Here is a 115,343-nt window from a genome sequence, read left to right on the forward strand (position 1 = left end):
GTTCGGCGGAGCGAGCGGCAAGGTTGTGGCAAGGCGTTGACAACGTTGCGCAAGGGGGCGTTCGATGACTCGCGCCGCGCCGATCAGGCGGTGCGGCGCGACGGAGCGGAGGCGGTGTGGCGGCAACGCTGACCGAGGTGGCCGAGCACGCGGGCGTGGCGCTGTCCACGGCGTCCCGCGCGTTCGGCGAACCGGGCAGGCTCGGCGCGGACACCTTGCGCAAGGTGCTCGCCGCCGCCGAGGAACTCGGCTACGAACCCGGGCGTTCCCGCCGCGCGGGCGACCTGCCGCGCGGCACCACGGTCGCCGTGGTCGTGCCCGACATCGCCAACCCCGTGTTCGGCGCCTTCGTCAAAGCAGCGCAGGGCGAGGGCCGGCACCGCGAGCAGACCGTGGTGCTCGCCGACACGGCCTTCGACCGCGACCGCGAGCGGGACGTGATCGCGCGGCTGCGGGACCGGGCCGACGGCATCGTCGTGTGCTCGCCGCGGCTGGACGCCGAGGAGTTGCCCGCGCTGTGCGGGCGCACCCCGGCGGTGCTGGTGAACCGGGAGACGGCCGGAGTCGACTGCGTGCTCACCGACGCGACCGACGGCTTGCGCCAGACCGCGGACTACCTGATCGCGCTCGGGCACCGCCACCTCGCCTACGTGCAGGGGTCCGCGCGTTCCTGGTCGAACACCCATCGGCTCGGCATCGTCACCGCGCTCGCCGAGCAGGCCGGGGTGCGGCTCGACGTGCTGGGCCACCAGGCGGAGACGGTCGCGGGTGGCACCGCGGCCGCGGCCGGGGTCGTCGCGAGCGGAGCCACCGCGGTGATCGCGCACAACGACCTGGTGGCGCTCGGCATCGTCGCGGGCGCGCGGACGCTGGGCGTGCACGCCCCGGCGGACCTGAGCGTCGTCGGCTTCGACGACATCCCGCTGGCCGAGGTGACCCACCCGGCGCTGACGAGCATCGCCGCGCCGATGGATCGCGCCGGGGCGGTGAGCGTGGAGCTGCTGCACCGCGCCGTCGCCGGTGAGCGGCGCCTGCCGCGCACGGTGCACCTGCCCACTCAGCTCGTGGTGCGCGGCACCACCGGGCCCGTCCGAGAGGGGATCGCATGAGCCGCGATCGGATCGCGGCGGCCGAAGTGCTGATCACCAGCCCCGGCCGCAACCACGTCGCCCTCAAGATCACCACGGCCGACGGGGTCGTCGGCTGGGGCGATGCGACGCTCAACGGCCGCGAACTCGCCGTCGCCTCCTATCTGCGCGATCACCTGGCGCCGCTGCTGATCGGCCGCGATCCGGCGCGCATCGAGGACACCTGGCAGTACTTCTATCGGGGCGCGTACTGGCGGCGCGGGCCGGTCACGATGACCGCGATCGGGGCCGTGGACCTGGCGCTGTGGGACATCAAGGGCAAGACCGCCGGGCTGCCGGTGTACGAACTGCTCGGCGGCGCCGTCCGCGACCGGGTGCTGAGCTACACCCACGCGTCGGGATGGGACCTGCCGGAACTGCTCGACTCCGTGGACGCCCAGCGGGAGCGCGGTTTCCGCGCGGTGCGGGCGCAATCCGGCGTGCCGGGCCTGGACACCGTCTACGGCGTGCACCGGGGAGCCGCCGGCTACGAACCGGCGGGCCGGGGCGCCGCGCCGCACGAGGAGGTGTGGGACACCGCCGCCTACCTGCGCCACGCGCCGGAGGTGCTCGCCGGGGTGCGCGAGCACGTCGGCCCGGAGCTGCACCTGCTGCACGACGCGCACCACCGGCTCACGCCCGGTGAAGCGGCGCGGCTCGGGCGGGCGCTGGAACCGGTGGACCTGTTCTGGCTGGAGGACGTCACGCCGGCCGAGAACCAGGAGGTGCTGCGCCGGGTGCGCGCGCACACCACGACTCCGCTGGCCATCGGCGAGGTCTTCAACACCGTGTGGGAGTGCCAGACGCTGATCACCGAGCAGCTCATCGACTTCGTCCGCACCTGCGTGACCCACGCGGGAGGGATCACGCACCTGCGGCGGATCGCGGCGCTCGCGGAGCTGTGGCAGGTCCAGCTCGGTCCGCACGGCCCGTCGGACGTGTCGCCGGTGGCGCTGGGCGCGTCGCTGCACGTGGGGCTGAGCACGCCGAACTTCGCGATCCAGGAGTACATGGGCTACGGCGAAGCGGTGCACGAGGTCTTCCCGCACTCGTGGCGCTACGCCGACGGCCACCTGCACCCCGGCGACGAGCCGGGCCTGGGCGTCAGCGTGGACGAGGACGCCGCCGCGAAGTTCCCGTACGAACCCGCCTACCTGCCCGTCGCGCGCCGCCGCGACGGTTCGATGACGGATTGGTGAGCAGATGACCACGCCCCGCCTCGCGGCGAGCACCGCGCCCCTGGCCGCGCTGCTGCGGCCCGCTCCGCCGGAGCGCACCGGGATCGTCCACTTAGGACTCGGCAACTTCCACCGCGCGCACCAGGCCGTGCACACCGCGCAGGCCCTCGCGCACACCGACGGGCCCTGGGGAATCCTCGGCGTGGCAGGGCGTTCCACCGACGTCGCCGACGCGATGCGCGAGCAGGACCTGCGCTACTGCGTGCTCGAACTGTCGGCGCACGGCAGCCGTGCCGTCGTGCCCGCCGTGCACACCGGAGTGCTCGTCGCCGCGCAGCAGACCGACGCGGTGCTCGACGCCATCGCCGCGCCCGACACCCGGATCGTGACGATCACCGTCACCGAACGCGGCTACACCTACTCGCCGCGCACCCACGCGCTCGACGTCGACTCCGAGCCGGTGCGCGCGGACCTGCGCGGCGACGCGCCGCCGCGCACCACCATCGGGCAGATCGCGCGCGGCCTGCAACGCCGGGCGCGCGCCGGATCCGGGCCGATCACCGTGCTCAGCTGCGACAACCTCGGCGCCAACGGGCGGCGGACGCGGCGGCTGGTGCGGGAGTTCATCGCCGAGCTCCCCGCCGCCGAACGCGACGAGCTCGAACCGTGGCTGGCCGAATCGGTGACGTTCCCCAACAGCATGGTCGACCGCATCGTGCCCGCCACCACCGACGAGCACCGCGAGGCGGCCCGCGCGCTGCTCGGCGCCCGCGACGCGGTCCCGGTGCCCGCGGAACCGTTCAGCATGTGGGTGCTGGAGGACGAGTTCGCCGCGGGCAGGCCCGCGTGGGAGCACGCGGGCGCGCTGTTCACCGACGACGTCGAGGCCTACGAGCTGCTGAAGTTGCGGCTGCTCAACGGAACCCACTCGCTGATCGCCTACCTGGGCGCCCTCGACGGGTGCGACACCATCCCCGAGGCGATCGAGCGGCCGTTCATCGCCGACGCCGCCCGGCGGGCCCTGCGCGACGACTACCTGCCGACGCTGGAGGTGCCCGACGCGATCGACGCCGACGACTACGTGCAGCGGCTGTTCGAGCGGTGGGCGAACTCCGCGCTGCGCCACCGGACCCGCCAGGTCGGTTCGGACGGTTCGGTGAAGCTCGCCCAGCGCGTGCCCGATCCCGCGCTGGCGCACCTGCGCTCCGGGCGGGTCCCGCAGCAGCTGGCGTTGACGGTCGCCGCCTACCTGTGCTGCCTGGCGCCGGCCGCCGACGCCGGTCCGCACGCGGCGGCGATGTCCGACCCGGCGCGGGACGCGCTCGTGGAGTCCTCGCGCCGCAACGGTTCCACCCGGTCCTTCGTGGACGACGTGCTCGGCGGTGGGCTGCTCGGCGCGGAACTCGCCGGGCACGGCGAGTTCGCCGCGCGGGTCGCCGAACTCGTCGACCTCATCACCCGGCACGGCCCGGCCGCCGCGGTCCGCGAGACCACCACCTGACCGAACCCCGCAGAACCACCCCGCCGTCGCGCACCGCCGCGACCTGATCCATTCGAGGACGCATGGACAGCAGAGCACCCGCCGGCACCGCCGCGCCGTCCCAGCCCGCCGACCCGCGCTCGGTGCGCCGAGCGGCGTGGGCGGGCCTGATCGGCACCGCGCTGGAGCAGTACGACTTCGTCATCTACGGCACCGCCTCCGCGCTGGTGTTCAGCGAGCTGTTCTTCCCCGGGGTGTCCCCGGCGGCCGGATTGCTCGCCAGCTTCAGCACCTACGCGGTCGGCTTCGCCGCGCGCCCGCTCGGCGGCCTGTTCTTCTCCCGGCTGGGAGACCGGCTCGGGCGCAAGTGGGTGCTGGTGACGACGTTGCTGCTGATGGGCGGCTCCACGCTGGCGATCGGCCTGCTGCCGACGTTCGACCAGGTCGGGCTGCTCGCCCCGGTGCTGTTGCTGCTGTGCCGCTGCCTGCAAGGTCTCGGTGCCGGAGCGGAGCAGGCCGGTGGCGCCACCTTGCTCACCGAGACCGCGGCACCCGGTAGGCGGGGGCGGCTGGCGGCGCTGGTGATGACCGGCGCGGCGCTGGGCACCGCGTTCGGCGCGGTTGCCTGGGTGCTGGCGCAGCTGCTGCCGGAGGACCAGCTGATGAGCTGGGGCTGGCGGCTGGTGTTCGCCAGCAGCCTCCTCGTGACCGTCGCCGCGCTGATCCTGCGGCGCAGGCTCGCCGAAAGCCCCGTGTTCCAGGAGATCCAGCAGCAGGAAGCGGAACCGCGCCGACCCGTGGCGGAGGTCTTCCGGCGCGGCAGGCGCCCGCTGCTGCTGGTGTTCTTGATGAACGTCGGCGCGAGCGCCCAGTCCTACACCTACCAGGTGTTCATGGCGTCCTACCTGGTGTCCTCCGTCGGAGTCGACGCCGAGCTCGTCCCGAAGGTGTTGCTGATCGGTGCGCTGTGCGGCGGTGTGGCCGCCGCCGGGTTCGGCGCCCTGTCCGACCGGTTCGGGCGCAAACCCGTGTACGCGACGATCATGGGCGCGCTGGTCCTGCTGCCCGGACCGAGCTTCATCGCGCTGAGCACCGGATCCACCACCGCGATCGTCGTGGTGATCGTGCTCGGCTTCATCCTCGCCTGCCACGGCGGCGTCGGCGTGCAGATGAGCTACTTCCCGGAATTGTTCGGCACCCGGTACCGCTACGCGGGCGTGACGCTGGGCCGCGAGTTCTCCTCGGTGCTCGGCGGCGGTGTCGCCCCGCTGCTGTGCACGGCGCTGGTCGCCGCGTTCGCCGGATCGTGGATCCCGGTCGCGATCTACATGTCCGCGGTCGCGCTGATCAGCTTCGTCGCGACGTTGCGCAGCCCAGAAACCCTGAACCGCAACCTCACCAGCGCCGACGATGCATGATTGCCTGTCTTCGGTCTCGGCTTGCGCAGGGGTCGGGTGGCGGAACCTCAGGTGTCTTCTCGCTGCGGGATCTTTTTCCCTAGTGGCTCCGCCACGAGGGAAAAAGCTGTCCTCGCGAGAAGAACGCTGAGAACCCGCGGGTGGTCGATCTGCGTGCGTGGTCGCTGCTCAGCGGCTTCGCCGCTGGCAAGACACAGATCAACGACGTCGCTCACCTGGAACGACGGCGGGTGGTAACGGCAAACGGGAGTGCATTGCTCCGTTCGCGTTGTTGACCGGGGGTGCCGGACGCGCTCTGATGGGTGATCACGTTGGAGAGCCGGTGCTCGCCGTCGAGGAACGAGGAATCCCGAGATGAGTTTCCACTTCACGTCGCCCACGCGGGTCGGTGGTGTCCGGGCCGTGCTGATCGCGCTGGTAGCGGTGGCGGCGGCGGTGGCGGTCGCGCTGCTGGTCGCGGTGCAGCCACCGGCGAGCGCGGTGGACGGCAAGCACGCGGCGCTCTACTACCAGACCCAGTACGACGGGGACCGGTACGTCTCGCCGCTGGAGCCGACCGCCCACGGCGCACCGGTGACCGACGTGATCGTCGGCGCGGTCCACCTGAACTCGCCGACGGAGGTCCACCTCAACGACGATCCACCGGACGCCGCGAAGTACGACCGGATGTGGACGGACCTGCGCGCGCTGCAGGACGGCGGCGTGCAGGTGCTCGGCATGGTCGGCGGCGCCGCGCACGGCAGCTTCCAGCGGCTGGACACCGAGTTCGACACCTACTACCCGCTGCTGAAGGACTTCCTGAGCACGCGCGGGCTCGACGGCGTGGACCTCAACGTCGAGGAGGAGATGTCGCAGCAGGGCATCCAGCGGCTCATCACCGCGCTGCGCGCCGACTTCGGGCCGGACTTCCTCATCACGATGGGGCCGGTGGCCAGCGCGCTGTCCGGTGGCGGCAATCTCTCCGGGTTCGACTACGACCAGCTCTACCGCGAGGTCGGCGGCGAGATCGCCTGGTTCAACGCCCAGTTCTACAACGGCTGGGGCGACGCCTCGTCCACGGCGGACTTCGACGCGATCGTCGACCGCGGGGTGATCCCGGCGGAGCGGATCTCGGTGACCGCGCTGACGAACCAGGGCAACGGCGGCTCCGGCTACGTCGACGTCGCGGGGTTGCGGGCCACGCTGTCGGCGTTGCAGGCCGCGCACCCGAACTTCGCCGGGGTGACCGGGTGGGAGTACTTCAACTCCCAGCCCGCCGAGGGCTCAGACCCGTGGCAGTGGCTCATCGACGTCGCGAGCGCCTGGAACTGACCCGGGTTCGGAACACGGCACGTCCTAGCCTCCGGGAGCGGGGCGTGAGGGTTGAGAACCGGTGCCCTGGGAGACGTTTTCCTGTTGCGCCGTCGGGTAACCCGGGGGCTGCTTCCGCTGTCGGAGGCGGTTCGGCGGCGGCACGGCCCGCCGCCCACCGGCCGGGCCGACCGTCCTCGTCCCGGCCCGCCGCCCCCGCGTCCGGCGCACCCGACGGAAAGGGGACCCGACCGTGCCCGCTTACGTGACGCTGAACCCGACCACCGGCAGGACCGAGCAGGAGTTCGCCGGGCTCGACGACTCGGCCGTGCCCGAAGTCCTGCGCCGCTCGGACGACGCCTTCGCGGACTGGCGCGCGACGCCCGCGGCCGAGCGCGCGCAGCTGCTGATCCGGATCGCCGACGCCTACGGCCGCCGCGAGCAGGAGCTCGCCGAGCTGATCACGACCGAGATGGGCAAGCCTCGGAACGAGGCGGTCGGCGAAGTGCGGCTGGCCGCCGCGATCTACCGCTGGTACGGCGAACACGGCCCGGACCTGCTGGAACGCGAAGTGCTCGACCCGCAGGGATCCGACGAGTCCGTGGTGCAGACCGAGCCCGTCGGCCCGCTGATCGGTGTGATGCCGTGGAACTACCCCTACTACCAGGTGGCCCGGTTCGTCGCCCCGAACCTCATGGCGGGCAACACCATCATCCTCAAGCACGCGCACCTCTGCGCGGCCTCGTCGGAGCTCATGGCCGAGATCGTGCACACCGCCGGGGTGCCCGCGGACGCCTACCTCAACGTGTTCGCGAGCAACGAGCAGATCGCCGACATGATCGCCGACCCCCGGGTGCGCGGCGTCTCGCTGACCGGCAGCGAACGCGCCGGTGCTTCGGTGGCCGAGACCGCGGGCCGGAACCTGAAGAAGGCCGTGCTGGAGCTGGGCGGCTCCGACGCGTTCATCGTCCTCGACGACGGCGACCTCGAACGGACCGCCGAGGTCGGCGCCCGGGCGCGGCTGTCCAACACCGGGCAGGCCTGCAACTCCCCGAAGCGGATGATCGTGGGCAACGACCGGCTCGACGAGTTCACCGCCATCGTCACCGAGGCCTTCGAGTCCGCCCAGGTGGGAGACCCCGCCAACCCGAGCACGCAGGTCGGCCCGCTGTCGTCGACCGGTGCGCGGGACGCGGTGGTCGACCAGGTCCGCCGCGCCGTCGAGCAGGGCGCCACCCTGCACACCGGGGGCGACGCGCTCGACGGCGACGGAGCGTTCATGCGCCCGGCCGTGCTGACCGGCGTCACCCCGGACATGGACGCCTACTCCGAGGAGATCTTCGGACCGGTGGCCGTCATCCACGGCGTCGAATCGGACGACGAGGCGGTCGCGCTGGCCAACGACGTGGGCTTCGGGCTCAGCGGTTCGGTGTGGGGCGCGGACATCGAGCGCGCGCAGCGGATCGCCGACCGGCTAGAGGTGGGCATGGCCTACGTCAACGAGCACGGCACGACGCTGCCGGGCCTGCCGTTCGGCGGCGTGAAGCGCTCCGGTTTCGGCCGCGAACTCGGCCGCTGGGGGATGGGGGAGTTCGTCAACACCCGGCTGCGCCGGACGTCGAAGACGAAGAAGTAGCGCTCCCGCCCCGGAAAACGATCCACGTCGGGCCGTGCCCTCAGTCGCAGGGCACGGCCCGGCGTGTGCGCGGCGGAATCCGCACTGGCTGTCTTTGATCTCGGCTTGAGCAGTGGGGCGCTCAGCGGAACCTCAGCGGCTTCCTCGCCGCGGGATCGATTTCTCAGGTAGCTCCCTACACCGCGAAATCGCTGTCCTCGCGAGGAAGCCGCTGAGAACCCGCCGGTGGTCGCCTTGCTCAAGCCGGTCACTGCTCAGCGGCTCCGCCGCTGACAGGACAACGACCAACGACGTCGCTCACCTGGGAAGACAAGATCAAGCGCAGGCGGTCAGGCGTCGTCCCAGGTCTGGGCGACGGCGTGCACCTTGACCCCGAGGGACTGGGCCACGGCGGTCTCGCCGGGCGGAGCGGCGTCGTCGGTGATCAGCGTGTCGTAGCCGCTGACGTCGCCGTGGGCGTAGGTGGCGGAGCGGCCGAACTTGCTGTGGTCCACGGCGAGGACCGCTCGCCGCGCCGAGTGCACGAACGCCTCCTTGTTCTCCGCGTACTCCCGCATGGGGTGCGAGAGCCGTCCTTCGTGGACGCAGGTCGCGGTGAGGAACGCGACGTCGACGTGGAACCGTTCGAGCTGGCGCACCACCTCGGGGCCCGCGCAGGACTCGAACTCCGGGTAGAAGCGGTCGCCGAGCAGGGTCACCTGCGTCGAGGACTCCGACAGCAGGTAGGCCACCCGCAGCGAATTGGTGATCACGTGGGTGTCCTCGGTCTGCCCGAGCAGCCGGGCGAGCGGGAACAGGGTGCTGCCGCAGTCGAGCAGCACGGTGCTGCCGGGGGCGACGTGGTGGCGCAGTTCCTCGCCGATGGCCGCTTTGGCCTCGCGGTGCATGTTCTCCCGGAACTGCAGCGAACTCTCGATGTCCACAGTGGACAGTGCGATGGCCACGGCGCGCCGCTTGTGCAGCAGCTTGCGCTCGTGCAGGTCGTCGAGGTCGCGGTGCATCGTCATCAGGCTCACGCCCAGCCGGGCCGCGAGGTCGTCGATGCGCACCTCCCCGCCCTTGCCGACATGACGTAGGACCGCCTGGCGGCGCTGCTCCACCTCGGCCCTGGACTTCCTGCTCGACATCGTCGCCTCCCCTCGACCCCTAATTTATCCCACATTTTGCGTGAAGATCTTGAAAAGATCTGAGAAATCTAGCATCTTGATCTCACACAACCGGCCGACCGCCGCGGCTACCGCGACCGGCCGGAGGTATCCAAGGCCACCACCGCGAGGTGGATGACCAGTAAAAACACCCGGACCGCCCTGCGTTGCAGCGAGGCGATCCGGCTGCACCGAACCGGGCACCGAAGCCCGTCAGGAGGTCCTCACCGTGGTATCTACCGACCACGAACCCCCCGCATCCGCGTCGTCCGGCGGCGGGACGACGTTCTTCGATCGCATCGGCATCCCGCGCACCCTGCTCTGGGGCTACGTCGGGATGTTGCTGTTCATGATCGGCGATGGGGTGGAGACCAGCTACCTCTCCACCTACTTCAAGGTCGACCTGGGCTTCTCCGAGTCCAGCGTCGGCATCGTGTTCACCGTCTACGGCCTCGCCGCAGCGGTCGGAGCCTTCCTCGCCGGCGGCCTGTCCGACAAGTGGGGACCGCGCAAGGTCATGATGGTGGGTGCCGCCCTGTGGGCGGTCTGCCACGTGCTGATGCTGACGATCGGCATCCCCACCAGCAACTACGTGCTGATCCTGCTCACCTACGGGGTGCGCGGTCTCGGCTACCCGCTGTTCGCCTACGGCTTCCTCGTCTGGATCATGGTCGGGGCGCCGGAGAAGCAGATCAGCAAGGCGCTCGGCTGGTACTGGTTCGCGTTCACCATGGGCTACCCGGTGCTGGGTTCCGCCCTGGTCTCCGGGCTCAAGCCGGCCCTGGGCTTCTACCCGACGCTGTGGGTCTCGCTCGCGCTGATCGCCGCCGGTTCCATCATCGTGTTCACGATGCTCAAGGAGCGCTCCGGTTTCACGCCGCTGGCCACCGACGGTTCCAGCATGGTCCAGACGCTCGTCGGCTGCTTCACCATCATGTTCTCCCGGCCGCGAGTCGGTCTGGGCGCGCTGACGCGGCTGATCAACACCACCTCGCAGTTCGGCGTGTGGGTCTTCACCCCGCTCTACCTGATCGAGCAGGTCGGATTCAACTCCGAGGAGTGGTCCACGCTGCTGATGATCATGATGGGCTCGAACCTGGCCGGCGTGGTCGCCTTCGGCGCGCTCGGCGACCGGTGGAGCAGGCACAAGACCATCGTCTGGTTCGGCGGTGTGCTCGGCGCGGTCGCCTGCCTCGGCCTGTACTACGTGCCCAATGCCGTCGGGCACAGCTACATCCCGGTCGCGATCACCGTGGCGATCTTCGGCGTCGGTCTCGCCGGTTACGTGCCGCTGCCCCCGCTGATGACCCAGCACGCCCCCGGTCGCAAGGGCCAGGTCATGTCGACCTACACCCTCGGCGCCGGTGCGAGCCAGGCCGTCGGCCCGGCCATCGGTACCGCGTTCATCGGCATCATCGGCATCCAGGGCGTCATGTGGATCTACGCCGTGCTGCACCTGGTCAGCGCCGCGCTCGCGATGATCATTCGGGAGCCCAGCGCGGAAGCTCAGCGCGAAGCCGCGGAGCTGCCCGAGGACAACACCGTGGTCGCGCACTGACCACGAGTCGGACTCGGCTCGTCCCCCCGGAGAGCCGAAACGGCACGACCTCGGACTTCCCGCCGCGGCGTCACCCGCCGCGCCGGAAGTGCTGAGATCTTTCGGCGGAGCCGGCGCCCCCACGAGGGGCGCCGGCTCCGCCGTTTCCGCTCGCACGGCGCGACCGGGATCAGGACTTCGCCGCGGCGGTCTTCTTCTTCGGCGACACCCGCAACGTGATGTCCGCGGTGACGACCGGTTCGCCGGAGGTGTCGAGGATGCGCACCGGCACCACCCAATCGGCGGGCTCGTCGCCGGGTTCCGGCAGCGGGTTCAGCTCGGCGACGCCGACGACGTCGGTGCTGGCCTTGGCGACGTAGCGCACCGCCATCCCGACCGGGATCCACCGGTGCGTGGCCGGGACGCTCGCTTCGGCGAGGACTCCGGCGGCGACCTCCGCGACGTTGCAGGCGGCGATCGCGTGGAACGTCCCGATGTGGTTGTGCACGGCGCGGCGCTTCTTCGAGCGCACCTCGCAGTAGCCCGGTTCCAGCCGGACGATGTGCGGCCGGACGGTCCGGAAGTACGGCGCGCGCAAGCACACTCCCCAGGAGAACAGCCTGGTCCCGAGTGGACGCGGTGAGAACTTGCGCCACATCTCCAGCGTCGAGGACATCGTGGGTCTCCTTCGGGGCGGACGTCGTTGCCGGTGCCGCACATTACCGGCGGGTAACCCGCGGGTCGGCCCCCGGTCGGTCGACCGCCGCGTCGGGACCCCTCGTGATCCTCGTCCGGTTTTCGCCGGGCACCGCCGCTGGGCTGCGACGATGGGGCCGGGCGGCGGCTCGCTGCGCCGCCCGGTTCCACAGCGTGCGGTGCCGGTTCCGCGTCGAACCGGCGCCAGTGAGGAGAGCGCATGAGTGCCCCCGGCCTGAACGTCGTCATCGCCGACACCAACCTGCTGCCGCTGCGCGCGGAGATCGAGGCGGACCTGCCCGCGGGCACGCGGGTGAGCTGGCCGGACCGGCAGGACGCCGAGGCGATGCGGGCCGCCGTGGCCGACGCCGACGTGTACGTCTCGGGCAACCTCCCGGAGGACCTGGCGAAGGCGGGGGAGCGGTTGAAGCTGGTGCACGCGGCAGGCGCGGGCACCGACGGCATCGCGGTGCGGGCCCTGCCGCGCGGCGCGGTCGTGGCGAACACCTTCCACCACGAGAAGTCCATCGCCGAATACGTCGTCGCCGCAAGCACCATGGTGCGCCGCGACTTCCACGGCCAGGACGCGGCTCTGCGCGCGGGCCGGTGGGAGACTCCTGTCTACAGTGGACGTGCGCCGTGGGTGAACGCGCTGACCGGCGCGACGATCGGCTTCGTCGGCTTCGGGCACATCGGCAAGATCACCTGGCAGCGGTTCCGCGCGTTCGAGGCGCAGGGCGTCGCCGTCACCCGCCGGGGCGAGGTCGACGCCGCCGCGGAAGGTCTGGAGTGGACCTCCACCATCTCGGATCTGGGCGCACTGCTGGAGATCTCGGACGTCGTGGTGCTCTCCACGCCGCTCACGCCGGAGACGACCGGGCTGATCGGCGCGGCCGAACTGGCGCGGATGCGCGAGACCGCGGTCCTGGTCAACGTCGGTCGCGGGCCCATCGTCGACGAGCGGGCGCTGTACGACGCGTTGCGCGACGGCGTGATCGGCGGCGCCGCCATCGACGTCTGGTACGACTACCCGGTTCCCGGCGAGGTGAAGCACCCGAGTTCGCTGCCGTTCCACGAACTCGGCAACGTGCTGATGACCCCGCACTCCTCCGGGCTGACCCGCCAGACCTTCGCCGGTCGCTCCGCGGACATCGTGGCGAACATCCGCCGGCTCGCCGCGGGCGAGCAGCTGCGCAACGTGGTGACCACGGCCTGACCCGCGCGCCGCGGCCCGCGTCCGCGCGGGCCGCGGTGTGATCGCGTTCATGCCCGCAAATCCGGCGAATTGATTAGGGTAGGCAAAGTTAACTTCAGAGGAGTTGCGCATGCCTGCCCGCCCTCGCGGCCCGGTCCTCGCGACCGCGCTGCTCAGCGCCGTCCTGATGCTCGCCGGATGTTCGGGAGGTCCGTCGGCGGCGCCCGACGTTCCCGCCGGTGACGCGGACTGGACCCCGGTCACCGTGTCCACCGCCTTCGGTGAGGTCACGGTTCCGCAGCGCCCGCAGCGCGTGGTCACCCTCGGCTGGGGCGACGCCGAGGTCGCGCTGGCGCTCGGCGTGCAGCCGGTGGGCAGCGCGGACTGGCTCGGCGTCGGCGGCGACGGGCTCGGCGAGTGGGTCCAGCAGCGCTACGAGCCGGAGCCGCCGCCGATGCTCGGCACGCTCGACGTGAACATGGAACGGCTCGCCGGACTCGCGCCCGACCTGATCCTCGACACCAGGGCCAGCGGCGCCCCCGACCGGTACGAGCAGCTCAGCGGTCTCGGCGTGCCGGTGATCAGCATCCCCGAAGGCGCGCGGCAGTACACCACCACGTGGCAGCAGCAGCTCGACCTCATCGGCACCGCGCTCGGCGAACGGCCGAAGGCGCAGCGGCTCCGCGCCGACCTGGAGGCGAAGTTCGCGCGGGCCGCCCGCGAGCACCCCGAGTTCGTCGGCGCGACCTCCGTCGTCGGAGCGCGCACCGTGCGCGGTTTCGGCGCCTACGTGGACGGCACCAGCCGCGTGGAGTTCATGCGCGCCTTGGGCTTCCGCAACTCACCGGCGATCCAGGAGCTCGCGGGCACCGGGTTCTCCGTGCCGATCTCGCAGGAACGGCTGGACCTGCTCGACGCGGACCTCACCGTGATGACCACCATCGGCCTGGACCCGCAGGTGCTCATCGACGATCCGCTCTACCGGGCCGTTCCCTCCGTGCGGGAGGGGCGGGACGTCGTGTTCACCGACGACGTCGTCTCCTCGGCCTTCGCCAGCGCCACCGCGGTGGGCATCCCGTACGCCCTCGACCACCTCGTGCCGCGACTGGCCGAAGCGGTGAGCCGCTGAGGACCCCGATTTCCGCCCGGATTCCCGGGAAGCAGGTCCGCAGCGGGCTCACCGCCGGGCCGGGGATCAGCCGCGGATCGTCGTGGTGATCCAGTCGCGGTAGGACTCGACCTTGGTCCACTGGCCGTAGCCCGTGCTGCACTTCCCGTCGTCGTCACCGGGACCGCTGGTGACGCCGATCAGCTCCCACTCGCCTTCCCGGCCGAGGATCTGCGGGCCGCCGGAGTCGCCTTCGCAGGCGCTGGTGCCGGGAACGGCTCCTTCGGCGCAGAAGTTGCGCTGGGGGTCGATGCCGGTCGTGCACCGGTCGCCGGGCACGATCCGGGTGCTGATCTCCTGCAGCTTCTGGGCTATGTCCTGGGTTTTCTCGTTGGTCCGGCCCCAGCCGATGGCACGCGGCAGCTCCTGGGGAGGTTCGGGGTCGGCGGAAAGCCGGGCCGGCTTGTTCGGCACCGCGTGGTCCAGCCGGAGCAGCGCGAGGTCCGCCGCGGACCCCTTGTGGTTCGGGTGCACGACGATCTGCGTGACGTTGGCCGTGCTGCCGCCGGCGCTGCGGTCATCGCTGCCGATGCGCGCGGTCACGCCTTGCGGCGAGCGCGGCGTGGACTCGCCGTTCTGGCCCGTGTCCGTGACGCAGTGCGCCGCCGTGAGCACCCAGTCGGGAGCGACGAGCGAACCGCCGCAGAAGAACTTCTTGTCGTGATCGAGGCTCGTCATGAAGTCGTACGAGTCGGTCGCCGTCTTGCCGCCGATGATCGCGGGAGCCATCTGGGCACCCACGGCGGCCGGAGCGACCAGCAACGATGCCGCGACCGCGGCGATGGACAGACACAGGCGCATGGAAGCCCCTCCACTCGGAAGCGGCCGACTCTAGGGTCGCCGAGGTGGTCCGTCCAGAGTGCTCAGGGCGGGAATGTGCCTTAGGACACGCCCGGATTCGGCCTTTTTCGCGGAGCGTTCCTGATCCGGCACTCGGTGAATTCGCCCGCATGTTCCGGAACTTTCCGGTGCAGGTCAGCGCGCCGGAGGGTCGCACCGTCGCGTTGAGTCGTCGGTCGAACACGGTGAGCGCCGGAATCCGGGCTCGTGGTGGCAGATTCGCGTCTCTTTCCGAACGACCTGCGTAGCCGGCGGCTCAGCGGAACCTCAGCGGCTTCCTCGCTGCGGGATCGATTTCCGATGTATGCCATGCACGGCGAAATCGCTGTCCTCGCGAGGAAGCAGCTGAGAACCCGCCGGTGGTCGTTTTACTCAAGCTGGTCGCTGCTCAGCGGCTCCGCCGCTGACAAGAAAATGATCAAAAGACGTTCTTGACGGACCCTGAGGGAGGCGACGATCCGCACGACAGACCCCTGCCGTTCCCGGTACAGGGCGTCGGTGGAGCCTCGTCGCGATGTGCTCGTGCACGTGCGCGACCGCGCCACGTGGTGGCGCGGTCGTGGGTGAACGGTGCTCGCGGAGGTTCAGAGCCGCTTGCCGATCCGCTTGGCGTGCTTGCAATCCGGGCAGTTCACGCTGCCGTGGAACAGCTTCTCCGTGAACGTGTTCTCCCCGAACGACTTCCCGCATAGCGAGATCGCCTGGCCGTTCAACCAGGAGACGTCGGCGCCGTGGGTGATTCCGTCGTGCAAGATCGCGCTTTTCATGAGCGTCCCTTCCAGTGCTGATGCCAACTTCCGGATGAAGCCCTCCCCGAATGGAGCATCAGAACATCACTGACGATCACGTACGGCAACGATCGTTTGATGGCCTGCCGCTGTGCGGTCGTCCTGCGACGACGAACGGTCGATCAGTTTCGGCCCGTCTGATCACTTAACGTAGTTTTGTTGTGCGGCCTGGTCCGTTCGGATTCGGCGGTTCGGGGCGTTCTGCTCGGATGGCGGAATGTTTTCGGCCACGTCCTGGGTTCCACCCTCGGCGACCGCCGATCTCAGCACTTCGGAAGGAGCGGCCACGGTGCCGTACCTGGAACAGGCCGATCACCCGGACATTTTCGTCGAGCACGGATATCCGGAGCACATCGCGGATCTCGGCGAGATCCGCATGAACTACGCGGTCGCGGGCGACCCCACGAACCCCGCGCTGCTGCTCGTCCCCGGTCAGAGCGAATCGTGGTGGGGCTACGAGGAGGCGATGCGGCTGCTCGCCGACCGGTACCAGGTCTACGCGGTCGACCTGCGCGGGCAGGGCAGGTCCACGTGGACGCCGGGCCGCTACAGCCTGGACCTCTTCGGCGGCGACCTCGTCCGGTTCATCGATCGGGTCATCGGCCGCCCGGTGGTGGTCAGCGGTCTGTCGTCCGGCGGTGTGATCACGGCGTGGCTGTCCGCCTTCGCCGCACCCGGACAGCTCCGCGCCGCCGTTTACGAGGACCCGCCGCTGTTCTCGTCCGAGCTGAACCCCGCGGTCGGCACGTCGCTGCGCCAGGGCGCGGGCCCGATCTTCCGGCTCTGGCACAAGTGGCTCGGCCCGCAGTGGTCCATCGGCGACATCGAGGGCATGCGCGCGGCGATGGCGACCGAGCTGCCCGGCGCGATGGCCGCGATGCTGGGCGGCGCGAACACCGGTGACGCGACGGGCGAATCCGCCGCCGTGCCGCAGAACCTGCGCGAGTACGACCCCGAGTGGGGTGACGCCTTCGTCTCCGGTCGCGTCGCGCTCAACTGCGACCACGAGACGATGCTGTCGCGGGTGCGGGTGCCGGTCCTGTTCACCCACCACTTCCACGTCGCCGATCCGGAGACCGGCAACCTGGTCGGCGCGGTCTCCGACCAGCAGGTCGAGCACGCCCGGCGGCTGATCGAGGGCGCGGGGAACTCGTTCACCTACCGCGCCTTCCCGGAGATGCCGCATTCCATGCACGGGCACGACCCGGCCACGTACGCCGCGACCATCACCGGCTGGCTGGACGGGCTCGACCTGGAGCCGCGCTCCGCGAGCTGAGCGGGAACGGCTGCTCGCCGCACGATCGCGCCGCGCGGCGAGCAGCGGCCCGTCAGCCCAGCGCGTCGAGCATCGCGTCGGCCAGCGGTCCGCTGGACGCCGGGTTCTGGCCGGTGAGCAGGTTCCCGTCCCGCACGGTGCGCGCCTCGTAGGCCGGGCCGCCCTCGTGCTGCGCGCCCCGTTCGCGGAGCCGGGCCGCGAGCAGCCACGGGGCGCCCTCGGCGGTGCCGAACAGCTGCTCCTCCTCGTCGGTGAAAGCGGCCATCCTCCGGCCCGCGAACCGCCAGCCGCCCTCCGCATCGACGGCGCTGAGCAGGCCCGCCGGGCCGTGGCAGACCGCGCCGATGATCGTGCCGGTCTCGTCGGCCCGGATGAGCAGACGTCCGAGGTCCGCGTCCTGGTGCAGATCGACGACGGGGCCGTGCCCGCCCGGCAGCAGCACGGCGGCGTAGTCGTCCACGTCGACCTCGTGCAACGGCAGCGGCGCCCCGAACTCGCGCAGCGCCGTCTCGGCGTGCCGCACGTGGCGGGAGCAGTCCGCCCCGGCGATCTCGGGGTCGGCGCTGTGCCGGTCCAACGGTTGCAGGACGCCGCCGGGCGAAGCGAAGTCGACCACGTGCCCCGCGTCGACGAACTTCTCGTGCGGCGCGGCGAGTTCTTCGGCCCAGTAGCCGGTCGGGTAAGTCGAACCGTCGGCGCGCTCCCAAACGTCGGCGGCGGACATGATGATCAGGATCTTGCTCACGGAGCGGGCCTTTCTCGGGGCGGGAGGACGCGGGCGGCGATCGGCTCGCGTCCGGGATCGACTCCCAGGCTGCCGCCCGGAAAGCGCTCCGGGAGCCCGTCCGCGCGCCCTGCGCGGACCCGCCTTGGCGAACCTAGGACGCAGCGGACCACCCGCGGTCGCCCCGCAGCGGCGACAATGGCCCCATGGCCCGGACCAACCGCGAGCTCGCGGACTTCCTGCGGCGAGCCCGCAGCCTCGGCGACCCCGCACGCGCCGGTCTGCCCGCCGACGGCCGGGTGCGACGGGTCCCCGGCTTGCGGCGGGAAGAGGTCGCGCTGCTCGCCGGGGTGTCGACCGACTACTACGCGCGCCTGGAGCAGGGCCGGCGCATCGTGCCGTCACCGCCGGTGGTGGCGGCGATCGGCCGCGCGCTCGAACTCGACGACGCCGGCCTGTCGCACCTCGAAGCCCTCATCGAGCGCTCCGCCGGTGCCGGGCGGCGGCGGGCGCGCGGGGTCCAGCGAGTGCGGCCCGGCCTGCACCGGTTGCTCGACGCCCTCGACGGTGAACCCGCGCTGGTCCTCGGTCGCCGCACGGACGTGCTGGCGAGCAACCGGATGGCCCACGCGCTGTTCACCGACTTCGACCGGATCCCGGCGCCGCGGCGGAACTACGCGCGCTGGATGTTCCTGGACGACGCCGCGCGCACGCTGTTCGCCGACTGGGAGCAGCACGCACGCACGACGGTGGAGGCGCTGCGCCTGGACGTCGGCGCCGACCCCGAGGACGCGGCGGCGGTCGCGCTGGTCGCCGAGCTGCGCCAGCGCAGCCCCGAGTTCGGCCGGTGGTGGGACGAGCACCGCGTCCACCAGCGCACCCACGGGTCGAAGCGGTTGCGCCATCCCGTTGTCGGCGAACTCACCGTCCAGTACGAGACCTTCGTACCGCCCGGCGATCCGGACACGACCCTGTTCCTCTACACCGCGGAGGCCGGATCACCGTCGCACGACGCGTTGAACCTCCTCGCCAGCTGGAACCTGACTACCTGTTCTTGATCTCGTTCTGCTCTGGTGGTCATTTGGCGGAACCTCAGCGTTCTTCTCGCTGCGGGATCTTTTTCCCGAGTGGCTCCGCCACGAGGGAAAAAGCTGTCCTCGCGAGAAGAACGCTGAGAACCCGCGGGTGGTCCGGCTGCGTGCGTTGTCCTGTCAGCGACTTCGCCGCTGACAGGACAACGACCAAAGAGGAGCTTCCCGTTGCTCGGTGTTCGTGCGTGGTCGCTGCTCGGCTAGTTCGTCATCGAGGGAACCGGCCAAGAGCTCCTTGCCGGGCAACGGAATCAGTGCCCTGGTCCCGGCGGTGGTGCGGTGCGTCGGTCATCTCGCTGGGCGCCAGGACTGGAGCGCGGTGATGCCGACGGCGCCGCCGTCCTCGCGCAGCGGCGTGACGCGCAGGGCGTCGGTGCGCACCGGCTGGTCCAGGACCACCCGGCTCGGTTCGCCGGGCCGGGGTGGGCTCGTCGGCAGGTCCACCCACTCGTCGTCCCGGCGGTACTGGAGCCGGTACGAGTCCGGAGTGCGCACGCCGTTCCCGTCGTCGTAGAAGGAGATCCGCACGTCCGAGACGTCGATCGGCTCGGCCGAGTCGATCTGCAGGTGGTCGGTCCGGTTCGGGCTGCCGTGGTTCGTCCACCGGGTGCCGGGCACGTCCAGGTGGAAGTCCTGGCCGTCGATCGCTTCCCACGCATCGTCGGACTCCCCGGCGTAGGAGGCGGTCGCCTCGGGGAAACCGGTTCCGTCCGCGTTGACCAGGTCGTCGACCAGGCGCGGCGGTTCGCTCGCAGAGCCGGTCACGGGAACTGTCACCGGGCTCAGGTCCGCCTGCCGGTGGACTTCGACGCCGTCCAGCGAGATCCGCAGTCCCGCGCCCTGCCCGTAGTGCGTGCCGTCGCGATCCCACGACGCGCTCAGGTCGTGGCCGCGGTAGGGCACCTCCTCGACCGCGAAGTGGTCCCACCCGGTAGGCGCGAGCGGGGCGATCCGAACGGTGTCGTCCTGCTGCGGCCGAATGCCGAGCAGGCCGGAGAGCACGAGGTCGGTGAACGTCGAGTGGTTGTAGTCCTCGCTGTGGCCGGGCGAGTCGTAGAGCCAGCGGTCCTCGTCGGGGTGGTGCGCCTCGGCCACGTAGGGGTGGCCGTCCTTGCGCTGCGTCGAGGCGTAGCCGCGCAGCAGGTCGTAGTAGTCCTGCCGGTCGACGAAGGGCTGGTCCGGGCGGTCCTGGAGCTGGTTCGCCAGCGCGGTCAGGGTCTGGGAGGTGGCGTAGGGCCAGCTCGGGCCGGACCAGTGGCAGCAGCCCCGCTCGGCTTCGTGCAGGTACCAGGGGCTGCGGCGTTCCACCGTCGTCGGGCCGTGCGGCGCGGCGAAGCCCTGCGGGTCGGTGAGCCGGGACCACGCCGCATCGGCCTCCGGCGGCGCCATGCCGAAGTACCAGGGGACGAAGCCGATCTGCTCGCGGTCGGCGATCGGCTCCCGCGCCGGATTCCCGTCGCGCATGACGTGCTTGTAGAAGTCGCCGTCCCGCAAGCGAGACTCCACATTGGACTGAAGCTCGGCAGCTCGGGACTCGAAGTCCGCGGCGCCGTCGAGGTCGCCGGTGCGGCGCAGCAGGCTCGCGATCGCCTTGGCATCGCCGTACTGGTACGCGTTGATCGTCGGCCGGAACCCCTCGCCGCCGTGGTACGGGTCGTCGCTCTGGTACGAGCTCGCGGTGTACTCCATCGCGTCCCACACCGGGGTCTGCCAGTAGAGGCCGAGTTCCGGGTCGAACTGCGGATCCCAGCCTTCCCACTGCTCGACGAGCTCCGGCAGCAGCGCGGTCGCGCGGTCCCAGCGACCGTCGACCGACGCGCGGGCGACGACCGCGTCGGCCACCCAGAACGAGTACTGATGAGCCCAATCGGTCGTGTTCGGGTTCAGCTCCTCGGTGGGCGGTTTCGGCCCGGAACCGCTCCCGGTCAGCCAGTAGTCGAGGTAGTCGTCCAGGTAGCGGGTGTCGCGCAGCCAGCGGCCCTCGTAGAGGTGGTGGCCCGCCGCGGCCGAGATCCCGCCGCCGGGCGCGGAGTAGCCGACCGGCCCCAGGAACTCCGAGACGATCCAGCCGTCCTCGGGGCCGGTGTACTTCAACGCCTCCTTGAAGGTCCGCCAGCGGTAGTAGTAGGTGTCCTCGATCTCGGCGTCGGGCAGGTCCACGAACGGGATGTTCGCCCGATACCAGGCGGGATCGACGAAGCCGTCGAGCTTCGCGTCGCGGTCGATCAGCCGCGCTCCGGTTCCGGTGTCCGGTGGCGCGGCGGCGGCCGGGAGCACCCCGGCCAGCAGTGCGACGGCGGTGGCGGCGGTGAGCAACGAGCGGCGGACCATCAGCACTCCCGGCGTCGGACGCGGTGCCTCGGCGCACCCGCTGCTCTGTATAGCCCGCGCGGAGGGCCGTGCCCGAGACGCGGCGAGTTCTCGCCGCGGATCCGACGAACCGGCTCCGGCGGGCGGCCGGTGCGCGGCTGAGCCGAACGGGCCGAATCCGGCGCGTCCCAGGTCGATCGGAGGGGGCGGGGCCCGGCGGGTCGTTACGGTGGGGTCGACCTCGTGCCGTGGTCGGCCGGGAGCACGAGGCGCGTCGCGCCGGAGGGACCTGCCGGTGCTGCCGTGGTCGTCCGGCACCCGGACGCGCCGCCGTCGACCTCGACCGCAGTCCCACCTCGATCGCATCGGAGACGCCATGACCCGTCCCGCAGCCGAGCGCGCCGGTTCGGACGACCACCCCGCCCGCCGGGTTCCCGGCCGGTGGCGGGCCACCCTCGGCGAGCTCACCTTGACCCACCTCCCCGACGCGGGCCTGCACATGATCCCGTCGAAGGTGTACCCGGCCACCGGTGAGCACGACTGGCGCGACGAGCGGGAGCACCGGACCGGGGACGGCCTGCTGACCATGGGCTGCGGTGCGCTGCTCGTGGAGCGCGGCTCGACGCGGCTGCTCATCGACGCCGGACACGGGCGCATCCCCGCCGACGAGGTGCCGGAGTTCGCCGACCGCTTCGAGCACGTCGGATTCCTGCCCGGCGAGCTGGCGGAACTCGGGGTGGACCCGGCCGACGTCGACTTCGTGGCGTTCACCCACCTCCACCCCGACCACACCGGCTGGGCCAGGCCGGACGCCACCGACGACGGCCGCGGGCTGTTCCCGTCCGCGCGTTGGCTGGTGGGCCGCGGCGAGTGGGCGGAGGCCGGACCCGGCGCCGATCCGGCCCTCGCCGGTGGCGCGGACCGCGTGGTCGCCGTCGACGACGGAGCGGAAGTGGTGCCGGGAGTCCGCGCGTGGGCGCTGCCCGGCCACACACCGGGCCACACCGGGTGGGTGCTCGACACCGGTGACGGCCGCGAGGTCGTGGCCTTCGGCGACGCGCTGCACTCGCCCGCCCAGGTCCGCCACCTCGACTGGGAGGTCCTGTTCGACGCCGACCGCTCCGCGGCGGAGCGCTCCCGGCGGCGGCTGGTCGAACGCCTCGGCGGCGAAGGCACCCTCGGTTTCGGCATGCACTTCGCCGGCCAGCAACTCGGTCGCGTCGAGCACGGCGAGTGGAGTCCGCACGAGACGGACGCCTTCGGCTGATCACGCCCGGACCGGCACGTCCGCAGTATCAGCCCACAGTGGACTAGAGGTGATCACTCGGCCGATCGTGCGGAGAACAAGAGGTTGCCGAGGACGCCGACGAGCGCCGCCATGGTCACGCCGCTGCCGAGGATGAGGCCCAGCGACGGCGGCAGCTGCTGGTACAGGTCCGGTGCGACGACGGGCAGCAGCCCGGCGACCAGCGCGGCCGTGGCGACCATCAGGTTGCCGTCCTGGCCGAAGTCGACCTCGCGCAGCATCTTCACGCCCAGCCCGGTGATCATGCCGAACACGACCAGTCCGGTCCCGCAGACCACGGCGGAGGGCACGGCACCGATCAGCCGGGCCACCGGCGCGAGGAAGGCGAGCACGGCCAGCAGCACGGCCGTGCCGAGCGTGACGTAGCGGCTGCGCACCCGCGTGATGCGCACGATGCCGACGTTCTCGCCGCTGGTCACCATCACCGGACCGCCGAACACGCCGCTGAGCAGCGAGGCGACGGCGTCGCCGCGGATCGTGCCGCCGATGTGGCGCTTGCGGTCGACGGGGGTGCCCACGGCCTCCGCGTTGAGCACCGTCTGGCCCGTCGCCTCGGCCATCGCGCCGATCGCGAACAGCAGCATCGGCACGGTCGCCAGCAGGTCGAAGTGCGGCACGCCGAACGGGAACGGCTGCGGCAACGCGAAGACCGGGCCACCGGTGATCTCGCCGAGCTGACCCGTCGCGAGCCCCAGCAGCATGCCGCCCGCCATGCCCAGCAGCATCGCGACCCGGCGCCAGCCGCCGCGCAGGACGCGGAACAGCACCACCGTCAGCACGATCGTCGCCGCCATCAGCCCCAGCGACGAGGGCTCCGCCGCGCCCTCCGGCCCGACCACCAGCTGAGCGGTGATGCGCAGCAGGTTCACGCCGATCACGATGACCATGACGCCGAGCACGAGCGGCGGGAAGAACCGCACGATCCGCAGGAACACGGGTGCGAGCGCGAAGCAGGCGAGCCCGGTGAGCACCACGGCGCCGCTCGCGGTGCGCGCGTCGGTGCGCTGCGCGATCTGGATGAACAGCACCACGGCGGCGCCACCGGGCAGCATCACGAACGGCAACCGCGCGCCCACCCGCAGGAAACCCGTCGACTGGAAGGCCGTGCCGATCGCCGAGACCAGGAAGAACGCCGCGAGCAACCGCGCGGAGGAATCCGCGTCGAGGTCCAGCGCGTGCGCGACCAGGAACACCGACGAGATCGGCCCGGTGATCATCACCAGCAGGTGCTGCACGGCCAGCGGTGCGAGCGCCTTGAGCGGCACCGCCTCGCTTTCGGGGCTCACCGCAGCCATGGCAGTTCCGCCGCCGAGTACCGGTAGGCCCGGAACAGCGCGTTCGACTCGCTCGGGAACACCCGCGCCGCTTCGGGTTCGTGGTAGCGCGAGAACTGCGGCACGACGAACTCCCAGCACACCCGGCCTTCCGGGGTGATCTCGAAGATCCGGCCGAAGGCCGACTCGGTGATCATCGTGTTGCCGTTGCCCAGCCGCTGCGCGCTGCCCATGAACGGCGTGAAGAACGACTCGCGGGTGGAGTCGTGGTACTCCCAGGTGATCTCCGAGGTCGTGCGGTCGACCTCGATGACCCGGGAGAACGTCACGCTCTCCCGGGAGCGGAAGGTGCCGTTGTCGAACAGCAGCAGCTTGCCGTCGTCCAGCTCGGACACGCAGTGCTGCTGGGCGATCACGTCGGAACCCAAGCGCCACAGCACGTTCCCGGTCGCGCGTTCGATCACGATCACCGCGGAGACGCTGCGCAGGCTCGCGACGATGTTGCCGTCGGCGAGCTCCGAGACGCTGTTGACCAGCGGCCAGTGCTCCCGCCAGTAGTGCGCCTGCAGCGGGTAGTCCTCGGGCGGCAGGTGCTCGATCGCCCGCCACTCCCACAGCAGCTCGCCGTCCGGGCCGACCTCCCGGAGCACGTCGGCGTAGAGCACGCCGTCGGCCTCGGTGTCCGGCACGCCGCCGGGCACGAGCGCGGGATCCACGGGTTCGGCGGCGGCGTAGAGGATCCGCCCGTCGCCGAGGTGGTTCGCGTCGTGGTGCGCCCACGGGTCGCGGTGCTCGCGCAGGATCGTCCCGTCCGGTGCGACCTCGCACATGGCTCCGCCGCGGTACTTGTGCCACATGTCGAACGGCGCGGGCACTCCGGGCAGGGCGCCGTTGTAGGCGAGATTGCCGTTGGGCAGGATGCGGGCATGACGTCCCGGCCGGTACGGCAGCTCCCAGCGGTGCGCCTCGGCGCCTTCGGCGTCCACGAGGTGCACGACACCCGGGCTGGTCAGCGGCGCGTAGAGCGTGTAGCCGCCGAAACCGAGCTCCGGTTCGGCGCCGATCAAGCCGGTGCCGCGCCGGCGCAACGTGTTCTGGTCCATCGCTCGTCCTCGATGTCAAAGATTTGTGTTCATCAAATATTTGACACCCGGTGCGCGGGGTCGGGAAAGGCCTTCTCGCGTTGTGGGCGCAGGAGGTGAGCGCGCCGATGCTGGGACGGGTGATCCGGGCGCGGCGCAAGGAGCTCGGCCGCACCCTGGCCGAGATCGCCGGGATCAGCGGATTGTCCGCGCCGTTCCTGAGCCAGATCGAGAACGACCGCGCCAACCCGAGCATGGCCTCGCTGCAACGGCTCGCCGACGCGCTGGGCACCACCGCCGTGCGGCTGCTCGCCGGTGCCGAACAGGCCGGACGCGTCGACATCGTGCGCGCCGGCGAGCGCGCACCGATGGCCGCCACCGACGACGAGGACGGCACCGTGCGCGCGCTCGTGCGCGGCCGTCGCCAGCTGCACGCGCTGGAGTTCAGCGGCGGTCGCCACGGCGACCGCGAATTCGTGCACCGCAACGACGAACTGCTCTACGTCGTGCGCGGCGCGGCCCGCGTGATCGCCGGCGAAGCGGAGCACGACCTCGCCGAAGGCGACGCCCTCTACTGCTCCGGCGGCATCCGGCACAGCTGGCAACTGCTCACCCCGGACGCGAAGGTTCTGCTCGTCGCGGTAGCAGAGGACGCCAGGATCACCCTCGACGACTGAAGCGCTCTTCGCTCGGTTTGCTTTGTGATCGGGTGGCGGAACCTCAGGCTGCGGGATCTTTTTCCCGAGTGGCTCCGCCACGAGGGAAAAGCCGTCCTCGCGAGAAGACGACTGAGAACCCGCTGCGGTGCCGGTTGCTCTGGTGGTCACTGCTCAGCGGCTTCGCCGCTGACAAGATGCTGACAAGGCGTTGAACAGGGGTTTCGAGTCAGGGGTGGGTTCTGGCTCGGAGGCCGTCGAGGACGAGTTCGAGGCTTCGGTCGAAGTCGTCGGGGCCGCCGGGGTCGCGGTCGATCGCGCCGGCGCTCGCGGCCTGCAGCGCGGTCTGCTCCTCGGTCGCGTGTCCGAACACGAGGTGCAGGAAGGTGCGGGTGGCCAGGTCCACCAGGTCCGGGGGCAGGCCGCCGTCGTGCAGCGCGTCGCGGAGCCGATCCGCGGTGTCGTCCCGGCCGAGGCCGAAGGTGTGCGCGGTGGCGACGACCTCGGCGCCGTCGCGGTAGGCGAGCATCGCGTCGCGCAACTGCCCGCAGAGCTCGACGACGCGCCCGTCCCACTCCGTGGCCCGGTGCGGTCGGCGGCCGCGGCGCAGGATCTCGTCGGCGATCGCGGCGAGCAGCGTCTGCTTGTTCGGCACGTGGTGGTAGAGCGCGCTGGGCTGCACGCCGAGCTCCGATGCGAGCCGCCGCATCGTAAGCGATTCCAGCCCGTACTCGTCGAGCACCGCGAGGGCGCGATCGACGATGTCGGCGCGGTGGTAGCGCACGCGAATCCTTCCCGTTGACCGATCCGTCCTCCCAGTTTAACCTGAACGCTGTTCACCTGAACGCCGTTCAGGTCGCAGCGTCAGCCGACCCCGGGGAGAAGCGATGACCACCACCTTCGACCAGCTCGCCGACGACGTCCTCGCCGGGAGCCCGGTGACCACCGACGACGCGCTCGCCGTGCTGCGGGCCACCGACGACGAGCTGATGTCCGTGGTGGCCGCCGCCGGTCGGCTGCGCCGCGCGCATTTCGGCAACGCGGTGAAGGTGAACTACCTGGTGGACCTCAAATCGGGGCTGTGCCAGGAGAACTGCGGCTACTGCTCGCAGGCCGTCGGCTCCGCCGCCCCGATCCTCAAGTACTCGTGGCTGTCCCAGGACGCCGCGCTGGAACAGGCCGGTGCCGGGCTCAACGGCGGCGCGAGCCGGGTGTGCATGGTCGCCTCCGGCCGCGGACCGTCCACCCGGGACATCGACAAGGTCGCGGAGATGGCCGGCGCGCTCAAGCAGCGGCACCCCGACGTCGAGATCTGCGCCTGCCTGGGGCTGCTCCAGGACGACCAGGCGGAACGCCTCAAGGCCGCCGGGGTCGACGCCTACAACCACAACATCAACACCGCCGAGAGCCACCACCACACCATCGTTCAGACCCACACCTACGCGGACCGGGTGGACACCGTCGGCAAGGCCAAGGCCGCGGGGCTGTCGCCGTGCTCCGGGCTGATCGCCGGGCTGGGGGAGTCCGACGAGCAGCTGGTCGAGGCGCTGTTCGCGCTGCGGGAGCTGGGCTCGGACTCGATCCCGGTGAACTTCCTGCTGCCGTTCGACGGCACCCCGTTCGAGAACACCTGGGAGCTCACCCCGGCGCGGTGCCTGCTGATCCTGGCGATGGCGCGCTTCGTCTGCCCGGACAAGGAGATCCGGATCGCCGGTGGCCGCGAGGTGCACCTGCGGTCGTTGCAGTCGATCGCGCTGCACGTGGCCAACTCGATCTTCCTCGGCGACTACCTGACCTCGGAAGGCCAAGCCGCCGAAGCGGACCTGGAGATGATCCGGGACGGCGGCTTCGTCGTGCTCGGCTCCGAACAGGACCTCGCCCAGCGGGCCGAGGGCCCGGTGATCCGCCGCCGCGGCGCCGGAACCGACCTGCTGCCCAACGCCTGAGCCGATGACTCCCGACGAGCAGCTCGCGTTCGACCGCGAGCACCTGTGGCACCCGTACACCTCGATGACCGACCCGGCGCCGACCCGGCTGGTCACCGGCGCCCGCGGCAGCCGGATCAGCATCGACGGCGTCGGGGAGGTCGTGGACGGGATGGCGTCCTGGTGGTCGGCGATCCACGGCTACCGGCATCCCGCGCTGGACGCGGCGGTGCGCGACCAGGTCGAGCGGATGTCGCACGTCATGTTCGGCGGGCTCACCCACGAACCCGCCGTCGAACTGGCCCGCCGGCTGGTCGACCTCACGCCCGACGGGCTCGACCGCGTCTTCCTCGCCGACTCCGGATCGGTGAGCGTCGAAGTGGCGATGAAGATGGCGCTGCAGTACCAGCGCGGTACCGGGCGGCCGGGCAGGACCAGGTTCCTCACCGTCCGCGGCGGCTACCACGGCGACACGTTCGACTGCATGAGCGTGTGCGATCCCGACGGCGGGATGCACGCGATGTGGTCGGGCGTGCTGCCGGAGCAGGTGTTCGGCGCACGACCACCGCGCCACGACGCCGACGTCGACGACTGGGCCGAGGGGTTCCGCGCGCTCGCGGCCGAGCACGCCGACCGGCTCGCCGGGCTGATCGTGGAGCCGCTGCTGCAGGGAGCGGGCGGGATGCGGCCCTATTCCGCGCGGTGCCTGGCGGTCTTCCGCGAGGTCGCCGACGAGCACGGCCTGGTGCTCGTCTTCGACGAGATCGCGACCGGCTTCGGCCGCACCGGCACCCTGTTCGCCGCTGAGGCCGGCCCGGTGCGGCCGGACGTGCTGTGCGTCGGCAAGGCGCTCACCGGCGGCTACCTGTCGCTGGCCGCCACGCTGTGCACGGCGGAGGTGGCGCGCGGGCTGTCCGCCTCGGAGTCCGGAGTGCTCATGCACGGCCCCACGTTCATGGGCAACCCGCTGGCCTGCGCGGTCGCCACGGCCAGCCTGGACCTGCTGGCGGGCGGCGGCTGGGCGGCCGACGTGCGCCGGATCAACGCGGGTCTGCAGGCGCTGCACGGGATTCCGGCCGCCGACGTGCGGGTGCTCGGCGCGGTCGGCGTCGTCCAGCTCGACCACGAGGTCGACGCGGCGGCGGCGACCGACGCGGCGCTGGCGCACGGCGTGTGGCTGCGGCCGTTCCGCGACCTGATCTACACCATGCCGCCGTACGCGTGCACCGACGAGGACATCGCCGCCGTGTGCGGCGGGATCGCGGCTGCGGCGGAGGCGGGATGAGCGGCTGGGACGGCTGGTTCGCCGCGCAGCGCTCCGCGCGCGAGCACGCCGGTGTGCAGCGCGTGCTGCGGCCGCGACCCGCGACCGAAGCGGTGATCGACCTCGCTGGCAACGACTACCTGGGCCTCGGCGCGCATCCCGGAGTGCGGCGGGCCGCGGCCGACGCCGCCCTCGAATGGGGCGCGGGCGCCGGGGCGTCCCGGCTGGTCACCGGCACCACCGAGCTGCACGCCGAGCTGGAGCGCGAACTCGCCGAGTTCACCGGTCGCGAGGCCGCGCTGGTGTTCTCCACCGGGTACCACGCGAACCTGTCCGCGGTGACCGCGTTGGCCGACAAGCACTCGCTGGTCGTCTCGGACGCGCACGCGCACGCCTCGCTGATCGACGCCGCGCGGCTGTCCCGCGCCGCGATCGAGGTCGTCCCGCACAACGACGTGGCGGCGGTGCGGGCCGCGCTGGCGAGCGCGGGGGACCGGCGCGCGATCGTGCTCACCGAGTCGATCTTCTCGGTGCTCGGCGACGCCGCCCCGCTGCCGGAGCTGGCCGCGGTGTGCGCCGAGCACGACGCGCTGCTGCTCGTCGACGAAGCCCACGGGCTCGGCGTCGTCGGAGCCGGCGGCCGGGGATCGGTGCACGCCCACGGCCTGGCGCGGCACCCGCAGGTGGTGGTCACCGCGACGCTGTCGAAGTCGTTCGGCGCGATGGGCGGCGCGGTGCTGGGCTCGGCGGCGCTGATCGACCACCTCACCAATCGCGCCCGCCCGTTCATCTTCGACACCGGGCTCGCGCCCGCTCCCACCGCCGGTGCGCTGGACGCGCTGCGCCGGTTGCGGGGGCGGCCGGAGCTGCCCGGCGCGATCCACCGGCGCGGCGGCGAGCTCGCCGATCGGCTCGGCGTGCCGCGCTCGGCGGGAGCGGTGCTCTCGGTGCCGATGCCGTCCCCGCGGGTCGCCGTCGCCGCCCAGGCCGCGGCACTGGCGGCGGGTGTCCGGGTCGGCTGCTTCCGCCCGCCCTCGGTGCCGGACGGCGTCTCCCGGCTCCGGATCACCGCCAGAGCCGGGATCGGCGAGGACCGCTGGGCCACCGCCGTCGCCGTGCTGTCCCGCGTCGTCGACGACCACCGGGAGGGATCGTGATCGTCTTCGTGGTCGGCACCGACACCGGTGTCGGCAAGACCGTGGCCACCGCGGCGCTCGCGGCCCGATCCGGGCCGGGGACGGTCGTGGTGAAACCGGCGCAGACCGGGGTCGGCCCCGACGAACCGGACATCGCCGTGGTGCGGCGGCTGGCGGGGTGCGAGGTCGTCGAGTTCACCCGGCTCGCCGATCCGCTCGCCCCGGACACGGCGGCCCGGCTGCGCGGCGCGGCGATCCCGGCCGTCGACGAGCACGCGGCCGGAATCCGAGACCTGGCCCGGACTCGCGGCACCGTGATCGTCGAGGGAGCCGGCGGAGTCCTGGTCCGCCTCGACGCGGCGGGCGGCACGATCCGGGACCTCGCGGCCGACCTGGCCGCCGACCACCCGGTGCGGGTGCGGGTCGTGACGAGGCTCGGCCTCGGCACCCTCAACCACACCGAGCTGACCGTCGGCGCGCTGCGCTCGCGCGGACTGGAACCGCAGGGGCTGGTGCTCGGCTCGGTCCCGGCGGAGCTCGGACTCGCGGAGCGCTGCAACCGAACGGAGCTGCCCCGCGTCACCGGAGTCCCGGTCATCGGCGCGATCCCCGAGGGCGCGGGAGCGCTCGCCCCGGAGCTCTTCCGCGAACGCGCCGGTTCGTGGTCGACGATCAGCTGAGCGCCGGACCGGGAAATGCTCTAGCGACGTGGTCTCGGAGCGGAATGCCCACGACGCGCGGAGGAATCGGGAACCTGGCGGATCGAAAGCGGCCGGACCGGAGCGGCGGCGAATTCCTCCACCCGGCGCGGCAAGGAACGGACCAGCGGTTCCGCTCCGCGCACGACCGCGGCGGTCCCCGATCGCAGCGTTCCGGCGACGTCGGCGAGACCGGCCGAACCGGTGACGCGGGCCACCGAGACGAGGCGTCGGTGGAGCTCCAACAGATACACTGCTGATATGTCAAGTCATCTCGGCACCTTCGGAAGCTGCTGCCCGTCGACGACGCCGAGGACGGGATGGGCGCTGTGACCAGCGAGGAACCGGTGTACACCTCGATGGCCGACAAGGCGTACGCGGCCATCCGGGACCGACTGATCATGCTCGACATCCCGCCGATGACGGCGATCGACGACGTGGCCCTCGCCGGATCGCTGGACATCGGCCGGACCCCGGTGCGCGAGGCGCTGAAGCGGCTGGAGATCGACCGGCTCGTGGTGTCCTACCCGCGGCGGGGCACCTTCGCCACGGCCGTCGACATCACCGACCTCGCCTACATCTCGGAATTGCGGGTGCAGCTGGAGCCGTTGGCGGCGCGGCGAGCCGCCGAATCCGCGGACGCCGCGAAGCTGGGAGAGGTCGCGGAGCTGGCCGACGCCCTGGACCGGGTCGACGTGCGCTCGCTCAGCCGGGACGAGTTGATGCGCTGGGACCTGCACGTGCACCGCGCCATCTACAGCGCGGCCGGGAATCCGCACCTGGAGGACACCCTGGTGCGCTACGACAACCTGGCGACTCGGATCTTCTGCCTGTTCCTGGACCGGATGGTGAACTTCGACAGCCACGTCGGTGAGCACACCGCGCTGCTGCGGGCGATCGGCGCGCGCGACGTCGGCGAGTCCGAGCGGCTCGCCCGCGAGCACGTCCTGGGTTTCGAGAAGGCGATCCGGGCGGTGGTCTGACACCGCCGCAACGACCGCGATCGGCGAGCGGGAACGAGACCTGGGCCGCGTTCCCGTCCGAGCCCATGTCGCAGCGCCGGAACGCGTGGGTGATGTCGTCCGACGGCGTGCCGGCTCGTGCAGGACTCCGACCGGGTCCGCGCGGAGCTCGGTGCGGACGGCGGTGCTGCCTGGGGAGCGCGTCGCGTCGGTGAGCGGTCAGAGTCTGCCCGCGAGGCGCCGGCGCCATCGGCCGAACGCGCGGGGGCGGTCGATGCCGAGCACTCCGACCGGAGCGCCCGCGCCGTCGACGTAGAGCGCGAGGAAGTCGCCGGAGTCGAGATCTCCTTCTTCCACTTGGATCGTGCAGTCCGCAGTGCGGTGTCCCGCGAACTGGATCTGGTGGCCGTACTGGTCGGACCAGAAGTAGGGGACCGCGTGGTGGGCGGGCGCGGCGTGCTCCCGGCCCAGCAGTGCCGCGACGGCCGCCGCGGGTTGCTGCAGCGCGTTCGTCCAGTGCTCCAGCCGCATGGATTCCGCGGTGTAGGCCCGGTGCGAGTTGGCGCAGTCGCCGACGGCCGCGACGCCGGGGACCTCGGTCAGGCCTCGTTCGTCGGTGAGAACGCCGTTGTGCAACGGGATTCCCGAGTCCGCCAGCCACTCGACGTTCGGTTGGGCGCCGATGCCGACCACCACCACGTCGGCGGGCAGTTCGCGCCCGTCTTCGAGCCGGACGGCCGTCACGCGGAACTCGCCGATCAGCTCGGCCAGACCGGCCCGCAAGTGCATCCGGACGCCGTTGCGGGCGTGCAGCCGGCCGCACACCGAGCCCATGTCGGTGCCGAGCGCTCGTTGCAGGGGAGCGGCCGCCGCTTCGACGATGTCCACTTCGCAGCCGAGGCCGACCGCGGTCGAGGCGATCTCGGCTCCGATGAACCCGGCTCCGATGACGATCAGCCGCGCGCCGGGCACGAGTTCCTTGCGCAGTGCGCGGGCATCGTCGAGCGTGCGCAGGGTGTGCACGCCTTCGGGCACCGAGTCCGGCAGGGTGCGCGCCCGCGCTCCGGTGGCCAGCACGACGCCGTCGGTGGTGATGCGCTCCCCGTCGTCGAGCAGGACCGCGCGCTCACCGGTGTCGAGGGCTTCGGCGGTGCGGCCCAGCCGCCACTCGACGCCCAGTCCGGAGTCATCCGGCTCGGTCAGGCCGATGTCGTCCTCGGAGGAGGTGCCCGCCAGGAATTCCTTGGACAGCGGCGGGCGGTCGTAGGGCGCGTGCTCCTCGTCGCCGATCACGACGATCCGCCCGTCGAAGCCCTGCTCCCGCAAGGAGCGGGCGGTCGTCAGGCCGGCCAGCGACGCCCCGACGATCGTGATGTCCCGCAATCAACTCACCCCTTCCACTGCCGCGTCGACCGACGTCGACTCGAGGACGTAGACCAGGCCGTCGTCGACGGACACCTGGTGGGTGCGGACGGGCTTCTTCGCCGGAGGTCCGCTGGGACGGCCCGTGCGCAGGTCGAAACAGGCGGCGTGCAAGGGACATTCGACCGCGCAGCCCTCCAGCCAGCCGTCGGACAGCGACGCGTCCTGGTGCGTGCAGGTGTCGTCGATCGCGAACAGTTCACCGTCCACGTTGAACACCGCGATGGGTGCCTCGCCCTGGACGCGGGCCGACTCCCCGGGAGGGAGGTCGGCGAGCTCACCTACGAAGATCATGTTGCCTCCTGTTGCAGATGGCGGAACCCGTAGTGCAATTCGCAACAGACAGAATGCGGCTCGCCCCCTTGGTCGTCAACGATGGAATTTCGGCCGCCGGCCCGCCCGTGAGGTTGCGTCCTGCGCAACGCCTTCCGGTGCCGGTGACCGCTGGTCCGCTCGCGGGATCGCGCTCGGCCGGATGCTCTCGATGGAGCGTCGCCGCGCGGCCCGCCCGCGTTACCGGTGCGAGTATCCGCTTGCGGCACAGCGGATTCCGGTTCCGGCGGACTCCGGATCGACCCCCCGATCGGGGGCGTTGACCAGCCCCGGTCCCTGTCTTATCGTGCACAGATATATCAACCGTCGACCCCGCGATCAGGGTGCCGAAGCCGCTGATCTCCTGTACTTGAGCCTGCCGTTGCAGGTGAACGGCATTTCGTCGTTGTCTTGTCAGCGGCGGAGCCGCTAAGCAGTGACCAGCCAGAGCAAGAAGACCACCCGCGGGTTTTCAGCGGTTTCCTCGCGAGGACGGCTTTTTCCCTCGTGGCGGAGCCACTCGGGGAAAAGATCCCGCAGCGAGGAAGCAGCTGAGGTTCCGCCACCCGCACCGCTACGCAGGCCGAGTCCCAAGACACCTGAAGCGAAGCTGTTGCGGAGCGCTGCGGTTCGCATCGGGGGATACCTCATGACCGAGAAACCGAGACGTCGCAGGCGGAGCCTGACTCCTCCTGTCGTGCAAGAGGAACGCACCGTGCACCGGGCGGTCGCGGCGACCGCCGTCGGGAACGTCGCCGTGTGGTACGACTTCGGCATCTACTCCTACCTGGCCGCCGCCGTGCTGGACCGGGTCCTGTTCCCCGACGGCGGCCAGTGGGCCACCGCGTACACGCTCGCCGCGTTCGCCGCCGCGTTCCTGATGCGCCCGCTCGGCGGATTCGTGTTCGGGCGGCTCGGGGACCGGATCGGTCGCACGAAGGTGCTCTCGGCGACGATGCTGCTGATGGCGGTAGCGACGGTGCTGCTCGGCCTGGTCCCGAGCCACGGCGCGATCGGCCTCGCCGCCCCGCTGTTCGTGCTGCTCGTCCGGATGTTGCAGGGGTTCGCCGTCGGTGGCGAGTACACCGGCGCGCTCACCCTCATCGCCGAGTACGCCCCGGACCGGCGACGCGGATTCTTCGGCAGCTGGCTGGAATTCAGCACCCTGGCCGGGTACGCGCTGGGCGCCGGGGTGTGCGCCGCGGTGATCGCCGCCGTTCCGGAGGGCGACCTGCTGTCGTGGGGCTGGCGGCTGCCGTTCATGCTCGCGCTGCCGCTGGGCCTGACGGGCATCTACCTGCGGATGCGGTTGGAGGACACCCCGGCGTTCCGGCAGCTGATGGAGCGTTCCCCCGCGCTGAGCACGATGTCCGCGCGGCGCGCGCTGCAGATCGTCGTGGTGCACTACCGCTCCGCCGCGCTGGTCGCGACCGGCGTGATCGTCGCGTGGAACGTCACGAACTACGTGATGACCAACTACGTCCCCGCGTACCTGGCCGCGACGCTCCCGCGCTACGGCGCGGGCGGGAGCAGCCAGGCGGTGGCGGCCACCCTCCAGGTCGCCGTCATGGTCCTCATGCTGTGCGTGATCGTGTCCGTCGGCAGGCTCAGCGACCGCATCGGGCGCAAACCCGTGCTCATGGCGGGAAGCCTGTCGCTGATCTTCCTGGGCCTGCCCGCCGTGTGGCTGCTCCGCGAAGGACTGCTCGGGCAGGTCGCCGGGCTGCTGATCATGGGGATGTCGTTGGTGTGCTTCGCCGCGGTGTCGCCCTCGACGCTGCCCGCGCTGTTCCCCACGATGATCCGCTACAGCAGCCTCGCGGTGATCTTCAACCTGGCGGTCTCGCTGTTCGCCGGGACCGCGCCGACGATCATCGAGGCGGCCGTGACGGCCACCGGCAACCTCGACTGGCCCGGTTTCTACCTGGTCGGAGCGGGCGTGCTCGGCGTCATCAGCACCCACTTCCTCAAGGAGCAGGCGGGCCGCCCCCTCGACGGCGCAGCGCCGCTGACCTCCAGTGCGGAGCTCCCCTCCCCGCCGCTGTCCGACGAGGGCGTCCCGCTGGAACAACCCCGTCAGTGAGCCGCCCCTAGGCGTGCTGAGGTGGTCATTTGGCGGAACCTCAGCGTTCTTCTCGCTGCGGGATCTTTTTCCCGAGTGGCTCCGCCACGAGGGAAAAAGCTGTCCTCGCGAGAAGAACGCTGAGAACCCGCGGCGGTGCCGGTTGCTTTGGTGGTCACTGCTCAGCGGCTCCGCCGCTGACAGGATGGGGAATACGCGTCAGGAGAACGTGCGTGCTCTTCCCGTTCTGGGCGGGGTTTTTGTGGTGTGGATGGCTTTTCGCGCAGCGTGAGGCCCCGTGCGGACGTGTCCGCACGGGGCCGGTGCGCGGGGGTCAGCCGACTCGGGCGCGGACCCAGTCGTGGAACTCCTCGATGTGGTGCTCGCTGGGGACCAGCACGCCGCCGCTCTTGTAGGACCGGGAGTCCATCGCCAGCTGGCAGCGCTCGCAGGCGTCGAAGTCCTGCTTGTTGACCCGGTGGAACAGCTCCACCGAGCGCTCGATGTCGACGCCGGAGTCCACGACCTCCGGCAGGTACAGCCAGTCGCACCGCACGATGGTCCGGTCCACGGCGATCGGGAACATGCGGTGGAATACCACGTGGTCGGGCACCAGGTTGATGAAGACCTGCGGGCGGACCGTGATGGCGTAGTAGCGGCGGTCCTGCTCCTCGTTGACGCCGGGGAGCCGCTCGACGCCCTCCGAGCCGTCGACGGTGAACCCCTGGATGTTCTCGCCGAATTCCGCGCCGTGGCCCACGAAGTACTGCGCGGCGAGGCCGTCGGCGAACTCCGGCAGCACCTCGGTCAGCTCCGGGTGGATCGTCGCGCAGTGGTAGCACTCCATGAAGTTCTCGACGATCTGCTTCCAGTTCGCCTTCACGTCGTACTCGATGCGCCTGCCGAGCTTGAGGTCGGCGACCTGGTAGCCGACGATCGCGTCCGGCGTGCCCAGGCGGTTGGTGACGTCGTTGATGACGGTGTCCTCGAACGACGGCGGGTCCTCGGCCAGGCACAACCACACGTAGCCGAGCCACTCGCGGACGTGCACCCGGTGCAGCCCGTACTCTGCGCGGTCGATGTCGGGCATCGCGGTGAGGTTCGGCGCGGCGATCAGCTTGCCGTCCAAGGCGTACGTCCAGGCGTGGTACGGACATTGGAACGACCGCCGCACCTCGCCCTGCTCTTCGGTGCACAACCGGGCCCCGCGGTGCCGGCACACGTTGAGGTGCGCGTTGACGCCGCCGTCGCGCCCTCGGACGACGATGACGCTCTCCCGGCCGATCTGCACGGTCTCGTACTGGCCGGGCCGGGCCAGGTCGGCGCTGAGCACGGAGCAGAACCAGCCCGCCTCGAAGATCGAGTCCTGTTCGGCGCGGAAGATCTCGGGATCGGTGTAGTAGTGGCCCGCGAGTGTTTCCCGCAGGCTCGCGGGGAGTCCTTGCTCCTCAACGGATGCGGAGAGCTCACCGGTCGTCATGGAAGTGCTCCTTGCTCGAGAGGACGGATTCGCGTCAAGGCGCTCCGGACGAGCGCTCGGCGAGGTGGGGCCGTGGCTCCCCGGAGGGAGCAGGTGAGCAGGATCAAGAGAGTTGCGCACAGTGCAACCCGGTGCGCGATGCGCTACACATAGCAGCGCGCCGGAAGCAGGATGTCAAGGGCCGCAGGAGGAATCGGCGGCAGCGGCGCCGATCCCCATCAGCGGGACGGGGCCGGGGCGATCACTGGAAGACCACCGTGCTCTGCCCGTTCAGCAGCAGGCGCCGTTCGCAGTGCCAGCGCACGGCGCGGGACAGCGCCAGCGCCTCGGCATCGCGGCCGACCGTCTGCAAGGCCTTCGGGTCGTGGGTGTGGTCGATGCGGATCACCTCCTGCTCGATGATCGGTCCTTCGTCGAGTTCCGGGGTGACGTAGTGGGCGGTGGCCCCGACGAGCTTCACCCCGCGCCCGTATGCCTGGTGGTAGGGCTTCGCGCCCTTGAACCCGGGCAGGAACGAGTGGTGGATGTTGATGGCCCTGCCGTGCAGGGCCTTGCAGGTCTGATCGGACAGGACCTGCATGTAGCGGGCCAGCACCACGAGCTCGGCGTCGTGCTCCTCCACGACCCGCAGCAGCCGGGCCTCCGCTTCGGGCTTGGTGTCGCGGGTGACTGGGATGTGGATGAACGGCAGGCCCGCGTTCTCGGCCATGGGGCGCAGGTCCTCGTGGTTGGACACCACCGCGACGATGTCGGCGCCGAGGCTGCCCGTGCGGCAGCGGTAGATCAGGTCGTTGAGGCAGTGCCCGAGCTTCGAGACCATCACCAGGATCCGCGCGTTGCGATCGGCCGCGAAGGCGAAGGTCATCTCGAAGTCGGCGGCGACCGGTTCGAAGCCGCGCGAGATCTCCTCGATGTCGATCTCGTGCGCGGCGGTGACGTGGGTGCGCAGGAACAGCCTGCCGCGCACCGGGTCGTCGAACTGCTGGTGCTCCCCGATGTCGCAGCCGTGCTGGAAGAGGTACGAGCTGACGGCGTGCACGATGCCGCTGCGGTTGGGGCAGCTCAAGGTGAGCGTAAAAGAGCGGGTCAACGGATCCTCCTCAAAGGTCATTGCAGTCGGCCTGCGTAGGGGTCGGGTGGCGGAACCTCAGCGTTCTTCTCGCTGCGGGATCTTTTTCCCGAGTGGCTCCGCCACGAGGGAAAAAGCTGTCCTCGCGAGAAGGACGCTGAGAACCCGCGGCGGTGCCGGTTGCTTTGGTGGTCGCTGCTCAGCGGCTTCGCCGCTGACAGGACAACGACCGCGAACACTGCTCACCTCGAACGACGAGGCGGGCGGGCCCTCAGCATTCGACGACGTTGAGCGCGAGGCCGCCGCGGGCGGTCTCCTTGTACTTGTCCTTCATGTCCGCTCCGGTCTCTCGCATGGTCTTGATCGCCTTGTCCAGCGAGACGTGGTGCTTGCCGTCGCCGCGCACCGCCATCCGGGCCGCGGTGATCGCCTTGATCGAGGCCACCGCGTTGCGCTCGATGCAGGGGATCTGCACGAGACCGCCGACGGGGTCGCAGGTGAGCCCGAGGTTGTGCTCGATGCCGATCTCGGCGGCGTTCTCCACCTGCTCCGGGGTGCCGCCGATGATCTCGGCGAGCCCGGCGGCGGCCATCGAGCAGGCCGACCCGACCTCGCCCTGGCAGCCGACCTCCGCCCCGGAGATCGAGGCGTTCTCCTTGAACAGCACGCCGATCGCGCCCGCGGTCAGCAGGAAGCGCACCGCCGCGTCGGCGGAGAACGACGGCAGGAACCGCTCGCCGTAGTGCAGGACCGCGGGCACGATCCCGGCGGCGCCGTTGGTCGGCGCGGTCACCACCCGGCCGCCCGCGGCGTTCTGCTCGTTCACCGCGAGGGCGTAGAGGGTGACCCACTCCATGGCGTGCAGCGCGTCGTGCTCGTCGGTGGTGGACTCCAGCCGTTCGCGCAGCTCGTTGGCGCGACGGCGCACCTTGAGCCCGCCGGGCAGGGTGCCGCTGGTGCGGGAACCCTGCTCGACGCACTGCCGCATCACCGACCAGATGTGCAGCAAGCCCTCGCGGACCTCCTGCTCGGTGCGCCAGGACAGCTCGTTGGCCAGCATGATGTCGCTGATCCGCAGGCCGGAGGCGAAGGCGTGCGCGAGCAGTTCCTGCCCGGTGCGGAACGGGTACGGAACCGGCGTCTCGTCCTCCACCAGCACCGGCCGTCCCGCTTCGTCCTGGTCGAGCACGAAGCCGCCGCCCACCGAGTAGTACTCGCGGCGGTCGATGCGGACGCCGTCCCCGTCGCGCGCCTCGAAGACCATGCCGTTGCTGTGGAAGTCGAGCCGGCCGGTGCGGTGCAGCACGATGTCGTCGGCGATCGAGAACGCGATCTTCTGCTCGCCGCCGAGGCTGATGCGGTGCTCCTCCCGGACAGTCCGCACCTCCGGTTCGGCGGCGACCGGGTCGACCAGGTGCGGCTGCTCCCCGGCGAGCCCGAGCACCACGGCGTCGACGCTGCCGTGGCCGTGCCCGGTCGCCCCGAGCGAGCCGAACAGCTCGCACCGGACGCCCGCGACGCGGGGGAGCTCGCCGGACCGGCGCAGGTGTTCGACGAACAGGTGGGCCGCCCGCATCGGGCCGACCGTGTGCGAGCTGGACGGGCCGATGCCGACCTTGAACAGCTCGAAGACCGAGAGGGTCACGTGCGCTCCCAACCTGGTCGTGCGCGGACTCCTGCCCGCGGCGGTGCGGTGGCGGATCGGTGCGCCGTCACGTCGAGGCCCGTGCTGCCGCTGCCGCGGTGTGCCGGAGCAGCAGGGCCGTGGTGACGGGACCGACGCCGCCCGGTACCGGCGACAATCCGGCGACCCGGCCGGCGACGGCGGGTTCGTCGACGTCACCGACGAGTCCGCCGTCGGCGGTGGGGTTGGTGCCGACGTCGATGACGACCGAGCCTTCCCGCACGTGCGCGGCGCCGATCAAGCCGGGGCGTCCGACGGCGACCACCAGCACGTCGGCGCCGCTGGTGAACCTGGCGAGGTCGGCGGTGTGCCGGTGGCAGATCGTCACCGTCGCGTCCCGCCGCAGCAGCAGCTGCGCGGCGGGCTTGCCCACGACGTTGGAGCGGCCGACCACCACGCAGTCGCGCCCGGCCAGCGGGACCTCGTGGTGGTCGAGCAGTTCCAGCACCGCCGCGGCGGTGGCCGGGGCGAACGCGCGGGAACCGGCGGCGAGCAGGCCCAGCGACACCGGGTTCGCGCCGTCGACGTCCTTGTCCGGCGCGATCGCCGACGCGAGCTCCTCGAAGCGCGCCCCGGCGGGCAGCGGGGTCTGCAGGATGATCCCGTGCACCGAGTCGTCGGCGCTGAGCGAGTCCAGCGCGTCGCGGACCTGAGCGGGGGAGCAGTCGGCTCCGAGGTCGACGACTTCGCAGTCGATGTTCGCCTTGGCGGCGGTCTTGGCGATGGAGCGCACGTACCAGGCGCTGGACTCGTCGTCGGTGGCGACGACGACCGCCAGCTTGGGAGTGCGGCCGCGCTGGGACAGCTCGGCGGCGGTGGCAGCGACCTCGGCGCGGATCGCGCGGGCGAGGCCGGTGCCGTCGAGGGCGAGGGTGGCGGATTCTCGTTCGGCGGTGGTCATCGCAGGATGTGCTCCCGAACGGCTGAGGTGACCTGGTCGGCTCGCTGGAAGATGTCGGCGGCCCGCTCCAGCGCCGCGCCAAGTTCGGCGCGGACCGCGGGATCGGTGATGCCGACGAGGTTGATCTCGATGTTGACCCGCGAGGTGGCGGCCGCGGCCCGCGCCGCGTCGGCCGCCGCGGCGATGTCGGCGATCACGTTGGTGTTCCCGATCGGGCGCAGCCCTTGGGCGAGGTCGAGCAGCTGATCGGCGACGGCGATGACGCGGGCGGGCACCCGGCCGGCCTCCGCGAGCGCGGCGGTGATGGCCCGGGCGCGGGCGGCCTTCTCGTCGTCGTTCGACTTGGGCAGGCCGTAGGCGGCGCCGACCGCGCCGAACGCCACGGCGTCCTGCTCGGCCAGCGCCAGCGCGGACGCGCGCAACTCGTCGGCGGTGTCCCGGATCTCGGCGATGGCCGCGGCGTGCGCGGCGTAGCGCGCACCGTCGCTGTAGCGGGCGACCATCGCGACCAGCGCGGCACCTTGCGCGGCGTGCAGCGCGGAGGTGGCCCCGCCGCCCGGAGCGGGCACCCTGGCGGCGAGGTCGTGCAAGAAGGAGTCGATCGTGTCCGTGCGCATGCGGAGTCCTCCGTGGTCGGCGGGCGCGGTCAACGGCGGATGCGGTGCATGTCCGGGTCCACCAGCGGTTCGGCCGCGACGGTGGCGCGCACCTTGCGGCCGAAGTACTGGACCTCCACCTGGGTGCCGACCACGGCGGTGGCGGGCAGCCACGCGTAGGCGATCGGGGTGGCGAGGGTGTGCGAGAACGCCGCGGAGGTGATGTAGCCCGCGGGTTCCCCGTCCACGAACACGGGTTCGTGCCCGAGCACGACGCTGCGGCCGTCGTCGATCGTCAGGCAGGACAACCTGCGCGTCAGCGCGTCCTGGTCGATCGAGGTGACCGCGTCGCGCCCGACGAACTCGCCCTTCTGCGGCCGGACGGCGAACCCGACCCCGGCTTCGTACGGGTTGTGCTCGGTGGTCATGTCCGAGCCCCAGGCGCGGTAGCCCTTCTCCAGCCGCAGGCTGTTGAACGCGGCCCGCCCGGCGGCGACCACACCGAGCTCGCGACCGGCTTCGAACAGCACGTCCCAGAGCCGCTGCCCGTACTCGGCGCCGGTGTAGATCTCCCAGCCCAGCTCGCCGACGTAGGAGACCCGCATCGCCAAGACGGGAATCCCGGCGATGTGCGCTCGCTTGCAGCGGAAGTACTTCAGGCCCTCGTGGGAGAAGTCGTCGCCGCTCAACGGCTGCACCAGGTCGCGGGCCAGCGGCCCCCACACGCCGATGCAACAGGTGCCGCCGGTGATGTCGCGGACCTGGACGCCGTGGTCGTCCGGGAGCTGCCGGGTGAAGTGGTCGAAGTCGAGGTTCCCGTTGGCGCCGACCTGGAACAGCTGCTCGCCGAGGCGCGCGACGGTGAGGTCGCTGCGGACGCCGCCCGCCTCGTCGAGCACCAGGGTGTAGGTGACCGCGCCGATCGACTTGTCCATCTTGCCGGTGGTGAGCCGGTCCAAGAAGGACAGCGCGCCCGGCCCGCTGATCTCCAGCCGCTTGAGCGAGGTCATGTCGTAGAGGGCGACGGCGTTGCGGGTCTTCCACGCCTCGGCCGCGGCGATCGGGGAGTGGTGCATCGCCGACCAGGCGTCCCGCGCCGGCGGCTGCCACTCCATCGGGAGCCCCTTGACCAGCGGGGCGTTCGCCTCGTACCAGTGCGGCCGCTCCCAGCCGTGGGATTCCAAGAAGACCGCGCCGAGTTCGCGCTGGCGGGCGTGGAACGGGCTCACCCGCACGTCGCGCGGCGAGAGCTTCGGCTGCAGCGGGTGCTTGACGTCGTAGATCTCGACGAAGTTGCGCTGCGCGGTCTCGTCGACGTGCTGGTCGGTCGTCTCGACCTCGTCGAACCGGTGCACGTCGCAGCCGTGCAGCTCGGTGCGGCTGCGCCCGTCCACCAGCAGCTCGGCGACGGCGCGCGCCACGCCGGAGGAATGGGTCACCCACACCGCCTCGGCGATCCAGAACCCGGCCACGTCGGGGGATTCGCCGACCAGCGGCCCGTCGTCGGGGGTGAAGGAGAAGATCCCGTTGAACCCGGATTCGACCCGCGCCGTGCGCAGCGCGGGCAGCAACCGGCGGCTGTGCTCCCAGGACGCCGCGAAGTCGTCCTCGGTGAACGGGAGCATCGAGGGCATCGCGTCGTCGCTCGGGGAGTCCTGCTCGGGCAGCTCGCTCAGCCGCACCGGCATCGGGCGGTGGGCGTAGGTGCCGATGCCGAGGCGGTCGTTGTGCTCCCGGAAGTAGAGGTCCTGGTCCTGGTGGCGCAGGATCGGCATCCGCGCCTCGATCCGGGCGTCGTTGCGCCCGGCGAGTTCGGGCAGCGGCTCGGTGTGCGCGTACTGGTGGGCCAGCGGCAGCAGCGGGACCTTCATGCCGACCATCTCGCCGATGGCCCGCCCCCAGAACCCCGCGCAGGACACGACGATGTCGGCGGGGATCTCGCCGTGGTCGGTCCGCACGCCGGTGACCCGGCCGCCGTGCTGCTCGATGCCGATCACGCGGGTGGAACCGCGGAAGACGGCACCGCGGGATTCGGCGCGGCGGGCCAGCGCGACGACCGCCCTGGTCGACTTGGCGAGCCCGTCGGAGGGCGTGTGGAACCCGCCGAGGATGCGGTCCTGGTCGAGCAGCGGATGCAGCTTCGCGCACTCCTCGGGATCGAGGACTTCCCCTGCCACGCCCCAGGAAGTGGCCCACCCCTGCTTGCGGTGCAGGTCGTGCAGCCGCTCCGGCGTGGTCGCGATCTCCAGGCCGCCGACCTGGTTGAAGCACCAGTCGCCGTCGACGTCGAGCCCGTTGAGCTTGTCGACCGTGTAGGAGGCGAACTCCGTCATCGTCTTCGACCCGTTGGTCTGGAAGACCAGTCCTGGCGCGTGGGAAGTGGAGCCGCCGGTGAGCGGCAGCGGTCCTTGGTCGAGGACGGTGACCTGGTTCCAGCCGCGTTCGGTCAGCTCGTCGGCCAGGTTCGCTCCGACGATCCCGGCTCCGATGATGACGACGCGAGGGGTCGTGCTCATGCTGGTCTCCTAACGGCGGCCTTGACGACCGCTACGAGGACGGCGCTGTTCGGGAGGATGTGCCTTGTGCCGCAACGGAAACGGCGGCGGAGGGCTGGGGCTCCTGCGGGCCGGCGTCGTGCGCGCGGCGCCGGCCGGTGGGCTCCATCGACGTGGGGAGTCGGTGCCGACGTGGTGTCGGGCGAAGAAGGGGGAGACCGGCCTTCTGGAGCCGGGGAGAAGTCGAGACAGCTGATATATCAACTGGACAGCAAGGTAAGCACTGGTGGGTGCGGGGTCAAGGGGTCCGCGCAAAATCGGGCGGGCTCGGCGTGCGACACGCCGCCGAGTGGAGGACATGACCGGCGGGTCGCGGCCGAAAAGCCGTTCGCGGCGCGGGAATCTCGCCGTCGTCAGCGGGAGCGGAGGCGGCTCGCTGGCGCGGGTGATCGGGATTCCGAATCCTCTTGACCGCGCGATTCGCGCTGCTTACGCTGAAAGTCATCTGATATGTCAGTTGAATCTCAGGCGAGGGCAGTGTCCTGCCGCGTTCGCTCGCTCGTCGATCTCCTCTGCTGGTTCCCAGCGCGGAAGGAGTCCCATGAGTCCGTCCAGCAATGCGAGTGCCGTAGACGTCTTCAACGATCGGCTCTCGGCGGTGGATCCGGAGGTGGCCGAGGCCGTCGGTGCTGAACTCGGCCGTCAGCAGAACACGCTGGAGATGATCGCGTCGGAGAACTTCGCGCCGCAGGCCGTGCTGCAGGCGCAGGGTTCGGTGTTGACGAACAAGTACGCCGAGGGCTACCCGGGCAAGCGCTACTACGGCGGCTGCGAACACGTCGACGTCGTCGAGCAACTCGCGATCGACCGCGTCAAAGAACTCTTCGGCGCCTCGTTCGCCAACGTCCAGCCCCACTCCGGCGCACAGGCCAACGCCGCCGCGATGCACGCCCTGCTCAAGCCCGGCGACACCATCATGGGCCTCGACCTCGCCCACGGCGGGCACCTGACCCACGGCATGCGCATCAACTTCTCCGGCAAGCTCTACAACGTCGTGCCCTACCACGTCCGCGACCACGACCACCGCGTCGACATGGACGAAGTCGCCCGCCTCGCCCGCGAGAACAAGCCCCAGCTCATCATCGCCGGCTGGTCGGCCTACCCCCGCCAACTCGACTTCGCCCGCTTCCGCGAGATCGCCGACGAAGTCGGCGCCTACCTCATGGTCGACATGGCCCACTTCGCCGGACTCGTCGCCGCCGGACTCCACCCCAGCCCCCTGCCCCACGCCCACGTGGTCACCACCACCACCCACAAAACCCTCGGCGGCCCCCGCGGCGGCGTCATCCTGTCCACCAGCGACGACTTCGCCAAAAAGTTCAACTCCGCGGTCTTCCCCGGCCAACAGGGCGGCCCCCTCGAACACGTCATCGCCGGCAAAGCCGTCCTGTTCAAAATCGCCCAAACCCCCGAGTTCGCCGACCGCCAACGCCGCACCATCGAAGGCGCCCGCATCCTCGCCGAACGCCTCCTCGCCGACGACACCACCCAAGCCGGCGTCTCCCTCGTCTCCGGCGGCACCGACGTCCACCTCGTCCTCGTCGACCTCCGCAACAGCGAACTCGACGGCAAACAAGCCGAAGACCGCCTCCACCAGATCGGCATCACCGTCAACCGCAACGCCGTCCCCAACGACCCCCGACCCCCCATGGTCACCAGCGGCCTGCGCATCGGCACCCCCGCCCTGGCCACCCGCGGCTTCGGCACCCAAGAATTCACCGAAGTCGCCGACATCATCGCCCACGCACTCCAACCCACCCTCACCCCCGACACCACCACCCAACTCCGCAACCGCGTCGAAACACTCGCGAAAAAACACCCGCTCTACCCGGCTTTGAACGGAGGGCTCTGATGACGCCGCGCACGCCGGGCGCCGAGCTGCCGGAGCACCCGGACTGGCTCTGGCACTCCCCGGAACCGAAGAAGTCCTACGACGTGGTGATCGTCGGTGGCGGCGGGCACGGCCTCGCGACCGCCTACTACCTCGCGGTCAACCACGGGATCACCAACGTCGCCGTGCTCGAAGGCGGGTGGCTCGCGGGCGGGAACATGGCACGCAACACCACGATCATCCGGTCGAACTACCTGTGGGACGAGAGCGCCGGGCTCTACGAGCACTCCCTGAAGCTGTGGGAAGGGCTGGAAGAGGCGCTGGACTACCCGCTGCTGTTCTCGCAGCGCGGCGTGCTGAACCTGGCGCACTCGCTGCAAGAGGTGCGCGACAGCGTGCGGCGGGTCGAGGCGAACAAGCTCAACGGCGTCGACGCGGAATGGCTGGATCCCGCGCAGGTGGCGGAGATCTGCCCGATCCTGAACACCTCGGAGGACCTGCGCTACCCCGTGATGGGGGCGACGTGGCAGCCGCGGGCGGGCATCGCCAAGCACGACCACGTCGCCTGGGGGTTCGCCCGCGAACTCGACCGGATGGGCGTGGACCTGGTGCAGAACTGCCAGGTGACCGGGTTCGAGCGGGTCGGGGACCGGGTCGTCGGGGTGACCACGACGCGCGGCGCGATCCGCGCGGGCAAGGTCGCGCTGGCGGCGGCCGGGCAGACCTCGGTGCTCGCCGACGAGCTCGGACTCCGGTTGCCGATCCAGAGCCACCCGTTGCAGGCGCTGGTCTCCGAACTCCTGGAGCCGGTGCACCCGACGGTGGTCATGTCGAACGCGGTGCACGTCTACGTCAGCCAGGCGCACAAGGGAGAACTCGTCCTCGGCGCGGGCATCGACTCCTACAACTCCTACGGCCAGCGGGGCGCGTTCCACACCATCGAACGCGAGATGACGGCCGCTGTGGAGCTGTTCCCGATGTTCTCCCGCGCGCACGTGCTGCGCACCTGGGCGGGCGTCGTCGACGTGACCCCGGACGCCTCCGCGATCATGGGCCTGACCCCGTTCGACGGCCTCTACGTCAATTGCGGTTGGGGCACCGGAGGATTCAAGGCCACACCGGGCGTCGGCTGGTGCTACGCGCACACCATCGCCCACGACGAGCCGCACCCGCTCAACGCCCCGTTCGGCCTCGACCGCTTCACCACCGGAGCCCTCGTGGACGAACACGGAGCAGCAGGCGTCGCGCACTGAGAGCTCTTTCGGGCGGTTTGCTCGCTTGAGGTCGGACTCCCTCCTACGGATCGCGAATGGATCGACGTGAAGCAGCTTTTCGGTTGTCGTTGTCTTGTCAGCGGCGGAGCCGCTGAGCAGTGACCACGTACGCAGCCGGAGCACCGGCGGGTTCTCAGCGGCCTTCTCGCGAGGACAGCCATTTCGCGGAGTAGGGAGCTACTTGAGAAATGGATCCCGCAGCGAGAAGGCCGCTGAGGTTCCGCTACCCGACCCCGTACGCACAATGAGATCAAACGCAGTCTGAGGAGTTCGCCGTGCTGCTGATTCCCTGCCCTTGGTGCGGGCCGCGCAATGAGATCGAGTTCCACTACGGCGGCCAGGCCGATGTGAGCTATCCCGAGGATCCGGACTCCGTGTCCGATGTGGACTGGGCGCACTTCCTGTTCTACCGCGACAACCCGAAGGGCGTGCTCGCGGAGCGCTGGTCGCACCAGGCGGGGTGCCGGCGCTGGTTCACGCTCCGCCGCAACACGGTGACCAACGAGATCCACGTCGACGACGACGCGAGCGAAGCAGGGGCGGTGACGAGATGAGCAACGAGTTCAGGCTCGCCGAGGGGGGTCGCATCGACCGCGGGTGCCCCGTCCGGTTCCGGTTCGACGGCCGGGAACTCCAGGGCTACGAAGGCGACACGCTCGCCTCGGCGTTGCTGGCCAACGGGGTTCACCAGGTCTCGACCAGCATCAAGCTGGGGCGCCCGCGCGGCATCATGGCGGCGGGTCCCGAAGAGCCCAACGCGCTGGTGCAGGTGGAGCGGCCGTTCCCGGAGCCGATGTTGACCGCGACGACGGTCGAGCTGCGCGATGGGCTCGAAGCCACCGGCCTGCCCGGCCAGGGACGCCTCGCGACCGAACCGGATCCGGCGCGCTACGACGCGATGCACGCCCACTGCGAAGTGCTGGTCGTCGGCGGCGGGCCCGCCGGTCTCGCCGCCGCGCTGACCGCGGCCCGCAGCGGGGCGCGGGTCGTCCTGGCCGACGCGGACACCGAGTTCGGCGGCAGCCTGCTCGGCACCGGTGAGCAGCTCGACCGGGCCCCGGCCACCGACTGGGTCTCGCGAGCGGTCGCGGAACTCCGCTCCTGCCAGGACGTCCGGCTGCTGACGCGGACGTCGGTGTTCGGCCACTACGAGGACAACTACTTCGTGGCCGTCGAGCACCGGGGCGAGCAGGCGCACACCCGGCAGCGGATCTGGCGCATCCGCGCCCGGCAGGTGGTGCTGGCGACGGGCGCGCACGAACGGCCGCCGGTGTTCGCGGGCAACGACCGGCCGGGCACGATGCTCGCCGGATCCGCCCGCACCTACCTGCACCGGTACGGGGTGCTGCCGGGGCGGCGCGCGGTCGTGTTCACCACCCACGACAGCGCGTACGCGGCGGCGATCGACCTGCACGACGCCGGGGCCGACGTCGCCGCCATCGTGGACGTGCGCGAGGTCGCTCCGGCGTACTGGGCTTCGCTGTGCGTGGAGCGCGGGATCACCATCCGGGCCGGTGCCACCGTCGCCGGGACCTCCGGGACCGACCGGATCACCAGCGTGCACCTCGCGAACCTGCGCACCGACGCGATGATGAGCGTCCGCCAGGTCGTGGGCTGCGACCTGCTGCTGGTCTCCGGGGGCTGGAACCCCGCCGTGCACCTGCACTCGCAGGGACGCGGCGCGCTACGCTACGCCGAGGACATCGGCGCCCTCGTGCCCGGTGACATCGACGGCGGAGTCCGCTCGGCGGGTGCCGCGACCGGCGCGTTCACCACCGCCGAGTGCCTGCGCTCCGGCGCCGAGGCCGGGCTGGCCGCGACCCGCGCCGCCGGGTACGACGCGGAGCTCGGGCCGCTGCCCACCGCGCAGAATCTCCCCGCGCCGCAGGGGCGCACCGCGTGGTTGCTGCCGAGCCCCGCGGACTCCGCGGGCACCAGCCAGTTCGTGGACCTCGCGCGGGACGTCACGGTCGCCGACATCCGCAAGGCCATCGGCGCCGGGATGGAATCGGTCGAGCACATCAAGCGCTACACGACGATCGGCACCGCCCACGACCAGGGCAAGACCTCCGGGACGAACTCCACCGGGATCATCGCCGAACTGCTCGGGCGGGACTTCGCCTCGGTCGGGAACACGACGTTCCGCGCCCCCTACGCGCCGGTGGCCTTCGCCGCGCTGGCCGGCCGGGACCGCGGCGACCTCTACGACCCGGTTCGCGTCACCGCCATGCACGACTGGCACGTCGAGCACAGCGCCCCGTTCGAGAACGTCGGCCAGTGGAAGCGGCCCTGGTACTACCCGCTGCCCGGCGAGAAGATGGACACCGCCGTCCTGCGGGAGTGCCACGCGGTCCGGTCCGGAGTGGGGATGCAGGACGTCTCCACGCTCGGCAAGATCGACGTGCAGGGCCCGGACGCGGCGGAGTTCCTCGACCTCGTCTACACGAACAAGATGAGCACGCTCAAGCTCGGCCGCATCCGCTACGGGCTGATGTGCACCGCCGACGGCATGGTCTTCGACGACGGCACCGTGATGCGCACCGGCGAGCAGCGGTACCTGATCAGCACCACCTCCGGCGGCGCCGCCGGGGTGCTGGACTGGCTGGAGGACTGGCTCCAGACGGAGTGGACGCACCTGCGGGTGCACCTGACCTCGGTCACCGAGCACTGGGCCACGATCGCGCTGGCCGGTCCGCGCTCGCGCGAGGTGCTGCGCCGGGTGGCCGCGGACCTCGACCTGGACAACGAGAACTTCCCGTTCATGTCCTGGCAGGACGGCATCGTCGCGGGGCGGCGCGCGCGGGTGTGCCGGATCAGCTTCTCCGGCGAACTGGCCTTCGAGATCAACGTGCCGCGCTGGTACGGCCGCGAGGTGTGGGAGGCGCTCTACGACGTGGGGGAGCCGTTCGACATCACCCCGTACGGCACCGAGACGATGCACGTGCTGCGCGCCGAGAAGGGCTTCCCCATCGTCGGCCAGGACACCGACGGGACGGTGACGCCGCACGACCTCGGGATGAGCTGGGCGGTGTCGAAGAAGAAGCCGGACTTCCTCGGCAAGCGGTCGTTCAGCCGCGCCGACACCGTCCGCGCCGACCGCAAGCAGCTCGTCGGGCTGCTGCCGCACGACGACATCCTGGTCGTCCCGGAAGGCGCCCAGCTGGTGGAGACCCAGGTGCTGCCCGCGCCGCCGGTGCCGATGCTCGGGCACGTCACGTCCAGCTACCGCAGCGCCGTGCTCGGCAAGGGGTTCTCGCTGGCCCTGCTCAAGGGCGGGCGGGACCGCATCGGGGACACCGTCTACAGCCCGATCGGCGGTCGGCTCGTGGCGCTCGAAGTGACCGAACCCGTCTTCTACGACAAGGAAGGAGCACGCCGCGATGGCTGAGCCCTACGGCGATTCCCCGTTGACCTCCCGCGCGGACCTGCTGGACCGGCACTCGGTGCCCGGTGCCGTGCGGATCACCGAAATCCCCTTCCTCGCCCAAGTCGGGCTCCGGGTGGACCCCAAGGGGGTCGCGGCCGAACGCATCGGCACCGCGATCGGCGCGATGCCGCCGAACCTGCCGGGCACCACCGTGCGGGCCGGGGAGCTGCTGGCGCTGTGGCTGGGCCCCGACGAGTGGCTGCTGGTGGGCCGCGAGGGGACCGCGGAGTCCATTCAGGACATCCTCTTCGCCGCGCTGGGGGACGAGCACGGAGCGGTGGTGGACCTGTCGGCCAACCGCACGATCCTGGAGGTCTCGGGTCCGAAGGCGCGCGAGGTCCTCAACAAGGGGTGCGCGCTCGACCTGCATCCCCGCGTGTTCGGGGCGGACCGCTGTGCGCAGACCTTGCTGGCACGGGCGGGCGTGGTCCTGGTGTGCCGGGACGCCGAGCAGCCGAGCTTCTGGTTGCTGGTGCGCTCCTCGTTCGCCCGCTACGTCGCCGACTGGCTGATCGACGCGTCAGCCGAATACGCGAACTGAGGATTTGTTCCCGGCTTGCTCGGTGGGTCGGGTGGCGGAACCTCAGCGGTTTCCTCGCTGCGCCCCTGGCCGGGTGTCACAGCTTTTTCCCGAGTGGCTCCGCCACGAGGGAAAAAGCCGTCCTCGCGAGGAAACCGCTGAGAACCCGCGGGTGGTCGGCCTGCTCAAGCCGGTCACTGCTCAGCGGCTTCGCCGCTGACAAGACAACGACGACGAACGCCGCTTGCCTGGAACGACGAGATCGTTCTCGGTTCGCGAAGACCGTCAACACATCCCCACACGGAATGGGAGTTCCGCCAGTGACCGCAGTGCGTGGCGTGGTGGCGACCGGACGAGGCAAGCCCGTCGAGGTCACCACGATTCATGTTCCCGACCCGGGACCGGGCGAGGTCGTCGTGCGCGTGCAGGCGTGCGGGGTCTGCCACACCGACCTGCACTACCGCGAAGGCGGCATCAACGACGAATTCCCGTTCCTGCTCGGCCACGAGGTCGCGGGCGTCGTCGACTCGGTCGGCGACGGCGTGGGCAACGTGGCACCGGGAGATTTCGTCGTGCTGAACTGGCGGGCGGTCTGCGGGGTGTGCCGGGCGTGCCGGCGCGGCCGTCCGCAGTACTGCTTCGACACCCACAACGCGGCGCAGTCGATGACCCTCGACGACGGCACGCCGCTCTCGCCCGCGCTGGGGATCGGTGGCTTCGCCGAGCGCACGCTGGTCCACTCAGGACAGTGCACGAAGGTGGATCCGGCGGCACGGCCCGCGGTGGTCGGGCTGCTGGGCTGCGGTGTCATGGCCGGCATCGGTGCCGCCGTCAACACCGGCGGCGCGGGGCCCGGCGACTCGGTCGCCGTCATCGGGTGCGGCGGCGTCGGCAACGGTGCCATCGCCGGAGCCGACATGGCGGGGGCTCGCAGGATCATCGCGGTGGACAAGGACCCGGCGAAGCTGGAGTGGGCGCGCGAATTCGGCGCCACCCACACCGTCAACGCTGCCGAAGCCGACACGGTCGAGGCCATCCGCGAGTTGACCGGCGGCAACGGCGCGGACCTCGTCGTCGACGCCGTCGGCGTGCCCCAGACCTACACCCAGGCCTTCTACGCGCGCGACCTCGCGGGCACGGTGGTGCTGGTCGGCGTGCCGTCGCCGGACATGCGGCTCGAACTGCCGCTGCTGGACGTGTTCGCGCGCGGCGGATCGCTCAAGTCGAGCTGGTACGGGGATTGCCTGCCGGAGCGGGACTTCCCGATGCTGGCGGAGCTCTACCAGCAGGGCAGGCTGCCGCTGGAGAAGTTCGTCACCGAGGAGATCGCGCTCGACGACGTCGAGGCGGCGTTCGAGAAGATGCACCGCGGCGAGGTCCTGCGCTCGGTGGTCACGTTCTGACGCCGAACGCCGGACGAGGGTGAACAGGACGACCTGGAAGGGATCAAGATGGCCGTTCGCATCGATCACGGTACGACGACGGGGAAGTTCTCCCTCGACGGAGAAGTCCACGAGGTGACCAACAACGCCTGGGTCGTCGGGGACGAGCACGAGTGCGTCGTGATCGACGTTCCGCACGACCTGGACGCGATCCGGGACCTGGTGGCGGGGCGGAAGGTGCGCGCCGTGCTGGCCACCCACGCCCACGACGACCACGTCCGGCTCGCGCCCGAGTTCGCCGACGCCGTCGGCGCCCCGCTGCACCTGCACCCCCACGACCTGCCGCTGTGGCGGTTGACCCACCCGGAGCGGATGCCGGATGACGGGTTGGCGGACCGGCGGCAGATCGCCGTGGGGCGGGCGGTGCTGCAGGTCGTGCACACGCCGGGCCATTCGCCGGGGTCGGTGTGCTTCTACTGCCCCGACCTCGGCACGGTGTTCACCGGGGACACGCTGTTCGCGGGCGGGCCCGGTGCGACCGGGCGGTCCTTCTCCGACTTCAGGACGATCACGAAGTCGATCCGGGAGCGACTGCTGGTGCTGCCGGACCGGACTCGGGTGCGCCCCGGGCACGGCGAGAGCACGACGATCGGCGCCGTCAAACCCCACTTCGAGGAGTGGGTCGCGCGCGGCTACTGAACAGCCGCGGATCAGGGCCGCGCCGGGGGCCGGTCGGCTGTGAGCGGGAGGTTGCGCAGCGGCAGATCGCTGGGCGGTGGCAGGACTTCCCGCGCCGCTTCGGCGCGGAAGGACTGGAGCAGGTACGCCACCAGGCGCCGGGACGCCGCCCTGTCGTGCGGCAGGGCGGCGACCAGGCCGCAGTGCGCCAGCAGGGCCACACCGAGATCGGAGGGGTGGAAGTCGGCGCGCAGCGCGCCCGCGGCCTGGGCCCTGCGGATCAGGGCCTTGAGCTCCCGTTCGGCGCGGCGCGCGTGGTCCGCGGTGCTGCCGGGGAAGGCGGTCGCGAACGCGGCCGAGAACCCCCGTTCCTCCCGCTGCAGCTCGCAGGCCGTCTCGACCAGCCGCCGGAAGCCCCGCCAGGGGTCGGGGTCGGCGACGGCCTCGGTGAGCGCCTGCCCGCAGGTCTCCAGCTGCCGCGCGAACGCGGCGCGCACCAGGTCGTCGCGAGCGGGGAAGCGGCGGTACAGCGTCGCCACGCCCACTCCGGCCCGCCGGGCCACGGTCGCCATCGGTGCCTCGATCCCGTGCTCGGCGAACACCGCGCGGGCCGCGACGAGGATGCGTTCCCGGTTGCGGCGGGCGTCGGCCCGCAGCCCCTCGTCGTCCGGTATCCGAGAAGATTCCGCCACCACTGTCTCTCACCTCCGGCTGAAACGGACGGTGCCGTCCACTTCGCAGCCTACGCTCGGCCTCGATACCGGCCCTGCTCCTGCGAAGGTGGCGACGATGGACGACCGCACGATGAGAGCCGTGCTCTTCGACCGCTACGGCGGCCCCGAAGTGCTGTACGCGGGCCGGGTACCGCGCCCCGAACCGCAGCGCGGCGAAGTGCTCGTGCGGGTGCGCGCGTTCAGCGTCAACGGCGGCGAACTCGCGGCCCGCGCCGGCCGCGTCCGCCTCCTCACCGGGAGGAGGTTCCCGCAGCGCATCGGCCTGGACTTCACCGGTGAAGTCGCCGCGCTCGGCACCGGTGCGACGGGCGTCGCGGTCGGCGACCGGGTCTGGGGCGTGCTGCCGCGCACCGGCTTCGGCAGCGCGGCCGAGTACGTGGCGGTGCGGGCCGACCGGCTCGGCCACATCCCGGAGGGCGTGGACCTGGTGGACGCCGCCGCGCTGCCGGTGGCGACCACGGCCATCACGGCACTGCGCGACAAGGCGGGGCTGCGCCCCGGCGAACGACTGCTCGTCCGCGGTGCGGCGGGCGGCGTCGGCAACGCCGCCGTCCAGCTTGGACGGGCCTGGGGCGCCGAGGTCACGGGCCTGGCGCGCGCGGCCAACCTGGACTTCGTCCGCGAGCTCGGCGCTCAGCACGCCATCGACCACCGCAGCGCCGCACCGCGGGACCTGGGCCGGTTCGACGTGGTCCTCGACACCGCGGGCACGGACCTGCGCGCCTTCCGGGGGCTGCTGGTGCCGGGCGGGCGCATGGTGACCATCGCCTTCGACCTGGCGCGGCCCGCCGCGTCGCTCGGCTCCATCGCCGCCAGCGCCGTGCACGGGCGCGGGCGAGTGCGCTTCTTCAGCGGTAATCCGACGCGGGCGCTGTTCGACGACCTCGCCCGCGAGGTGGCGGCGGGGAACCTGCGTCCCGCCGTGGACGCGCGCTTCCCGCTGGAGGAGACGGCGGCGGCGCACCGGGCGCTGGAAGCCGGGGGAGTGCGCGGCAAGTACCTGATCACCGTCGACTGACGAACCGCTGGTTTGGCCTTGGCTTGAGTAGTGGGTCGCTCAGCGGAACCTCAGCGGCTTCCTCGCTGCGGGATCGATTTCTGATGTATGCCATACACAGCGAAATCGCTGTCCTCGCGAGGAAGCCGCTGAGAACCCGCCGGTGGTCGTTTTGCTCAAGCTGGTCACTGCTCAGCGGCTTCGCCGCTGACAGGAGAAGGATGAGGAATGTCGCTCGCTCGGAGCGGCTGGATCAAAGACAGGTGGTCGGCGGCTTCTTCGCTGCCTGTTTTCCTGGTGTGGCCGCGATTTCTGATGTATGCCCGGTACACGGCGAAATCGCTGTCCTCGCGTGGAAGCCGTTGAGAACCCGCGGGTGGTCGTTTTGCGCAAGCTGGTCGCTGTACAGCGGCTTCGCCGTTGACAGGACAACGGCCACGGACGTTGCTCACGGGAAAAGCCAAGATCAATGGCGGGTGGTCAGTCGCAGGGGCGTTCGGTGGTCACGTCGAGTTGGCGCAGGACGGAGGTCTCCGGTTCGGTGAAGTCGCGGTCGCCGAGTCGGCACAGGTCGTGGAACCACCGGTCCGGATCCAACGGGATCGGACTCCGCCGCGACGGCGTCGAGTCGGCGAAGAACACGCCACCTTCGATCGCGGGAACGTCCGTTCCGGTCGCGTTCGACGCGACGGTCCCCGCGAGCCGGCGCTCCTTCAAGTTCCAGATCTGCAGGCCCTCGGAATCGTCTTCGGTGAACAGGTGGTCCCCGGAGAAGCCGAGGGCGTCGCCGGTGTCCGCGTTGATCTTCGGGAGCACCACCCGCTCGTCGAGGTCGACGAGCGTGATCCGGCTCGGGTAGCCCCCGGTGACGGCGGCGGTCGAACCGTCCTGGGACACGACCGCTCGCACGGTGGCACCGGAGCCGTCCAGCGGGAACTCGTGCAGCGGCTTGCGGGACGCGACGTCCCACAGCAGCAGCCGCCCGTCGAGCGCCACCAGCAGCTCGCCGGGGTGTCCGGGGCGGGCGGTGACCTGGGGGTCCTTCGGCAACCGTCCTCGCGCGTCCGCCTGCCCCAGCACGACGGGCGGTGCCGTCCGGTCCTTCGTCCGGAAGTCCCAGGACGACAGCATTCCCGCGCTGCCGACCACGAACTCGCCGTCCGCCGCCCGCGCCACCGAGATGTTCCGGGTGTCCTCGCTGCGCTCCGAAGGATCGTGGCCTGGCGGGGTCGGCAGCGTCCGTTCGCCCTCCAAGACGAGATCGGAGGTGCGGTAGAAGCGCAGCGTCGACTCGTGCGCGACCGCGAGGTGCTCACCGGTCGCGTCGAACGTCGCGGTGAACGCGGAGAGGAAGGTGCCGTCCGGATCGGGGACGGCCGCCGTCGCGAGCACGGTGCCGTCCGCGTCGTGCAAGGTCAGCTCCGCGCTGCCGGGAACACCGGCGTCGCGCGCCGTGAGCCACCGCCGCCCGTCCTCGGACGCCGCGAACGACTCGCCGCGCACCTGCTCGGCCACGGTGGGAACAGCGCTCGCTTCCACCGCGCCGTCGCGCTGGTGCACGGACGTCAGCTCCCCGTCGGCGCCCGGCACCAGAGCCGGTAGTTCTGCCACGTCCGTGTCGACGTCGAAGGCGCCCGCGAACGTCCGGAGCCCGGTCGGCCAGTGGATGATCGCCTGCGTGTTCCGGTACGGGACGTCGGACAGCACGTACTGACCGGTGAGGTCGGTGTGGAGGCCGCTGCACGGGGTGCCGGGCAGCTCGGTGACGCGATCGGTGCGCAGGTCGACGACCTGCACCGCGGTATCCGCGCACCGCGCCAGCACCGTCCCGTTCCCCGCGAGCACGTCCGAGGATTCGAGCGGGTGGGTGCGGAGGATCGCGCCGGAAGCCAGGTCTAGGCGCTCCACGATGTCCGGGCCTGCGCCGCCGCTGCGCTCGGTGATCAGCGACTTCCCGTCCGACGACGGGTGCACCGCCGTCAGCGGGGTGCCGGGATCGAGCGCGATCCGGTTGGGGACCTCCTGCCCGGTCACCAGATCCCACACGTGCACCGGCTGCCGCGCTGTGCGCGAGTAGAGCGCGAGGAACCGGCTGTTCCAGCTGAAATCGGCGGCGTTCGCGTCGTTCAGGATCGAATCGTCCTGCGCCACCAGCGGAATCGGCCGGTCCTCATCCGTCAGGTCGAGGAGCCGGACGCCCCTGTTCGGTCCGCTTTCGAACACGATCAGCATCCGGCCGTCCGGGCTGAGCCCCACCTGGCCCGCGGGGGACACGACCGGATCGACCGGGAGGTCGCGGTGCCGGGGGTGCGGTCCGGCGAGGCCCGACCACAACGTCGGGGGCGCGGCCGGATCGGAGTGGTGCGCCAGCACGACACCGCCGTCGGAGCTCGCCTGCAGCTGCGAGACGTCGGCGTCCGGGATCAGGCCGGGGCCGAGGACCCGGTGCACCCCGTCCCAGTGCAGGCGTTGCTCGAACAGGGCGGCATAAGCCTCGTCGCTGTCCGGTTTCTCCCGATATGCCGCCAGGACCAGTTGCAGCGCCTGACGCGGGTCGACCTCGGCGGCCCGCTCGGCGGCCTGTGCGAGCAGGCGGGCGTTGCTGGTGCGCAGCTGCTCGTCGACGTCGCCGGCGAACTTCCCGACGGCGCCGGTGAGCAGGACGGCGACGAGCGCGAGGGCCACCGAGATCGCGGTGATGGTGCGCCAGCGGCGTTGGGACCGGCGCTGCGCGTCCTCGCTGCGGGCGATGAACTCCCGTTGCGGCGGGGGAACGTCGTCGGGGCGCCTGCGCCGCCACTGCGCCGCTTCGGCGAGCGGAGCGCCGCTGAGCTGGCCGCCGGAGTCGCGCAGGTCGTCCAGCCTCGCCAGCCAGGCGAGGAAGACGGCGTCCTCGTCGAGCCGTTCGCGCAGCCTCGGCCAGTGGTCGATCAGGGCCTGGTGCGGCAGTTCCACCTGCCCTTCCCGGATGACGACGAGCCGTGCCGCGGCGAGCCGGTCGGCGACGGACCGGAGGTCGTCGCCGAGTTCGTCGAGGTCCGCGCGGCGGCGCGTGTGGCCGCCGTCGCCGTCGGGCCGGGTCAGGCTGATCAGCAGCCGCTCGGCGCGCGCCGCCTCCGCCGGGCCGAAGGCGGCGAGCGCGGCGTCGGCGTGCTTGCGCAACGCTCCGGGAAGTCCTCCGAGCTCCTGGTACGCGGCGTGGGTGAGCCAGCTGCCGCACCGGCGGTCCCACAGCTGCTTCAACGCTTCGGACAGCAGCGGGAGCGCGCCGTGCCCCGGCGGGCAGTCGTGCAGGACGGCGTCCACCAACCCGGCCTCGAACGCGAGCCCGCCGTCCTCCGCCGGACGCACGATCGCCGCGCGGAGGTCGTCGCGGTCCATCGGGTCCAGCAGCCACACCGCGTCGTTGAGCTTCTCGCGGGTGCCGGGCCCGATCAGGGCGTCCAGGGACCGCGAGCGCAACGTCAGCACCACCCGCAGCCGACCGCCCGGTGCCGCGTCGATCCGGGCGATGACCTGCGCCAGCCGCTCGCGGGCGGCGTCGGGGTCGGCGATGACCGACTCCTCGAACTGGTCCAGGAACAGCACCGCTTCGCCGTCGGAGACCGGGACGGAGCCGAGCGGGTCACCGGGGCGCAGCTCGGCGACCGCGACGCCCTGCCGCGCGAGCCGGGGCAGCAGACCGGCTCGGACCAGCGACGACTTCCCGCTTCCGGAGGGCCCCACGACGGCGACCAGGTCCCGCGAGGTGAGGCGGCCCAGCAGCTCCTCGACCGCCTCGTCCCGGCCGTGGAAGCGCGCGGCGTCCTCCGGCCCGAACGGCGCCAGCCCGAGGTACGGGTTGGGCGCGTCGGCGGGCCACCTGCCGAAGGACGACACCGGCACCAGGTGCGCCGTCGTCGCGGTCGTCCCGGACCGGGTGACGACCATCCCGACGACGCCGCCCAGCTCCTCGTCCCACACCGGGGATCCGCTGAACCCGCGCACGATGCGTTCGTGATCGGGATCCACCCGCATCTGGACGCGACCCCGGCCCTGCGTTCCCGCGAGGGAACCGGACACCCAGACGCCGTCCGGTTCGGCGTCGGTGAACCCGAGCACGCGGAACCGGTGGTCGCGCACGTCGCAGTCCAGCCGGACGGGGGTGGGCCGTGCCCGCTCCGGTGGGGCGAGCAGTTCCAGGATCGCGACGTCCTCGACGTCGTCGCGCTCGACCACGTCCACCGCGCAACCGTCGGAGCCGAGCAGCGGGAACTGCGCCCGCACGTCGTCGAATCCCGCGATGACGTGCGCGCACGTGGCGATCAGGCCGCCGGGCAGCGTGAAACCGGTGCCGAGCAACCGCCCGCCGCAGACGAGGCGGACCAGCGACGCGGCCAGCGGTTCGGCCGCGGCCGGGTCAGGACGTTCGTTCATGGCACGGCACCCGCGCGGTTCCGGACGGCCGAGCTCGGCGGCGCACCCGTCCTCGTCCAGGACCTCCGGCCGGAATCACTTGTCCGGCTTGACGTCGTTCCACTCGATGGTCACGTTGAAGTTGGCCTCACCGGAGGACTTCGCGACCGCGAGGCTCGCCTCCCCGGTCACCTTGATGCCGAACTGCACGTTCACCTTCGACGGCGGCTGCTCCATCGCGCGGAGTTCACCGAGCACCGCTTCGGCGGCGGACCGGATGTTGCCCATCGCCTTCTGCACGGTCTCGGAGGCCTGCACGACCTTGCCGCCACCGCCGACCGGGATCGAGCCCTGCCCGTCGGTCGATTCGATGAGCAGTTCGCCGCCGTTCTCCAACGGCATCCTGACCAGATCCGACATCCCGCTGCCCCCGAGCTCACGACATTGACGACGTGATCGAACCTAGCCGAACAGCGGCCGCCGCAGGGGAGGTTTCGAGAACTTCCGGCGAGGTTCAGGACGCGGTCGCCTCGGGAGCGGGTTTCCTCACTTCCGGGCCGGTCGAATCGGACGTCGCGGACTCGTCGGCGGCGACCGCGCGGTCGGCGGAGGAGCGGTCGGCCAGGACCCGGCGGGCGAGGTCGAGGTCGAGGTCGCCGTCCCACTTCGCGATGGCCAGCGTCGCCACCGCGTTGCCGTAGAAGTTCACCAGCGCACGGCACTCGGACATGAACTTGTCGATGCCGAAGATCAGCATGATGCCCGCCGCGGGGACGGTGCCGAGGGTGGACAGCGTCGCGGTCAGCGCGATGAAACCGCCCCCGGCGACGCCCGCCGCTCCCTTGGAGGTGAGCAGCATGACCGCGAGCAGCCCCAGCTGCTGGCCGACGCTCAGCGGGGTGTCGGTGGCCTGGGCGATGTAGAGGGTCGCCAGCGACAGGTAGATCGCGGCGCCGTCGAGGTTGAAGCTGTACCCGGTCGGCACGACCAGCCCGACCGTGGCGCGATCGGCGCCCAGGAACGTCATCTTGCGCATCAGCCCCGGCAGCGCGGGTTCGGCGGTGGAGGTGCCGAGGACGAGGAAGAACTCCTCCTTGAGGTAGCGCAGCAGCTGGAAGATGTTGAGCCGGACGTAGGCGGCGAGGAACCCGCCGAGCACGACCACGACGAACACGATCGACGTCGCGTAGAACAGCACGATCAACGAGCCGAGGCTGCTCAACGTGGACAGCCCGAACGCGCCCACCGCGTAGGCCATCGCACCGAACGCGCCGAGCGGCGCGGCCTTCATGACGAAGCCCAGCACCGCGAACACGACCGCGGTGCAGCGGTTGACGCCCGCGATGAGCGGTTCGCCGACGGCGCCGACCGCCTTGATCGCGATCCCGAACAGCACCGCGAGGAAGATGATCTGCAGGATGTCGCCCTCGACGAACGCGCCGAAGAAGCTCTCCGGGACGAGCTGGGTGAACATCTCCCACCAGTGCCGCGCCTCGCCCTGCTCCACGTACTGCTGGGCCGACTCGGAGGTCCGCATCGTCGCGGGGTCGGCGTGCACGCCCTCGCCCAACCGGAAGAGGTTCATCGCCACGAGGCCCATGGTCATCGCCGCGATGGTGCCGATCTGGAAGTAGGTGAGGGCTTTCAGGCCGGTGACGCCTACCTTCTTGAGATCGGCGACGTTCGCGATGCCGCCGATGATCGTGAGGAAGACGATCGGCCCGATGAGCATCTTCATCGCCGTGATGAAGGTGCTGCCGATGGGCTCCATCGCCTCGCCGAGATCGGGCCACCGCCAGCCGGCGAGGATCCCGACGGCGATGGCGACGAGCACCTGCACGTACAGCTGCCGGTACCAGCGCTTGCGCTTCGGCCTGCCGTCGCCGTCTTGCGGCACCCCGCCCATGAATCCTCCTTGATCCCGGGAAACGTGGGCACCACGGTGACCCGGCGGGAGCGGCGGCGTCCAAGAGTATGTTGCTAACCGACTCATAGGTTCTTCCGATGAAACGCCCGTCACCTGGGGGTACGGGCGCCCGGCTGGAGGTCGCGCCGATGGACGCCCGGCGGCTGGAGTACTTCCTGGCGGTGGTCGACCACGGCGGGTTCGGCCGGGCGGCGGAGGCGCTGCACCTGGCGCAACCCTCGCTGTCGCAAGGGATCGCGGGCTTGGAGCGGGAGCTCGGCGTGCCGCTGTTCCACCGGGTGGGGCGCGGCGTGGTCCTCAGCGACGCGGGTTCCGAGCTCGTGGGTCCGGCCCGCCAGGTCCTGCGCGACCTGCGGTCGGCCCGTTCGGCGGTGGACTCGGTGAAGGGCCTGCTGCGGGGCCGGGTCGAGATCGCCACGATGCCCTCGCCCGGGGTGGAACCGCTGGGCGCGCTGACCCGCGCGTTCTGCGAGCGCCACCCCGGCGTCACCGTCGGGGCGGAGGCCGCGTTCACCCCGGACGAGGTGGTTCAGCAGATCAAGAACGGCTCCTGCGAGCTCGGGCTGATCGGAGCGCCCGAGGTGCCGAACCCACCCGGCGTGGAGGTGCGGGAACTGGAGGCGCAGGAGTTCTACCTGGTCGGCGACACCGGCCTCGACCTGCCCGCGGACGAGCCGGTCCGCCCCGCCGACCTCGCCGGCGTGCGGCTGATCGCCTCGCCGCCGGGCAGCCTGATGCGCCGGATCGTCGACGACGTGCTCGCCGCCGGAGTGGACGTGCGCATCGCCGCGGAGGTCGCGCACCGGACGTCGGTGCTGCCGCTGGTGCTGCAGGGCGTCGGCTCGGCGGTGCTGCCCGCGGGGTGGGTGCCGCTGGCGCGCCGGGCGGGTGCCCGGATCGCCCGCATCGACCACCCGGCGCAGCTGCGCGTGTCGCTGGTCGGCCGCGCGGCCCCGCTGACCCCGGCCGCGAGCGCGTTCCGCGCCGTGGCGCGGGAACACCGGCCCGTGGACTACCTGGCCTCCGGCGAGCCCGGATAGGCGGTGCCTATGAGTCGGATCGCGAACGCGTGTTGGACGGTCCGCGCACCGGCGGGCTTGACTCGACGCGGCACGGACCACCGACACGGGAGCCGCATCGATGTCAGCACCGACCACCTACAAGATCGCCGCCATCCCCGCCGACGGCGTGGGCGCCGAGGTCGTGGCCGCCGGGCGCACCGTCCTCGACGCGATGGCGGCGGCCTCCGGCGGGACGTTCGCCTTCGACTGGACCGAATTCCCCTGGAGCTGCGAGTACTACACCCGCACCGGCCGGATGATGGCCGAGGACGGCCTCGACGTCCTCCGCGACTTCGACGCGATCTACTTCGGCGCCGTCGGCTGGCCGTCGGTCCCGGACCACATCAGCCTGTGGGGGCTGCGGCTGAAGATCTGCCAGAACTTCGACCAGTGGGCCAACATCCGGCCGGTCCACTTCCACCCCGGCATCACCTCCCCGTTGCGCAAGGCCGACGACGCCGACCTGGACTGGGTCGTGGTCCGGGAGAACAGCGAAGGCGAGTACGCGGGCCTCGGCGGGCGGAACCTCTCCGGCCGGGGCGAGGGCAACGAGGTCGCGCTGCAGACCGCGCTGTTCACCGAACGCGGCTGCGAGCGCATCATCCGGTTCGCCTTCGACCTGGCGCGCGAGCGCCCGCGCAAGAAGGTGTCCTCGGTGACCAAGAGCAACGCCCAGCAGTTCGGCATGGTGCTGTGGGACGAGACCTTCACCCGCGTCGCGCGGGACTACCCCGACGTCGAGACCGAGAGCGTGCTGGTCGACGCGATGGCGGCCAAGTTCGTGCTCAAGCCCGAGGACCTGTCGGTCGTGGTGGCCTCGAACCTCAACGCCGACATCCTGTCCGACCTCGGTTCCGCCCTGGCGGGCAGCCTGGGGCTCGCGGCCAGCGCGAACCTCAACCCGGACCGCCGGTTCCCGTCGATGTTCGAGCCGGTGCACGGTTCCGCGCCGGACATCGCCGGCCGGGGCCTGGCGAATCCGGCGGGCGCCATCGGGAGCGCGGCCCTCATGCTCGACCACTTCGGGCTGCAAGCCGAGGCGGCCCGGCTCAACGCCGCCATCGAGGCCACGGCCGCCGCGGGCGTCCTCACACCAGACGTAGGCGGAAACGCGAAAACGGACGAGGTCACTGAAGCCGTTTTGGGGGTCCTTTCGGAATGGCCTGCGTAGGGGTTGGGTGGCGGAACCTCAGCGGGATTCTCGCTGGGGGATCTTTCTCCCAAGTGGCTCCGCCACGAGGGAAAAGCCGTCCTCGCGAGGAAGCAGCTGAGAACCCGCGGGGGGTCTTCTTGCTCAAGCTGGTCACTGCTCAGCGGCTTCGCCGCGGACAGGACAACGAGCAAAAGATCGCTCTGATCGGACGTTTTGGAGTGCTTCGGGCGTTGAGGCCCCTCTCCGGGGCGCTAGCGGGGCGTGAGCCCGGCTCCGCCGTCGCGAGCCGACCGGAGATGATCTCGTTGCGGTGCTGTGGTTTTCCCCTCGCGTTCGAGGAGTCCGAGTGCAGTCGCTTCGGTCCGGGCGTCCGCGTGATCGACTCCCGTTCGAGTGATCGTGATGGCGCGGGCGGGTGATCGATGCGCCGAATCCCTTGTGCGATCGGCGAATTCGGCTGTCCACTGGAGCCTCGGTGGGCGTGCTCTCGGCCGTCCGCCCAGCAGGACGGGAGCCGTCGCCGCAGGGGGTTGCGCGCGGCGGTCGCGTCACCGCACGCCCGGCCGAGAACACGTTTTCGGGTCGTGCGCAGGGGATTCTCGAAGCGCGAAGTGGGGGACCAGCGCATGGCGGAATTGTCGGCACGGCCCGCGGTGGCCGAACGGGTGGACGGCGGGCCGACGTTCGGCCTGACGAAGTTCCTGGACCCGCTCCCGGTGCCGCCCGTGCGGCGCCCGCGCGGACGCGGCGCCGAACTGGAAGTGCGCGCCGTCACGACCCGGCGCCGGCTGCACGGTCAACTTCCGGAAACCGTGCTGTGGGCCTACGACGGGCACTTCCCCGGGCCCACCATCGAAGTCGAGCGGAACCAGCGGCTGCGGGTGTCCTGGACCAACGACGTCACCGGCACCATGCCGCTCGTCGCGGTCCGGGTGCCGCTGGCGCCCGCCGGAACCCCGCCCGCCGAGCTGTCGTCGAACAATCCCGGCTATCCGCGCAACGCGGACGGGAGCCCAGCCGACGGCGCCGCCCACATCGAAGGCGTCCCGGACGTGCCCGCCTGGCTGGTCACGCACCTGCACGGCGCCGACGCGAACGGCGGCAGCGACGGCTGGGCGCACAACGCCGTGCTGCGCGGCCATTCCCAGCTCGCCGAATACCCGAACCGGCAACCCGCCGCGAGCCTCTGGTACCACGACCACGGCATGGCCATCACCCGCTGGAACGTCCACGCAGGACTGTTCGGCGCGTACCGGATCCGCGACGAACGCGAACGAGCGCTCGGGCTGCCCGACGACCACGACATCCCGCTGCTGATCTGCGACCGCAACCTCGACACGGACACCGACGGCGACCTGACCGGGCAACTGCTGTTCAAGGTCGACGCGATCGGCACCGCACTGGTGCCGTTCATCGGGCCGTTCACCCTCGTCAACGGCGTCATCTGGCCGCACCTGGACGTCGACCGGGACACCTACCGGTTCCGGCTGGCGAACACCTCCAACGCCCGGTTCTACCGGCTGAACCTCATCAACGAGGACGGCGGCTCCGAGAACGACGCCGTGCGCGTGATCGGCACCGACGGCGGGCTGCTGCCCCGCCCGGTCCCGCTTCCCGAAGCAGGGCTGGTGCTGGCACCGGCGGAACGCGTCGACCTCGCCATCGACTTCGGCCGGGACGACTTCCGCGGACGTGCGCTGCGGCTGACCAACACCGAGCCGAACGCCGCCCTCGAACCCGACATCGTGCAGTTCCGGGTGCGCGGCCGCCCCGACCGCGGTGCGACCCGCCTGCCCGAGTCGCTGCCCGCCGAACCGCTCCGGCTCGCGCACGTGCCCGACGAGCACGACCAGGTGTGGATCGCCCTGGTGCCACCCGGCACGGCGGGCATGGCGCACCCGCAGATGTGGGAACTGCGGGAGCTCGACGGCGACATCCCCCCGCTGCCCGCGGAGAACCTCATCCAGGTCACCGACCCGCGCACCGGGCGGACCAGGACGTTCCAACAGGTCGCGTCGCTGTTCGACGACACCGTGAGCATCTTCGTCAAGCACGACAGCACCGTGGAGTGGAACTTCATCCACTTCGGCGGCCCGGCGCACCCCATGCACATCCACCTGGTGCAGTTCCAAGTCGCCGCCCGCCGCGGCTTCACCCCGGACTTCGACGTGGCGCTCGGCGGCACCACCACACCCGCCGCCGGATTCACCGACATCCCGCTGGAACAGCACGAACGCGGCCGGAAGGACACCATCGCCGTCGCCGCCGGCGAATGGGTCAGCGTGCTCGGCCGCTTCGGCGAATCGACCGGCCAGTTCATGTACCACTGCCACATCCTCGACCACGAAGACGAAGGCATGATGCGCCCCTTCGTCGTCCACCCCGCCGAAGTAGCCGATTTCCACCCCCACAGAGGAGGCCACGGCCACGAGTCTTATCGGGGGGTTTGACGGCTCGTTTTGCTCGGGTGGTCGGGTGGCGGAACCTCAGCGGGCTTCTCGCTGCGGGATCTTTTTCCCAAGTGGCTCCGCCACGAGGGAAAAAGCCGTCCTCGCGAGAAGCCCGCTGAGAACCCGCCGGTGGTCACCTTTTGGACGTGGGCTATGTGCTTCGCACATACAGGCACGGCTTCGCCGCAATGCAGGCTTGCTTCGCAGCCCAAGGCACGGCTACGCCGCAAAAGCACGGTCTTTGGGCCCAACGCATGGTTTCGTCGTAGAACGGGCGGGCCGTGGGGGCTGGTTTCGGCTTGTGGGGGTGTGCTGTTTTCGGGGTTCGCGGGGTTGTTTGGGGGTGGGGGTTTGCTTGGGGGCGGGTGGTGATCGGGGGGTTGCTGGGGGTGGTTGTCGGGATTGTGCTGGTTGACACTCTTGTGGGTTAGGTAAGGCTGTCTTTAGTGTACGGCTGTGCCTTTGACTTCTTCGCCGTCCGCTGCCGGGGTGCGCGCCCGTGAGATCGACGTCGCCTACGGGCGGGACGTCGTGGTGCGCGCGGCGTCGATCTCGCTCGACGCGGGTGCGGTCACCGCGTTGATCGGGCCGAACGGCAGCGGGAAGTCGACCTTGCTGCGCGCCCTCGCCAGGCTGCACCCGCCGGTCGCGGGCGAGGTCGCCTTCGCCGACGGCGCCGAACTGCGGGCGCTGTCCGGCAAAGAGCTCGCCCGCCGGATCACGCTGCTGTCGCAGCAGCGGACGGCGCCGGGCGGGCTGAGCGTGCGCGAACTCGTCGAATTCGGGCGCCACCCCCACCGGTCCCGCTGGGGCGGGCGCGACCCGGAAGGCCCCGCCGCCGTGGAACGGGCGATGGCGCTGACCGGGCTCACCGCGATCGCCGACCGGCCGGTGCAGGCCCTCTCCGGTGGGCAGGCGCAGCGGGTGTGGCTGGCGAGCTGCCTGGCGCAGGACACCGAACTCCTGCTGCTCGACGAGCCGACCACCTTCCTCGACCTGCGCTACCAGGTGGAGATCCTCGACGTGATCCGCGACCTCGCCGATCAGCACGGCGTCGGCGTCGGAGTCGTGCTGCACGACCTCGACCAGGCCGCCGCCATCGCCGATCAGCTGCTGCTGCTCGAAGACGGCAGCGTCACCGCGGAAGGCGCCCCGCGCGACGTGCTCACCTCGGCGCACCTCACCCGCGCCTACGGCATCCAGGTGGACGTGGAGACCGACCCGGCGGACGGGCGCATCCGCACCCGCGCCGTCGGCCGGTTCAACTCCCCCGGCGTCCGCATCCCATCGGCTTGATCGGCGTCGCCGGTCACCACTCCCCAGGCAGGAGAGACATGCGCAGCACCCGTGTGATCATCGGGTTGTCCGCGGTCGTCGCGCTGTTCGCGGCAGGCTGCGGCACCACCGAGCAGGCAGGTGGCGCCGACGCGCCCGCGAACGGCGGCGAGCCGATCACGATCGTCGACTCCCGCGGCAAGGAGGTCACGCTCGACGGACCGGCCCGACGGGTCGCGGCCACCGAGTGGAACGGCACCGAGGCACTCGTGTCGCTCGGCGTGACGCCCGTCGGAGTGTCCGATGTGGATGGTTATGGTGAGTGGGTGAGCGGGGCTCCGCTGGACGGGACCTCCACCGACATCGGCACTCGGGGCGAGCCGAGCATCGACGCGCTGAGCTCGCTGGACCTGGACCTGGTCGTCGTCACCGATAGCCTGACCGAAGGCGCGCTGGAGCAGGTCGAGCAGGTGGCGCCGGTGATCGTCATCAAGGGCGGCGACGCGAAGGACTCCATCGGCTCCATGTTCCGGAACGTGGACATGATCGCCGAGGCCACCGGCACCGAGGACCAGGCGGCGCAGCTGCGGTCCGAGTTCGACGCGAAGATCGCCGAAGGACGCGCCGCCGTGGAACGGGCGGGTGCGCTCGGCGAGCAGGTCGCGTTCTCCGACGCCTACGTGACCTCGGGTGCGGTGAGCATCCGGCCGTTCGCCAAGGGCTCGCTGGTGTCCGACGTGTTCGAACGCATCGGCCTGCGCAACGCGTGGCCGATGGCGGGCGACCCGGCCTACGGGCTCGCGCGGGCCGACGTGGAGGGCTTGACCGCGCTGCCCGACGTGCGGTTCTGGTACGGGGCCAGCGCCCAGAGCGACCCGTACGCGGACGAGCTGAAGGGCAACGCGATCTGGGAGGGCCTGCCGTTCGTGCGCGGCGGCGAGGTGCACCGCTTCCCCGACTCGCTGTGGATGTTCGGCGGCCCCCGCTCCATGGCGCAGTACGTCGACGCCGCCGTCGCCGCGCTGAAGGCGTAACCGCGCGGTGAACGGTGGTAAGACCCTGATCCGACCGCCCGCCGCTCCGGCCGCACCGGTGCGCCGGAGCGCGCGGCTGGTGCTCCTGGTGCTCGTGCTGGGCGCGCTCGTCGTGCTGGGCTCCGCGGTGCACCTCACCCAGGGGACCTCCTCGGTGGACGTCGTCGGCGTGCTGCGCTGGATGTTCGGCGGCGGCACCGACGCGGCTGCGGCGGTCGTCGTCGAGTCCAGGCTGCCGCGACTGCTGACGGCGCTGCTGGTGGGGACGGCGCTGGGCGTGGCGGGCTCGGTGCTGCAATCGGTGGCGCGCAACGTGATGGCGTCCCCGGACACGCTCGCCGTGGACGCCGGGGCGCACCTGGCGATCGTCGCCGTCGCCGCCTTCGGCGCCTCGCTGCCGCTGCTGGGGACGACGGGCATCGCGTTCGCCGGAGGGCTGGGCGCGGCGCTGCTGGTGATCTCGCTGTCCGGGCTCGGCGGCACCGGCATCGTGCGGCTGGTGCTGGCGGGCACCGCGACCGCGTTCGCGATGATGTCGCTGACGCGGATCCTGCTGCTGCTGTTCGACCAGGAGACCCGCGGGCTGTTCGCGTGGGGGTCCGGATCGCTGGGACAGACCGGGCTCGACGGGGTGCGGACGCTGGCGCCGGTGATCGGCGTCGCGGTCGTGGCGCTGCTCGCGATCGCCCGGCGGCTCGACCTGGTCCACCTGGGCGATGACCACGCGCGAAGCCTCGGCGTCCACGTGGGGCGGATCCGGTTCGCCTCGATCGCGCTGGCGGTGCTGCTGGCGGCGTCGGCGGTGACCCTGGCGGGCCCGGTCGGCTTCATCGGGCTGGCCGCGCCCGCGCTGGTGCGGCTGCTGGCGAACCAGGTGCCCGGCCTGCACCGGCACGCGGCGCTGATCCCGATCGCCGGGGCGACCGGCGTGGTGCTGCTGCTGGCGGCGGACGTGCTGCTGCGCGCCATGATCGGAGCGCAAGGAGCCCTGGAGGTCCCCACCGGTGTCGCCACGACCCTGCTCGGCGCGGTCTTCCTGATGGTGCTGTGCCGCAACATCCGCGTCACCACCACCTCGGCGGAACCGCCCGCCGCCGGTGTCCGCGGCGGGGTCACCGTCCTGCGCCACCGGCTCGTCGTCGGTGGGCTGGTGCTCGCGACAGCCGGGGTGGTGACGGGATCGGTGCTGCTCGGCGACACCTTGCTGCTGCTGGGCGACCTGGCGAACTGGGTGACCGGACAGGCCGGGCCGATGGTCACCGGCGTGATGGCGAACCGGGTGCCGCGCGTCGTCGCCGCATTGCTGGCCGGAGCCGCGCTGGCGCTGGCCGGTGCGGTGATCCAAGCGGTGGCGCGCAACCCGCTGGCCGACCCGGGCATCATCGGCGTCGCCGGCGGAGCGGGCGTCGGCGCGGTCACCGTGATCACGCTGTGGTCCGGCGCGGGCTTCTGGATGCAGGCGAGCGGAGCGGGCGTCGGCGCCGCCGTGGCGACCGCCGTGGTGTTCGCGATGGCGGCGAAGGGCGGTTTCGCGGGGCAGCGCCTGGTGCTGATCGGCTTCGGAGCGCAAGCGGGCACCCAGGCGCTGGTGACGTTGCTGATCACGCTGTCCGACCCGTGGAACGAGACGAAGGCGCTGACCTGGCTGGGCGGCTCGACGTACGGACGGACCTACGAGCACCTGGTGCCGATGGCGCTGGCGATGCTGGTGCTCATCCCGGTCCTGATCCGGGCCCGCGGCGAACTGGACCTCCTGTCGGTGGACGACGAGACGCCGCGCGTGCTGGGCGTGCCGGTGCCGAAGGCGCGGCTGCTGCTGCTCGCGTGCGCGGTCCTGCTCACCGGCACCGCCGTGGCAGGAGTGGGAGTGCTCGCGTTCGTCGGGCTCGTCGCTCCGCACGCGGCGCGCGCGATCGTGGGCAGGCGGCACTCCCGCGTGCTCCCGGTGGCCGCGCTGCTCGGCGGCATCCTGGTGTGCGCGGCCGACACCCTGGGACGCACCGTCATCGCCCCGGACCAGCTCCCGGCGGGCCTGATGACGGCCCTGATCGGAGCCCCGTACTTCACCTGGCTACTCTCCCGAAACCGCTAGAGCCTTCCTGTCTCGTGGTTGCTTGGCGTAGGGGTCGGGTGGCGGAACCTCAGCGGGATTCTCGCTGCGGGATCTTTTTCCCAAGTGGCTCCGCCACGAGGGAAAAAGCTGTCCTCGCGAGAATCCCGCTGAGAACCCGCGGCGGTGCCGGTGGGCAGGGTGGTCGCTGCTCAGCGGCTTCGCCGCTGACAGGAAAAGGATCACTGCTCGTTGTGAGAGCGGCGGTGCGGGGTGACTGTCTTCGCTCTTGTCTTTCCGGGTGAGCAGTCGGTGGTCGTTGTCTTGTCAGCGGCGGAGCCGCTGAGCGTTGACCGGCTTGAGCAAGCCGACCACCGGCGGGTTCTCAGCGGCTTCCTCGCGAGGACAGCGATTTCGCTGTGTAGGGACCTACATGAGAAATCGATCCCGCAGCGAGGAAGCCGCTGAGGTTCCGCTGCCTGACCAGCTGCTCAAGCCTGGTTGCTCACGGAGGGGATCAGACGCTGCGGAGTACTGAGATCACGGTGCCGAGGATGGTGGCGTGGTCGCCGTCGATGACCTCGTAGGCGGGGTTGCGCGGTTCGAGGTGGACGTGGCCGTTGCGGCGGCGGTAGACCTTCACCGTGGCCTCGTCGTCGAGCAGGGCGGCGACGATCTGCCCGGAGTGCGCCTCCTGCTGCTGGCGCACGATCACGGTGTCGCCGTCGCAGATCGCCGCGTCGATCATGGAGTCGCCGCGCACGCGCAGCGCGAACACGGTGCCGCGCCCGGCGAACTCGCGGGGCAGCCGGAGCGTGTCGTCCACGTGCTCGTCGGCCGCGATGGGCGTCCCGGCGGCGATGTCGCCGACCACGGGCACCGTCACCGAATCCTCGTCCGAGCGCTCGCCCGCGGAGCCGCGCAGGAACGCGCGCACGTCGATGGGCCGGGACACCGTGTCGCCGCGCCGCAGGAAGCCCTTCTCCTCCAGGCTCGCGAGGTGCTTGGACACCGAGGAGGAGGACCGCAGGCCGACGGCCTCGCCGATCTGCTTGGTGCTGGGCGAATACCCGTCGCGGACCACCTGGTCCCGGATCGTCGCCAGGATCCGCTGCTGGCGCAGCGGCAGCGAGGAGGCGTCCAGGTGCTCGAACGGGTCAAGATCGTCGTAGGTGGTCACCCGCCGAATGGTAGTGGTCTACCTGCCGGAACGGATCACCGGCACGCCCGCGCCCGAGGCGATTTCCGAGACGCCTCGCCACCGGTGGAGCCGCCACGACGGGCCACCGCGCGACGCGGAGCCGCCCGTCCCACGCAGGGACTCCTCAGCGCTGCGCGGCGGGGGCGGGGGAGTCGTCGATGATCTCCTGGCGGCGGATCCTGGTCTGCTTGGCCATATTCCAGCCGAGCACGCCGGTGGTGCGGCCATCGTGGCGGTAGCGCGCCACGAACCGGCCGCCGTCGAGATCACCGTCCACAACGGACACTTCGGCGTCCGGCGGCAGCGTGCCGTGCACCTGGATCTTGACGTCGTGCTGGTCGGTCCAGAAGTAGGGGATCGGCGAGTAGGCCCGGTCCGCGCCGAGGACGTTCGCGGCCACCACGCCCGCCTGCTCGGTGGCGTGGGTGCGGTTCTCCAGGCGCACCTGCGCGCCCAGCCGCTCGTCCCACCACCGGGCCACGTCGCCGACGGCGTACACGCCGGGCGCGGCGCGGCACCGCGAGTCGCAGACCACGCCGTCGTCGAGTTCGAGGCCGCTGCCCGCGAGCCATCCGGTCTCCGGGACGGCTCCGATGGCGACGACGACCACCTCGGCGGGCAGCACTTCGCCGGTGTCCAGGCGCACGCCGGTCACGCGGTGCTCGCCGGTGACGCCGTCGACGCCGGTGCCGAGCCGCAGGTCGACGCCGCGCCCGGAGTGCAGCGCGGCGAGCCTGCCGCTGACCAGCGGGCCGAGCAGACCGGCCATCGGTGCGGGCTGCGGCCCGACCATCGTCACGTCCAAGCCCATCGTCCGGGCGGTCGCGGCGATCTCGGCGCCGAGCACGCCTTCGCCGACCACCACGAGCCGGGAGGCCGCGGCCAGGTCCGCCCGCAGCGCCACCGAGTCCTCCAGGGTGCGCAGCACGTGGACGCCGTCGAGCCCGTCCGCGCCGGGCAGCGTCCGCGGGCGCACGCCGGTGGCCAGCACGACCGCGTCGGCGCTGAGCTCGCGCCCCGAGGCGGTGCGCGCGGTGCGGGTGGCGGCGTCGAAGCCGACCGCCGCGTCCCCGAGCACGAACTCGGCGTCCAGCGCGGCCAGCGCGGAATCCTGCCGCAGCCGCACGCGGTCCGGCTCCCACTCGCCGGCCAGGACCTTCTTCGACAGCGGCGGGCGGTCGTAGGGCAGGTGCCGCTCGGCGCCGAGCACCGTCACCGGGCCCGCGTGACCGCCCCGGCGCAGCGCCTCCGCGGTGGCCAGACCGGCGGCCGAAGCACCGACCACAAGAACGGAACCGGCAGCGCTCACGACTGCTCGTCGAGGGCGATGGCCGCCGCCGGGCACATGTTCGCGGCCTCGCGCACGCTCTCGTGCAGGTCGGCGGTGGGCTGGACGTCGAGCAGCACCACGACGCCGTCGTCCTCGCGCTGGTCGAACACGTCGGGCGCGACCATCACGCAGGTCCCGGCGCCGCAGCACTTGTCCTCATCGACGGTCACCTTCATGGCGCACTCCTGTTCTCGCTGGGATGTGGTGTTCGGGTCGTTCGCGACGGCGGTGCGTCACGGACGCGTGGTGATGGGAGCCAGCCAGAGCCCGGTGATCGCGTCGATCAGGCCGGTCGCGGCGTGTTCCCAGGATTCGCGGGGCGTGGTTCCGCCCTCGGCCAGGGCGCGTTCGCGCTCGGCCACGACGTGCACCATCAGCTGGCGCGTCATGTCGCGGCGCTCCTCCCGCACCTCCTGCGGCAGCTCCGGGAGGCAGCGGTTGAGCTCGGCGGCGGCCTCCGCCAGCGACGGCGAGTTCAGCGATTCCCGCGCCATGATCTCGCGGTAGGCCGGGTCGGTCATCGCCTGCGCGCCGAACCGGCCGAACCAGGTCGGGATGCCGAGATCGGCCAGGTGCCGCGCGTGCGGCAGCACGGTGCACGCCACCCAGTCCCGCACGTCCCGCGATCCGCGGGCGTCGGCCACCATCCGGGCGCGCAGGTGCTCGATCTGCTCGTGGTGTTTGCGGACGATGGCGGCGACCAGCTCGGCCTTCGTGCCGAAGTGGTAGCCGACCGCGGTGTTGTTGCCCTGCCCGGCGGCCTCGCTGACCTGGCGGTTGGACACCGCGGCGACCCCGTGCTCGGCGAACAGCCGCTCGGCGGCCGACAGGATCAGCTCCCGAGTCGCGCTCACCTGCTTGGCCCTCGCCGCGCTCACCGTCACCACCGCACCGGGACTTCGCTGAGCCCGCCGACGACGAGTCCCTCCAGGCGGCGCAGTTCGTCCGCGGGCACGGCGAGTTCCAAGGTGGGGAGCCTGCGCAGCAGGACCTCCAGCGCGACCTGGAGTTCGGTGCGGGCCAGCGACTGGCCCAGGCACGAGTGCGCGCCGGTGCCGAACGCCAGGTGCGGGTTCGGGGTGCGGGTCAGGTCCATGTCGTCGGCGCCGTCGAACGCGGCGTCGTCGCGGTTCGCCGACGCCATGCTGCACATGACGGTGGTGCCGCGCGGCAGTGCGGTTCCGGCGATCTCGACGTCCTCGTAGAGGTAGCGGACCATGCCGAGCCCGGAGTTGGCGTCGAACCGCAGCGCTTCCTCGACGGCGGAGCGGATCAGCGACCGGTCGGCGAGCAGCCGCTCCCAGCGCGAGCGGTCGGACAGCAGCATCGCCACCATCTTCCCGATCATGTTCGCCGTGGTCTCGTGCCCCGCGATCAGCAGTCCGAGCCCGGTGGCGGCCAAGGCGCGGTCGGGCATCCGCTCGCCCTCGGCGTCGGTGGCGGTGATCAGCTCGCTGAGCAGGTCCTCGCCGGGCTGCGCCTTCTTCGCGGCGATGTGCTCGGCCATGTAGGCGAAGAAGTCGGTCTCGGCGGTCTTGAACTCCTGCTCGGAGTACCGCGTGAGGTTCAGGAACATGTCCGACCAGCGGGAGAACCGGTCGCGGTCGGCGGTGGGCACGCCGAGCATGTCGCAGATGACCCAGACCGGGAGGGGGAAGCCGAAGGCGGCCTTGAGGTCGGCGGGCGCGCCACCGGCGACCATGTCGTCGACGAGCCGTTCGGCCATCGCCTCGATCTCGGGGCGCAACGCCGCCATCCGCTTGGCGGTGAACCACCGGTTGAGCAGCCGCCGCCAGCGCTGGTGCGCTTCGCCGCCCTGCGGCAGGGCGGAGGACATCTCGCTGTTGAACAGCCCGCCGGAATCGGTGTCGGAGATGCGGGCCGCGTCGGGTTCGTCGAGCTTGCGCCCGAACCTCGGGTCCGAGAGCACGGTCTTGACGTCGGCGTAGCGGGTCAGCAGCGAGACCTCGTCGCCGCTGGGCAGCTTCGCCCGGGAGACGGGGCACCGATCGCGCAGTTGCGCCCACTCGGCGGGCGGGCCCAGCGCGTCCGGGGCCGGAATCGGGTAGTCCAGCACCCGTTCGTCGGGTCGAGTCACCGTGCGCCTCCTCGTGAGATCGAGCTTGGAGCCAGTTAACCGCAGCTGCTATCGTCAGTCAAGCGACTGCCTTAACTATCGTGCCGGGGTGTCGGAGCGCTCGGCACGAAGGCGCCTCCCGGTGCGGAGGCGCCGCTTCCGCGCCCCGCTCCGCGATGGCACCCGTCCCGATGACAGGAGCTCCACCCGATGACCCACGCCCTCAGCGCGCCGCGGCACGCGGACCGGCCGGGGAACCCACGTCCCAACGTGATCGTTCCGGTGCTGGCCTTCGGCGGCATCACGGTGTCGCTGATGCAGACCCTGGTCGTGCCGCTCGTGCCGACGCTGCCCAAGCTGCTGGGCGCGAGCGCCGCGAACACCGCGTGGGCGATCACCGCCACCCTGCTGGCCGCCGCCGTCGCCACGCCCACCGTCGGCAGGCTCGGCGACATGTACGGCAAGCGGCGGATGCTGCTGATCAGCCTCGTGACGATGGTGGCGGGCTCCGTGCTCTGCGCGCTCGCCCACAGCTTGACGCCGATGGTGATCGGACGGCTCCTGCAAGGGCTGGCGGCGGGCGTGATCCCGCTCGGCATCAGCATCATGCGCGACGAACTGCCCGCCGAACGGCTCGGCGGCGCGACCGCGCTGATGAGCGCCTCCCTCGGCGTCGGCGGCGCGCTCGGCCTGCCCGCCGCCGCGTTCATCGCCGAGAAGTCGGACTGGCACATGCTGTTCTGGGCCGCGGGTGCGCTCGGCCTCGGCGCCGCCGTGCTCGTGAAGGTCCTCGTGCCGGAGTCCGCGGTGCGCACCGGCGGGCGGTTCGACCTGCCGGGGGCCATCGGCCTGTCCATCGCGCTGCTGTGCCTGCTGCTGGCCCTGTCGAAGGGGGCCGAGTGGGGCTGGGCCAGCGGGATGACCTCGGGACTGGTGCTCGCGGGCCTCGCGACGCTGCTGGTGTGGGGCTGGTGGGAACTGCGCGCCCGGCAACCGCTGGTCGACCTGCGCACCACCGCGCGCCGCCAGGTGCTGCTGACGAACCTCGCGTCCGTGGTGTTCGGGTTCGCGATGTTCGCGATGTCGCTGGTCATCCCGCAACTGCTGCAGCTGCCCGCCGAAACGGGCTACGGGCTCGGGCAGACCATCCTCGCCGCGGGCCTGGTGATGGCCCCCAACGGGCTGGTCATGATGGCGATGTCCCCGGTCTCCGCGTGGATCTCCCGCACTCGCGGGCCGAAGGTGACGTTGATGGCCGGGGCGCTCGTGGTCGCGTCCGGCTACGGGCTGGGGCTGGTGATGATGTCGGCGATCTGGCAGCTCATGGTCATCTCCTGCATCATCGCCGCCGGCATCGGGCTCGCCTACGGCGCGATGCCCGCGCTGGTGATGGGCGCCGTACCGGTGTCGGAGACGGCCGCCGCGAACAGCCTCAACACGTTGATGCGCTCCATCGGCACCTCGGTCTCCAGCGCGACCGCGGGCGTGGTGCTGGCGAACCTCACCATCCAGGTCGGCGGCGCGGCGGTGCCCGCCCTGAGCGGTTTCCAGGTCGTGCTGGCCATCGGGGCGGCATCCTCCTTGCTCGCCTTCGGCGTCGCAGCCTTCCTCCCCGGCCGCGAGGAAACAGCCTGATGAGCCTTCAAGGCAGGAACCCGACATTCCAGGTGAGCAGCGTCCTTGATCGTTGTCTTGTCAGTGGCGAAGCCGCTGAGCAGTGACCACCAGCGCAACCGGCACCGCCGCGGGTTCTCAGTTGCTTCCTCGCGAGGACGGCTTTTTCCCTCGTGGCGGAGCCAGTCGGGAAAAAGATCCCGCAGCGAGGAAGCAACTGAGGTTCCGCCACCCGACCACCAGAGCAGAACGAGCAACAGGCCATCAAGAAGCGAAAGGGGAGTACATGTCCGCTACTGAGGAGTCCCGGCGCGCGGCGCTCGATCCGGCGGTGCTGGGGTTCGACCCGGACGCGCTGCGGGCGCGCTACCGCGCCGAGCGGGACCGGCGGCTGCGGCCTGACGGGTCGGAGCAGTACCAGGCGACGACCGGCGAGTTCGGGTACTACGCCGACGATCCCCACGTGGAGCCGGGATTCGACCGCGAACCGCTGCACGACCACGTCGAGGTGCTCGTGGTCGGCGGCGGGTTCGGCGGCCTGACAGCCGCGGCGAGGCTCGTCGAGCGCGGGTTCAGCGACGTCCGCGTCGTGGAGAAGGCAGGTGACTTCGGCGGAACCTGGTACTGGAACCGGTATCCGGGCGTGCACTGCGACATCGAATCCTACATCTACCTGCCGCTGCTGGAAGAACTCGGTTCGCTGCCGGATTGGAAGTACTCGCCGGGTTCGGAGATCCGGGGCCACGCGCAGGCCATCGGGCACCACTTCGGGCTCTACGCCAACGCCTGCTTCCAGACCGAGGTCACCGACGTCGAGTGGGACGAGTCCGCCACCCGGTGGACCGTGCGCACCGATCGCGGCGACGTGATGACCGCGCGCTACGTCGTGGTCTCCAGCGGGCCGTTCAGCAGGCCGAAGCTGCCCGGCCTGCCCGGCATCGAGACGTTCCGCGGGCACACCTTCCACACCAGCCGGTGGGACTACGACTACACCGGCGGGGACGCGAACGGCGGCATGCACAAGCTCGCCGACAAGCGCGTCGCGGTGATCGGCACCGGTGCGACGGCCATCCAGTGCGTCCCGCACCTGGGCCAGGACGCCGCGCACCTCTACGTGTTCCAGCGGACTCCGTCCTCAGTGGACGAACGCGGCAACCGGCCGACGGACCGGGAGTGGGCGGCGACGCTGACCCCGGGATGGCAGCGCGAGCGGCGGGAGAACTTCCTGACCCTGGTCACCGGCGGCCACGCCGAGCAAGACCTGGTGGGAGACCGCTGGACCGACAGCGTGCAGACGCTGCGCGCCATCATGCCCAGCGGGGACAACGCGATCCCCGAGGCGGAGACCGACGGCGAGCTGCTGGCGGAACTGGCCGACTTCGCGAAGATGAACTCGATCCGCTCGCGGGTGGAGGACGTCGTCGAGGACCCGGCGACCGCCGAAGCGCTCAAGCCCTGGTACCGCCGCATGTGCAAGCGGCCCACGTTCAGCGACACCTACCTGCCCACGTTCAACCGCCCCAACGTGACCCTGGTCGACACCGGGGGAGCGGGCGTGGAGCGGATCACCGAGCGCGGCCTGGTCTCCGGCGGCGTCGAGTACGAAGTGGACTGCATCGTGTTCGCCACCGGGTTCGACCTCGGGGCCGGCCCGGTCGCGGCGGCGGCGCGCACCGTGCGCGGGCGCGACGGCCGCAGCCTCGCCGAGCACTGGAGCACCGGGCTCAAGACGCTGCACGGGTTCTACAGCCACGGCTTCCCCAACTACTTCCGGCTCGGCGCTTCGCAGAACGCGACGTCGGTGAACTTCGCGCACGTGCTCGACGAGCAGTCCGTGCACGTGGCGGAGGTGATCGCCGCCGCCCGCGACCGCGGTGCCCGCTACGTCGAGCCCAGCGAGCAGGCGGAGGCCGCGTGGGTGGCCACGATCCGCGAGAAGGAGCAGTACAGCAAGGAGTTCTTCGAGCAGTGCACTCCGAGCTACTACAACAACGAGGGCAAACCGCGTCAGCGCAGCGAGTCCTACGGCGGCGGGCCGGTCGAGTTCTACCGGCTGCTGCGAACGTGGCGCGCGGAGACCGGCATGACCGACGTGCTGGTGGAAGGGGACGAGCGGTGAGCCGGTTCGGCGCGGAGCAGATCATCAGCCTGCGGTGGGACGTCCGGCGGGAGAACCCGCCGAACGCGCTGTGGGGGTCCAACGGCGTGGCCTTCGGCCCGGACGGCAGGCTGCACGTCGCGCAGTACCTCGCCGGGCAGATCAGCGCCGTCGACGTCGAATCCGGGGACGTCGAGGTCGTCGTCCCGCTGGACGGCCCGGTGCGCTCGCCGGACGACCTGGCCTTCGGCGCGGACGGCTCGATGTACATCACCGACCTCAACCCCGGCCTGGTGTGGCGGCGCACCCCGGCGGGCGAGTTCAGCGTCGTGGCCGAGGGCCTGCGCTGCCCGAACGGGATCACCTGCGTCGGCGATCGGCTGTTCGTCAACGAGATGTACCAGGACGGCCGCGTCTTCGAGCTCTTCCCCGGAGGCGGAGCGCCAGCGGTGCTCACCGACGGGCTCGCGATGGGCAACGCGATGCAGCTCGGCCCGGACGGGCTGCTGTACTACCCGCACATGATGACCGGCGAGGTCTGGCGGATCTCCCCGGAGGGCGGTACGCCGGAGCTGGTCGCCGAGCAGGTGCACCAGCCGGTCGCGGTGCGCTTCGACCGGGGTGGCGAGCTGGTCGTCGTCTCCCGCGGGGTCGAGGGCATCGTGACCCGGTTCGACGGGAGGGGGTCGCGCTCCCTCACGACGACCGGCATCGCGGGCCTGGACAACGCCGCGTTCGACGACGAGAACCGGATGCTGGTCTCCAGCTTCGCCAGCGGCGGCCTGACCCGGATCGACTTCGACGACCGGCCCCGCCCGATCGTCCCGCGCGGCTTCAGCGGCCCGTTCGACGTCACCGCCGACGAGCGGGGCCGCTGGTACGCCACCGACCACTTCCGCCTCGGCACCGCCACCGGCGAGCTGGGCGGCGAGGCGGGCGGGATGCTCATCTCGGAGTTGGGCGGTTTCGCGCACGGCGTGGTCGCCGACGGCGAGCTGCTGCACCTCACCTCCCAGTTCGGCGACGTCCGCACCTACGACCCGGCGGCGGCCACCGTGCGGGTGCGCGCCACCGGGCTCGCCGAACCGGGCGGGGTCGCGGTCGGCGCGGACGGTGCGCTCGTGGTCGCCGAGACCGGGGCGGGGCGGGTGTCCTCGATCGACCGGGACGACGTGGTGACCGTGCTCGCCGACGGGCTCGACGGGCCGGTGGACGTGGCGGTCGGCGCGGCGGGCGAGTGCTACGTGAGCGATCAGCGCGCCGGTCAGGTGCGGCGACTCTCCGACGGCGGCGCGGACGTCGTCGCCGACGGCCTCGCCGAACCCCAGGGGATCACGTGGCGCGACGGTGAGCTGTTCGTGGTCGAGGCGGGGCGGCGCAGGCTCTTGGCGATCGACCCGGGCACCGGCGAACACCGGGTCGAGGCCGAAGAACTCCCGGTCGGGCCGCCACCGGGGAGCAAGCCGACCGAGCGCGTTCCCGTGACGGCGCCCGGAATTCCCGGCCAGCCGCGCGCCTTCGCCGGGATCACCGCCGCCCCGGACGGCTCCCTGCTGCTCGCGGCCGGAGGCGAGGGCACGGTCCTGCGGCTGTCCCGCGGCTGAGCACGCCCGTCGCGCGCCCGATCGGGCGCGCGACGGGCGTCAGCCGGAAGCGCGCGAGCGGATCGTGTTGCGCAGCAGCAACGTGGTGATCACGCTGCTCACACCGACCAGCGCGATCGTGCGCTCGAGCGGGAGGAATTCAGCGACCACACCGAACATCAGGGGCCCGATTCCCTGGATCGTCATGGTCGTGGTGTTGAGCAGCGCGAAGCCCTGGCCCTGGAGTTCGGGCGGGACCGCCTCCAAGAAGCGCCGCTGCAAGCCGAGCAGGTAGGCGGAGCCGCACCCGGTGATCAGGTAGGCGGCCGCGATCACCGGGTGCGGCGGGTTCAAGACGAGGGCGATCAACGGCGTGCCCATGATCAGCAGCAGCGGCAGGACGAGTCGTTCGCGAGTGGCGGGCGGGAACGCTCGCCCGACCACGACGTCGCCGAGCAGCATGCCGACCGAGGTGGCGGCCAAGAGCACACCGGTCTCCGCCGGGCCGAACCCGCGGTGCGCGGAGTAGGGGATGAGCAGGCTGCCACCGGCGGCCAAGTACGCGGCGGGCAGGCACTGGGCCATGATCAACCCGGTGACTCCGGGAGCGCGGGCGAGCGCGGCGTTGCCCTGCCAGGTCCCGCGCACGATCGAACCGCTCGCCCGGACCCGCCCGGTGCGGGGCAGGAACAGGCGGCTGATCACCGACGCGAGCAGGTGCGCCACCGCGGTGAGCAGCATCGTGCGTTCCACGCCCAGCCAGGCGGTCAGCGCCCCGCCCGAAGCCATCCCCACCAACTGCGCGGCGACCGCCACGAGGTACGAGAGCGACCGCCCGAGCACGTAGGCGTCACCGGAGAGGACTCCCGCGAGGACCCGGGCCGTGGCGCCCGTGGTGACCGGGGTCAGGCAGGCCACGGTCGCGACGAGCAGCAGGCTCGCCGCGACCGGGAGGTGCCCTGGCGCGAGCAGCAGCCCGACGACGCACTGCAGGCCGTAGCCGGCGGTGATGAGCGTGCGCGGCGAGAACCGGTCAGCCATCGCGGCGAGGAACAGGCCGCCCGCGGCCTGCGGCAGGAAACCGATCGTGAACGCCATCGCCGTCAGCAGCGGTGAATCGGTCCGCTCGAACACCAGCACCGCCAGCGCCACGGACCGCACCGTGTCCGACATGACGCCGAGCGACCGACCGGCGAACAGCACCCGGAACTGCGAGACGGCGAAGACCTGGCCGTAGGTCGCCTTCACACCGAACTCATCAGTCATACCTTGTGTCTCGTCCCACTGGTCGTTCTGCGTAGGGGGCAGATGGCGGAACCCCGGTTGTCTTCTCGCTGCGGGATCAATTTTCCGACTGGCTCCACACGCAAAATTGCTGTCCTCGCGAGAAGACGACTGAGAACCCGCCGGTGGTCCGGTTGCTCTGGTCGAAGACGTGGTGGTCGAGGAAGTCGTTGCGGAAGCGGTGGTCGGGGTCCCAGCGTTCGGCGAGGGCGCGGAAGTCGGGCAGGCGGGGGTAGCGCTCCGCGAGCACGTCGGGGCCCATCGCCCACACCTTGCCCCAGTGCGGGCGGGCGCCGAACGGTGCCAGCGCCGCTTCGACCGACGGAAGCGCGGCCTCCACGGCGGACTGGTCGAGGCGCCAGGTGAAGTGGATCGCCAGCGAGTCCCGCTCCCAGGCGGGGCTGAGCCAGCGGTCGTCCGCCGCGACCGAGCGCAGTTCGCTCACCAGCAGCACGGGCGCGAACGCGGGGCCCGCTTCGCGCAGCGCCTCGACGGCGGCCGCCGCGTGTTCGGCGCCCACCAGGTACTCGCTCTGGATTTCGGCGCCGCTGCTGGGAGTTCGCCCGGCCCGGAAGTGCGGCAGCCGCTCGTGCCACGGGCCGGGCGCGGCCTGCACGGTGACGTTCTCCGCCGGACCGCCCGCCATCGGGTGCCGCGGCCCGTCCACGAGGCCGACGCCGACGCGGTCGAACGGCCCTGCCTCGTGCGGGATGCCGTCGCGTTCCTTCACCACGCCCTGCCGGACGCCCGCGTCGTCGAAGTCGGTGAACAGGCTGACGCTGTACCCGCTGGCCAGCAGCGCGCCGAGCTCGCCCGGCAGCGCCGTCCACGGCATCGATCCGTACACGTGCTGGGTGACTTGGTAGGCGGGTTCGACGGCGAGCTCCAACCGCGTGATCACGCCGAGCGCGCCGAGCCCGACCACCGCGCCGGGGAACTCGGCGTCGCCCTCGCGCAGCTCGCGGAGCTCGCCGCGCGCGGTCAGCACCTCCAACGCCCGCACGTCGGAGGCCAGGCCGCGCAGCCTGGATCCGGAGCCGTGCGTACCGGTGGAGATCGCGCCGACGACCGACAGGTCCGGCAGGGAGGCCAGGTTCGCCAGCGCCCAACCGCGCGCATGCAGGTGCTCGGCCAGTTCGCGGTAGCGCACCGGGCCGGTGACCGACACGACGCGGCGCGCGGAGTCGATCTCGATCCCGGTCGGCATCGCCGCCAGCGAGATCCGCAGATCCGCGCTGTCGGCGATGCCGTTGAAGGTGTGCCCGGTGCCCGCGACCCGCACCCGATCGCCCGTGGTGACCGCCTCGGCGAGCTCGTCGAGGCCGCGGGGCTCGGCGAACCTCGGTGCGCGGTAGGCGTAGTTGCCCGACCAGTTCGTGCGGATCACTGCTCTCCTAGGCATCCGGTCATCGTGCCTTGCCGCGGGTCAGCCGCGGGCGCCCATCAGGTGTTCGGTCGCGAGCTGCTGCAGGCGCACCAGCCCGAAGCCGTGCCCGTCGAGGTATTCGGCGGCGTCGAACTCCTCGAACGCGGAGCGGTCGGACACCAGCGCCGCGTACCCCTCGCCGTCGGCGAGCGTCGGCACCGCCAGCTCCGGCACCCGCGCCGCGGCCAGCGCTTCCTGCACCTCGGGGTCGGCGCGGAACGCCTCGGCCCGTTCCTTGAGCAGCAGGTAGTTGGCCATGTTGGCGCGCACCGAATCCCACACGCCGGCCTCGTCCTCGGTGCGGCTCGGTTTGAAGTCGAAGTGCCGCGGCCCGTCGTAGGCGGGCACGCCACCGGGGCCGCCGTGCTCCAGCAGGTCCACGAGCGCGAACGCGTTGTGCAGGTCGCCGTGGCCGAACACGAGGTCCTGGTCGTACTTGATGCCGCGCTGGCCGTTGAGGTCGAGGTGGAAGAGCTTGCCGTGGTAGAGCGCCTGCGCGATGCCCGCGGCGTAGTTGAGCCCGGCCATCTGCTCGTGGCCGACCTCCGGGTTGACGCCGACGAGGTCGGGGCGCTCCAGCGAGTCGATGAACGCGATCGCGTGCCCCAGCGTGGGCAGCAGGATGTCGCCGCGCGGCTCGTTCGGCTTCGGTTCGAGCGCGAACCGGAGGTCGTAGCCCTGGTCGGTCACGTACTCGCCGAGCAGGTCCACGGCCTCCCGGTAGCGCTCCAACGCCTGGCCGACGTCCTTCGCGGAGTCGTACTCGGCGCCTTCGCGGCCACCCCACATGACGAAGGTGCGGGCGCCGAGCTCGGCGGCGAGGTCGAGGTTGCGCAGCACCTTGCGCAGCGCGAAGCGGCGCACCGCCCGGTCGTTGGAGGTGAGGCCGCCGTCCTTGAACACGGGGTGGGAGAACAGGTTCGTCGTGACCATCGGGACGACGACCCCGGTGTCGTCGAGCGCCTTCTTCAACCGGTCGATCTCGGTGCGGCGCCGCGCCTCGGTGGAGTCGAACGGGAACAGGTCGTCGTCGTGGAAGGTGAGCCCGTGCGCGCCGAGTTCGGCGAGCTTCTCCACGGCGTGCACGGTGTCCATCGGGGATCGGGTGGGGCCGCCGAACGGGTCGGCTCCGGTGTAGCCGATGGTCCAGAGGCCGAAGGAGAACCGGTCGGCCGGAGTGGGGGTGACGCTCATGATCGCTCGACTCCCTCGCAATATGTTCGGTTGGAGAACATAATAGGGTTCGGCTGCGAGCGGTGACAACACTCGAACCCTGCTCCGAACGATGGGAAGTGGATGCGCGGGAGCAATCTGGATCGCGTTCGGCGCGGCAACCTCGCGACCGTGCTGGGCCTCGTGCACCGCGGGGGAGCGCTGTCGCGCGCCGAGATCACGCGGACCACCGGGCTCAGCCGCTCCACCGTGGCCGCGCTCATCGCCGAACTCACCGACCTGGGGTTCGTGCTCGAATCCGGACCGGGAGCCACGGCCAAGGTCGGTCGCCCCTCGCCCCTGGTGCATCCCGATCCCGGCTGCGTCGCGATCACCGTGAACCCCGAGCTGGACGCGGTCACCGTCGGCGTGGTGAGCCTCGGCGGCAAGGTCCGGACCCGGGTCCGCAACGAGGTCGGGCACCCGGTCACGGCGGCGGAGACCGTCGAGATCGTCGTCGGCGACCTCGCGGACCTGGCGCCGGAGCTCGCGAGCAGCCGCGTGGCGGGCATCGGGGTCGCCGTGCCCGGCCTGGTCCGCGAAGGCGACGGCGTGGTCCGGTGGGCGCCGCACCTCGGCTGGCGCGAGGAGCCGATCGCGGCGGCGCTGCACCGGGCCACCGGTCATGCCGCGTTCGCCGCGAACGACGCGAGCCTGGGCGCGCTGGCCGAGCACATCTTCGGCGCGGGCGTCGGCGTGCGCGATCTCGTGTACCTCAACGGCGGCGCGAGCGGCATCGGCGGCGGCGTCATCACCGGTGGCGCGCCGCTCGGCGGGGTCGGCGGTTACGCGGGGGAGTTCGGCCGGACCCGGCCGGGCGTGCGCGACCCTGCCGACCGCGCGGTCGCCGACGGGACGCTGGAGGACGAGGTGGGCCGGGCTCGCCTGCTCGCGCTGCTCGGGCTCGACTCGGCCGACCAGGTCGAGCTCTCCGCGGCGCTCGCCGCGTCGGCCGATCGCGCGGTCCGCGCCGAACTCGCCCGGCAGGCGCGGGTGCTCAGCGTCGCGGTCAGCAACGCGGTCAACGTGCTCGACCCGGAGATGGTGGTGCTCGGCGGTTTCCTCGCGGACGTGCTGCGCGCCGACCCGGAGGGGTTCACCGGCCTGGTGCGGGACCAGTCGGTCGGGCCCGCGTCGGAGGGGGTGCGGATCGTGCCCGCGGCGCTCGGCGCGGACCTGCTCATGATCGGCGCGGGGCAGCTCGCGCTGCACCGGCTGCTCGCCGACCCGGCCGCGATCAGGGACCGCTCCGGGGTGAACGGACCGCCCGCCCCGGATCGCGGAGCGTGAGCGGGCGCCGGTGTTCGCGGACAGCTCAAGACACCTGCCTTAACGCCGTGACCTCGGCGAACGACCTGTGCTCACACGTCCTTCGGCCGGTACGTGACCGGGTTCGCCTTCATCACTCGAAAGTGGCATCTAAACTGGGTGAGCCGCCCGCGTCACGCGGGCGGCGGTGCAGGCGATGGCATGCCTGGGGGGAAGTAGCGAGGTCTCGGCTCTTGGCCGTCGCACGTTCATGACGTGCCGAGACCGGTGGTACCGGACCACTCGGCTCGTCCGGACCGAGTCCGCCGGTGTCGGCGGGTGATGTTTCTCGGAGCACGGTTTCCAGGCGCCGCGACGCGGCCGCGCCGGAGAACGCGCTCCACCTAGTTCTGTGAGGGGTACTCGAACCATGACCGACTCCACGAGAGCCGTGGACGCGGAGTCCGATCGCGGGGCCGCAGCTCCACCGCGAGCCGCCGTGCTGCTCGGTGTGCTGGTCGTCTCGGCCTTCGTCATGATCCTCAACGAGACGATCCTGAGCGTCGCGCTGCGCGACCTCACGGTCGACCTCGGAGTGTCGACCACGACCGTGCAGTGGCTGACCAGCGGATTCCTGCTGACGATGGCCGTGGTCATCCCGATCACCGGGTTCCTGCTGGAGCGGTTCACGCCGCGCCAGATCTTCATCGCCTCGCTGACCATGTTCAGCATCGGCACCCTGCTCAGCGGCCTGGCGCCCGGTTTCGGGGTGCTGCTGGTCGGTCGCGTCGTGCAGGCGTGCGGGACCGCGGTGATGATGCCGCTGCTGATGACCTCGGTGATGCGCCTGGTGCCGGTGTCGAAGCGCGGCGCGACGATGGGCACGATCACCATCGTGATCGCCGTCGCCCCCGCCGTGGGGCCGACGATCGGTGGTGCGGTGCTCGCGTCGCTGGGCTGGCGCTGGATGTTCTGGCTGGTGTTGCCGCTGTCGCTGCTGGCCTTGGCCATCGGCGTGGTCTGGATGCGGCTGGACGGCGAGACGCGACGGGTGCCGCTGGACGTGCTGTCGGTGGTGCTGTCCGCGGCCGGTTTCGGCGGCCTGCTCTACGGCCTGTCGTCGATCGGCGAGTCCGGCGGGGGCGACCACCCGGTGCCGCCGTGGGCGCCGATCGTGGTCGGCGCGCTCGCGCTGGCGGCGTTCGTGGTGCGCCAGCTCCGCCTGCAGCGCCAGGACCGCGCGCTGCTGGACCTGCGCCCGTTCAAGATCCGGTCGTTCGTCGTGGCGCTGGTGCTCACGGCGCTGCTGTTCATGTGCCTGCTGGGCGCCGGCGCGATCATGCTGCCGCTGTACCTGCAGACGGTGCTCAACACCAGCACGTTCGGCAGCGGCCTGGCGGTGCTGCCCGGCGGTCTTGTGCTCGGGCTGCTCGGCAGGCCGGTGGGGCGGCTGTTCGACCGCTACGGCGCGCGTCGCCTGGTGATCCCCGGTGCGCTCGCGATGGCGGTGTCGCTGGGGTTGTTCGCCACGCTGGGCGCGGACTCGTCGCTGGGCGCGGTGATCGCGATCCACGTGCTGATGATGACGGGGCTCGGGATGATGATGACGCCGTTGATGACGGAGTCGCTCAGCGCCCTGCCGGACCACCTGCATTCCCACGGCAGCGCGATCCTCGCGACGCTGCAGCAGGTCGCGGGTGCCTTCGGCACGGCGGTGTTCGTCACCGTCGCCTCGCTCGGCAGCACCGCGCCGTCCGGCGCACCCGACGCCGCCGGCCTGCGCACGGCGTTCCTCGTCGCGGCGGTGATCGGCGCGGCCGCGTTCGCGACCTCGCTGTTCGTCCGCTCCTCCGGCGGATCGGGCGAGCCGGTGTCGGTGACGAGCTCGGACGACGAGCACCGACCCAGCGAGACGGCGACCAAGTAGCAGCTCCGGTGGTCGGCTGAAGAGCCGACCGCTTCGGCGCGATCACTCCGGTGATCGCGCCGAAGTGCTTTCCGGGGCCCCTTTTCCGTCGAACACTCGATCGGGCGTTTTCCCGGATGTCATGGGCGATTCCTCGATTCGTCCGTTCCCCTGATGCGTCAAGATCGAGTGCGTTCCGCACCTGATTCGCGCAGTTCCGGCTCTTTCGACGAACGCGGTGACCGGTCGCGAATGCTGCAACCGGAACGCGTGATCAGGGGAGAAAAAGCGACGACAGGGAGGTGTTGCATGGCTGCCACCACTGGTACGCCCCGTGCGAAAGCTCTTTCGGCCGCGCTGCGCGACGCGCGGGAAACGCGCGGAGTCGGCCTCCGGGTGTTAGCGAGACGACTGGAGTTCCCGCACACCCAGATCCTGCACTGGGAGACCGGCCACCAGGTTCCCGGCGTCGAACCGGTCGCGATGATCCTCACGGCGCTGCGGGTCTCGGCGGGGGAACGGGAGCGGATCCTCGAGCTGGCCCGCGACGCGTTCACCGCCGGAATTCCGCAGCGGCCGACCGCGGTCGAGTGCGAACGTGCCCCCGCGTCGATCGTGGAGTGGTCACCGGCGGCCGTTCCCGAGCTGCTGCGCACCGGCGAGTACCGCCGCGCGCTCCTCGGCGTGCGAGGCATGCCGGAGTCCGATCGGGACACCGGCGCGGTGCCCCGGGCCGACGTGCTGGCCAAGAGCGACCCACCGGCGTTCGAAGCGCTGATCGGCGAGACCGTGGCGCACGAGCCGATCGGGTCCGCCCAGATCATGATCGCGCAGCTCGACCACCTCATCGAGATGTGCGCGCGCCCGGACATCACGATCCGGGTGGTGCCGCTGCGGGTCGGGTGGCACCCGGGCTGGTCGGGCCCGTTCGTCGTCCACGAGTTCCCGGGCGGTCTCGCGGTCGTGCGCTTCGAGCACGGCGTCTCCGGCGCGTTCGTCCCCGCTGGGCACGACGTCCGTGACTGTCGCGAAGCGGCGAGCAAGATCCGCGATGTGGCCCTGAGCCCGGCCGGCTCGGTCGATCACCTGGTGCGGGCTCGCAGGCAATGGGAGCGGGGCGGCGGGAACCGCGTGGCGCCGCCGGATCCGCGAGGGCTCGACGCCGAATAGGCGCCCTGGACGCCCTGGGGCGGTGTTCACGTGAGGTGCGGCGAATCCCGTTTCGCGGCAACGGACTTCTCCAGCGCCTCGATCACCCCGCTGCTTCCAGCGGGTGTTCCTCCTCGACGTCCGCGCGGGTGCAGGTGCTGATGCGGACTTCGGTGCCGTGCGCGGTGGTCCGCTGCTCGGAGTGGAAGCCCGCCGCCATCCGGGTGAGCCGCGCGTGGGTGACCTCGGATTCGAGCACGACCCGGTCGGCCGCGGGATCGCTGAGGACCATCTTGACGATCGTGCGCAGGATCGCCGTCGCCAGTTCGGGGTTCTCGTCCCCGGTGGGGGAGGCGAGCAGTCGCACGCCGACCGCCCCGGAGCGCTTGCCCGGCGTGGCGTGCTCCGGGGGGAAGGTCTCGAACAGGAACGCCGGGACGTCGTCGCGGAATCCGAGGTAGACCCGGCGTTCCGGCGTCAGCAGCATCGTTTCCAGCAGCTGCCGCACCTTCGTCGTCCGGCCCGGCGCCGTGGCCGGGCGGGCGTCGAGCAGCCACCGGCGCAGCAGCGTCACGTCGGCGCGGATGTCGATGGGCCGCAGCGCGAAGAAGCCCCAGTTCAGGTCGAAGGTGCTGAACGCGATGTCCTGCGGGGTCCTGGTCCAAGCCATGCTTCCTCCGTCGCTTGCGAGCGCGCCGGTCGGTGCGGACACCGCCCGGAGAATTAGTTAGGTTAGCCTAACCATGGTTGGGTTGCGGATGCAATCTCCCGGCCACGACGGGCGCCGGCTTTCGTCGTTCCGCCCCCGTTCACCTGGTGATCGCCTACCGTTCGATCAAGCGTGCTTCTAGGGGGAATCACATGCACAGCAGGCGAACAGTGCTCAAGGGCGTCGCGGCGGGAGCGGTCTTCGGATCGGCCTCGCTGGCGAGCGGCGCGACCGCGAGCGCGGCGGCGGGCTACCACCTCGCCGTGGTCGATCAGAACTCCAAGACCGTGCGGATCTACGACCGCGACGCGACGCGCTGGAACGACGACGCGGTGATCTGGACCTTCGAGGGCAAGGAACCGCTGCTCGGCAAGAAGTGGTGGGCCGACCTGTCCGACGTCAAGATCCGCAAGACCGCGAAGCGCGGGCTCATCGCGCTCGTCGTCGCCTCCGGCGGCGGGGCCGGGGTCGTCGACATCAAGAAGCGCGGCGAGCACACCGACTCCGACAACGACTTGATCTGGGACGCCTACCCGGACGACAACCCGCATTCGATCGAGCGGATTCCGTACAACGGCTCGATCCTCACCGCCAGCTCCAAGGGCGAGAAGAACCTCCAGCTGTACTCGCCGAAGAACGCCGATTCCATCGACGACTTCGACGGTTACGAGAAGGTCAACTCCTGGACGTTCCCCGGTGCGCACGGCATCCTCTGGGATCCGCGGACGAAGGACTCGGTGGCAGAGGGCGTGCTGTGGGTGCTGGGGGACGGCAAGCTCGTCGGCTACAAGGTCAAGGGCTCCGGGCAGAACACCGACCTGGACGTGTGGCGGACGGTGCCCATCGAGCACGACGGCGCGAAGATGGGCCACGACCTGCAACCCGACTACACCCACCGCGGGCGGCTGCTGCTGACCGACAGCAAGGGCGTCTACAGCTACGACGTCAACGACGACAAGGTGATCAGCAAGCCGATCTGGGCGAAGGGCCGGGTCAAGTCCATCGCGCGCCACCCCGGCACCGGCGAGTACGTGTGGGTCGTCGGCTCGCCGGACACGGGGGAGATGGGCACGAAGGTCAGCATCGGCACGGAGCTGGGGAAGCCGTCGACCGAACGGGGCTGGGCGGACGCCCGGTTCTACAAGGCGCGGATCTTCTCGCCGGACTACGAGTGAGTCGCTCGGCGCTGAGCCGGGTGGTCCGCTCGTGCGGGATTTCCCGCTGACGATCCGGTTCGGCGGGGCGGCGGCAGCTGTTTCTTCGGTCAGCTGTCCGGAAATCTCCTTCCGGCAGCTGATCGTTCTCCTTGAGTTCCGGGGATATCGTGGCCGGACCGTCGTGGTCGCGCCGCGAACCGGGTCGTTCGGACGGGCCCTGGAGAGGAGATCGCTCGTGAACAGCCATGATCCTTCGGTGCGCCGGACACCGTCCATCCCGGAGGGCGTGGCCCTGACGGCAGCGGCGGTGGCGCAGGAACGCGCGGTCGAATCCGCCGCTCCTGGCGCCCTCGTGCGGGACCCGTGGGCGCGGAAGCTGGTGGACGCGGCGGTGGCGGCGGCGCCGGACTCGCACCAGCAGTGGCGGTGGCTGGCCGACGGGGCCACTCCCGGGTCGATGGTCCCGGCGATGAGCGGCTTCCTGGCGTTGCGCACCCGCTGGATCGACGACGCGGTCCTCGCCGCCGTGACGGCCGGAGCGCGCCAAGTCGTGGTGCTCGGCGCCGGATTCGACACCCGCGCGCTGCGCCTCCCGTGGCCGGGCGAGGTCGACGTGTTCACAGTGGACCAGCCGGAAGTGGTGGCCTTCGTCCGGCACGTGCTCGACGGCGTCGCGTCCGCGCCCGGCGTGCGCTGGACCTCGGTCGCCGCCGACCTCACGGAGTCCTGGCCGGTCGCGCTGCGGGAATCCGGATTCGCCCCGGACGTCGCGACGGTCTGGATCGTGGAGGGCCTGCTGATGTACTTCGGGCCGGGCGAGGTGGAGGTGCTGCTGTCGGCCGTGCGGCAGCTGTCCGCACCCGGGTCGGCGCTGTTCACCGACGTCGCCGACCGCCGCGTGTTCGAGGTGGAGACGTTCGCGTCGGGTCGGGAAGTCCTCGGCGACAACCGGTCCCCGGTGCGCAGCGCGCTCGACGATCCGGCGACGTGGTTCGCGGCCCGCGGGTGGAACGCGCGGCTGGTCGACCCGCGCGCGCTGGCCGGTGCCCACGGCCGCGTCGTACCGCCCGTGCTCGACCCAGCCGGGCCGACGTTCCACTTCGCCGAGGCCGTCCTCCGGTGACCGTCAGTTCTTGCGGCCCACGAGGTGGAAGACGCGGCTGAGGCCGCGGTAGGGGTCGCGGCGGCTCGCTTCGAGCTCCGCCGCGGCCGTCGCCGCGACCCGCTGCTCGTCGTCGGGGTCGAGCTCGGTCCCGCTGAACTCCAGCCAGTCGACGAACAACCACACCCCGTACCAGCGCAGCGGTTCCACGTCCCCGGCGCGCAGGAGTTCGCTGAGCTCGTCGACCGTGTCGGCCCGGCCCGGCACGCCCAGCACCCCGATCTCGGTCCGGGAGTCGAACGCGGCCAGCGCGTCCTCCCAGCGCTGCTCCATCGCCGGGCGCACCGCCATGGCCGCCGCGTTCGCGGTCATGATGGAGACGAGCCCGCCGGTGTCGGCGCAGCGGCACAGCTGCTCGACCAGCGGCTCCGGCCGGTCGAGGTACCCGAGGACTCCGTGGCACAGCACGGCGTCGAACCGAGCGCCGTCGACCGCGTCCACCGCCCGCGCGCCGTCGGCGTGCAGCAGCGCCACCCGATCCCGCGCCTCGGCCGGTATCCGTTGCTCGGCCTTGTCCAGCATCGCCCGCGACGGATCGAGCACCGTCACCTCGTACCCGGCCCGCGCCAGCGGGAACGACTGGTGCCCCGCCCCGCCGCCGACGTCGAGCACCTTCGCCGGAGGCGGCGGCAGGTGCTCCAGCAGCTGCCGGTGCAGCACGTAGGTCCGCACCCGTCCCTTCACCGAGGCGTAAGCCCCCTCGGCGAACTGATCGGCCAGCCCGGCCCAAGCATCCTCACCCATGGCGCCAAGGTAGGCCCTCGCCCCTGGCCCCAGGATTGAGTTCGGTCAGTGATGCCGCCGTGCGGGGTGGCGAGCGAGTCATGGTGGCGGATCGAAGTCCTGCGGCGCCTTCGCGCTCGGCCGCGCCGTCCTGCGTCAGCGGAGCCGCCCCGGTCTGACTGGACCAGGTTGATCAACGCCCCTTGCCCCTTGCGGTCCTCGAGGCCGATGGAGGAGTGCACGCTGATGCGGATTGATTTCGCGCATCGTGCGCGGGTGCGTTTTCTGGTCGGGGTGTGCGGATTATGTTTGCGCGCGGGGGAGGTGCGGCCGGGACTCGGCATCGAGGAGGCGCGGTCAGCTCGTCGTGGGGTGCGGCTGGTCCTTGGACCGGCTATCGCGGACCCGGTCGTTCGCAACGGCGTCATCGGTGTGCCGAGCGCCTCGTGCGCGACCTCGTGGAGGGAGGGGTGATGTGCGACCGACGATGCCACCACCGTGACGATCAGATCGATCGCGACTTCCTGTCGTCCGGGCACCACGCCCTCGCGGCGGCGGTCACCGAATTCGCCGAACTGCACGTTCGTCCGAGAATCCCGGAGCTGGAAGCCGCGGAGCAGGTCAATGCCGACCTGGTGCGGGAGATCGCCCGGCTCGGCTGGATCGGCGCGACCATCCCCACCTGCTACGGCGGACGGGGAGGCGACCACCGGGCCAAAGTGCTCATCATCGATCGGCTCTCCCGCGTCTCCGGTGCGATCGGCGCCGCCGCGCAAGCCGGCGACATCCCCGTGGCGCTGTTCCGGTGGATCGCCACACCCGAACAACGGCGGCGGTGGCTTCCGGCCTTGGCGTCCGGGCGAACGCTCGCCACGATCGCGGTGACGGAACCGGAGTGCGGCGGCTACGTCCTCGGGTCGGGCACCACCGCCACCCGCGATGGCCAGGACTACGTCCTCAACGGGCGGAAATGCTTCGTCGGAAACTCCCACGTCGCCGGTGTCCACGCGGTCGTGGCCCGCACCGGCGAGGACGAGCTGAGCGCGTTCGCCGTCGACTCCGGCGCCGACGGACTCACCCTGCACCCCTACCGGCCCGGGCTCGGCCTGCGCGGGTTCTCGTTCGGCGACCTCGACTTCGACCACGTCCGCGTACCGGGCTCCGCGCGGCTCGGTGCGCAGGGCGACGGCCTCGACGCCGCTTACCTCGCCAGCGTCGTGCACGGCAGGCTGGACATCGCCGCCGTCGCGCTCGGCCTGCACCACACCCTGCTGGAGGTCACCGTCGAGTACGCCGGAGGGCATTCCCGGCTGTCCCGGCACGAAACCGTGCAACAGCGCGTGGGGCAGATCCAGTCGAACTACCTGACGGCCCGTCAGGTCGTCCACCACGCGGCCTGGTTGCTCGACCGGGGCGACGACTGCGACGCAGAGCTGGTCAACGCCAAGCACGTCGCCGTCGAACGCGGCATGGAATCGGTGCGGCTCGCCCAGGAGGTGTTCGGCGCCCGAGCGCTGCGCGCCGGCGAACCCGTCGAACGGTTGGCGCGCGACCTCCAGCACCTCTGGGCCCCCGCCGGTACCGCCGACGTCCAGCGATACCGGCTCTGGCAGACCGCCACCCGCACGTCCAAGTCCTCCTGGTCCCGTCGGGCCGCTGTCCGATGACCCCGGGCCGAGAGCGGGAGAGCCGACCGCCGGGCCGTTTCAGAAGTTCCTGGTCGTCACCGTCCAGTTCGGGGTGGTGCACCAGCCGCAGTCGGGGCCGAGGAAGCGGGACTTCGCCTGCTGGTCGTCGTCGAGGGTGAAGCGCAGCCACTCCGTCGTGACGCGCAGGCCCGCCGCGAGCATCGGCTGGTCGCCGTCGCCTTCGCTGATGCCGCGGCTGATCCCGCTGTGCCCGGCCTTGGTCGCCTCCACCAGGGCGGCGGGAACGGTGATGGCGGCGAAGTCCCCTCGGCTGTTGTCGTAGGCGACGTCGGTGGGTCCGCCGTTGAGCAGCAAGGTGGGGGAGTGCAGCGCGGCGAGCCTGCCGCGGTCGTGGCCGCCGAAGCGGGGTGTGGTGCTGAAGCCGGTGTTGAGGCCGACGACGGAACGCACCCGCGGGTCGGCTCCGGCGAGCAGGGCTTCGATGCCGCCGCAGGAGGTTCCGGCTACCGCGACCCGCTTCGGATCGGCCTTGCCGTGCAACTGCTGCCCGCTCGCCGTGGTGTCCAAGGCCCAGTCGATGCCCGCGGTGAGCAGGTCGGGGCGGGCGAGGGTGGTGCCGGGTTCGGTCCGCACGGGCTGCGCCTCGGGGGCGCCGTTGGCGATCACGATGTAGCCGTGCGCGGCCAGTCCGGTGAGGTAGCCGCTGATGGTGAGGTTGCTGGTGCTGCACGCGCCGTTGCCCCAGGCGATCAGCGGCACTCCTCCGTCGGGGTACTCGGCGAGGTCGGCGGGCCGGTAGACGGTGTGCCCCGGCAAGCCCGCCGTGGCTTCGCGCACCGTCGGGAGGGCCGGTTCGGGCACGGGTGCGGTCGGGGTGGGCGGTGCGGCCGGAGAGCACGCGGTGGCCAGTGCCGCGCACAGCGCGGTCGCCGCCAAGGCGATGCGGACGTGGTTGCGCATTCGGGAATCCCTTCCTCGCCGGTCAGGCTCCGCGCTCGGGTAAGTCCACAATGGACCCTCCGAGCACGTCGATGCGGGAACCGGCGGCGTCGGGGAGCACTCCGGTCTCGCGCGGGTCGTAGCCGGTGACGGTGATCTGGACGCGGTGCCCTGCCCGCACCTGGTAGGAGGTCGGCAGCATCGCGAAGTGCAGCCGGGCCGATTCGCCCGGCGCGACGGGATCGGCGTCGGCGGCGTACGCGCGGTGCCACGGCACGCCGGCGGGCAGCGCGTACGGCGCGCGGTGCTCGGCGCGCAGCGACACCTGCTGGCGGCCCTCGGTGATGACCGTCGTGGAACCGTCCGGGGCGACGTCCTCCAGGTACGCGAACACGTCCGCGTCGGAGCGGTTCACCCGCACCGTCAGGTCCGCCACGGGGGTGCCGGTGAGCTCGACGTCGCGGTCCAGCACCGGGCCGGTCCAGCTCGTGCCGCTGCCGGGGATGTGGCAGGGCTGGATCGTGGAGCCGCTGCCCGGGTCCTCGGGGCATTCGAGGGACGGATTCACCGCGATGGTGCGGGAACCGGGGGCGTTCGAGCCGAGCACGCCGTCGCCGCCCAGCGCGGTGGGTTTCGGCGCGGTGCCGGAAGGCGGCCAGGTCTCGGCGGTCTTCCACTCCAGGCCGGTCGCGTCGGCCGCGTCCGAGCGGGGGGTGGCGTAGTGGATGCGCGGTTCCCGCTCGATGCCGGTGTCGAGGTCCTTGAGGTGCTGGTCGAAGAACCGGTGCGCCTCCTCGACGAGGCCGAAACCGGCGTTCTCGCAGTGCTTCCACGGCCCGATCAGCAGCCGCGAACCGGGCACGTTGAGCACCGTCGCGATGCCCTGTCCGCGCAGCTCGTCGTGCCAGCCGCCGACCACGTAGACCGGGACGCCGGAAGAGCGGATCTGATCGGCGTACGAACCGGCGCTGCCCTCCGACCAGAACCGCGACCCCACCAGCGGGGAGAAGTCGTCCCGGTGCGGCATGCCGCGCCACATCTGCGCCAGCGGCGTGGACTCCTGGTGCTCGATCGCCGCCTGCCGCAGCAGGACCTTGCCCTCGTCGCCGTCGACGGGCCGGTTCGCGAGGTCCTGCTCCACGGTGCGGGACGGGCCGAAACCCCACTGGGCGGAGATGCCGCCGGGCCGCCACGCGTCGTACTTGTCCCAGGAGAAGCACCCCGCCAGCACCGCCTTGAGGTGCGGCGGGCGGACGGTGAGCGCGTGCATCGCGGCGTCGCCGGTGTTGGAGCAGCCGTAGATGCCGACGTCCCCGCTGGACCAGCTCTGCGCGGCGAGCCACTCGGTGACCTCGTAGGCGTCGGCGGCCTCGATGCGGTCGTTGTAGCCGCGGCGGGCGCCGAACGACTGGCCGTTGCCGCGCCGCGCCACCTGCGCGACGACGTAGCCGTGGTCGGTGAGCTCGGGAATCGTCTGGATGCCGCCCGTCTTCGGTCCCGCGCCGTCCTCCGGTTTCCGGTCGATGGACAGGCTGTGCTGCCACAGCACCGGGAACTCGCCCGGGGCCGCGGACCCGTGCACGGCGGGTCGGTCGAGGCGGATCGCCAACCGGGTTCCGTCGCGCATCGGCAGGTAGAAGGACTCCGTGACGCGGTCGGTGAACGTCGGCTCCGGCCGGTAGGTGCCGAAGGTCGACGCCGCGTTCCGGTCGGCGTCGCCGGGGACGGTGACCAGCAGCAGGACCGCCGAGCCGACGAGGGCGAGCGCCCCGCCGAGCAGCGCGGCCCGTCGGCGGCCGGACGAGGGAGATCTGGGCATGGGTCCTCCGTGCAGCGATCGTTGGTGCAGGGGATTGGTGTTGCGCCGTAACGGATTCGGGTGTGCGCTCACCCGGGAACCCTTTCCAGGGGCCGATTTCCGCAGTCTCAGGACGTCGTGCCGGGCAGGACGTCGGTTTCGAGCCACGAGCCGACCGCCGTGTCCAGGAACGCCGGATCGGAGCGGCGGGCGTCGACGTTGTCGGCGTGCAGTTCGAGCACCGCAACACCGGCCGCGCGCAACGCGCGAGTCGTGGCCCAGCTGCCGCGCGCGTCGTCGGAGACCAGGTGCACCACCCCGTGCACGCCGTGCGCCAGCGCTTCCTTGACGTACCACTCCGCCGACCACGGCGGGGTGTAGAGCTGGTCGGAGAACGCGGCGAACCGGGCGGCCAGGGCGCGCAGCGGATCGTCGCCGTAGCGGACGTAGCCGTCGGCGGCGATCGCCAGGTACATCGACCACACGAACACCGCGCCGTAGCGCTCCTGGAAGCGGCGGTAGAAGTCCAGGTCGAACCACAACCCGCGCCCGATCCACATCAGCCGGGCGCGTTCGCCCTCGCACACCGCCGCACCCGCGCCGACGCGCTCGGCGACGTCGTCGTGCAGCCGCTTCGCCGCGTCCCGCGCCCACGTGGTGCCGCGGTGCCACTGCGGGATCATCACGGCGGGGATGCCGTCGGTGACCGCGATCGGGCACGGACGGGCGGTGGCGATCAGGTCGCGGGAGCGGCGGTTCCACTCCTCCTGCTCGTTGACCAGCGCCATCACCTCCGTGAAGCGCTGCTGCGAGAAGCGGCGGCCCGTCGTGGTCTCCAGGAAGCGGATGAGGCCTTCGAGCTCACCGGTCATGAGGTCGATGCGGTCCCGCCCGATCGCCTCCTCCCAGCGGTGCGGCATCAGCTCCCACCAGCGTTCCGGCACCGAGTCGGCGGCGGCGCTCTCCAACGGGTAGAAGGTGACGCCGGGCTGCTCGCCCCACACGTCGAAGATCTTCCGGGAGGCGTCGCCGGTGGTCTCGGCGAGCACGATCGACGGCATCGGCAGCCCACCCCACGGCGCCGAACCCGGATCGGGGTCGAACGCGCTGCCCAGCGACGTGGAGCTGTACTGCTCGGTGTAGTCGGGGTAGCCGCGGTCGCGCAGCCGCGCGAGGTGCTCGGGGGTGCGGCGCTTGGCGGCGACGATGGACGCCCACCACTGGTTGACGACGTACGGGATGCCCATGGCGCGGAAGACCTCCTGCGGGGCGTCCGCGTTGACCAGGGCCAGCGGGGAGCCCGCCGCGACCTCGCGGTGCAGCTCGGCGAACCACTCGCGCTGGTGGGCCGTGGCCGCGGCGGCGCTGGGCAGCCGGTCCTTCCTGGCCGGTGCGCTCATCGGGTCACCTCCGCCGGGGCGCGGAGTTCGGCGAGGGCGCGATCCAGCTCGCGCGGGTCGATCTCCCCGTACGGCTGGCGTTCCACGATCGCCGACGGCACGTCCACCGCCGCGCGCTGCGCGGGGAAGTCCCACGGCGGGGCGTCGTCGTACCGGCGCACGTAGCTCAGCAGACCTTCGGCGCCGCGGTCGCGCACGGCCGCGCGGGTGTGCGCGGCGCGGTCGCGGATCGACGCGCGCGGCGCGGCCGGACCCGCGAACTGGTAGCGCTCGGCGACGGCGAGTTCGGTGGGGGCGCCGACGTCGTGCGCGGACAGCAGGTCGCCGCGGTCGTGGTCCTCGCCGACCACGAGCAGACCCGCTCCTTCCAGCGCCTCGTAGACCTCGGGGGAGTCGTGGCTGCTGCCGGTGAGGTGGATCGGATGTCCGGTGCGGGGTTCCCGCGTCCGCAGTTCGGCCAGCAGGTCGCGCAGCAGGTTTTCCGCCCGATCCACCGGGAGCGAGTTCGCGGCCCGCACCACGCCCAGCGCCTCGGTGCCGGTGAGCCTGCGCTGCCCCGGTCCGCGAAGATCACCGACCCGGCGCAGCAGACCGCGCACCCGGTCGTGCGCGGCGACGGCGGCGGCGAACGCGTCGTCGGAGATCGGGTCGCCCGTCAGTTCTCCCAGCCACGCGCGGAATTCCCGGACCTTCGCCAGCACGTAGCGGGTGGTGGTCCGGTGCGGGAGGTGCAGCACGTCCACCAGCTGCAGCGGCGGGATCGGCACCTCGGGTTCGACCCGCCGCAGCTCGCGGAGCACGTAGAACAGCCGCAGCGAGGCCTCGCAGTCCCGCGAGACGACGAGCGCGTCCAGCCGACCGTAAGCGCCGTCGAGCAGCCGGGTGAGCACCGAGCACGCGACGGGGTCGAGCCCGCCGCCGAGGTAGCCGCGGCCGAGCTCGGCGTCCTCGGCGGGCGATCCCGCCAGCCGCACCGGAAGCATCCAGGCGGCCGTCAGCAGCTCCACCGGAACGTCGGCCCCGACGTACCCCGCCACCGGCGCGGCGGCGTCGGTGCGAGCGGGGAGAACGCCGGGCGCGTCCTCGGCCGCCGGGTGCCGGGGCGCGGCGCCTCCGGGGGGCGCGGCGGCGTGGTCGAGAAGCGCGGCGAGAGCGGCGGACATGGGAGTCCTCCCATCGATGGTGCGTGGGTCTCACCCGAATCCCCTGTGGGCTTCCGCGATTTCGCGGGGAATTGAATGCCCCCGGCGTGTCGGACGTTCGGGGTGGACGAACGTTCTCCCTCGTCGGAACGGGGGAGCGAAGGGGGATTCGGGGGTGTCACCTCGTTCGGGTGGTGCGATTTCTCGCGAAATCGCGGGAAGCCGAAGCAGGTGTGAACAAGGGTCAGATGACGGAATCCGCCGTGAGGGCGGTGAGTTCTTCGTCGGTGTAGCCGAGGAGGTCGCGGTAGACGTGGTCGTTGTGCTCGCCGAGGGCGGGAGCGGGTGAGTCGAGTCCGACCGAGGCGCCGGAGAAGGTGATCGGCAGCCCGGTCGCCGACAGGTCCGCACCGGTGTCGTGGCGGGGGTGGGTGATCGGCACGACCTCGCGGCGTCGCCGCACCAGCGGGTCGCGCACGGCGTCCTTCGGATCGCGGACCTCGGCGGCGGGCACGCCCTCGGCGGAGAGGCGCTCGATCACCTCCGCCTTCGGCAGGTCCCGGCACCAGTCGCGGATGAGGTCGTGCAGCTCGTCGGCCCGCCGCACCCGTTGGTCGCGGGTGCGGAAGTCCGCTTCGGCCACGAGGTCCGCGCGGCCCATCGCGCGCAGCACCCCGTGGGCGAACGCGTCGGTCGGCGCGCACAACGCGATGTGCCCGTCGGCGACCGGCAGGATCCCGAACGGCGCGAGCCGCGGCACCATCGACCCGGTGCGCTGCGGCATCCCCACGGCTTCGAAGGCGTCGAACGGCTCGCAGGCGACCAGCGAGGTCAGCGCGCCGAGCATCGACACGTCCACGTGCTGGCCCTGCCCGGTCGTCTCGGCCTGCAGCAGCGCCGAGACGGTGCCGATCACGGCGAACATCGGCGCCAGCATGTCCCCGATCGGCAGCCCGAAGCGCACCGGGTCGCCGTCGGGTTCACCGGCGGTCATCATCACCCCGGACAGCGCCTGGATGATCGAGTCCATGGCCTTGCCGGAGCCGGGGCCGCCTTGCGCGCCGAACCCGCTGATCGAGGTGTAGATCAGCCGCGGGTTGATCTCCCGCACCGAGTCGTAGTCGATGCCCAGCCTGCCGGTGACGCCGGGCGAGTAGTTCTCCACGAGCACGTCGGCGTCGCGCACGAGGTCGGTGAACACCGATTTCGCCCGCGGATCCTTGAGGTTGAGCGTGACGCTGAGCTTCCCCCGCCCGCGCACCAGCATCGACACCGACATGTCGTCGTCGTGCCTGCGCGACATCGCGAGCCCGTCCTTGCCGACGTACGGGGAGTTGTTGCGCGAGGTGTCCCCGCCGGTGGCGGGGTTCTCCACCTTGATCACGGTCGCGCCGAGCCCGGCGAGCAGCAGCGTCGCGTAGGGGCCGGCGAGCGCGGTGGTCAGGTCGATGACGGTGCGCCCGGCGAGCGGCTGGTCGGTCATGAGGTCCTCTCTGCGGTGCGGCGGGTCGCGGTGATGACGACGTCGTCGTCGCGGCGGGTGAACGTGCCGTTGAGCCGTGCCGCGGCGGTGATCCGCTCGACGTAGTCGAGGACGCCGCGCCCGTCGGGGGAGTCGGCCGCGAGCGGTACCGGCCGCCCGGCGTCGTCGATCCGGCACGGCACCAGGCCCGCCTCGACGAGCCCGTCGCGGTCGAAGCGGCAGGTGGCCACGACGGTGTTCCGGCTCTCCGGGTGGAACGGGTAGTACGGCATGTCCGGGTCGGGAGCGAAGCCGTAGAGCGCGGTGCGCTTCGCGGCCCACGCGGCGCGTTCGGCGTTGTCCCCGCCGGTCGGGGTGAGCGCGCGGGTGACGGTGACGAAGTTGCCGAGCCCGTGGAAGATGGGCTTGCCGCGATGCACTTCGACGCCGCGCATGATGTGCGCGTGGTGGCCGAACACGGCGTCCGCGCCGGCGTCGATCGCGGCCCGCGCCACCGGCCCTTCGTACATGGCCACGGCGGCCGGGGTGTGCCCGACGCCCTTGTGCAACCCGACCAGCACCACGTCCGCTTCGGCGCGCAGCCGCGCGACGTCTTCGGCCATGGCTTCCAGGCCGTCGGGGTCGGCGAAGGTGTAGACGCGTGGCGGCCCGCCGGGGCTGGCGTGGTCGAGCTCGTAGTGGGTGAGCACGTGCAGGTAGGCGCAGCCCGCTTTCCGCGAGGTGGCCCAGGATTCGCGCGGGCCGACGCAGTTGTAGGACAGCACGCCGATCCGCAGCCCGCCGCGTTCCACGACGGCCGGGGCGCGGGCCTCGGCGAGGTCGGCGCCCGCTCCCGTCGGCACGAGCCCGGCGGCCCGCGCGTGGGCGGCGGTGTCGATCACCCCGGCCTCACCGGCGTCGAAGATGTGGTTGCCCGCCAGCGTGACCACGTCGAACCCGGCGTCGGCGAGCGCGCCGAGCGCGGCGGGATCGGCCGGTGGCGCGGGCACGTCGGTGCTGACCTGCACGGTGCTCGTGGAGTGCGGCACCTCGACCTGGCCGATGGTGACGTCGGCGTCGCGCAGCAGCGGTGCCGACGGCGCGAGGAACGAGGCGGGGTCGGGTTCGTCGAGGATGAGGTCGCCGACCGCGGCGATGGTGATCACGAACGCACCTCCTGGGAGTGGTGGCGGGACAGGAAGGCCCGCAGCCGTGGGCTCTTGGGCGCGCCGAACATGTCGGCGGGCGGCCCGGATTCGACGATCCGGCCCGCTTCCATGAACACGCAGCGGTCGGCGATCTCGCGGGCGAAGTTCATCTCGTGGGTGACCACGACCATCGTCAGGCCGTCGCCCGCGAGCCCGCGCAGCACGCCCAGCACCTCGTCGACGAGTTCGGGGTCGAGCGCGCTGGTCGGTTCGTCGAACAGCATGATCCGCGGCCGGGTGGCCAGCGCCCGCGCGATCGCCACCCGCTGCTGCTGGCCGCCGGAGAGCCGCCGCGGGTAGTCGTGCAGCTTTTCGCCGAGCCCGACCCGCTCCAGCAGCGCGGTGGCGTCCCGTTCGGCGTCGGCGCGGTCGCGGCCGTGCACCCGGCGGGGTGCTTCGGTGACGTTGCGCAGCACGCTGAAGTGCGGGAACAGGTTGAACTGCTGGAAGACCATGCCCACCTTGCGGCGCTGCGCGGCGGCACCGGCCGGGCTCAGCGCCCGCAGCCCGCCGCGGTGCTCCTCGTGGCCGAGCAGTTCGCCGTCGAGGTACATCGCGCCGCCGTCGATCGACTCCAGCTGGTGGGCGCAGCGCACCAGCGTCGACTTGCCGGAGCCGGACGGGCCGATGACCACCACGACTTCGCCTTCGGCCACGTCGAGGTCGATCCCGTCGAGCGCGGCGTGCGAGCCGAACCTCTTGGTGACGCCGCGCATCCGCAGCACGGGGCTCATGCGGACCCTCCTTCGTGGACTTCGCGGAGGTGCCCGCGGGCGACGCGCCGTTCGAGGCGGCGCTGGCCGATGGTGAGCAGCGTGACGACGGCGAGGTACCAGAAGCAGGCGACCAGCAGCATCGGCACGATCTCGTAGGTCTGGTTGTAGATGACCTGCACGGCGTGCAGCAGGTCGTTCATCGCGATCACCGAGACCAGCGCCGTTCCCTTGAGGACGCTGATGAACTGGCTGCCGCTCGGCGGGATGATCACCCGCAGAGCTTGCGGGAGCACGATCCGGAAGAACGTCTGGCCGGGCGTGAAGCCCATCGCGCAGGCCGCTTCGCGCTGGCCCTGGTCGATGCCCAGCACCCCGGCGCGGATGATCTCGGCGAGGTAGGCGGACTCGACCAGCGACAGCCCGATGACGCCCGCGGTCAGCGGGGTGATGAGCTCGTTGGTGTCCCAGCTCAGCAGCTCGGGTCCGAACGGCACGCCGATGCTCATCTCCGGCAGCAGGTACGCCAGGTTGAACCAGAAGATCAGCTGCACCAGCGGCGGAATGCCCCGGAAGAGCCCGACGTAGAGCGTCGCGGCCCACCGGAACGGGCCGAAGTCGGACAGCTGCGCGGCCGCCAGCACCGCCCCGAGCACCAGGCCGATGGCCATCGCCAGCACCGCCAGCAGCACGGTGGTGCCGAGCCCGGCCAGCACCGAGGGCGCGAACAGGTGCGCGGCGACGACGTCCCACTGGAAGCGCTCGTTGGTGATCAGGAAGGCGACCAGGCGCGCGGCGAGCAGCGCCAGCACCGCTCCCGCCACCCAGCGCCAGGGCCGGATCCGGCCGTGCGCGGTGGCGACGTCGTGGCGGTCCGCGGCGGCGGTGGGGGCGCTCATGCGGGCTTCCCGGCGTTGTACTCGGGCGCGGGCACGGTGGCGTCGTCGAGCCCCCACTCGTGCATGATCCGCTGGTAGGTGCCGTCGGCGAACAGCTGCTGGAACGCTTCGTCGAGCACGGGTCCGAGCCTGCTGAACTCGGCGGTGTAGAGGGCGAGCTTGTCGGCGGTGGCGCCTTGCTGCTCGGTCTGCACGACGTAGTCGTAGGTGTCGTCCTTGGCTACGAGGTCGATGGCGGCGGCCTGGGTCATCCCGGCGGCTGCGGCGCGTCCGGAGCGGGCGGCGAGCAGCGTGGCGTTGGTGTCGGCGAGTGCGATGGACGCGACGGGGGCGCGCCCGGTGCGCTCGCAGTGCGCGGAGAGCTGGTCGAGCTGGTCCTCGACGATGCTGGCGGTGACGACCGCGACGCTCTTGCCGCACAGCGCATCGGCCGTGGTGATCGGCTCCGCGGTGTTCACGGGGACCGCGTAGGAGGTGCGGGCGGTCATCCAGGTGACGGTGTCGAACTGCTTCTGGCGCGCGGCGGTCACCTTCACCGGCCCGTTGAAGACGTCGTAGCGGTCCGACAGCATTCCTTGCAGGGCCGCGGGCAGGCTGTCGACGATGATCGTTTCGGTGCGCACGCCGAGGATCCGGCTCAGCGCGTCCTGGAAGTCCTTGTCGATGCCGGTGATCGAGCCGTCGGGCCCCACCGTCCGGTAGGGCGGGTGCGAGTCGCCCGCGAAGCGGATCACGCCTGCTTCCCGGACCGATTCGGGCAGCGCGTCGTAGAGCGCGGCGTTCGAACCGGGAGGCGCGGGCTGGATGGTCTCGGCGCCGCCGGATCCGCAGCCGGTCAGCGCGAGGGCTGCGGCGGCGAGGACGACCAGCGTCGAGCGGGGTAAGCCGGAGGAAGGGCGCATGGCGGTCGTTCTCCCTGCGTTGGGTCTGTGCCAGGCGTGGTGATCGCGGCCGGGGAACCGATCATTGGCGACGATCTAGGTGACGAGCGTCGCATGAGGTGTCTCCAATAGCAAGGTTCTCGTGCGCCGAGCGGATCGCCCGCGGGCACCGGCACGTAGGCTGCGGCCCGTAGGGAGGAGGGGCGATGCCGGATGTCGCCGAGCTGAGGGCGCGCACCGAACCGCAGCTCCTGCTGACCTCATTGCTGGGGGACCACTGGTACTGGCGCGACGAGCACATCCCGTCCGCCGCGCTGATCCGGTTGCTCGCGGAATTCGGCGTCGGAGTGGACAACGCCAGGGCGACGATGCGCAGGCTCGCCGCGAAAGGACTGCTGACCACCTCGCGGGTCGGCCGCACCACCGCCTACGGCATCCCGCCGCGCACCAGCGACGTCATCGTCGACCGCACCTACCGGATGCTGACCTTCGGCGGCGAGGCCCCGGAGTGGGACGGGATGTGGACGATCGTCGCCTTCTCGGTGCCCGAGCAGGCCCGCGACGTGCGCACCGCGCTGCGCTCCCGGCTGCGCCTGCTCGGGTTCGCGGCGCTCTACGACGGGCTGTGGGTCACCCCGCGCGACCTGGCGGGCGCCGCGGGTGAGCTCGTCGGCGAACTCGGCATCGAACGCGCGACCGTCCTGCGCGCCACCGAGGTGCCCGGCCTGGCCGCGGGCGGCCCGTCCGCCGCGTTCGACCTGGCACCGCTGGCGCAGGAGTACCGGGACTTCCTGCACCGCTACGAACCGCTGCGGGCGAGGCTGTCCGAAGGGCGGATCGAACCCGCCGAAGCGCTGCGCCGGCGGACCGAACTGCGCGTGGACTGGCGGGGCTTCCCGGAGCGGGACCCCGACCTACCCGCCGAGATGCTCCCCGACGAGTGGCGGCGGGCCGACGCGCAGCGGCTGTTCCTGGAGATCTACGACCGGCTCGGACCGCTGGCGGAACTGCGGTTCCGGCAGGTCCTGGCGGAGTCGGACCCGGAGCTCGCCGAGCTCGCCTCGCACCACGACAGCGAGCTGATCGCGAAGCTGCACGCCGACCTCGGCGACCACCGCGCCCGCGGCGACACCCCGTTCGAACGAGCCGTGACGGCCCGCCGGCTCAACGCCCTGGAATGAGCCGGGCGTGCCCGGCGGGCGTCCTGCGCGGGCTCGGTTCAGCGGCGGGTGGCGCAGGTGATGCACGTGCTCGCGGCCGGAAGGGCCTCCAGGCGGGCGGGCGCGATGTCGTCGCCGCAGCCCTCGCAGCGCCCGTAGGAACCCTCCCGCACGCGGATCGCCGCCCGGTCCAGCGCCTCCAGTTCGCGGGTGGCGTCGGTGAGCAGTCCGTGCAGCTGGGCGCGCTCGTAGGCGATGGTCGCGCCTTCCGGGTCGTGCTCGTCGTCGGTGCCCGTCCAGGTCGAGACCTCCCGGACGGACGTCAGCTGCCGCCGCAGGGACTCGATCCGCTCCAGCGCCCCGGCGCGCTCCGCGGCCAGCAGTTCCCGCGCGCGAGCGGGTTCGGGGCCGCCGGTGGTCGGCTCGTCCATGACCCGCCAACACCGCCGCGCCGTCGCGCTATTCCCGGTCAGAGCCTCGGGCGTGCCGGTCGGCGTGGAGATCCGGGCGCCGGTCCGCGCCGCCCTCCGGGGGAATTCGGGAGAGCATCGCGAAAAGCACCACCTCGCGCTGATCCACTGCGTACGCTCAACGCATGCCGCCGGTTCAGGTGAACGGCCCACCGGTGTCCGCCGAGCGCGGACTGAGCTTCACCGTCCTCGGCCCGCTGCGAGCCTGGCGCGGCACGACGCCGCTGGACCTCGGCCCGGTCCGCCAGCAGGCGTTCCTGGCCGGGTTGCTGCTGCGGCCGGACGTGACGGTCAGCAGGCAGCAGCTGCTCGACGCGGTGTGGGGCGAGGAACCGCCGGGCACCGGGCTCAAAGTGGTGCCGGGCTACGTCTACCGGGTGCGCAAGAGCCTCGGCGTCGACGCCGTCATCAGCGGCGACCGCGGTGGCTACCGGTTCCACGGCGACCGGGTGCGGGTGGATTCGGTGCTGCTGGAAGACCTCGCGGGACAAGCCCGCGCGGCGCATCGCACGGGTGATCTGGCGGCGGCGGTGCAGCTGTGCGGCGACGCGCTCGCGCTGTTCGCGGGCGAACCGCTCACCGGGCTTCCCGGTCCGTTCGTGGTGAGCCAGCGGCGGCGCTGGACGGAGCGGCGGATCGCGCTCGCGCAGCAGAAGGCCGACTGGGAGCTGCGGCTCGGCCGCCACGCCGAGGTCGTCGAGGAGCTGTCCGCGCTGCTCGCGGCGCACCCGGACAACGAGACCCTGGCCGCGCTGCTGATGCGCGCGCTGCACGACGGCGGCAGGCGGGCCGACGCGCTCGCGGTGTACGCCGAACTGCGCCACCGGCTGGTGGAGGAACTGGGCGTCGAACCCGGCGCGGAGACCCGGCGCGTGCAGCAGGCGGTGCTGCTCGGCGAAGACCTCACGCCCCGCGCGACCGTCCGGCGCGGGGCCGCGCGCGACGAGCTCCCGGCCGACGTCGGCGACCTCGTCGGCCGCGATCGAGAACTGGCGCTGCTCACCGCATCGGCGAAAGGCGGGGCGGTGGCGGTCGACGCCGTGGACGGCGTCGCGGGCTCCGGGAAGTCCGCGCTCGCCGTGACGGCGGCGCGGGCGCTGCGCGCCGAATGCTCCGGCGGCTGCTTGTTCGTGGATCTGCACGGCCACAGCGAGGTGCGCGACGCGTTGGCGCCGCAGCGGGTGCTGCGACGACTGCTGCGCGCGGTGGACGTCGAGGACGGCGCGATCCCGGACGACGTCGACGAGCTCGCGGCGCGGTGGCGATCGGCGACGATGCCGCTGCGGCTGCTGCTGGTCCTCGACGACGCGTCGAGCTCCGAACAAGTGCGTCCGCTGCTGCCCGCCGGTCCCGGCAGCAGAGTGCTGGTGACCAGCCGCGGACGGCTGACCGGGTTGGACGTGCGGTGCCGGATCTCGTTGGGGCCGCTGGACGTGGACGCCGCGCAAGGACTGCTCGGCGGCATCGTCGGCACCCCGTCCACGGATCGGGACCGCGCCGCGGCGCGCGAACTCGCCCGGCTGTGCGGGTGGTTGCCGCTGGCGCTGCGCATCGCGGGGGCGAGACTGCAGCACCGGCCGATGTGGACCTGGGACGACCTGGTCTCGCGGCTCTCCGACGGCGACGCCCGGCTCGGCGAGCTGACAGCGGGGGACCGCAGCGTGGAAGCGGCGTTTCGCCTGTCCTACCACCGGATTCCCGGCATCGAGCAGCGCGCGTTCCGGGCGCTGAGCCGCGCGCCGTCCGCCGAACTGGACCGCATCGCGATGGCGGCGATGCTGCACTGCGCACCCGCGCGCGCCGGTCGGGTGCTGGAGAACCTGGTGGACGCGAACCTGGTGCAGCAACCCGCCGTCGGCCGGTACCGGCTGCACGACCTGGTCGCCGTGTTCGCGCGGCGGCTCGCCGCGGAGCACCCCGCCGAGACCGCCGCCGCCGACCGCAGGCTGCTCGAACTCCACCTGACCGCCGCCCGCCGAGCCGTCGACTGGAAGCGCACGGGACGACCAGACGAGCCGGGTACCGGCCCGACGCCGTTCAGCGGGATGCGCGACGCGGTCGAATGGCTGAACTCGGCAGGTGATCTGTCCGACGTGGTCTCGCACGCCGTGGCCACCGGCAACGTGGACCACGCGTGCCTGCTCGCGGAGGCGGGCGTCGACTACCTGCTGCGGCGGGGACGGATCCACGAGTGCCGGGCCGCGGTGGAGATCGCGCTGGAGCACGTCGCCGACGCCACCGAGCGGCGGATGATCGCGGCGCTGCGCTTCTGGCTCGGCTGCGTCGAACTCGTCCAAGGACGCCACGAGCAGGCGCACCACTGCTACCGGGATGCGCTGCACACCGCCAGGAACCTCGGCGACCGCTGGGAGGAGTCCCGCGCCCTGGGCGCCTTGGGCGTGGTGGCCGGGTTGTCCGGGGCCAAGCACGAAGCGGTCGACGCGTTGAGCGAAGCGCTCGAAGCGGCCGTCGAGCTGGGCGACGAGTGGCTGATCGAACGCGCGGACTCGTACCTCGGCTACCTCCAGCACGTCGACCACCGTCACGAAGAGGCCCTCGAACGCTTCGAGCGCATCCACGCCCTGGGCGAGAAGCTCGGGAGCTCCGCGATGATGGCGCGAGCGCTCTGCTACACCGGCAGCGTGCACCTGGTCGTCGGCCGCTTCGCCGAGGCGGCGTCCGCGCTGCGCCGAGCCGTCGACTCCGCCGAAGAGCTCGGCGATCTCGTGCTCTACGCGGCAAGCCTGTCCCGGCTGGGCACGGCCGAGTACGAGCTGGAAGACCGGGCGGCCGCGCTCGACTCGCAGCGCCGCGCGCTGCAGGCGTTCCCCGCGGACGGTCCGACCTCGGTGGCGTTGGAGATGCACCAGCGCTTGGCCGACACCTGCCTGCGAGAAGGACACCACGACGAGGCCCAAGAGCACTTCCGCTCCACGCTCGCCCTAGCGGAGACCGGCCCCACCGAACGGATCACCGGCCTTCGCGACGTGTTCTTGTGAGTGTTGTCCGAGACTGCCATCTGCGGCCTGCGTAGCGGGTCGGGTAGCGGAACCTCAGCGGCTTCCTCGCTGCGGGATCGATTTCTGATGTAGCACCCCTGCACGGCGAAATCGCTGTCCTCGCGAGGAAGCCGCTGAGAACCCGCCGGTGGTCGTTCTGCTCAAGCTGGTCACTGCTCAGCGGCTTCGCCGCTGACAGGACAACGGTCAACAACGCCGCTCGTTCGGAACGTCAAGATGGAAGAAGGGCGGTTCGCGGCGGAGGACGAGCGCGTGCGTCGTGGGCGGCGCGAGCTCGGGCGCGGGTGGTGGGGCGAGCCGGACGATCATCGTTTCATCAGGATTTCATCGGTCGCGGATACCGTTTCACCGCGTCGTATTCCGGGGTGCAGGGGGATGAAGCGGGACATGGCCGACAGGGGAGATGACGAGCTGATCGCCGCGGCGTCCGACGGGGTGCAGTCCCTCGCGGACACCGCGACGGCCGTGCTGGGGCAGGGCGGGCCGGTCGGAGCGCTGGCGCAGCCCGTGGTGGACGCGCTGCGCAACGTGTGGGAGGGGTACTTCGGCTCGCCGATCCCGGAGGACGGGACGAACTGGAACTCCTACACGCACCAACAGCTCTACGACATGCTGTGGCAGGGCGCCGACGTCGGCGACGTCGGCGACGTTGCAGGGGAATGGGAGCGGCACGGCACCGAACTGGCCGGTCACGCCGAAGGATTGCGCGAACAGCGCGGTTCGCTGGAACGGAACTGGAACGGGCAGGCCGCGCAGCGGGCCGCCGGTGAACTGGGGGAACTGGGGGACCGGACCTCGGACATCGGTGCTCGTGCCGGTACCAACGGGCAGGCGGTACGGGAGGCGGGCGACGCGTTGGCGGTCGCGCGCGACGAGATGCCGCCGCCGACCGATTCCGCGGCGCTCACCGGCGCCGGCACCTCGCTGGGAACCGCGGCGGGCACGGTGATCGGCGGCGTCCTCGGAGCCGGAGCCGGGGGGATCGGCGCCGCTCCGGGGGCGATGATGGGGGCCGCCGTGGGCGCGGTGGCCGGGGGCATCGCGAGCGGGTTCCTCGCGAACGTCGCGTCCGCCGAGCAGAAGGCCCAGGCGGTGCACGTGATGCAGACCTACGAGCAGAGCCTGCTCGGCAGCAGCCGCTCGATCGCCGCCACGGGGGCCACGGGGGCAGGGGGAGCGTCGGGATCCGCCGGACAGGGGGAGGCGATCGCCGGGCCCGCGTCCACGAGCTCGGCGGCGTTCGCCGGCGGATCCCCGACGGGTGGCGGCACGTCTGGGGGCGGCGTGCCGTGGGGGAAGCTCGTCGGCGCCGGGCCGCTGGACGCGGCGCTGCCGCCGGGCGGGCGTGCGGGGATCGGTACCGCGGCGCTGCGCGCGGCGGCGGCGGCGGGCGCGGGCAGAGGAGGTGGCCGCGGCGGGATGATGCCGGGCGGTGCCGCGGGCCGGGACCGCGACGACGAGGGCACCGAGCACCGCAACCGGCTCCCGCTGCTCGACCAGCGGCTCTTCGAGGTCGACGAACCCGTGATGCCCCCGGTCATCGGGGAGTAACGGATCTGTCGCGTTGTCCTGTCAGCGGCGAAGCCGCTGAGCAGTGACCAGCTTGAGCAGGCCGACCACCCGCGGTTTCTCAGCGGCTTCCTCGCGAGGACGGCTTTTTCCCCGGAGCCACTCGGGAAAAACCGCCACACCGGCCAGGGGCGCAGCGAGGAAACCGCTGAGGTCCGCTACCCGACCCGCTGCGCCCGCCGAGATCGAAGACAGGCGCCCAGTCCGAGCCATTCTTCAAGGGGGAACACGACATGACTTCCGAGAACGCGTCGAAGGGCTTCCAGCTCCAGCCGGACGAGCTCACCACGCAGGTCGCGGCGCTGACCGCGATCGGCGAAGGCACCACGGGCCTGGTGAACTCGGCTGGCGCGCTGGCGCAACGGCTGCCGCAGCTCGGCACCGCGCCGCCCGCGCTGCACTTGGCGATGAAACTCCGCGCGGCCGCGGGGGAAACCGGCCTCGCCGGTGAAGTGGGCGGCGCGGACACCGGGGTGAACACGTTCCACGCCGCGCTGCAGGAGACCGTGACGGGCTACCTGGACCGCGACGCCGAGATCCAGCGGATCCTGCGCGCCGCGGGCGGGGAGCGGTCGTGACGGCGGGCGGCACCGTGGCCGAGGCGGTGGGCGTGCGGTTCGGCCTCGTCGAGCTGGACCTGCTCGCCACGCACGCCGGAGTGCCGTGCCCGTTCCCGCTGCGGGTGCCGTCGTTCGGCCGCATCGGCGGCGAGCGCGAGGTGTTGCTGAACACGGCCGGGCAGACCTTGGGCCTGCGCGGACTGGCCGACGACTCCGGACCGACCGGCCTCGCCGCGGACCTCGTCGCGGCACTGCGCGAGCACCGGGGTGCGGTGGACCTGGTGGTGACCGGTCCTGGCGGCACGACGGGCGTGGCGGCGCTGCTCTACCGGTCGTCGGCGCTGATCCTGCGGCGCGCGCTCGGCGCGGAGCCGGCCGACGTGGTGGCGGTGCACCGGGTCGCGGAGGACTCGCTGCTGCGGGAACTGCTCGCGGCGGTGCCCGAGCTGGACGCCGCCCGGTCGATGCCCATCGCGCTGCCCGCGCGAGCGGTCGTGGAAGCGAACCGGGAGATCGCCGACGTCGAGCACGACGCCGAGCGGCAGCGCAGGCTGCGGGACCTGGTGCGCGACCACGGCGGCGACCCGGCCCAGCTGGACCAGCTGATCAAGCTGCTGCCGAAGGTGCGCGGCCAGGGCCAGCTCGGCGCGACGCGCCGCCGCCGCGACGGCACCGCCGCGCGCGCGGGCGCCGAACTGTCCTGGGTGGACGGACCGAGGGGCCGGGTCCGCATCGGCCGCAACGGCGACTGGGTCAGCATCAATCCGCTCCGCGAAGCCGACCTGATCAGCACCTTCACCGACCTCATCGCCCACGCCCGCAAGGCCCGGTGAGGTGCTCTGTCACCAGACGATGGGTCACCAGACGATGGGTCACCAGACGATGCGTCACCAGGCGATGGGGAGTTCCTTCACGCCGTAGATCGCCTGGTAGGTGGCGAAGTCGACGTCCTCGTGCGGGATCGCGAGGTGCAGGTCCGGGAAGCGGCGCAGCAGCGCGGGGAAGGCGATGCGCATCTCCATCCGGGCCAACGGGGCGCCGATGCAGTGGTGGATGCCGTGGCCGAAGCCGACGTGCGGGCTCGCGCTCCGGGTCACGTCGAGCCGGTCCGGGTCGTCGAGCAGCCGCGGATCCCGGTTCGCCGCCGGGAGGTTGAACGACACGAGGTCGCCGCGGCGGATCGTGCTGCCCTCGAACTCGACGTCGCGGGTCGCCATCCGGGGTGAGCCGCTGTTGAGGACGCTGAGCCAGCGCAGCAGTTCCTCGACGGCACCCGGCACGGCGTCCGGGTCGTCGCGGACGAGCCGGAGCTGCTCGGGGTGGCGCAGCAGCGCGAGGGTGCCGAGGCCGAGCATGTTGGAGGTCGTCTCGTGCCCGGCGACCAGCAGCAGGTTGGCGATGCCGACGAGTTCGGCGTTGGTCAGCGCCTCGTCGTGCTCGCGGATGAGCATGCCGATGAGGTCGTCGCCGGGCTGCTGCCGCGCGCGGTCGACGAGACCGGCCATGTAGGCGAGCGACTGCCGGGACAGCTCGACCTTCTCGTCCTCCGGCGCGGTGGTGTCGAGTTGGCGGTTGGTGCGCTCCTGGAATTCGGCCTGGTCCTCGGCGGGAACTCCGAGCAGTTCGCAGATGACCAGCGAGGGGATCGGCAGCGCGTAGTGCGCGACCAGGTCGACCGGCGGGCCGTGCTCTTCGAGGGCGTCGAGGTGCTGCTCGACGATCTCCACGATGCGCGGTTCCAGGCGGCGCATGCGCCGCACCGTGAACTCGGGCGTGAGCATCCGGCGCAGCCGCGTGTGGTCGGGCGGGTCCAGCGCGAGCAGGTTGCCGCTGCGGTCACCGGAGAGCTGGCGGGGGTCGCGGCGCTGCCCGCCCAGGTCCTCCGGGCCCCAGCCGTTGCGGAAGGCGTCGGCGTCGCCGAGCATCCGGCGCACGTCGGCGTGCCGGGTGAGCAGCCACGCGGAGGGGCCGAACGGCGTCGGCACCTGCATGATCCCGTCCCGGCCGCGCACCGCCGCCACGTCCGGCGCGGGGCCGAATCCGGTTCTGCGGGTGGAGATCGGCGTGCCGGTGGGTCCGTCGGTCGGTTGCTGGGTCACGCGCACTCCTGGTCCATGATTCCATTGCCGATGATAATCGTAAATCAGTTGACTGACTCAGGTGATTCGACGGTACTCGGCTTTCACCCCGTCGTCCCGGTTAGGCAGAGTTCTCGGTCCGTGTCCTGTCAGTGGCGAAGCCGCTGAGCAGTGACCGCCTAAGACACCGGCACCGCCGCGGGTTCTCAGTCGTCTTCTCGCGAGGACGGCTTTTTTCCTCGTGGCGGAGCCACTAGGGAAAAAGATCCCGCAGAGAGGAAGCACCTGAGGTTCCGCCACCCGGCCTCTACGCAGGCCGGGGCCAGGGGCGTCACTGGACGGACCAGCCTCCGTCGGACGGGAGCAGTGCGCCGTTGATGTTGACCGAGTCGTCGCTGAGCAGGAACGCGACCGATGCGGCGATGTGCTCGGGCTCGGCGATGGTGGGCAGCGTCGCCAGCAGCGGTTCCAGGCGTTCCCGGCCCATCGTCGAGGACATGCCGCCTTCGATGCCGGTCGCGACACCGCCGGGCGCGACCGCGTTGACCCGGATACCGCTGGGGCCGTACATGAACGCCGCGCTGCGGGTGAGCCCGACGACGGCGTGCTTGGACGCGGTGTAGGCGGTGCCCGAGGTGGAGCCGCGCAGCGCGGCCTCCGAGGTGATGTTGACGATGGATCCGCGCTCCGCCGCCATCATCAGCGGCAGCACCGCCCTGGTGAGCCGGAACATGCCGGTGAGGTTCACGTCCAGCACCCGCTGCCACAGCTCGTCGTCGACCTCGTGCAGCGGCACCGCGGAATCGGTGATCCCGGCGACGTTCGCGAGCGCGTCGGCCCGGCCGTCCGCGGCGGCCAGGATCGCGGCCACCCCGTCCTCGCGGGTGATGTCGGCGCGCACCGGCACGACCTCGTGGCCGTCGAGCTCGTTCGCCAGGGCGTCGAGCCGGTCCTGGGCGATGTCGGCGGCCACCACCCGGCCGCCTTCGCGGGCGACTCGGGAGGCGGTGGCCCGGCCGATCCCCGATCCGGCGCCGGTGATGATGACGGTGCTGCCGGCGAAGCGGCCCTGCGTGATCCGCTCCTGCCACCGCGGCGCGGGCGCGGGGCGGGGTGCGTCGGGCGAGACCCCGGCCGCGGCGTTGGCCTCGGCGGCGAGGCGTTCCAGCTCGTCGGCACCGATGCGTCCGCCGCTCATCTCCACCAGCCGGCTCATGGTGAAGTGCCGGACGGCGGTGAGCAGCGCCGGGCTTTGGCCGTTGTCCTCCAGCACGCCGCGCAGGATCGGGCCGCCTGCGGGGTGGTCGAGCCATTCGGCCACAGTGGACTCCAGCGTCAGCGGAGCGGGCATCGGTGGTTCTCCTCTCGGTGCGGGGCGTTCCCGGTCCGGTGTCGGCGGTGGGAGTCGCCGAACGGGGTCGCGCGGATCACGAGCCCTGCGGCGGGTGCAGGGCTCGCCGGACGTGGTGGGCGATCACGCGGTAGGACTCCAGGGCCTTGTCCGCGTCGTCGACGTCGTAACCGTGGTCGGCTTCGGCGACGACGTGGTGCCGGACGAGGGCGCCGACGCCGCGCAGGCGCTCGGCGTAGCGCTCGCCTTCGCGGGCGAGGTTGTCGAACTCGGCGGTGACGATCAGCGCCGGGGCGATGCCGGTGAGGTCCGCGGTGTCCGTCGGCGCGGCGGGGGAGAGCAGGCGGTCCGCGCGCACGGCGCGGTCCGGCGCGTAGGAGGCGTTGAACATCTCGCCCATCCACGGCCGCAGCGTGGGCCGGGCCAGCGGCGACGGCTTGTCCCGCACCGGGGTCGTCAGGTCGAGCGCCGGGTAGTGCAGCACTTGCAGCGCGAGCGGCGGGCCGTCCTGTTCGAGCGCCTGGCGCGCGACGGCCGCCGCGAGCGAGCCACCCGCGCTCTGCCCGCCGACGGAGAGCCTGCTCCCGTCCCAGCCGTGCCGGGCACCGTGCTCGGCCGCCCAGCGCGTCACCTCGGCGACCTGCCGCGGCGCGGCGGGGAACGGGTGCTGCGGGGCGAGGACGTAGTCCACGTTGAGCACGGCGACCCCGGCGGTGCCCGCGATCAACCGGCACAGCGGGTCGTCGAGCTCGGTCAGGCCGAGCACGAATCCGCCGCCGTGGAAGTTGACGTGCAGCGGCGGGTTCGGTCCCGCGTCCGCCGGGCGGTAGAGCACGGCTCGGGCCGGCGCGACCGAGGTCGGCACGGTGAGTTCGGCGGTGTCGTCGGGGAAGTCGGGGAAGCGGTCGAGCGGTGGGCGGTGCCGCGAGCGGACCGCCCGCTGCATGGCCTTGGCGGCCAGGGCCGCCACCGCGGGACGGGACAGGACGGACATCGATCGCTCCTTGGCTCGAACGGCGCTCGGCTCCCGCATCGTGCGTGCTCGGACTGGTTCCGCGAGGAACACGACCGACTGTAAGGCAATCGCTTGACTTACTGTGTGCCGGGGGCGGTCGGCGCGACGCGCCGCGACCCTGCGGAGGGCGCTGGAACGTGCTCCGCCCGGTGCGACACGCGCACCTCCATCGGGGTGTCGCGGCTCGTTCTGGTGGTCGGATGAGCACGAGGCGCGTCGTTGCGCGTTCCGGCCCGTTGAGGTCGCAGGGGGCTATCGACACCTTATTGACAATCTGTCTAAGATGACACGGAGTCTCATAAGGCGTTTTTCGTTGGAGCGTGCGAGCGGTCGCGCGACACGGCGGAACCGCCCGTCCCGCGGCCCGCGAGGCCCAGTGGAGGTGCACCCATGACCAGCACACCGACCGAACCCGCGCAGCGGACCGCCGCGGACGAGGACGTGTCGCAGCGGTTGCTGGACTCGGCCGCGACGCTGTCCTACGACCCGGCCACGGAAGTGGACTGGGAATCGCCGCTGCCCGCCGACCGCCACGGCCTCAACCCGGAGTGGAGCACCCTCTACGGGACCCCGCTGTGGGACGAGCTCACCCCCGAGCAGCAGATCACGCTCACCAGGCACGAAGTCTGCTCGATCATGAGCATCGGCATCTGGTTCGAGATGATCCTGCAGCAGATGA

The 115,343-nt window shown here is 71.6% G+C and carries 92 protein-coding genes (1 of these 92 cut by a window edge); 48 read left to right on the plus strand and 44 right to left on the minus strand.

The genetic code is table 11. From position 1 onward, the window contains the following. Positions 1-116 precede the first annotated feature (116 nt). The 6 genes from BJ969_RS10155 (at position 117) to BJ969_RS10180 (ending at position 8,129) form a co-directional block, all read left to right on the plus strand. Positions 117-1,109: a substrate-binding domain-containing protein gene (locus BJ969_RS10155; RefSeq protein ID WP_184478697.1), complete on the plus strand. Its 993-nt coding sequence runs from the start codon at positions 117-119 to the stop codon at positions 1,107-1,109. Next, positions 1,106-2,326, plus strand: coding sequence for a D-mannonate dehydratase ManD (gene manD, locus BJ969_RS10160; protein WP_184478698.1), 1,221 nt, complete (start codon positions 1,106-1,108; stop codon positions 2,324-2,326). Before BJ969_RS10155 ends, manD begins: the two co-directional genes overlap by 4 nt. Positions 2,327-2,330: 4 nt before the next feature. Then, positions 2,331-3,806, plus strand: coding sequence for a mannitol dehydrogenase family protein (locus tag BJ969_RS10165; RefSeq protein ID WP_184478699.1), 1,476 nt, complete (start codon positions 2,331-2,333; stop codon positions 3,804-3,806). Positions 3,807-3,868: 62 nt separating this feature from the next. Continuing rightward, positions 3,869-5,203 (plus strand): MFS transporter, encoded by a 1,335-nt coding sequence (locus tag BJ969_RS10170; RefSeq protein WP_184478700.1) that lies wholly within the window; start codon positions 3,869-3,871, stop codon positions 5,201-5,203. 354 nt (positions 5,204-5,557) lie between these two features. After that, positions 5,558-6,514, plus strand: coding sequence for a glycoside hydrolase family 18 protein (locus BJ969_RS10175; protein ID WP_184478701.1), 957 nt, complete (start codon positions 5,558-5,560; stop codon positions 6,512-6,514). A 232-nt stretch (positions 6,515-6,746) separates the two neighbouring features. Further along, positions 6,747-8,129 (plus strand): aldehyde dehydrogenase family protein, encoded by a 1,383-nt coding sequence (locus BJ969_RS10180; protein WP_184478702.1) that lies wholly within the window; start codon positions 6,747-6,749, stop codon positions 8,127-8,129. 329 nt (positions 8,130-8,458) lie between these two features. Here the strand turns inward: BJ969_RS10180 and BJ969_RS10185 are convergent, their stop codons facing one another. Further along, entirely contained in the window at positions 8,459-9,256 is a 798-nt protein-coding gene (locus tag BJ969_RS10185) for a DeoR/GlpR family DNA-binding transcription regulator (RefSeq protein WP_184478703.1), read from the minus strand. 247 nt (positions 9,257-9,503) lie between these two features. Here BJ969_RS10185 and BJ969_RS10190 point away from each other — a divergent pair, with 247 nt between their 5' ends. Then, positions 9,504-10,832, plus strand: coding sequence for an MFS transporter (locus BJ969_RS10190; RefSeq protein ID WP_221315768.1), 1,329 nt, complete (start codon positions 9,504-9,506; stop codon positions 10,830-10,832). Between the two features lie 169 nt (positions 10,833-11,001). On the opposite strand, the gene BJ969_RS10195 is transcribed toward BJ969_RS10190, so the two are convergent. Then, positions 11,002-11,487 carry a hotdog fold domain-containing protein gene (locus BJ969_RS10195; protein ID WP_184478704.1) on the minus strand — a complete coding sequence of 162 codons (486 nt, stop codon included), beginning with the start codon at positions 11,485-11,487 and terminating at the stop codon, positions 11,002-11,004. 240 nt (positions 11,488-11,727) lie between these two features. Between BJ969_RS10195 and BJ969_RS10200 the strand changes: the two genes are divergently transcribed. Both BJ969_RS10200 and BJ969_RS10205 read left to right on the plus strand, forming a co-directional pair. Continuing rightward, the gene (locus tag BJ969_RS10200; protein WP_246456731.1) at positions 11,728-12,723 is read left to right on the plus strand and encodes a 2-hydroxyacid dehydrogenase; all 996 of its coding nucleotides are present in this window, start codon (positions 11,728-11,730) and stop codon (positions 12,721-12,723) included. A gap of 109 nt (positions 12,724-12,832) precedes the next feature. Then, positions 12,833-13,831, plus strand: a complete 999-nt coding sequence (locus BJ969_RS10205; RefSeq protein ID WP_184478705.1) for an ABC transporter substrate-binding protein — start codon at positions 12,833-12,835, stop codon at positions 13,829-13,831. Between the two features lie 66 nt (positions 13,832-13,897). Here BJ969_RS10205 and BJ969_RS10210 read toward each other — a convergent pair whose 3' ends face one another. Together BJ969_RS10210 and BJ969_RS10215 are read right to left on the minus strand one after the other, a co-directional pair. After that, a complete protein-coding gene (locus BJ969_RS10210; protein WP_184478706.1) occupies positions 13,898-14,671 on the minus strand; it encodes a S1 family peptidase in 774 nt (257 codons plus the stop codon). Positions 14,672-15,294: 623 nt separating this feature from the next. Further along, positions 15,295-15,477, minus strand: a complete 183-nt coding sequence (locus BJ969_RS10215) for a hypothetical protein (RefSeq protein WP_184478707.1) — start codon at positions 15,475-15,477, stop codon at positions 15,295-15,297. Between the two features lie 310 nt (positions 15,478-15,787). Between BJ969_RS10215 and BJ969_RS10220 the strand changes: the two genes are divergently transcribed. Then, a complete protein-coding gene (locus BJ969_RS10220; RefSeq protein ID WP_221315770.1) occupies positions 15,788-16,774 on the plus strand; it encodes an alpha/beta fold hydrolase in 987 nt (328 codons plus the stop codon). 52 nt (positions 16,775-16,826) lie between these two features. Here the strand turns inward: BJ969_RS10220 and BJ969_RS10225 are convergent, their stop codons facing one another. Then, positions 16,827-17,519, minus strand: a complete 693-nt coding sequence (locus BJ969_RS10225; RefSeq protein WP_184478709.1) for a DJ-1/PfpI family protein — start codon at positions 17,517-17,519, stop codon at positions 16,827-16,829. A gap of 185 nt (positions 17,520-17,704) precedes the next feature. Between BJ969_RS10225 and BJ969_RS10230 the strand changes: the two genes are divergently transcribed. After that, the gene (locus BJ969_RS10230) at positions 17,705-18,556 is read left to right on the plus strand and encodes a helix-turn-helix domain-containing protein (protein WP_184478710.1); all 852 of its coding nucleotides are present in this window, start codon (positions 17,705-17,707) and stop codon (positions 18,554-18,556) included. A 321-nt stretch (positions 18,557-18,877) separates the two neighbouring features. Here the strand turns inward: BJ969_RS10230 and BJ969_RS10235 are convergent, their stop codons facing one another. After that, positions 18,878-20,920, minus strand: coding sequence for an MGH1-like glycoside hydrolase domain-containing protein (locus tag BJ969_RS10235; RefSeq protein ID WP_246456733.1), 2,043 nt, complete (start codon positions 20,918-20,920; stop codon positions 18,878-18,880). Positions 20,921-21,275: 355 nt separating this feature from the next. On the opposite strand from BJ969_RS10235, the gene BJ969_RS10240 reads away from it, so the two are divergent. Further along, positions 21,276-22,166 carry an MBL fold metallo-hydrolase gene (locus BJ969_RS10240; RefSeq protein ID WP_184478711.1) on the plus strand — a complete coding sequence of 297 codons (891 nt, stop codon included), beginning with the start codon at positions 21,276-21,278 and terminating at the stop codon, positions 22,164-22,166. A 53-nt stretch (positions 22,167-22,219) separates the two neighbouring features. Here BJ969_RS10240 and BJ969_RS10245 read toward each other — a convergent pair whose 3' ends face one another. Then, on the minus strand, positions 22,220-23,491 hold the full coding sequence (locus tag BJ969_RS10245; RefSeq protein ID WP_184478712.1) for a solute carrier family 23 protein: 1,272 nt from the start codon (positions 23,489-23,491) through the stop codon (positions 22,220-22,222). Beyond that, positions 23,488-24,582 (minus strand): aryl-sulfate sulfotransferase, encoded by a 1,095-nt coding sequence (locus tag BJ969_RS10250; RefSeq protein WP_184478713.1) that lies wholly within the window; start codon positions 24,580-24,582, stop codon positions 23,488-23,490. The genes BJ969_RS10245 and BJ969_RS10250 overlap by 4 nt, the downstream gene beginning before the upstream one ends. 107 nt (positions 24,583-24,689) lie before the next feature. Here BJ969_RS10250 and BJ969_RS10255 point away from each other — a divergent pair, with 107 nt between their 5' ends. Beyond that, positions 24,690-25,238, plus strand: coding sequence for a helix-turn-helix domain-containing protein (locus BJ969_RS10255; protein WP_184485086.1), 549 nt, complete (start codon positions 24,690-24,692; stop codon positions 25,236-25,238). Between the two features lie 208 nt (positions 25,239-25,446). On the opposite strand, the gene BJ969_RS10260 is transcribed toward BJ969_RS10255, so the two are convergent. Continuing rightward, a complete protein-coding gene (locus tag BJ969_RS10260) occupies positions 25,447-26,001 on the minus strand; it encodes a TetR/AcrR family transcriptional regulator C-terminal domain-containing protein (RefSeq protein ID WP_184478714.1) in 555 nt (184 codons plus the stop codon). A 103-nt stretch (positions 26,002-26,104) separates the two neighbouring features. Here BJ969_RS10260 and bioB point away from each other — a divergent pair, with 103 nt between their 5' ends. From bioB to BJ969_RS10285, 5 genes are all read left to right on the plus strand, one after another. Then, a complete protein-coding gene (gene bioB / locus BJ969_RS10265; protein ID WP_184478715.1) occupies positions 26,105-27,163 on the plus strand; it encodes a biotin synthase BioB in 1,059 nt (352 codons plus the stop codon). A gap of 4 nt (positions 27,164-27,167) precedes the next feature. Next, positions 27,168-28,427 (plus strand): adenosylmethionine--8-amino-7-oxononanoate transaminase, encoded by a 1,260-nt coding sequence (locus BJ969_RS10270; RefSeq protein ID WP_184478716.1) that lies wholly within the window; start codon positions 27,168-27,170, stop codon positions 28,425-28,427. After that, entirely contained in the window at positions 28,424-29,563 is a 1,140-nt protein-coding gene (locus tag BJ969_RS10275) for an 8-amino-7-oxononanoate synthase (RefSeq protein ID WP_184478717.1), read from the plus strand. The genes BJ969_RS10270 and BJ969_RS10275 overlap by 4 nt, the downstream gene beginning before the upstream one ends. Then, positions 29,560-30,222 (plus strand): dethiobiotin synthase, encoded by a 663-nt coding sequence (gene bioD / locus BJ969_RS10280; RefSeq protein ID WP_184478718.1) that lies wholly within the window; start codon positions 29,560-29,562, stop codon positions 30,220-30,222. The genes BJ969_RS10275 and bioD overlap by 4 nt, the downstream gene beginning before the upstream one ends. Positions 30,223-30,560: 338 nt before the next feature. Then, positions 30,561-31,223 carry a GntR family transcriptional regulator gene (locus BJ969_RS10285; RefSeq protein ID WP_184478719.1) on the plus strand — a complete coding sequence of 221 codons (663 nt, stop codon included), beginning with the start codon at positions 30,561-30,563 and terminating at the stop codon, positions 31,221-31,223. A gap of 198 nt (positions 31,224-31,421) precedes the next feature. Here BJ969_RS10285 and BJ969_RS10290 read toward each other — a convergent pair whose 3' ends face one another. Together BJ969_RS10290 and BJ969_RS10295 are read right to left on the minus strand one after the other, a co-directional pair. Next, on the minus strand, positions 31,422-32,585 hold the full coding sequence (locus BJ969_RS10290; RefSeq protein WP_184478720.1) for an NAD(P)/FAD-dependent oxidoreductase: 1,164 nt from the start codon (positions 32,583-32,585) through the stop codon (positions 31,422-31,424). Next, positions 32,586-32,918, minus strand: a complete 333-nt coding sequence (locus BJ969_RS10295) for a bifunctional 3-phenylpropionate/cinnamic acid dioxygenase ferredoxin subunit (RefSeq protein WP_184478721.1) — start codon at positions 32,916-32,918, stop codon at positions 32,586-32,588. A gap of 733 nt (positions 32,919-33,651) precedes the next feature. Here BJ969_RS10295 and BJ969_RS10300 point away from each other — a divergent pair. After that, positions 33,652-35,019 carry an MFS transporter gene (locus BJ969_RS10300; RefSeq protein WP_343071325.1) on the plus strand — a complete coding sequence of 456 codons (1,368 nt, stop codon included), beginning with the start codon at positions 33,652-33,654 and terminating at the stop codon, positions 35,017-35,019. Between the two features lie 313 nt (positions 35,020-35,332). Here BJ969_RS10300 and BJ969_RS10305 read toward each other — a convergent pair whose 3' ends face one another. The 6 genes from BJ969_RS10305 to BJ969_RS10330 all read right to left on the minus strand — a co-directional run bounded on the left by BJ969_RS10305 (position 35,333) and on the right by BJ969_RS10330 (position 43,244). Further along, a complete protein-coding gene (locus BJ969_RS10305; protein ID WP_184478723.1) occupies positions 35,333-36,478 on the minus strand; it encodes an aromatic ring-hydroxylating oxygenase subunit alpha in 1,146 nt (381 codons plus the stop codon). A 241-nt stretch (positions 36,479-36,719) separates the two neighbouring features. Next, positions 36,720-37,568 (minus strand): formyltetrahydrofolate deformylase, encoded by an 849-nt coding sequence (gene purU / locus BJ969_RS10310; RefSeq protein WP_184478724.1) that lies wholly within the window; start codon positions 37,566-37,568, stop codon positions 36,720-36,722. A gap of 250 nt (positions 37,569-37,818) precedes the next feature. Then, positions 37,819-39,192, minus strand: coding sequence for an L-serine ammonia-lyase (locus BJ969_RS10315; RefSeq protein WP_184478725.1), 1,374 nt, complete (start codon positions 39,190-39,192; stop codon positions 37,819-37,821). A gap of 67 nt (positions 39,193-39,259) precedes the next feature. After that, positions 39,260-40,132, minus strand: coding sequence for a bifunctional 5,10-methylenetetrahydrofolate dehydrogenase/5,10-methenyltetrahydrofolate cyclohydrolase (locus BJ969_RS10320; protein WP_184478726.1), 873 nt, complete (start codon positions 40,130-40,132; stop codon positions 39,260-39,262). Beyond that, entirely contained in the window at positions 40,129-40,749 is a 621-nt protein-coding gene (locus BJ969_RS10325) for a cyclodeaminase/cyclohydrolase family protein (RefSeq protein ID WP_184478727.1), read from the minus strand. Before BJ969_RS10325 ends, BJ969_RS10320 begins: the two co-directional genes overlap by 4 nt. A gap of 29 nt (positions 40,750-40,778) precedes the next feature. Then, positions 40,779-43,244, minus strand: coding sequence for a GcvT family protein (locus BJ969_RS10330; protein ID WP_184478728.1), 2,466 nt, complete (start codon positions 43,242-43,244; stop codon positions 40,779-40,781). 580 nt (positions 43,245-43,824) lie between these two features. On the opposite strand from BJ969_RS10330, the gene glyA reads away from it, so the two are divergent. The 7 genes from glyA (at position 43,825) to BJ969_RS10365 (ending at position 52,416) form a co-directional block, all read left to right on the plus strand. Beyond that, positions 43,825-45,135 (plus strand): serine hydroxymethyltransferase, encoded by a 1,311-nt coding sequence (glyA, locus tag BJ969_RS10335; protein WP_184485088.1) that lies wholly within the window; start codon positions 43,825-43,827, stop codon positions 45,133-45,135. Continuing rightward, positions 45,135-46,367, plus strand: a complete 1,233-nt coding sequence (locus BJ969_RS10340; protein ID WP_184478729.1) for a sarcosine oxidase subunit beta family protein — start codon at positions 45,135-45,137, stop codon at positions 46,365-46,367. The genes glyA and BJ969_RS10340 overlap by 1 nt, the downstream gene beginning before the upstream one ends. Before the next feature lie 296 nt (positions 46,368-46,663). Further along, a complete protein-coding gene (locus tag BJ969_RS10345) occupies positions 46,664-46,942 on the plus strand; it encodes a sarcosine oxidase subunit delta family protein (RefSeq protein WP_184478730.1) in 279 nt (92 codons plus the stop codon). Continuing rightward, complete coding sequence (locus BJ969_RS10350; protein WP_184478731.1) at positions 46,939-49,776, plus strand: 2Fe-2S iron-sulfur cluster-binding protein; 2,838 nt, start codon at positions 46,939-46,941, stop codon at positions 49,774-49,776. The genes BJ969_RS10345 and BJ969_RS10350 overlap by 4 nt, the downstream gene beginning before the upstream one ends. Continuing rightward, complete coding sequence (locus BJ969_RS10355; protein WP_184478732.1) at positions 49,769-50,356, plus strand: sarcosine oxidase subunit gamma; 588 nt, start codon at positions 49,769-49,771, stop codon at positions 50,354-50,356. The genes BJ969_RS10350 and BJ969_RS10355 overlap by 8 nt, the downstream gene beginning before the upstream one ends. A 299-nt stretch (positions 50,357-50,655) precedes the next feature. Beyond that, positions 50,656-51,738 carry an S-(hydroxymethyl)mycothiol dehydrogenase gene (locus BJ969_RS10360; protein WP_425503542.1) on the plus strand — a complete coding sequence of 361 codons (1,083 nt, stop codon included), beginning with the start codon at positions 50,656-50,658 and terminating at the stop codon, positions 51,736-51,738. A 48-nt stretch (positions 51,739-51,786) separates the two neighbouring features. Continuing rightward, positions 51,787-52,416, plus strand: a complete 630-nt coding sequence (locus BJ969_RS10365) for an MBL fold metallo-hydrolase (protein WP_184478734.1) — start codon at positions 51,787-51,789, stop codon at positions 52,414-52,416. An 11-nt stretch (positions 52,417-52,427) separates the two neighbouring features. Here BJ969_RS10365 and BJ969_RS10370 read toward each other — a convergent pair whose 3' ends face one another. Then, positions 52,428-53,087, minus strand: coding sequence for a TetR family transcriptional regulator (locus tag BJ969_RS10370; RefSeq protein WP_184478735.1), 660 nt, complete (start codon positions 53,085-53,087; stop codon positions 52,428-52,430). A 97-nt stretch (positions 53,088-53,184) separates the two neighbouring features. Here BJ969_RS10370 and BJ969_RS10375 point away from each other — a divergent pair, with 97 nt between their 5' ends. After that, the gene (locus BJ969_RS10375; protein ID WP_184478736.1) at positions 53,185-54,147 is read left to right on the plus strand and encodes an NAD(P)-dependent alcohol dehydrogenase; all 963 of its coding nucleotides are present in this window, start codon (positions 53,185-53,187) and stop codon (positions 54,145-54,147) included. A gap of 459 nt (positions 54,148-54,606) precedes the next feature. On the opposite strand, the gene BJ969_RS10380 is transcribed toward BJ969_RS10375, so the two are convergent. The 3 genes from BJ969_RS10380 to dctA form a co-directional block, all read right to left on the minus strand. Next, positions 54,607-58,542, minus strand: a complete 3,936-nt coding sequence (locus BJ969_RS10380; protein ID WP_184478737.1) for an nSTAND1 domain-containing NTPase — start codon at positions 58,540-58,542, stop codon at positions 54,607-54,609. A gap of 75 nt (positions 58,543-58,617) precedes the next feature. Beyond that, positions 58,618-58,941 carry a CU044_2847 family protein gene (locus BJ969_RS10385; protein ID WP_184478738.1) on the minus strand — a complete coding sequence of 108 codons (324 nt, stop codon included), beginning with the start codon at positions 58,939-58,941 and terminating at the stop codon, positions 58,618-58,620. A gap of 94 nt (positions 58,942-59,035) precedes the next feature. Next, on the minus strand, positions 59,036-60,427 hold the full coding sequence (gene dctA, locus BJ969_RS10390) for a C4-dicarboxylate transporter DctA (RefSeq protein ID WP_184478739.1): 1,392 nt from the start codon (positions 60,425-60,427) through the stop codon (positions 59,036-59,038). Positions 60,428-60,525: 98 nt separating this feature from the next. On the opposite strand from dctA, the gene BJ969_RS10395 reads away from it, so the two are divergent. The 6 genes from BJ969_RS10395 (at position 60,526) to BJ969_RS10420 (ending at position 69,513) form a co-directional block, all read left to right on the plus strand. Then, positions 60,526-61,488 (plus strand): LysR family transcriptional regulator, encoded by a 963-nt coding sequence (locus BJ969_RS10395; protein ID WP_246456734.1) that lies wholly within the window; start codon positions 60,526-60,528, stop codon positions 61,486-61,488. 100 nt (positions 61,489-61,588) lie between these two features. Further along, positions 61,589-62,680, plus strand: a complete 1,092-nt coding sequence (locus tag BJ969_RS10400) for a tartrate dehydrogenase (RefSeq protein WP_184478740.1) — start codon at positions 61,589-61,591, stop codon at positions 62,678-62,680. A gap of 608 nt (positions 62,681-63,288) precedes the next feature. Further along, complete coding sequence (locus tag BJ969_RS10405) at positions 63,289-65,112, plus strand: multicopper oxidase family protein (RefSeq protein ID WP_184478741.1); 1,824 nt, start codon at positions 63,289-63,291, stop codon at positions 65,110-65,112. Between the two features lie 456 nt (positions 65,113-65,568). Further along, positions 65,569-66,408: an ABC transporter ATP-binding protein gene (locus tag BJ969_RS10410; RefSeq protein ID WP_184478742.1), complete on the plus strand. Its 840-nt coding sequence runs from the start codon at positions 65,569-65,571 to the stop codon at positions 66,406-66,408. 38 nt (positions 66,409-66,446) lie between these two features. Next, positions 66,447-67,421, plus strand: a complete 975-nt coding sequence (locus tag BJ969_RS10415; RefSeq protein WP_184478743.1) for an ABC transporter substrate-binding protein — start codon at positions 66,447-66,449, stop codon at positions 67,419-67,421. A 7-nt stretch (positions 67,422-67,428) separates the two neighbouring features. Next, a complete protein-coding gene (locus tag BJ969_RS10420; protein WP_343071326.1) occupies positions 67,429-69,513 on the plus strand; it encodes an iron ABC transporter permease in 2,085 nt (694 codons plus the stop codon). A gap of 475 nt (positions 69,514-69,988) precedes the next feature. On the opposite strand, the gene lexA is transcribed toward BJ969_RS10420, so the two are convergent. From lexA to BJ969_RS10445, 5 genes are all read right to left on the minus strand, one after another. Beyond that, on the minus strand, positions 69,989-70,651 hold the full coding sequence (lexA, locus tag BJ969_RS10425; RefSeq protein WP_184478744.1) for a transcriptional repressor LexA: 663 nt from the start codon (positions 70,649-70,651) through the stop codon (positions 69,989-69,991). A 145-nt stretch (positions 70,652-70,796) separates the two neighbouring features. Further along, positions 70,797-71,981 (minus strand): NAD(P)/FAD-dependent oxidoreductase, encoded by a 1,185-nt coding sequence (locus tag BJ969_RS10430; protein WP_343071327.1) that lies wholly within the window; start codon positions 71,979-71,981, stop codon positions 70,797-70,799. Then, positions 71,978-72,178 (minus strand): ferredoxin, encoded by a 201-nt coding sequence (locus tag BJ969_RS10435; RefSeq protein WP_184478745.1) that lies wholly within the window; start codon positions 72,176-72,178, stop codon positions 71,978-71,980. The genes BJ969_RS10430 and BJ969_RS10435 overlap by 4 nt, the downstream gene beginning before the upstream one ends. Before the next feature lie 57 nt (positions 72,179-72,235). Then, on the minus strand, positions 72,236-72,886 hold the full coding sequence (locus BJ969_RS10440; protein WP_184478746.1) for a TetR/AcrR family transcriptional regulator: 651 nt from the start codon (positions 72,884-72,886) through the stop codon (positions 72,236-72,238). Continuing rightward, the gene (locus tag BJ969_RS10445; RefSeq protein WP_184478747.1) at positions 72,883-74,100 is read right to left on the minus strand and encodes a cytochrome P450; all 1,218 of its coding nucleotides are present in this window, start codon (positions 74,098-74,100) and stop codon (positions 72,883-72,885) included. Before BJ969_RS10445 ends, BJ969_RS10440 begins: the two co-directional genes overlap by 4 nt. A gap of 189 nt (positions 74,101-74,289) precedes the next feature. On the opposite strand from BJ969_RS10445, the gene BJ969_RS10450 reads away from it, so the two are divergent. The 3 genes from BJ969_RS10450 to BJ969_RS10460 all read left to right on the plus strand — a co-directional run bounded on the left by BJ969_RS10450 (position 74,290) and on the right by BJ969_RS10460 (position 79,395). Next, entirely contained in the window at positions 74,290-75,714 is a 1,425-nt protein-coding gene (locus BJ969_RS10450) for an MFS transporter (RefSeq protein WP_184478748.1), read from the plus strand. A 265-nt stretch (positions 75,715-75,979) separates the two neighbouring features. Further along, positions 75,980-77,812: a flavin-containing monooxygenase gene (locus BJ969_RS10455; protein ID WP_184478749.1), complete on the plus strand. Its 1,833-nt coding sequence runs from the start codon at positions 75,980-75,982 to the stop codon at positions 77,810-77,812. Next, complete coding sequence (locus BJ969_RS10460; protein WP_184478750.1) at positions 77,809-79,395, plus strand: hypothetical protein; 1,587 nt, start codon at positions 77,809-77,811, stop codon at positions 79,393-79,395. The genes BJ969_RS10455 and BJ969_RS10460 overlap by 4 nt, the downstream gene beginning before the upstream one ends. Before the next feature lie 39 nt (positions 79,396-79,434). On the opposite strand, the gene BJ969_RS10465 is transcribed toward BJ969_RS10460, so the two are convergent. The 3 genes from BJ969_RS10465 to xylA form a co-directional block, all read right to left on the minus strand. After that, entirely contained in the window at positions 79,435-80,640 is a 1,206-nt protein-coding gene (locus tag BJ969_RS10465; protein ID WP_184478751.1) for an MFS transporter, read from the minus strand. A 76-nt stretch (positions 80,641-80,716) separates the two neighbouring features. Continuing rightward, entirely contained in the window at positions 80,717-82,060 is a 1,344-nt protein-coding gene (locus BJ969_RS10470; protein WP_184478752.1) for an FAD-binding protein, read from the minus strand. Positions 82,061-82,084: 24 nt separating this feature from the next. Continuing rightward, on the minus strand, positions 82,085-83,278 hold the full coding sequence (gene xylA / locus BJ969_RS10475) for a xylose isomerase (RefSeq protein ID WP_184478753.1): 1,194 nt from the start codon (positions 83,276-83,278) through the stop codon (positions 82,085-82,087). A 102-nt stretch (positions 83,279-83,380) separates the two neighbouring features. Here xylA and BJ969_RS10480 point away from each other — a divergent pair, with 102 nt between their 5' ends. From BJ969_RS10480 to BJ969_RS10490, 3 genes are all read left to right on the plus strand, one after another. After that, positions 83,381-84,586 (plus strand): ROK family transcriptional regulator, encoded by a 1,206-nt coding sequence (locus BJ969_RS10480; RefSeq protein ID WP_184478754.1) that lies wholly within the window; start codon positions 83,381-83,383, stop codon positions 84,584-84,586. Between the two features lie 388 nt (positions 84,587-84,974). Next, positions 84,975-86,471 carry an MDR family MFS transporter gene (locus tag BJ969_RS10485; protein ID WP_184478755.1) on the plus strand — a complete coding sequence of 499 codons (1,497 nt, stop codon included), beginning with the start codon at positions 84,975-84,977 and terminating at the stop codon, positions 86,469-86,471. A 288-nt stretch (positions 86,472-86,759) separates the two neighbouring features. Next, the gene (locus BJ969_RS10490) at positions 86,760-87,620 is read left to right on the plus strand and encodes a helix-turn-helix domain-containing protein (protein ID WP_184478756.1); all 861 of its coding nucleotides are present in this window, start codon (positions 86,760-86,762) and stop codon (positions 87,618-87,620) included. Positions 87,621-87,702: 82 nt separating this feature from the next. On the opposite strand, the gene BJ969_RS10495 is transcribed toward BJ969_RS10490, so the two are convergent. After that, complete coding sequence (locus BJ969_RS10495) at positions 87,703-88,269, minus strand: GNAT family N-acetyltransferase (RefSeq protein ID WP_184478757.1); 567 nt, start codon at positions 88,267-88,269, stop codon at positions 87,703-87,705. Positions 88,270-88,460: 191 nt separating this feature from the next. Here BJ969_RS10495 and BJ969_RS10500 point away from each other — a divergent pair, with 191 nt between their 5' ends. Together BJ969_RS10500 and BJ969_RS10505 are read left to right on the plus strand one after the other, a co-directional pair. After that, on the plus strand, positions 88,461-89,483 hold the full coding sequence (locus BJ969_RS10500) for a DUF6528 family protein (protein WP_184486146.1): 1,023 nt from the start codon (positions 88,461-88,463) through the stop codon (positions 89,481-89,483). Between the two features lie 217 nt (positions 89,484-89,700). After that, positions 89,701-90,588 (plus strand): SAM-dependent methyltransferase, encoded by an 888-nt coding sequence (locus BJ969_RS10505; RefSeq protein ID WP_184478758.1) that lies wholly within the window; start codon positions 89,701-89,703, stop codon positions 90,586-90,588. Positions 90,589-90,591: 3 nt separating this feature from the next. On the opposite strand, the gene BJ969_RS10510 is transcribed toward BJ969_RS10505, so the two are convergent. Beyond that, positions 90,592-91,371 (minus strand): class I SAM-dependent methyltransferase, encoded by a 780-nt coding sequence (locus BJ969_RS10510; protein WP_184478759.1) that lies wholly within the window; start codon positions 91,369-91,371, stop codon positions 90,592-90,594. 452 nt (positions 91,372-91,823) lie between these two features. On the opposite strand from BJ969_RS10510, the gene BJ969_RS10515 reads away from it, so the two are divergent. Beyond that, positions 91,824-93,017 (plus strand): acyl-CoA dehydrogenase family protein, encoded by a 1,194-nt coding sequence (locus tag BJ969_RS10515; RefSeq protein WP_184478760.1) that lies wholly within the window; start codon positions 91,824-91,826, stop codon positions 93,015-93,017. Between the two features lie 39 nt (positions 93,018-93,056). On the opposite strand, the gene BJ969_RS10520 is transcribed toward BJ969_RS10515, so the two are convergent. The 9 genes from BJ969_RS10520 to BJ969_RS10560 form a co-directional block, all read right to left on the minus strand. Beyond that, positions 93,057-93,959, minus strand: coding sequence for an alpha/beta hydrolase (locus tag BJ969_RS10520; protein ID WP_184478761.1), 903 nt, complete (start codon positions 93,957-93,959; stop codon positions 93,057-93,059). Between the two features lie 22 nt (positions 93,960-93,981). Next, positions 93,982-95,757: a CocE/NonD family hydrolase gene (locus BJ969_RS10525; RefSeq protein WP_184478762.1), complete on the minus strand. Its 1,776-nt coding sequence runs from the start codon at positions 95,755-95,757 to the stop codon at positions 93,982-93,984. Between the two features lie 107 nt (positions 95,758-95,864). After that, a complete protein-coding gene (locus BJ969_RS10530) occupies positions 95,865-97,136 on the minus strand; it encodes a 2-hydroxyacyl-CoA dehydratase family protein (RefSeq protein WP_184478763.1) in 1,272 nt (423 codons plus the stop codon). Then, the gene (locus BJ969_RS10535) at positions 97,133-98,299 is read right to left on the minus strand and encodes a 2-hydroxyacyl-CoA dehydratase family protein (protein ID WP_184478764.1); all 1,167 of its coding nucleotides are present in this window, start codon (positions 98,297-98,299) and stop codon (positions 97,133-97,135) included. The genes BJ969_RS10530 and BJ969_RS10535 overlap by 4 nt, the downstream gene beginning before the upstream one ends. 223 nt (positions 98,300-98,522) lie before the next feature. Beyond that, positions 98,523-99,761, minus strand: a complete 1,239-nt coding sequence (locus tag BJ969_RS10540; protein ID WP_184478765.1) for a CaiB/BaiF CoA transferase family protein — start codon at positions 99,759-99,761, stop codon at positions 98,523-98,525. After that, a complete protein-coding gene (locus BJ969_RS10545; RefSeq protein WP_184478766.1) occupies positions 99,758-100,906 on the minus strand; it encodes a CapA family protein in 1,149 nt (382 codons plus the stop codon). The genes BJ969_RS10540 and BJ969_RS10545 overlap by 4 nt, the downstream gene beginning before the upstream one ends. Next, positions 100,903-101,682: an amino acid ABC transporter ATP-binding protein gene (locus BJ969_RS10550; protein ID WP_221315772.1), complete on the minus strand. Its 780-nt coding sequence runs from the start codon at positions 101,680-101,682 to the stop codon at positions 100,903-100,905. The genes BJ969_RS10545 and BJ969_RS10550 overlap by 4 nt, the downstream gene beginning before the upstream one ends. Further along, a complete protein-coding gene (locus BJ969_RS10555) occupies positions 101,679-102,560 on the minus strand; it encodes an amino acid ABC transporter permease (RefSeq protein WP_184478767.1) in 882 nt (293 codons plus the stop codon). The genes BJ969_RS10550 and BJ969_RS10555 overlap by 4 nt, the downstream gene beginning before the upstream one ends. Continuing rightward, complete coding sequence (locus BJ969_RS10560; RefSeq protein WP_184478768.1) at positions 102,557-103,462, minus strand: transporter substrate-binding domain-containing protein; 906 nt, start codon at positions 103,460-103,462, stop codon at positions 102,557-102,559. The genes BJ969_RS10555 and BJ969_RS10560 overlap by 4 nt, the downstream gene beginning before the upstream one ends. A 185-nt stretch (positions 103,463-103,647) precedes the next feature. On the opposite strand from BJ969_RS10560, the gene BJ969_RS10565 reads away from it, so the two are divergent. Further along, positions 103,648-104,622, plus strand: coding sequence for a PaaX family transcriptional regulator (locus tag BJ969_RS10565; RefSeq protein WP_184478769.1), 975 nt, complete (start codon positions 103,648-103,650; stop codon positions 104,620-104,622). A gap of 38 nt (positions 104,623-104,660) precedes the next feature. On the opposite strand, the gene BJ969_RS10570 is transcribed toward BJ969_RS10565, so the two are convergent. Continuing rightward, positions 104,661-105,032, minus strand: coding sequence for a TraR/DksA family transcriptional regulator (locus BJ969_RS10570; protein ID WP_184478770.1), 372 nt, complete (start codon positions 105,030-105,032; stop codon positions 104,661-104,663). 164 nt (positions 105,033-105,196) lie between these two features. Here BJ969_RS10570 and BJ969_RS10575 point away from each other — a divergent pair, with 164 nt between their 5' ends. The 4 genes from BJ969_RS10575 to BJ969_RS10590 all read left to right on the plus strand — a co-directional run bounded on the left by BJ969_RS10575 (position 105,197) and on the right by BJ969_RS10590 (position 111,053). Beyond that, positions 105,197-108,070 (plus strand): AfsR/SARP family transcriptional regulator, encoded by a 2,874-nt coding sequence (locus BJ969_RS10575; RefSeq protein ID WP_184478771.1) that lies wholly within the window; start codon positions 105,197-105,199, stop codon positions 108,068-108,070. Between the two features lie 396 nt (positions 108,071-108,466). Further along, positions 108,467-109,642, plus strand: a complete 1,176-nt coding sequence (locus tag BJ969_RS10580; RefSeq protein WP_246456737.1) for a WXG100-like domain-containing protein — start codon at positions 108,467-108,469, stop codon at positions 109,640-109,642. 251 nt (positions 109,643-109,893) lie between these two features. After that, positions 109,894-110,238 (plus strand): hypothetical protein, encoded by a 345-nt coding sequence (locus tag BJ969_RS10585; protein WP_184478773.1) that lies wholly within the window; start codon positions 109,894-109,896, stop codon positions 110,236-110,238. Continuing rightward, complete coding sequence (locus BJ969_RS10590; protein WP_184478774.1) at positions 110,235-111,053, plus strand: ESX secretion-associated protein EspG; 819 nt, start codon at positions 110,235-110,237, stop codon at positions 111,051-111,053. Before BJ969_RS10585 ends, BJ969_RS10590 begins: the two co-directional genes overlap by 4 nt. A gap of 54 nt (positions 111,054-111,107) precedes the next feature. On the opposite strand, the gene BJ969_RS10595 is transcribed toward BJ969_RS10590, so the two are convergent. From BJ969_RS10595 to BJ969_RS10605, 3 genes are all read right to left on the minus strand, one after another. Further along, positions 111,108-112,319: a cytochrome P450 gene (locus BJ969_RS10595; RefSeq protein ID WP_343071329.1), complete on the minus strand. Its 1,212-nt coding sequence runs from the start codon at positions 112,317-112,319 to the stop codon at positions 111,108-111,110. A 310-nt stretch (positions 112,320-112,629) separates the two neighbouring features. Then, positions 112,630-113,649 (minus strand): SDR family NAD(P)-dependent oxidoreductase, encoded by a 1,020-nt coding sequence (locus tag BJ969_RS10600; RefSeq protein WP_184478775.1) that lies wholly within the window; start codon positions 113,647-113,649, stop codon positions 112,630-112,632. A gap of 76 nt (positions 113,650-113,725) precedes the next feature. After that, positions 113,726-114,643: an alpha/beta hydrolase gene (locus BJ969_RS10605; protein ID WP_184478776.1), complete on the minus strand. Its 918-nt coding sequence runs from the start codon at positions 114,641-114,643 to the stop codon at positions 113,726-113,728. 411 nt (positions 114,644-115,054) lie between these two features. On the opposite strand from BJ969_RS10605, the gene BJ969_RS10610 reads away from it, so the two are divergent. Further along, positions 115,055-115,343 carry the beginning of an AurF N-oxygenase family protein gene (locus BJ969_RS10610; RefSeq protein ID WP_184478777.1) on the plus strand. 623 nt of this gene lie beyond the right edge of the window, so only the first 289 of its 912 coding nucleotides appear in the window; its start codon is at positions 115,055-115,057; the stop codon falls past the right edge of the window.

It is taken from the genome of Saccharopolyspora gloriosae (genome assembly GCF_014203325.1).
GTDB classification, from domain to species: Bacteria; Actinomycetota; Actinomycetes; order Mycobacteriales; family Pseudonocardiaceae; genus Saccharopolyspora_C; species Saccharopolyspora_C gloriosae.

Excerpts from the sequence above, each read along its gene's own strand:
- manD (WP_184478698.1), top strand. The coding sequence starts at position 1,106 with ATGAGCCGCGATCGGATCGCGGCGGCCGAAGTGCTGATCACCAGCCCC.
- BJ969_RS10165 (WP_184478699.1), top strand. The coding sequence starts at position 2,331 with ATGACCACGCCCCGCCTCGCGGCGAGCACCGCGCCCCTGGCCGCGCTG.
- BJ969_RS10170 (WP_184478700.1), top strand. The coding sequence starts at position 3,869 with ATGGACAGCAGAGCACCCGCCGGCACCGCCGCGCCGTCCCAGCCCGCC.
- BJ969_RS10175 (WP_184478701.1), top strand. The coding sequence starts at position 5,558 with ATGAGTTTCCACTTCACGTCGCCCACGCGGGTCGGTGGTGTCCGGGCC.
- BJ969_RS10185 (WP_184478703.1), bottom strand. The coding sequence starts at position 9,256 with ATGTCGAGCAGGAAGTCCAGGGCCGAGGTGGAGCAGCGCCGCCAGGCG.
- BJ969_RS10195 (WP_184478704.1), bottom strand. The coding sequence starts at position 11,487 with ATGTCCTCGACGCTGGAGATGTGGCGCAAGTTCTCACCGCGTCCACTC.
- BJ969_RS10200 (WP_246456731.1), top strand. The coding sequence starts at position 11,728 with ATGAGTGCCCCCGGCCTGAACGTCGTCATCGCCGACACCAACCTGCTG.
- BJ969_RS10205 (WP_184478705.1), top strand. The coding sequence starts at position 12,833 with ATGCCTGCCCGCCCTCGCGGCCCGGTCCTCGCGACCGCGCTGCTCAGC.
- BJ969_RS10210 (WP_184478706.1), bottom strand. The coding sequence starts at position 14,671 with ATGCGCCTGTGTCTGTCCATCGCCGCGGTCGCGGCATCGTTGCTGGTC.
- BJ969_RS10215 (WP_184478707.1), bottom strand. The coding sequence starts at position 15,477 with ATGAAAAGCGCGATCTTGCACGACGGAATCACCCACGGCGCCGACGTC.
- BJ969_RS10230 (WP_184478710.1), top strand. The coding sequence starts at position 17,705 with ATGGCCCGGACCAACCGCGAGCTCGCGGACTTCCTGCGGCGAGCCCGC.
- BJ969_RS10235 (WP_246456733.1), bottom strand. The coding sequence starts at position 20,920 with ATGGTCCGCCGCTCGTTGCTCACCGCCGCCACCGCCGTCGCACTGCTG.
- BJ969_RS10240 (WP_184478711.1), top strand. The coding sequence starts at position 21,276 with ATGACCCGTCCCGCAGCCGAGCGCGCCGGTTCGGACGACCACCCCGCC.
- BJ969_RS10250 (WP_184478713.1), bottom strand. The coding sequence starts at position 24,582 with ATGGACCAGAACACGTTGCGCCGGCGCGGCACCGGCTTGATCGGCGCC.
- BJ969_RS10255 (WP_184485086.1), top strand. The coding sequence starts at position 24,690 with ATGCTGGGACGGGTGATCCGGGCGCGGCGCAAGGAGCTCGGCCGCACC.
- bioB (WP_184478715.1), top strand. The coding sequence starts at position 26,105 with ATGACCACCACCTTCGACCAGCTCGCCGACGACGTCCTCGCCGGGAGC.
- BJ969_RS10270 (WP_184478716.1), top strand. The coding sequence starts at position 27,168 with ATGACTCCCGACGAGCAGCTCGCGTTCGACCGCGAGCACCTGTGGCAC.
- BJ969_RS10275 (WP_184478717.1), top strand. The coding sequence starts at position 28,424 with ATGAGCGGCTGGGACGGCTGGTTCGCCGCGCAGCGCTCCGCGCGCGAG.
- BJ969_RS10285 (WP_184478719.1), top strand. The coding sequence starts at position 30,561 with ATGGGCGCTGTGACCAGCGAGGAACCGGTGTACACCTCGATGGCCGAC.
- BJ969_RS10295 (WP_184478721.1), bottom strand. The coding sequence starts at position 32,918 with ATGATCTTCGTAGGTGAGCTCGCCGACCTCCCTCCCGGGGAGTCGGCC.
- BJ969_RS10305 (WP_184478723.1), bottom strand. The coding sequence starts at position 36,478 with ATGACGACCGGTGAGCTCTCCGCATCCGTTGAGGAGCAAGGACTCCCC.
- BJ969_RS10320 (WP_184478726.1), bottom strand. The coding sequence starts at position 40,132 with ATGACCACCGCCGAACGAGAATCCGCCACCCTCGCCCTCGACGGCACC.
- BJ969_RS10325 (WP_184478727.1), bottom strand. The coding sequence starts at position 40,749 with ATGCGCACGGACACGATCGACTCCTTCTTGCACGACCTCGCCGCCAGG.
- BJ969_RS10330 (WP_184478728.1), bottom strand. The coding sequence starts at position 43,244 with ATGAGCACGACCCCTCGCGTCGTCATCATCGGAGCCGGGATCGTCGGA.
- glyA (WP_184485088.1), top strand. The coding sequence starts at position 43,825 with ATGAGTCCGTCCAGCAATGCGAGTGCCGTAGACGTCTTCAACGATCGG.
- BJ969_RS10340 (WP_184478729.1), top strand. The coding sequence starts at position 45,135 with ATGACGCCGCGCACGCCGGGCGCCGAGCTGCCGGAGCACCCGGACTGG.
- BJ969_RS10350 (WP_184478731.1), top strand. The coding sequence starts at position 46,939 with ATGAGCAACGAGTTCAGGCTCGCCGAGGGGGGTCGCATCGACCGCGGG.
- BJ969_RS10355 (WP_184478732.1), top strand. The coding sequence starts at position 49,769 with ATGGCTGAGCCCTACGGCGATTCCCCGTTGACCTCCCGCGCGGACCTG.
- BJ969_RS10365 (WP_184478734.1), top strand. The coding sequence starts at position 51,787 with ATGGCCGTTCGCATCGATCACGGTACGACGACGGGGAAGTTCTCCCTC.
- BJ969_RS10375 (WP_184478736.1), top strand. The coding sequence starts at position 53,185 with ATGGACGACCGCACGATGAGAGCCGTGCTCTTCGACCGCTACGGCGGC.
- BJ969_RS10380 (WP_184478737.1), bottom strand. The coding sequence starts at position 58,542 with ATGAACGAACGTCCTGACCCGGCCGCGGCCGAACCGCTGGCCGCGTCG.
- BJ969_RS10385 (WP_184478738.1), bottom strand. The coding sequence starts at position 58,941 with ATGTCGGATCTGGTCAGGATGCCGTTGGAGAACGGCGGCGAACTGCTC.
- dctA (WP_184478739.1), bottom strand. The coding sequence starts at position 60,427 with ATGGGCGGGGTGCCGCAAGACGGCGACGGCAGGCCGAAGCGCAAGCGC.
- BJ969_RS10395 (WP_246456734.1), top strand. The coding sequence starts at position 60,526 with ATGAAACGCCCGTCACCTGGGGGTACGGGCGCCCGGCTGGAGGTCGCG.
- BJ969_RS10400 (WP_184478740.1), top strand. The coding sequence starts at position 61,589 with ATGTCAGCACCGACCACCTACAAGATCGCCGCCATCCCCGCCGACGGC.
- BJ969_RS10405 (WP_184478741.1), top strand. The coding sequence starts at position 63,289 with ATGGCGGAATTGTCGGCACGGCCCGCGGTGGCCGAACGGGTGGACGGC.
- BJ969_RS10415 (WP_184478743.1), top strand. The coding sequence starts at position 66,447 with ATGCGCAGCACCCGTGTGATCATCGGGTTGTCCGCGGTCGTCGCGCTG.
- BJ969_RS10435 (WP_184478745.1), bottom strand. The coding sequence starts at position 72,178 with ATGAAGGTGACCGTCGATGAGGACAAGTGCTGCGGCGCCGGGACCTGC.
- BJ969_RS10450 (WP_184478748.1), top strand. The coding sequence starts at position 74,290 with ATGACCCACGCCCTCAGCGCGCCGCGGCACGCGGACCGGCCGGGGAAC.
- BJ969_RS10455 (WP_184478749.1), top strand. The coding sequence starts at position 75,980 with ATGTCCGCTACTGAGGAGTCCCGGCGCGCGGCGCTCGATCCGGCGGTG.
- BJ969_RS10465 (WP_184478751.1), bottom strand. The coding sequence starts at position 80,640 with ATGACTGATGAGTTCGGTGTGAAGGCGACCTACGGCCAGGTCTTCGCC.
- BJ969_RS10470 (WP_184478752.1), bottom strand. The coding sequence starts at position 82,060 with ATGCCTAGGAGAGCAGTGATCCGCACGAACTGGTCGGGCAACTACGCC.
- xylA (WP_184478753.1), bottom strand. The coding sequence starts at position 83,278 with ATGAGCGTCACCCCCACTCCGGCCGACCGGTTCTCCTTCGGCCTCTGG.
- BJ969_RS10480 (WP_184478754.1), top strand. The coding sequence starts at position 83,381 with ATGCGCGGGAGCAATCTGGATCGCGTTCGGCGCGGCAACCTCGCGACC.
- BJ969_RS10485 (WP_184478755.1), top strand. The coding sequence starts at position 84,975 with ATGACCGACTCCACGAGAGCCGTGGACGCGGAGTCCGATCGCGGGGCC.
- BJ969_RS10490 (WP_184478756.1), top strand. The coding sequence starts at position 86,760 with ATGGCTGCCACCACTGGTACGCCCCGTGCGAAAGCTCTTTCGGCCGCG.
- BJ969_RS10495 (WP_184478757.1), bottom strand. The coding sequence starts at position 88,269 with ATGGCTTGGACCAGGACCCCGCAGGACATCGCGTTCAGCACCTTCGAC.
- BJ969_RS10500 (WP_184486146.1), top strand. The coding sequence starts at position 88,461 with ATGCACAGCAGGCGAACAGTGCTCAAGGGCGTCGCGGCGGGAGCGGTC.
- BJ969_RS10510 (WP_184478759.1), bottom strand. The coding sequence starts at position 91,371 with ATGGGTGAGGATGCTTGGGCCGGGCTGGCCGATCAGTTCGCCGAGGGG.
- BJ969_RS10515 (WP_184478760.1), top strand. The coding sequence starts at position 91,824 with ATGTGCGACCGACGATGCCACCACCGTGACGATCAGATCGATCGCGAC.
- BJ969_RS10520 (WP_184478761.1), bottom strand. The coding sequence starts at position 93,959 with ATGCGCAACCACGTCCGCATCGCCTTGGCGGCGACCGCGCTGTGCGCG.
- BJ969_RS10525 (WP_184478762.1), bottom strand. The coding sequence starts at position 95,757 with ATGCCCAGATCTCCCTCGTCCGGCCGCCGACGGGCCGCGCTGCTCGGC.
- BJ969_RS10530 (WP_184478763.1), bottom strand. The coding sequence starts at position 97,136 with ATGAGCGCACCGGCCAGGAAGGACCGGCTGCCCAGCGCCGCCGCGGCC.
- BJ969_RS10535 (WP_184478764.1), bottom strand. The coding sequence starts at position 98,299 with ATGTCCGCCGCTCTCGCCGCGCTTCTCGACCACGCCGCCGCGCCCCCC.
- BJ969_RS10540 (WP_184478765.1), bottom strand. The coding sequence starts at position 99,761 with ATGACCGACCAGCCGCTCGCCGGGCGCACCGTCATCGACCTGACCACC.
- BJ969_RS10550 (WP_221315772.1), bottom strand. The coding sequence starts at position 101,682 with ATGAGCCCCGTGCTGCGGATGCGCGGCGTCACCAAGAGGTTCGGCTCG.
- BJ969_RS10555 (WP_184478767.1), bottom strand. The coding sequence starts at position 102,560 with ATGAGCGCCCCCACCGCCGCCGCGGACCGCCACGACGTCGCCACCGCG.
- BJ969_RS10560 (WP_184478768.1), bottom strand. The coding sequence starts at position 103,462 with ATGCGCCCTTCCTCCGGCTTACCCCGCTCGACGCTGGTCGTCCTCGCC.
- BJ969_RS10565 (WP_184478769.1), top strand. The coding sequence starts at position 103,648 with ATGCCGGATGTCGCCGAGCTGAGGGCGCGCACCGAACCGCAGCTCCTG.
- BJ969_RS10570 (WP_184478770.1), bottom strand. The coding sequence starts at position 105,032 with ATGGACGAGCCGACCACCGGCGGCCCCGAACCCGCTCGCGCGCGGGAA.
- BJ969_RS10575 (WP_184478771.1), top strand. The coding sequence starts at position 105,197 with ATGCCGCCGGTTCAGGTGAACGGCCCACCGGTGTCCGCCGAGCGCGGA.
- BJ969_RS10580 (WP_246456737.1), top strand. The coding sequence starts at position 108,467 with ATGAAGCGGGACATGGCCGACAGGGGAGATGACGAGCTGATCGCCGCG.
- BJ969_RS10585 (WP_184478773.1), top strand. The coding sequence starts at position 109,894 with ATGACTTCCGAGAACGCGTCGAAGGGCTTCCAGCTCCAGCCGGACGAG.
- BJ969_RS10600 (WP_184478775.1), bottom strand. The coding sequence starts at position 113,649 with ATGCCCGCTCCGCTGACGCTGGAGTCCACTGTGGCCGAATGGCTCGAC.
- BJ969_RS10605 (WP_184478776.1), bottom strand. The coding sequence starts at position 114,643 with ATGTCCGTCCTGTCCCGTCCCGCGGTGGCGGCCCTGGCCGCCAAGGCC.